This window comes from Nonomuraea sp. B208, assembly GCF_057536035.1.
In genome coordinates this window covers 162,052-269,604 of the sequence record NZ_BAAJOU010000025.1, presented here as the reverse complement: position 1 = coordinate 269,604, position 107,553 = coordinate 162,052, and the positions used below count along the sequence as shown (strand labels likewise).

Genomic DNA, 107,553 nt, shown 5'->3' with positions numbered 1-107,553 from the left:
CGGGGTCGCACGCCGATCGCGCGCTCACCCCGTCAGCTTCGCCAGCCACGGATGCCCGGGGTGCACGAGCTGCAGCCACTCGCCGAGGGCGTCCCGCCGCGCCCGGCTCAGCAGCGGCAGCACCCCGTCGAAGTCCGCCTGGTCCTTGGGACGCACCGCCTTCGCCTTGAACAGCAGCACCAGCTCCGGCACCAGGTACGGGACCCCGTCCGCCGTCCGCTCGATGATCTCCTCGTACGGCAGCCGCAGCCGCTCGTCCCGCCGGCAGACCCACGTCCCGCCGTCGTGCGGCTCGCGGAAGACGTCCAGCAGGAACCGGCCGGTCGCCGGGTCGCGCAGCCAGGTCTGGTGCGTGGCCGCCAGCGCGTCGGCTCCCGCCTCCGGCCAGACCAGCCCCGAGCCGATCGCGTCGAACGCGAACTCGGGGAAACGGGCACGGATCTCCGGGAACCTCGCCGCGGGCACCGCGATCTCCAGGTCGCCGTGCGGCCGTGACCGTACGCCGCGGAACAGGTCGAGCGCCCATCCGGCGGCGACGTACCAGGGCGTGCCGATCCCGTCCAGCCGCTCCGCGACCTGGCGCGGGTGCCAGGCGTCCGCCCAGCGGGCTTCCAGTTCGCCCGCCTCGAACACAACGCCGCCGGGCGGCGGGGACGCGGTCATCGCCCCAGCCTAATGCCGCTTTAACTGGTTGATCCGCTTGGTGGCTCTTGTCATCATCCGGCCATGTCGGATGGTGCTTACAGAGCGGGCGAGACGGCCCTGCTGGCCGTGGTGGGAGAGGCCGAACCGCTGGTGGGGCCTTGGCGGAGGCAGTTCGACGCGGTGGCAGCGGCCGGGGTGCCCGCGCACGTGACCGTGCTCGTGCCGTTCCTCGACCTCGACCGCCTCGACGCCGCGACCATGGACGACCTGAGAGCGCTGATCGGCGAGCGTGGGCCGTTCACCGTCCAATTCGACAGGTGCGGGCGCTTCCCTGATGCGCTCTATCTCGCCCCGACGCCCGATCGGCCCTTTCGCGAGCTGACCGAGGCCGTCGCCGCGCGGTGGCCGGAAGCGCCGCCTTACGGGGGGCGGTTCGCGGACATCGTCCCGCACCTGACCGTCGCCCACCGCCAGGCGGAACACGTGTACGACGAGGTGGAGGCCACGCTGACCGCGCGACTGCCTCTCGCCGCGTCCGTCACATCGATCACCCTCTTCGTCTGCGACGGCGACCGTTGGCACCGACGCGCCGAGTTCCCGCTGGGCCTTTGACATCTTAGAGCATCTATGCTTCCTTAATGCTACTAAGCAATTTAGAGGCTCTAAGGAGAGTGCATGGAACCCCAGTGGTGGATCCTCCTGTCGATGGTGCTGATCGTGGCCGTGTGGTGGGGAATGTCCAGGTACGCTCACGTCCGGCGGAACAGGGACTCCTGACATGGCCGGCACGACACGCGACGTGAAGGTCATCATCGTGGGAGGCGGCATCGGCGGGCTCGCCACGGCCGCCGCCTTCCACCAGCGCGGCCTGGAGGTGGAGGTCCTCGAACGCGCCGCCGCCTTCACCGAGGTGGGGGCGGGGCTCACCATCCAGCCCAACGGCCTGCGCGCGCTGGACGCCCTCGGTCTGGGCGACCACCTGCGCGGCGGCGGGCCGGCCGACCCGCCCGCCGGCATCCGCAACAGCCGGGGGCAGTGGCTCGTCCGCAACGACGTGGACGAGCTCAAGCGCCGCTTCGGCCCGTGGGCGACGGTGTACCGGGCCACCCTGGTCGATCTGCTGCGCGCGGCGGTGCCGCCCGAGGCGTTACGGCCCGGCGTCGACGTCCGGCGGGTACGCCCCGACGGCACGGTCCACCACAGTGACGGCGTCTCCACCGCCGACCTCGTGGTGGGGGCCGACGGGGTGCACAGCGTGACCCGGCGCTCCCTCTGGCCGGCCCTCCCCGGGCCGCGCTACGTCGGCTACACGACCTGGCGGCTCGTCGCCCCGCCTCAGCCCGTCGAAGGCAGCGTGGAGACATGGGGCAAGGGGGAACGGTTCGGGCACGTGCCGATGCCCGACGGCCGCGTCTACTGCTATCTGATGGCCAACGCCCCGGCCGGCTCCCGCATCGGGCTGGACGAGTTGCGCGAGCGCTACGCGCGCTGGCACCGGCCCGTCCCCGCGTTGCTCGGCTCCACGCCGCCGGAGGCCGTGATGCAGCATGACACCTACGAGCTGCCCGCCCTGCCCTCCTACGTCAGCGGGAACGTCGCCGTGCTCGGTGACGCGGCCCACGCCATGACCCCCAATCTCGGCCAGGGCGCCTGCCAGGCGCTGGAGGACGCCGTCACGCTCGCGCACGCGGTGAGCACCTTGGGCGTGCGACCGGGGCTCGCGGCCTACGACCGGGCCCGCAGGCCGCGTACGCAACTGATCGCCCGCCGATCACGCCAGGCCGGCGCCGCCGCGCACTGGACCTCCACCCCCGTGACCGCCCTGCGCGACACGGTCCTCCCTCTCCTGCCCGGCGCGCTCTTCAGTCGCTCGCTCGCGCCCGCGTACACCTGGACGCCCTGATGCCGCTCCCGAGAATCCTGATCATCGCCGTCGCGGCGATCACGACCGTCAGCGCCGTGCTCGCCGACGCGGTCATCCCCGACCTCGCGGCCCAGCACGCCTTCAATCCGGCCTGGCCGCCGCACGCCAAGTTCCACGACGCCCAGTACATGGTGATGACCGTGCTCCTCGGCCTCACCGGCCTGGCTCTCGCGCTCCGGCCGACCAGGAACACACTGTCGCTGGCCGCCGTCATCCTGGCCACGCCGTGGCTCGGCATGATCGGCGCGCTGCTGTTCCCCGGCACCGCCACCTACGATCCGGAGTTCGCCGGCCGGACCCTGTTCGTCCTCGGCCTGCACGGCCAGGTCTTCCTGGCGATCGTCCTGCTCCTGGCCCTGCTCGTCGCGGCGACGGCGGCCCTGCGACTGCCCGACTCCCCGGGGAGCCGTTGAAGGCTCCTTGCCGTCAGCTCGCGGCGCGGTCGCCGAGCGGGCGGCGGCGCAGCGCGGGGTCGGTCAGGGGCGGGGGGCTCCAGAGGGCGATCGGCTGGTAGACGTTGGTGCCGGGAGGCACGAGCTCGTCGATCCGGTCGAGCACGGCGTCGTCGAGCACCAGCGAGGCGCCCCTTCAGCAGGCCCTCCAGCTGCTCCATCGTACGAGGCCCGAGGATCACCGAGGTGACCGCCGGGTGCGAGGCGGCGAAGGCGACGGCCAGCTCCGGCAGGGTGCGGCCGAGCTCGTCCGCCAGCTTCACCAGCCCCTCGACGACCTCCAGCTTGGCGGCGTTGACCGGGATCGACGGGTCGAACCGCTCGGGAGCGCGGGCGGCGCGGCCCCGCGACAGGTCGATCTCCCGGCCCTTGCGGTAGCGGCCGGTCAGGAACCCCCAGCCCAGCGGGCTGTAGGTGAGCACGCCCATGCCGAGCCGCTGCGCCGTGGGAAGGACGTCGCCCTCGATGCCGCGGGCCAGGATGTTGTACGGCGGCTGCTCCGTACGGAACCGGTACAGACCGCGCTGCCGGGCCACGTGGTAGGCCTCGACCGTCTCGTGCGCGGGGAAGGCCGAGCTGCCGAAGGCCCGGATCTTGCCCTGGCGTACCAGGTCGGTCAGCGCGGCGAGGGTCTCCTCGATGTCCGTGCGGTGGTCGGGGCGGTGGATCTGGTAGAGGTCGATCCAGTCCGTACGCAGCCGCCTGAGACTCGCCTCGACCGCGCGCGTGATCCAGCGCCGCGAGTTGCCGCCCCGGTTGGGCCCCTCGCCCATCGGGAAGTGCACCTTGGTCGCCAGCACCACGTCGTCGCGCCGGCCCTGCAGCGCCTTGCCCACGATCTCCTCCGACTCGCCCGCCGAGTACATGTCGGCGGTGTCGACGAAGTTGACGCCGTGGTCGAGCGCGGTATGGATGACGCGGATGCTGTCGTCGTGGTCGGGGTTGCCGGCCGCGCCGAACATCATGGTGCCGAGGCAGTAGGTGCTGACCTCGATGCCGGTGCCGCCGAGGATGCGATATCTCATGATCCGAACCGTAGGATCTAGAGCGCACTCTAAGGCAAACTGAATGACATGTCGGGTTTGAGCATCGGCCAGGTCGCCGAACGCACCGGGCTCAGCGTGCACACCCTCCGGTTCTACGAGCGGGAGGGGCTGCTGGCCCAGCCGGTACGCCGAGGCGCCGCGGGACACCGCGTCTACGACGAGGACGACGTCGACTGGCTCGGCGTGTGCATCCGGCTGCGGGCCTCCGGCATGCCCCTGACCGACATCCGGCGTTACACCGAGCTCGTCAGGGCGGGCCAGGGCAACGAGGCCGAACGGCTCGAGGTGCTGCGCGAACACCGCGAACGCGTGCTCGCCCAGAGGCACGAGCTGGACGAATGCCTCAAGCTGATCACCTACAAGGTCGGCATCTACGAGAGCCGCCTGGGCCTGCGGGACCACGTGCCGGACTGTGCGCCCCTGTCTCAGGAGAGCAGGCCGGGCTAGGCTGCCGTCCATGCCCTCGCTCGTACGCCGTCGCCTGACCCCCGCGGAGACCGGCCCGGCGCTGCGGGCGCTGTGCGCGTGGACGCCCGCCGACGTGCCGGGCGGCGGCCTCCATCCCGGGGACGTGGGCTGGTACCTGCGCTTCGACGACGCGGCCGTCCTGCTCTGGCTCGACGACGGTGAGCCGGTGGCGGCCGGCTTCCTCGACGGTCCCGTGCTGCGCGTGACGGCCGCGCCCGGCGCCGACCTGGAGGCGCTCGCCGCCGACGCCGAGGAGGCGCTGGGGCCCGGCGACGACTGGTGCGACGGCCTGCCGATGCCCGGCTGGGAGCTCGACCAGGACGCGCCGTGGCTGGTCATGTCGTGGACGCCGCGCCCGGTGCCGGACCATGGGGAGCCGGTCGGCGCGGACGACGCGGCCGACCGCGTGCTGGTCCAGCGGGCCGCGTTCGAGGGCTCGACGTTCACCGTCGAGCGGTGGCACGCGATGAAGCGGTCGCCGGCGGGCGAGCTGGCCGTGGAGACGCTCGTGCGCACGCCCGAAGGGGAGCCCGCCGCCGCCGCGACCGGCTGGTTCGCGGGCGCGGGCAGGTGCGGGCTGCTCGAACCGGTCGGCACCCACCCCGACCACCGCGGGCACGGCTACGGCCGCGACGCCGTGCTGGGCGCGTGCGCGGCCCTCGCCGAGCGCGGGGCGAGCGCGGTCGCCGTGGTGACGCCGGCCGCGAACGAGGCCGCCGTGGCGCTGTACCGCTCGGCCGGCTTCGCCGTCGTACGCGAGCAGCACGACCGGGTCAGGACCGGCCGACCGGCCTGAACGCGGGCTCAGCCGGTCTCCCGCCGGCCCGATGACGAAGTCTGGAGCAGCCCCCATCGCACCAGTCCGGCGAACAGCACCGGCAGCCCGATGGACCAGCAGAACATCATCGCCAGGGGCCCTTCGTTGGCGTGCCCGCCGTTGCCCCTGACCTCGGGCGCGAGCGCGGAGGCGATCGCCGGGACCAGCACCAGCGCGCCGCCCGCGACGGCCAGCGCCGCACCGGCCGCGATCGACTGTCCCGGACGGTAAGGACGACCCGCCAGCACGGCGAGGGCCACGGCGCACACGGCGGCGGGCAGCGCCACCGTGCCCGCCCAGTGCGGCAGCAGCGTCATGAGGTCGTCCGGCCGGCCGTTGACCGTCTGCGCCGTGCCCGGAAGGCTGCCGCCGACGAACGCGGCGCAGAACGCCGGCCCGCTCCGCCCGAGCCGCGGCGACCTGGGCAGGACGGCGAGAACGGCGGCGGCGGCGAGCAGCCCGAGCACCGCCCCCTTGACGGCTCCTACGGGGAACGGGATCCAGGCGTTCCACGGGTAGGCGTCGGCCGTGGCGGCCGTCCACGCGCCGACCGCGCCCCAGGCGACGACCCCCGAAGTGGTCCCGGCGCACAACACGTCCCAAATTCGCCTGTCGTGGTCACCCGGCAGGGTCATGGGGTGCTCGCGCCGATGGTCTCGGCCAGCTCCACGGGCAGAGGGTACGGATGTTCCGTGGGGAGCATTCCGGTGACGTCGTTCCCGGCGCGCAGGGCCCGCCGGATGTCCTCGACGCGATCGGTCAGGTCGCTGATCCGCAGGGTCCACCGGTCGACGTAGCCGGCGACGGCGTCGCCGGACAGTCCCACCTGAAGGGACCGGTACGGCAGGGCGTTGTGATGGGGGTCGCGCTCGGGGTCCCACTGGATCCGGACCGGGCTTTCGCGCAGCCGCCTCTTCCACACGTCATGGTCGGTCCCGGGGTCCGGATGGCTGAGGCAGGAGTGCCGGAGCGCCCACTCGAACCCCTCCCGCGTGATGTCCACGGCGAGGACCCTGGTCTGGCCGGGCTTGGTGGCCCATCCGCAGCGGTACATCATCCACAGGAAGGACGGTTTGATCCAGGTCATCCGTTCGCGCCTGAAGGGCGGGACGAAGCGCTGCGCGGCCACGGCGGGAGCCGCGATGGCCGGGTCGTACGCCTGATAGACGGTGATCGCGTCATCGGTGAAGGCGGCGCGGATCTGCCGGTACGGCACATTCATGCCTGTGAAGCATGGCGAACCGCGCGCCCGCCGGGCAAACGGATTAACGGCCCGCTTCCAGCGCCCGGCCCCGGGTGAGGCGCCAGAGCAGGTACGCCTGCAGCAGCCCCACGGCGGTGAGGACCACGATCAGCAGGACGGGCTGCCCGGCCGCGTCCCAGGCCCACCACACGAGCGGCCCGAGAGGGAAGGTGACGACGACGAGGGCGACGCCGGTGAGCAGGATCGGGTCCTGGACGGTCAGCAGGATGACCACCGAGACGACGCCGAGCAGCGCCACCAGCGCGGCGTACCCGCCGGAGAGGGGCCGTTACGGTATCGCCTCACCCCTCCACGCTAACTCAGCTCACCTCGCCCAGCACGCGCTGCGGGGTGAGCCGGATGACGACGCGGACGGCCTCCGGGGGGAGCTGAAGGTACTCCTCGCCGGCGCCCTCGCCCTCGTAGCGCTCGGCCAGCGACACCGCCAGCCGCCGCCCCTCGTCCACGGTGACCGTGGCCGTGCCGCGGACCTCGACGTAGCGGTCGGAGTCGGCGAGGTCGAAGACGCACAGGCTGGCGCGCGGGTCGCGTTCCAGGTTGCGGATCTTGCGCCGGCCGGCCTGGGAGGAGATGACGACGTCGTCGCCGTCGGTGCCGATCCAGACGACGGAGGTCTGCGGACTGCCGTCGTGGTTGACGGTGGCGAGGACGCCGACGTTGGGCGCGTCGAGGAGCCGCCGGGCGGCGTCGCTGAGGGGAACGGTCATGATCAGCAGCGTACGCGCTCAGCCCGCGATCCGGCCGCTGCGGAAGGTACGCCGGTAGGCGTCGGGCGGGACGCCGACCGTGCGGTTGAAGTGGCGGCGCAGCGTGGCCGCGGTGCCCATGCCGGTGGCCGCCGCGATGGCGTCCACGCTGTCGTCCGTGGTCTCCAGGAGCTCCTGGGCGCGCCGGATGCGCTGGGTGTGCAGCCACTGGAGCGGCGTGGTGCCGGTCATGGACTTGAAGTGCCGGCCGAGGTGGCGCGAGCTGAGGTTGGCCCGGCGCGCGAGGTCCTCGACGGTCAGCGGCTGGTCGAGGTGCTCGACGGTCCAGCCGAGCAGCTCGCCGAGCGGGTGGCCGTCCGGCTCGGGCACGGGGGTGGCGACGAACTGGGCCTGGCCGCCGGGCCGGTGCGGCGCGACGACCAGCCGGCGGGCGATCGCGTTGGCGACCGCCGAGCCGTGGTCGCGGCGGACGAGGTGCAGGCACAGGTCGAGGGCGGCGGCCTTGCCCGCGGCGGTGAGCACCCGGCCCTCGTCCACGTAGAGGACGTCGGCGTCCACCTCGACGCCGGGGTGGCGGGCGGCCAGCGCCTCGGCGTGCGCCCAGTGCGTGGTGGCCCGCCGCCCGTCCAGCAGCCCGGCGGCGGCCAGCACGAACGCGCCGGTGCAGAGCGAGGCCACCCGCGCGCCGGCGTCGTACGCGGCCCGGACGGCGGCGACGAGGTCGGCCGGCGGGTGCACGTCGACCTCGGCCCAGCCGGGGACGATCACGGTGTCGGCGCTCGCCAGCCGGTCGAGCCCGCAGTCGGGTTCGAGCAGGAAGCGGCCGTCGGCGCGTACGGGTGCCGCGCCGCAGATCAGGGGCTCGTACCAGTGGCTGACCGGCATCGGCGGCGCGCCGCTGAACAGCTCGTAGGCCAGGGCCAGCTCGAAGTGCAGGATCCCGTCGGCGACGGCTATCGCTACTGTGCTCACGTCCGGAATTGTACGCATCATGTCGTTCCGGACGCTCGTGCGGTGACCACCTGCCGCGCCACGATGTGGGGGTGAAGCTTTCCGGCGGCAAGGGAGTTGTGATGATCACGGTTTACGGCGCATACGGGCACACGGGCCGGTTCGTGGTGGCGGAGCTGCTGCGGCGCGGGCTCGTGCCCGTCCTCGCGGGGCGGAACGGCGGCAAGCTGCGTGACCTGGCCGCTGAGTACCCGGAGCTGGAGGTCCGTGAGGCGTCGGTGGACGACCCGGCGGCGCTGGACCGGGCGCTGGCCGGGGCCGACGCGGTGATCAACGCTGCCGGGCCGTTCGCCGACACCGCCGGTCCCGTGATCGAGGCGGCGCTGCGCGCCGGCGTTCCGTACGTGGACGTGGCGGCCGAGATCGAGGCGAACCTGGACACGTTCCAGCTGTACGCCGAGCGGGCCAAGGAGGCGGGGGCCGTGGTCGTGCCCGCGATGGCCTTCTACGGCGGCCTCGGCGACCTGCTGGTCACGGCGGCCATGGGCGACTGGCGGGAGGCGGACTCGGCGCACGTGGCGTACGGGCTGGACAGCTGGCACCCGACGACCGGCACCCGTGACGCGGGCGCGGTCTCCCGGCGGCGGCGGGGCGGCCGGCGGGTGCGTTACGCGGGCGGGCGGCTGGAGTACCGCGACGACGCCGCGCCGACGGGCACGTGGTCGTTCCCCGAGCCGGCCGGCGAGCGGGACGTGATCGGGGAGTTCTCGATGGCCGACATCGTGACCGTGCCGAGCCACCTGGCGATCCCCGAGGTGGTCTCGTACATGACGGTCGAGGCGGCCAAGGACCTCTCGGGCGCCGACACGCCGGCCCCGGTCGCGGTGGACGAGCTCGGGCGCTCGGCGCAGTCGTTCGTCGTGGACGTACGGGTGCGCGCCGGCGCGGCCGAGCGGCGGGCCGTGGCCAGTGGGCAGGACATCTACGCCGTCAGCGCCCCGCTCGCCGTGGAGGCCGTGCAGCGGATCCTCACCGGGCGGACCAGGGCCGTCGGGGTGGCCTCGGCGGGGGAGATCTTCGACGCGGCGGACTTCCTGGCGGCGCTGGCGCCCCACATCGTGGTCGAGCTGGACCACGCCGCCGCCGCCGGCAGGTGACGGGTCAGGGCTGGCCGGCGGCGTCCTGGAAACGGGAGTGCCCCGGGCCGTCCTCGGGGGAGTCGTCCGGGCCCGGCGTCTCGCGGCGGCGGTGCAGCCGCAGCAGGTGCCGCGGCGTCGACGGCCGGGTGTCGTGCGGGGGCGTGTCGGCGGCCGGCGCCGCGACAGGCCGGTAGGCCATGAAGAGCTCCAGCCGGGAGTGGCCTTCCGGATGGTCCAGACGTACCTCGTCGCACACCTGGCGGATCACCCAGAGCCCCATGCCGTGGGTGGGCGGCCAGGGCGGCGACCGGTCCAGGTCGGCCGGTAGGAGCCGCCCCGCCGGATCGACGATCTGCACGCGTACGCCGTGATCGGCCCGCCACAGATGGACCGAGCCGGTGCCGGCCCCGTGGTCGAGGACGTTGGTGACGGCCTCGTTGACCGCGAGCACCAGGTTCTGGAGCCGCTCACCCGCCAGCCCCGCCTCCTGGGCGAAGCCGCGCACCGCCTGGCGGATCCCGGCCAGGTCGGCGTCGATCGGCAGCGTCATGGCGGCCGGTCTGTCCATCCTTCCTCCGTCCTCGACGTCGGCGGAACGGCTGCGGACATGTCCCCGCGAGCAGCCCTCGGACGCCGTTCACACACTCAAGTGTCGCGCGTGAACGTGCCGAACGGTTGCAGATCGCTTAACACGTACAAGTTGGTCGAATCACCATAAAGGAAAAGCCCCCTCGCCGCCGTGCTGTGCGGGCGGCGAGGGGGACACGGTCGGGCTGTTACCGCAGGTGGCGGCGTCGGCCGTACATCCCGGCGGCCAGCGCCACACCGGCACCGGCGAGGACCACCTGGAGGACCAGTTCGATCCAGTCGATGCCCCTGGTGTCGGCGACCCCGAAGGCGGCGGCGAGGGCGGTGCCGATCAGCGCGGCGACGATGCCGATCACGATGGTGAGCCAGATCGGGATGTTCTGGCGTCCGGGGACGACCAGACGGCCGAGAACACCGATGACGAGCCCGATGATGAGGGCGGAGATGATGCCGGTGACTGCCACGCTGCACGCTCCTGTCGCTTGGCGACCTGACCCTGGGGCAGGTCAACGCTTCATAACCTGACAGTCGAGTGCTGCCCATTTGCGCAAAGCGGAAACAAGCCGCCTTGCCGCTATTCGCTCACCTCGATGGCGAACGCGGGGCAGACCGCGGCCGCCTCGCGCACGGCGGCGTGCCGGTCGGCGCCCGGCTCGGCGTCGAGCAGGACGACGATGCCGTCCTCGTCACGCTGGTCGAAAACCTCCGGCGCGATGAGCACACACTGCCCAGCGCCGCAGCACTTGTCCTCGTCGACGGTCACTTTCATGGCAGATGTCTCCTTGAACGAAATCCGAACGGTTACCAGCGGACCGGAACGGCACGGAGGCCGCCGACGGCCAGCCCCTCGACCCGCTCCAGCTCCGCCTCGGGGGCGGCCAGCTCCAGGGTGGGCAGCTTGCGCAGCAGCACCTCCAGCACGACCTGCAGCTCGGTACGGGCCAGCGCCTGCCCGAGGCAGGAGTGCGCGCCCGCGCCGAAGGCCAGGTGCGGGTTGGGGCTGCGGGTCAGGTCGAACTCCTCGGCGGCCTCGAAGGCGCTCTCGTCCCGGTTGGCGGCGGCCATGCTGCAGATGACCGTGGTGCCCTTGGGCAGCTCGACGCCGCTGACCTCGGTGCCCTCCTTGAGGTAGCGCGGCAGGCCGAAGCCGGAGTTGGCGTCGAGACGCAGCGACTCCTCGACCGTCGTGCGGATCAGCGACGGGTCGGCCAGCAGCGCCTCCCAGCGGCTGCGGTCGGCGAGCAGCATGGAGACCATCTTGCCGATCATGTTGGCGGTGGTCTCGTGCCCGGCGACCAGCAGCGCCATGCCGGTGACCAGGATCTGCAGGTCGTTGAGCCCGCCGTTCTCGGGGCCGCCGGTCGCGATCAGCTCGCTCAGCAGGTCGTCGCCGGGCTCGGCGCGCTTGCCGGCCAGCAGGTCGGTCATGTACTGGAAGAACTCGGCCTGGGCGGCCTCGGTCTCGTCCTTGCCGTAGCGGGTGAGGTTGAGCAGGGTGTCCGACCAGTACGAGAACCGGTCGCGGTCCTCGGCCGGCACGCCCAGCATGTCGCAGATGACGTACACCGGCAGCGGGAAGCCCAGCGACGCCTTGAGGTCGCCCGGCGCGCCGCGCTCGACCATCTCGTCGATGAGGTCCTCGGCGATCCTGGCCATCGCGGGCCGCATGGCGTTCATCCGCTTGGCGGTGAACCACTTGCTGACCAGCCGCCGCCACTGCTGGTGCTCCTCCCCGCTGTCGGGGATGATCATCGCCATCTCGCTGTTGAACACGCCGCCGCCGTCGGCCGAGAGCCGGGCCGCGTCGGGCGCGTTGAGCTGGCGGGTGAAGCGCGGGTCGGCCAGCACCTGCCGGACGTCCTCGTAGCGGGTCAGCAGCCGGGCCCGGTCGCCGCTCGGCAGCTCGACGTGCGCCACCGGGCACTTCCCGCGCAGCTCGGCCCATTCCGCGGGCGGCCGCAGCGCCGCGTCGTTCGGGATGGGGTAGGGCAGGACCTGCTCGTCGATGCTCATTCGCTTCTCCTTGAGTGCTCGGACGATCTCGTCACGCGGGCGTGAGCGGCTGGAGCAGGACCTGCTGGCGCAGCAGACGGGCCTGTTTGGGCATGTTCCAGCCGAGCACGGCGGTGACCTGGCCGCCCTCCCGGTAGAGGGCGGCGAAACGGTGCTGCTCGGGGTCGCCCTCGGCGACGGTCACCTCGGCCGCCGGCGACGGCAGGCCGTGGGCCTGGATCTTGACGTCGTACTGGTCGGTCCAGAAGTAGGGGATCGGGGTGTACGGGCGGTCCGCGCCGAGCACGTTCGCCGCGACCGTCTGGGCCTGCTCGGTGGCGTTGGTGCGGTTCTCCAGGCGCAGCCGCCTGCCGAGTCCTTCGTGGTGGAAGGAGGCCAGGTCGCCGACCGCGTAGACGCCCTCGGCGGCGCGGCAGCGGGAGTCGCACTCGACGCCGTCGCCCAGGGCGAGGCCGCTGCCGTCGAGCCAGCCGGTGGCCGGGCGGGAGCCGATGGCGACCACGACGACGTCGGCGGGCAGCGTCTCGCCGGTGGCCAGCCGCACGCCGGTGACCCGGCCGCGCTCGTCCTCCAGGCTCTCCACCGCGACGCCGAGCCGCAGGCGGACGCCGCGCGCGGCGTGCGTACGGGTGAGCAGGCCGCTGACGAACCCGCCGAGCTGGTCGCCGAGCACGGCCGGGCCGAGGCCCGCGAGCGTGACCTCCAGCCCGAGGCCGCGGGCGGTGGAGGCGATCTCGCCGCCCAGGACGCCCTCGCCGACGACCACGAGCCGGGTGCCGGCGGTCAGCTGGGCGCGCAGGGTGAGGGCGTCGTCGAGGCCGCGCAGCACGTGCACGCCCGCGAGGACGTCCTGGCCCGGCAGCCGGCACGGGGTGAGACCGGTGGCGAGCACCACGGCGTCGGCGCGCAGGACGCGGCCCGAGTCGGTGGTGACCGCGCGTCCGGCGACGTCCAGCGCCACGGCGCGCTCGCCCCGGACGAACTCCGCCTCAAGGGCGTCGAGCTGGGCCTGGCCGCGCAGCCGGGCGCGCTCCGGCTCCCAGGCTCCGGCCAGCACCTGCTTCGACAGCGGCGGCCGGTCGTAGGGCAGGTGGGGCTCGGCGTCCAGCAGCGTCAGCCGGCCGTCGTGGCCGAGCCGGCGCAGCGCCTCCGCGGTGCTCAGCCCGGCGGCGGACGCGCCGACGATCAGAACGTCCACAGGGCCTCTCCCCGCTCGCGTACGCTGGCTTGACCTGCACAAATGCGCATATCGCGATGATCCTTCCCGGCGGTCGGACTTGACCACAGTACCTTACAACTGCAAGTTAACTGACACATGTCGGCTAAAGGTAAACTCATGGATGTGTCCGGCATGAAAGACAGCAGAGCCCCATCCGTGGACCGGCGTGTCCTCCGTACGCGGTCGGCCCTGGCCCGCGCGCTCCTGACGCTGGTCGAGGAGCGAGAGCTGTCCAGGATCGGCGTGTCCGACGTGGCCGAGCGCGCCGGCGTCAGCCGCACGGCCTTCTACGACCACTACCGCGACGTCCACGAGCTGGCCGAGGCCGCCTGCACGGCGATGATCGACGGCCTGACCAGGTCGCTGCCCAAGCCCCGCCGCGACTCGGCCGACCTCCAGGGGGAGGCGACGCGGTCACTGGAGGCGTTCTTCGCCAGCCTGGCCGAGCACGCCGGGCTCTACCGGAGCCTGCTCGGGCCGCAGGGCAGCGCGCGGGTGGCCGACCACATCCGCCGCCGGCTGACCGACGGCGTGCGCGAGCACGTCCGCGAGGCGCACGACGTGCCGGCCGCGTTCACGGCGGGGGCGATCTACGGCGTCGCGGCCGACTGGCTGCAGCGCGGATGCCCCGAGCCGCCCGCCCGGATGGCCGCGCTGACCTGGCCGCTCTTCCACGCGCTCTACGATGTGGTGAGCACGTCCCCGCCGCCCGCGGCCTGATCCGGCCGCGGCCCGATCCGCCCGCCGTCTTGGTTCCCAAGTCGGCTCCAAGCCATGGACAAGAGCGATACCGCACCATGGCCGACCGTGAGCGGATATTTCAGAAAAACCTTCGCGAAGATCGCCGCGAGTACGGCGGTCGTCATGGCGGTCGCGCTGCCCGCGGCCCCCGCGGCGGCCGACGAGTCGCCCGACCAGCGGCCTGACGTCGCCGTCGGCACCTGGCTGGCCGCGCGCACCCAGCCGGCGGTCCAGCTGACCAGCTTCTCCTATACCGGCACCGTCGCCGTCCCGACGAGCACGATCAACGAGAACGCCTTCCAGCAGCTGACCCAGCAGGCCGTCATCGCCGTGCAGAACGGCAAGATCGCCTCTGACGAGCGCAGCATCGCCAAGTGGCTCTTCCAGCGCATCGCGGCCAACGTCGACGCCTACCTCGTCGAGACGACCCCGGAGCGTACGGTCGAGGCCGAGGTCGGCGGCATGTGCACCGGCTGGTGGGTCACCCCGGACGGCTACATGGTCACCGGCGCGCACTGCGTCCAGGTCGGCGACACCGAGCTCAACCAGCTCTTCGCGCAGCAGGCGCTGGCGAAGTTCAACGAGCAGGACGCGAAGGAGATCATCAAGGGCCTCCAGGGCATCGAGGCCGACGAGGAGATGGTCAAGCTCGCCCAGCAGATCTACATCACCTTCAACAGCACCCACATGCGGCTGCGCGGGCTCAAGCAGAGCCTGTCGGTGCTGCAGAGCCTGCCCGGCGGCGGCGTGGACAAGACCGCGAAGGCGGTCCCGGCGGAGCTGGTCTCGGTGGGCGAGAGCTACCCGGGCAAGGACTTCGCGCTGCTCAAGGTGAACGGGCAGCAGAACCTGCCGACCGTGCCGCTCGGCGAGGACGCCGACGTGCGCACCGGTGACACGCTCTACATCAGCGGCTTCCCCGGCCTGGTCACGAACACGCCGTTCTTCAGCCTGGAGTCGAAGCTGGAGCCGGCGCTGACCGAGGGCCCGTACAACGCCAAGCGCTCCACGCAGACCGGCGTGCCGTACATCCAGACCCAGGCCCCGTCCTACCACGGCAACTCCGGCGGTCCGGTGTTCAGCAAGGACGGCAAGGTCATCGGCATGCTGATCGCGGGCACGGTGAGCGAGGGCGGCGAGGCGTCGGAGAGCGAGAGCTTCGTGCTGCCGGTCAGCATCATCAAGGAGAAGCTCGGCGAGAAGAACATCAAGGCCGCCCAGGCGACCACGACCACGCGCTACAACGAGGCGCTGAACGACTACTTCCGCAACTACTACGAGGACGCGCTGCCGAAGTTCCGCGAGGTGCAGGCGCTCTTCCCGAACCACCCGTACGTGGCCAAGTACATCAGCGAGTCGCAGACGGCGATCACGGCGGGCAAGGACGAGTCGCCCAAGCCCATGATGATGTGGGTGCTGCTCGGCGGCGGCGTGCTGGTCCTCCTGGTGCTGGGCCTGGTGCTGGCCCGGGTGCTGACCCGGCGCAAGCGGCCCGCCGTCTCCTACGGCCCGCCCGCGCAGCCCGCGTACAACGCGGTGCCCTCGCCCCCGTGGCAGCAGCACCAGCTCCCCGCCGGCTCCGGCCCCGGCCAGCACGTCAACGGCCACGACCACCAGTACGGCTCCGGCCCGCAGTACGGCTCCGGCCCGCAGTACGGCTCCGGCCCGCAGTACGGCCCGCAGCACGACCCCCAGTACGGCTCAGGCCCGCAGTACGGCCCCGGCCCCCAGCAGGGCTCCGGCCCCCAGTACGGCCCCGGCCCCCAGTACGGCTCAGGTCCCCAGTACGGCCCCGGCGGCCAGTACGGCCAGCAGGGTCACTACGGCCAGCAGGGCCAGTACGACCAGTACGGCCAGCCCAGCCAGCACCCCGCCGACCCCACCCGTGACGTCCGCTACGGCCAGTTCGCGCCGCCGCCGGATGGCCACCAGCAGTGAGCGCCCGGGGCGCCTCCGGCCCGGCGCCGGACCGCCCCGAGCCCACCGGACCCTCCCGCTGAGACGTCCGATCGCCGCCAGCGAGCGGGGGTGACCGGCCGCGACAGTGGGACGCATGACCGAAACCACCACCCTTGTCGACGAGCACGTCCGCATCGAGCCGAACATCCTCTATTTCGGCACCCCGGTCGTGCTCATCTCGACACTCAACGAGGACGGCACCCCGAACCTGGCCCCGATGTCGTCCGCCTTCTGGCTCGGCTGGCGCGGCCTGCTGGGCCTCGGCGCGCGCGCCAAGACGGCGCAGAACCTGCTGCGCGCCCGCGAGTGCGTGCTGAACCTGCCGTCCGACGCCCTGGCCCCGGCCGTGGACCGGCTGGCGCTGACGACCGGCAGCGACCCCGTCCCCGAGCGCAAGTGGGAGCGGGGCTACCGGCATGTCGCCGACAAGTTCGGCCGGGCGGGGCTGACGCCGGTGCCGTCGGAGACGGTCGCGCCGCCGCGGGCCGCCGAGTGCCCGGTCGCCATGGAGACCGTGGTCGAGGCGGTGCACCCGATCGGCGAGGATGGCGGCACGCTCGCCTTCGAGGTGCGGGTGCAGCGCGTGTGGGCGCACGAGGGGATCAGGCTGGCCGGCACGGACGACCACATCGACCCCGACGCCTGGCGTCCGCTCATCATGAGCTTCCAGAAGCTCTACGGGCTGGGGCCGCAGGTCCACCCGTCGACCCTGGCCACCATTCCTGAGCGGATGTACCGCCCGGACGACCTGGAGCGGGCCAGGTCCCTCTAGATCCCTCTAGAGCAGGACCCGCCAGACGTGGTCGGGGCACACGCGCGCGATCTCCTCGCGCGACAGCCAGTCGGCGCGGGTGCTCTCGGAGCCCGGGGGCGGCGCGGTGGGAGCGCCGGGGCCGGGGACGACGGCGCGGAAGATGGCCATGTGGCCGGGTGACGGGTAGCCGTAGCCGGCCGGCGGCGGCTCCAGCAGCTCGATGCGCTGCCAGGCGAACGCGGTCAGCGCGGCGGGCGGCAGGCTCAGCCCGGTCTCCTCGCGCAGCTCTCGGACCGCCGCCTCCACGGCGCTCTCGCCCGGCTCCAGGTGACCGCCGGGGATGTCCCAGCCGCGGCCCTTCCTGTCGACGTACGTCATGAGGGTCCTGCCGAGCCCGTCGGTGACGAGGACGAACGCCGACGTGGTCGATGCGAGCGGTGGCGTCTCGCCGGTGCGGATGACGTCCAGGCGGTGCGCCACGGGGATCCAGGGGACGACCCGCGTCGCGATCAAGTGGGCCACCAGGACACTTTCATGTCAAAGCAATGGAGATGTCAAGGCATTATTGGGGGGAAAAGTCCGTTCCGTCCGCAATGCTGGGGGCACACCCTGTACCTGATCCGTAACATCGCGCGACTGTGGACCGTACTCATCCCCGCCCTTGCGCTGCTCTCGCTCGGGCTCTCCTGGGGCCGCGAACCGGCCGGCCCGCTCGTGATCGTCCTCGCGCTCCTCCTGGCCGGCGCCGTGCTCGCCGCCGTGCACCACGCCGAGGTCATCGCCCACCGCGTCGGCGAACCCTTCGGCTCGCTCGTGCTCGCCGTGGCCGTCACGGTGATCGAGGTGGCGCTCATCGTCAGCCTCATGATCTCCGGCGGCGACCAGACGTCCACGCTGGCCCGCGACACCGTCTTCGCCGCCGTCATGATCACCTGCAACGGCATCGTGGGGCTCTCCCTGCTCACCGTCACGCTGAAACGCCGGACCGCGGCGTTCAACGCCGAGGGCACCGGCAAGGCGCTGGCCACGGTGGCCACGCTCAGCACGCTGAGCCTGGTGCTGCCGACGTTCACGACGAGCGAAGGGGGACCGGCCTTCTCCGGCCCGCAGCTCGGCTTCGCCGCGGTGGTCTCGCTCGCGCTGTACGGGCTCTTCGTCATCACGCAGACGGTCCGCCACCGCGACTACTTCCTGCCGGTCGCCAGGGACGGCGCGCCCCTCGACCCCGAGGAGCACGCCCCCCGGCCCTCCGGCCGCACCGCCCTGGCCAGCCTCGGCCTGCTGCTGGTCGCGCTGGTGTCGGTGGTCGGGCTGGCCAAGGTCGAGTCGCCGGTGATCGAGGCCGCGGTGTCGGCGGCCGGGCTGCCGCAGGCCGTCGTCGGCGTCGCGATCGCGCTGCTGGTCCTGCTCCCCGAGACCATCGCGGCCGTCCGGGCGGCCCGCCGCGACCAGGTCCAGATCAGCCTGAACCTGGCGCACGGCTCGGCGATGGCCAGCATCGGGCTGACCATCCCGACCATCGCGGTGGCCTCGATCTGGCTCGACGGGCCGCTGTTCCTGGGGCTCGGCGGCACGCACCTGGTGCTGTTCGCGCTGACGGTCGTGGTGTCCACGCTCACCGTGGTGCCGGGGCGGGCCACGCTCATGCAGAGCGGGGTTCACCTGGTGCTGTTCGCGTCGTTCCTGTTCCTCGCGATCAGCCCCTGACCAAGCCTCGTCTCATCGCTCTGACGCCCAGGGCGAGGCCGGCCGCGGCGATCAGGCAGGCGGACGCGGTGCCGTACAGGACCGACGGGTCGGCGAGGTCGCCGGCGAACAACGCCCGCTGCGCGTCCACGACGTACGTCACCGGATTCACCTGCCCGATCGCCCGCAGCCACGCCGGGGCGCTCTCCAGCGGCAGCAGCACGCCCGACAACAGCAGCAGGGGGAACAGGATCGACTGGCTGACCACGTAGAACAGGGTGCCGCCGGGGGCCGACCTGAGTGCCAGCACGAACGAGAACGCCCCCAGTCCCACCCCGAAGACCACGAGCTGGGCCAGCCCCGCGAGCACCCCGGCCGCGTGCAGCTCGAAGCCGAGCGGGATCGCCATCACGATGATCAGCACGGCCTGGACCAGCAGCAGCACGAGCGCCTTGAGCGCCCGGCCGACCAGCATCGCCGTCCGGCTGAGCGGCGTCACCATCAGCCGCTCCATCGAGCCGCCGATCAGCTCGACCAGTAGCGTGTAGCCGGAGGACATGGGCCCGGTCAGGCACATCATCACGAGGATCCCCGGCACGAACCACTGCCAGGAGGAGCCGACCGCGCCGTCCAGCAGCGCCCCGAACAGGAACAGGAACAGCAGCGGCTGTCCCATCTCGAACACCAGCGCCACCGGGTTGCGCAGCGCGGGCCGCACCTCCCGGGAGAAGACGGTGGCGGTGTCACGCAGGAACGTCGTCATCGGCAAGGCTTCTTCCTGTCAGGGCGAGGAACACGTCGTCGAGGGTGGGGCGGGCGGTCTCGGCCGTGACGACCTCGATCAGCTTCGCGTCGAGCGTGCGCAGGCACTCGGGCAGCGCGGCGGCGGCGTTGGGGACCCGCAGGCGCACGGTCGTGCCCTCCGCGGTGCCGCCGACGGCCGCGGCGGCCCGCGCGGCGTCGTCCGCGGTGCCGGTGGTGAGCGTGATGAGGTCGCCGGCCAGGTCGTTCTTGAGCTGCTCCGAGGTGCCGTCGGCGATGACCCGGCCGTTGTCGATGATCACCACCCGTTCGGCCATGGTGTCGGCCTCCTCCAGGTAGTGGGTGGTGAGGAACAACGTCGTCCCGTACGCCTCGCGCAGCCGGAGGATGTGCTGCCAGATCTCGGCGCGGCTCTTCGGGTCGAGCCCGGTCGAGGGCTCGTCGAGGAAGAGCAGGTCGGGGCGGTGGACGAGGCCGATCGCGAGGTCGAGGCGGCGGCGCTGGCCGCCGGAGAGCGTGCCGGGCGTCCGCTTGGCCAGCGGGGCGAGGTCGAGCAGGTCGAGCAGCTCGTCGGCGCGGGCGGCGGCCTCCCTGGGGCGCAGGCCGTAGCAGCGGCCCTGGGTCACCAGCTCGTCGCGGACGCGGAACTCCTCGCCGGCGCTGCCGCGCTGGCCGACGTAGCCGATGCGGGCGCGTACGGCGGCCGGCTCGGCGGCCACGTCGTGCCCGGCCACCGTGGCGGTGCCGGAGGTCGGGGGCAGGAGGGTGGTGAGGATGCGGAGGGTGGTGGACTTCCCCGCGCCGTTCGGGCCGAGGAAGGCCGTGAGCTGTCCGGCCTCGACGTCGAGGTCGAGGCCGCGGACGGCCTCCACCCTCTCCTTCTTGACTTTGAACGTACGGGTCAACGCCCGAGCGTGAATCATGGCGGTCGGTCTCCTGCGGGCATGACGAAGAAACCCCAGGTCGGGGCTCGGTTGGTCGGGATCTGCACCAGTTTGTGCAGGAAGAAGCGGCTTTGGCAAACGCGAATGTCACGTTCATAAACGGCTCTGACCTGCGGAAACACCACGTGGCGAGGGGTGTCGCGGACGGCGATTTCAGGGCCTCTGACGTGCGGTTTCCCGGTTCGCGGGGGGCCGATTTCGGCTGCCGCCCTCCGGCGGGCGGGCGCGACCTGATGCTGTTTATTGATATTTCCGGCCTTGCGGAGTTCTGTCAGATTCCGTAAGGATCACCCGCGTGAAACGTCTGGGGCTATTAGCGGTAATCGCGGTGTCGGGGATTATGGGGGGCTGCGCGACCGCGTACGCGGCCGACGGGGTGCCCGGTGTCGACGTCAGCAACTGGACCGGCGAGATCGACTGGGCGAATGTCGCCGAAGGGGGCGGGAAGTTCGCGTTCGTGCAGCTCACCGAGGGCACGAACGTCCGCAATCCCGTATTCGACGCGCAGTTCGGCGGCGCCGCGTCGGCCGGTCTGTATCGGGGGGCCTATCACTTCGCGCAACCGCATGAATCCGACGGCGCCACGCAGGCCGACTTTTTCCTGCAGAACGGCGGCGACTGGATCGCGGACGGCCGCACCCTGCCCGGAGTGCTCGATGTCGAGGACAATCCGTACCGCGACAGGAACGGAAAGAACTCCTGTTACGGCCTGTCCGCGAAGGACATGGTCGCCTGGCTGAAGGCGTTCACCAAGCGCTACAAACAGCGCACCGGCCTCCAGGCGATCATCTACACCACCACGAGCTGGTGGCGGACGTGCACCGGCGACTCGGCGGCCTTCGCGGCCAATCCGCTGTGGCTGGCCCGCTGGGGCGCCGACCCCGGCGAGCTGCCGAAGAGCTGGACGTCCCACACCTTCTGGCAGTCGGCGGAGAAGGGGCCGCTCGCCGGTGGCGGCGACGTCTTCAACGGCACCGAGGACGAGCTCAAGGCCCTGGCCAACCCGCCTGCCGAGATCTCGGTCGCGGCGGCGGCGAAGAGCCGCAAGGCCTACACGGTGACGCTCAGGAACACCGGCCCGTACCCGGTCACGAACGTCCAGGTCGCGGCCCGGACGTTCGGCGGGCAGCGGGTGACCGGCGCGCCGGACGGCTGCCGGGTGAGCGGCACGGCGGTCCGCTGCACGGTCGCCGAGGTCGCGCGGGGGTCGAAGGTGACGCTGACGTTCACCACCAAGCCGCGCCGGGCCAAGGGGACGGTGGGCATGAACGTGACCGTCGGAACGACGAAGTTCACCATCAAAGTCCGATAAGGCACCATAAGGTCCGAAACCTGGTGATTCGGGGGACGGAGACGTTATGAGCCGGCGCCGCACGGCCCTGGCCCTGCTGACGGCGCTGCTTCTCGCGCTGACCCTGGCCGCGTCCGTGCCGGTCTCGACCTGGACGCAGCCGCGCGTGGTGCGCCTGACGTACGAGCTCGGGCGGCTCGGCATCGAGTACTCGTGGGGCGGCGGCCACGCCGAGCTCCCCGGGCCGTCCACCGGCACCTGCCAGGGCTACCAGGGCCGCATCCGGCCCTGCCCGGCCACCCGTACGCGGGGGCTGGACTGCTCGGGCTTCACCCGCTGGGTGTACGCCCTCGCGCACGGCCACGACGTGCTCGGACCGGGCAACACCGACGACCACGTACGCCGCATGCACCGCGTGCGCTCCGCCCCCCGCCCCGGCGACCTCGTCTTCTTCGGCGTCATCGCCGGCGACACCGTACGGACCCACCACGTCGGCGTCTACCTGGGCGGCGGCCTCATGATGAACGCCCCGGAGACCGGCGCGCGGGTCCGCGTCGACCGGCTCGCCGGCCGTGAGGACCTCGCCGGTTTCTACCGCTACTGAACGGGACGCCTGTGGCCGGCGGAAATTGAGAGACCCGGAGGCTACTCTGTGCGGCTATGGAAAGGCGATGGGTCGGTCTCGACGGATACGAGGTCGTGGGCGCCGTGCGGGCCGGGCGTCAGGTGCTCCGCGTGCGCCGGCACGGCCGGGTGGTCGCCGACTGCTCGTCCGTGGCCGAAGTGGCCCGCCACGTCGAGCTGGCCGACCTCTGTGAGGTCGTCGAGCTGCCCGTGCGGCGGGCCGGGCCGGAGAAGATCGCCGAGGTTCGGATCAGTTCGCGTCATCGCTGAGTGCCGTGTATGGTTACACCTGTCCGCAGCGCCGGACAGGCCCCTATAGCTCAGTCGGCAGAGCGTCTCCATGGTAAGGAGAAGGTCAACGGTTCGATTCCGTTTGGGGGCTCCAGTCTGACAAGGCAAAACGCCCGGTTCGAGGTCACTCGGAGCCGGGCGTTCGTGTTTTCGCGATCAATTCGCGATTACTCGTCCACCTTGGTCGACACCGTGGCGGGGGCCGGCGCCTTGATCGACACCCGGTGGCCCCACGAGGTGAAGCGGGTGTCGATGGTCATCGTCTTGCCGTCGAAGGCCGAGATGTCGAAGACGCCGGTGGCGGCGTACGAGGTGGTCACCCTGGTGACCAGGCCCGCGCCGCTCAGGGTGAGGCGGTAGGAGACCTTCGTGTCGTCGTGGAAGCGGAGCGGGATCGCGGCCGCGAACCACGGCGAGACCTTGTCCAGCTCCTTGAAGGTGATCGTGCCGGTCAGCGTGTTCCCGGCCCGCTTGCCCTTCTTCACCAGCGCGGCCAGCGTGCCCGGCTCGACCGGGTTGATCACCTGGCCGTAGTAGCCGCCGCTGCCCTGCATGCTGGTGCGGTACCAACGCTTGCCGGAGGGCAGCTTGTCCGCCCAGATGCCGCCGGACAGGTAGGAGGTCTTCCCGATGGTGACGGCCCGCTCCGGGCCCATGCCCTGGAGGCCCCTGGCCGTGATGTCGGAGGCGGCGACCCCCTTCTTGCCGAACTGGAAGGTGCCGGTACGGCGCTGCAGCACCTGCTTGTCCGAGCCGTTGACCAGGATGGAGCTCTCGGTGAAGCGGACGCCGTGACCGGCGACCAGCTTGGTTTTCAGCGCGCGTACGGGGTCCTTGGGTGCCGCGGCCTGCGCGGGCAGGGGGGCCAGCAGCAGGGCACCGCCGGCGGACAGGGTGATGATGATCATGCGTTTCATGGCAGGCGATCGTGCCAGTCCGCGATCACGAAAGTGTGCAGAACGGGCCCCGGCGGGGAATAGGATTTCTGCTATCGGGGTTCCTGATGCATACTGGTTCCACCCTTGCCCGATCAGGTGCGTTACGACTCTGGTCGCCGCGTCGGGTATCCTCTACGGGGCCGGGTTCATACCGGCCCAAAGGCGGAGTAGCTCAGTCTGGCAGAGCAAACGGCTCATAATCGTTGTGTCGCCGGTTCAAGTCCGGCCTCCGCTACTGCCCAGCCCCAGGTCATCTGACCTGGGCATGGGTATGTCCATATCCCGAACGTAGAAAGGCACTCCCCAGTGGCTGCCACCGACGTTAGGCCGAAGATCACGCTGGCCTGCCAGGAGTGCAAGCACCGCAACTACATCACGCGGAAGAACCGGCGCAACGACCCGGATCGGCTTGAGCTGAAGAAGTACTGCCCCAACTGCCGCTGCCACCGCGCGCACCGCGAGACCCGATAGCGGCTCGCCAGGGGCACCCCAACCTCTGATCACGCACAACCGGCGTCCCGATGGTGGGCGCCGGTTTGTCGTGTCTGCACCCGTGTCTGCACACCCTGTGTACGCGCTGCTCGCGCTCGCGTAAAAACCCGTTCATCGGCGACGACAGCCGAACCTTGTTCTGTTACCGTCGGCCTCAGCAGCGCTCGGATGACGGACACGAGGGAGCACTGATGGCCTTGAACCGTGACTTCGTGGGCAGGACCTACCCGCCCAGCGCACCTTACGAGGTCAGCCGGGTGAAGATCAGGGAGTTCGCGGCGGCGATCGGTGACGGCAACCCGCTCTACCGGGACCAGGCGGCGGCCCAGGCGGCCGGTTACCGCGACGTGATCGCGCCGCCCACGTTCCCCATCGTCTTCAGTCTCCAGAGCGGCGGCGAGGCGCTGGCCGACCCCGACCTCGGGCTCAACTTCGCCATGGTGGTCCACGGCGAGCAGCGTTTCGAGTACGTACGCCCGATCTGCGCGGGCGATCAGCTCGTCACCACCGCCACGATCACCGACATCCGCACCGCCGGGCGCAACGAGCTGCTGACCGTGCGCAGCGAGGTCACGACCGTCGAGGGCGAGCCGGTCTGCGTCACCTACAACACGATCGTCGAGCGCGGAGGGGCGGGCTGATGGCCGCGACGGTGAAGTACGACGAGGTGGAGGTCGGGCAGGAGATCCCGGCCGTCGACTACAACGTGCGCCGGCTCAACCTCGTGATGTACGCCGGCGCCTCCGGCGACTTCAACCAGATCCACTGGAACGAGCGCTTCGCCAAGATGGTCGGGCTGCCCGACGTCATCGCGCACGGCATGTTCACGATGGCGCAGGCCGGGCGGTTCGTCACGGACTGGGCGGGCGATCCGGGCGCGGTGGTGGACTTCGGGGTGCGGTTCTCGTCCATGGTGGTCGTGCCGGACGACGACCAGGGGGCGACGATCTCCGTGAGCGGCGTCGTGGAGGAGAAGCTGGAGGACGGGCGGGTGGTCGTCGGGCTTACCGCGCGGTCCGGGGACGCCAAGGTGCTGTCGAAGGCGCGGGCGGTCGTCCAGCTCGCCTGACATTTCATGATAAGTCGGGCGGCGCTCGGGTACCCGTTTGCCTATGACTGAAGCTGCGCGACAGGTATGGCCCACGGTCCGGTCGATCCCCGTCTCCGCCGTGACCGACGCCAAGCCGCACGGGCGGCTGCGACCGGCACGTCCGGAGCAGGTGGCGGGCGGCGCGGGGACGGGACGCGACACAGCGGGCGGCGCTGGAACGGGACGTGACACAACGGGCGGCGCCGCCGGGCACGGCGGCACGGATGGTGGCGACACGGGTGCCGGCAACACGGGCGCCGGCGGCTCGCCGGCGACGGGCGTGGGCACGGCGGGCGCGCACCCCCGGGGCGCGCACGCCCGCCTCAACCCGGCCGCCGAGCTGGGTTTCTCCGGCGACCCCGAGCAGCACGGCGACCACGGCGACGAGCTCCTGCACGCCCAGCGCATCTGGGACGGCACCCTGGCCACCAACCGCCTCGACGACGCCGGGCTGAACGCCGAGCGCCAGCGCGTGGAGACCAAGGACGTCACGGCCGCCGTGAGCCTGCTGGTGGACGGCTGGCCGGAGGACGTACGCGCGTGCGTCGAGTCGCTGCTGGAGCACACGCACGTCAAGGTGCTCGCCATCGACCTCGGCGACGTGGACGGCGCGGGCGACGTGCTGGCCGGGCTGGCCGGGCGGCATCCCGAGCGCGTGACGCTCTGGCGGGTGGCCGAGCAGCCGCACTGGCGCGGCGGCACCGCGACCTGGGGCGAGAGCCGGGCCAAGCTGCTGCGCCTCGACGACTCGGAGGTGCACGTGCTCATGGAGACCTCCGTCGCGCTGCGCGGCGACGCGCTGACCCCGCTGCTCGCGGCCATCGCCGAGGGCGCGACGGCGGCCGGCTGGCACGGCGCCGACCTCTACGACGACGGCCTGCGCGAGGCGGGCCCCGGCCGGGTCCAGGCGCTGACGGGCGAGATCGTCGCGGTGCGGCGGCAGGCGGCGCTGAGCGCGCTCCCCGAGGACGCGCACTACGTCCGCAACGCCGACCTGGCGCTCTCGCTCGGCCTGCGCGGCGAGCTGGTGGTGCCCGAGGGCACGCCGCCGCTGGTCCGGCTGAACGCCCACGACGTGCCCGCCGACTACGCCGACCGCGAAGCCCGGCGCAACTACGACGACGCGCTGCGGCTGACCCGGAGGTGATCGGGCGCGGGTGATCAGGCGGGTGATCAGGCGGGCGTTCAGGTCGGGGCGTGCCGGGCACGGCGGGGGCCTCCTAAGCTAGTGGCCCATGGAGATGCTCGCGCCGTACACCACGCTGGGCCTGGGCGGCCCCGCCCGCGACTTCGCCGAAGCGACCACGGCGGAGCAGCTCGTGTCCCTGATCGCCGAGGCCGACGCGGCCGCCGTGCCCACGCTCGTGCTCGGCGGCGGCAGCAACGTCGTGGTCGCCGACGAGGGCTTCGACGGGCTCGTGGTGAAGGTGGCCACCGAGGGCCTGTCCTTCTCGCGCGACGGCGAGCAGCTCGTCGTCACCGCCGAGGCGGGCGAGGACTGGGACACGCTGGTGCGGCGGGCCGTCGCGGAGGGCTGGTCGGGCATCGAGTGCATGTCCGGCATCCCCGGCCTGGTCGGGTCCACGCCCATCCAGAACGTCGGCGCCTACGGGCAGGAGGTCGCCCACACCGTGCGGTGCGTACGCGCCTACGACCGGCGCACCCGCCACGTCGTCGACATCGAGGCCAGGCAGTGCGGCTTCGCCTACCGCGACAGCATGTTCAAACGCGATCCCTCCCGTTACGTCGTGCTGGCGGTGACGTACACGCTGGAGCTCTCCGACCGCTCCGGCCCCGTGCGCTACGAGGAGCTGGCCCGGCGGCTGGACGTCGAGCCCGGCGGCCGGGTGCCGCTGGAGCGGGCCAGAGAGGCGGTGCTCGCGCTGCGGCGCGGCAAGGGCATGGTCCTCGACCCTGACGATCCCGACACCCGCAGCGCCGGCTCGTTCTTCACCAACCCGATCCTCACCCCGGAGCAGGCCGCCGAGCTGGCCGTCCGCGCCCCCGGCCACCCCGGCTGGGAGATGCCAGGCGGCGCGCGGAAGGTGCCCGCCGCCTGGCTCATCGAGCAGGCCGGCTTCCCGAAGGGCTACGCGCGCGGGCCCGTACGCATCTCCACCAAGCACACCCTCGCCCTGACCAACCCGTCCGGCGCCGCCACCGCCGCCGACCTGCTGGCGCTGGCCCGCGAGGTGCGCGACGGCGTACGCGAGAAGTTCGGCGTCACCCTGGTCAACGAGCCGGTCCTGGTCGGCTGCGCCCTGGGGGAATAGCCACCTTGGCGCGGCTGTTAAGGTGTCTTGGTAACACCGAAGGGGAGTAGTCCCAATCGCGTGGTCGACACACTGGCGCCGTTCGCGGCGCCCGGTCACGCGGGCCTTTCTTCGTGAGGCGGACGAGACCTTCGGCCTGGCAGTCAGTTCAGCTATCGAACAAGACGCTGCCGGGCCGAAGCCGTCGTGCCCGAAATCCCCTGGCTCAGTGCTTCCGGTCCGGTTCGCGCGGGAAGAGAAGCGTTGGAAGCCTTCTGGATCAGCCTCGTCGCCATCTTCGTGGCCGAGCTCGGTGACAAGAGCCAGCTCATGGCGATGACGTTCGCCACCCGTTTCAAGACCTCCACCGTGCTCCTGGGCATCACCATCGCGACGACCGTCGTCCACCTGCTGAGCGTCGCCGTGGGCGGCCTGCTCGGCAGCGCGCTCCCGACGACGGCCATCTCGATCGTGGCCGGGGTGGCGTTCCTCGGCTTCGCCGTGTGGACGCTGCGCGGCGACGAGCTGAGCGAGGAGGAGTCCAAGAAGGCCCAGCGCACCACCAGGAACGCGCTGATCGCGGTGACCGTGGCGTTCTTCCTGAGCGAGCTGGGCGACAAGACCATGCTGGCCACGATCACCCTGGCCACGCAGCACGGCTGGGTCGGCACCTGGATCGGCTCGACGGTCGGCATGGTCGCCGCCGACGCCCTCGCCATCCTGGTGGGCCGCATGCTCGGCCGCCACCTCCCCGAGAAGGCCATCCGCTACGGCGCCGCGGCCGCCTTCGCCCTCTTCGGCATCGTCCTCCTGGTCGAGGCCCTGGTGTGAGCGTGAGGTCGTGCGGTGGTGCGCGACGCTCCAGGCTCCGTGAGCCAGACCGACAAGGCGTCGACCTTGGACGACGCGCTGATCGTGACGTCCTGGGTGACGCGCCCGATCATGCCTGGTATGGTCCGCCGCTCTCAGGCGCCGGCGCCGCCGTCCACCGGGACGATCGCGCCGGTCACCATCGACGCCCGGTCGCTGAGCAACCACGCCGCCACCTCGGCGACCTCGTGGGGTTCGGCCATCCGGCCGAGCGGGATGGACGGCGTCAGCCGCTCGATGACGCCGGGGCTCGCCGCCTCCCACGTGTCGATCATCTCCGTGGCGGTGCCGCCGGGGGTGATGCCGTTCACCCGGATGCCGTCGCGGGCCCAGGTCACCGCGGCGGTCTCGGTGATGCTGTTGAGCGCCCGCTTCATGGCTCCGTAGGCGGGGAGGTCGGGGTTCGCGCGGCGGCTGCCGATGCTGGAGGTGTTGACGATCGCTCCGCCGCCGTTGCGCCTCATGATGGCGGCCTGCGCGTTCATGGCGGTCCAGTGCGCCCGGAAGTTCACCGCGAACTGCGTCTCGACGTCCTCGTCGCTGGTGGTGTCGAGCGGGCCGGGCCGCTGGATGGTCGCGCCGTTGTTGAACGCGCCGTCGAGTCGTCCGTGCAGGTCGGTGGCGTGGTCGAGGGCCGCGCGGATGCTCGCGCGGTCGGCGAGGTCCAGGGGGACGGCGTCGGCGACGCCGCCGCCGCCGCGGATCTCGGTGACGATCCGCTCCATGGCGTCGGCGCCGCGGGAGGCGAGCACGACGGCGGCGCCCTCGCGGGCGAACAGCCGGGCCGCAGCCGCTCCGATGCCGCGGCTTGCGCCGGTGATGAACACGACCTTGCCGGTGAGCAGGCCGATGGGTGCGCGGTCGATGTCGTATGTCATGACGCCAGTGTCGAGCCGGCCACCAGGCCGGATGCAGGCACAGACGGTACCAGGATCCGTCGCCGCGACTGATGCAGACTGGGGACATGGACAAACAGGCACTCGGGACGTTCCTCCGCAGCCGTCGCGAGCGGCTCCGTCCTCAGGACGTCGAACTGCCCTCGGGCCCGCGCCGCCGGACACCCGGCCTGCGCCGCGAGGAGGTCGCGGTCCTGGCGCACATCTCCACGGAGTACTACGTCCGGCTCGAACAGGGCAGGGCGCCCCGGCCGTCGGGCGAGGTCCTGGCCGGGATCGCCGCCGCGCTGCGGCTCACCGACGCCGAGTCCGACCACCTGCACCTCCTGGCCGGCACCGCGCCCAACCGGACCGGGCTGCACCGGCGTGACGTCCGCCCGAGCATCCTCACCCTCCTCGAACGGCTTCCGCTGACGGCCGCCTTTGTGACGTCCGCCGCGTTCGAGGTGCTCGCCTGGAACGACCTCGCGGCCGCGCTCATGGAGGACTTCGGCGAACTCGCGCCACGGGACCGCAATCTCGCGCGCCGGGCCTTCCTTGGACCGGCGCGCGGAGACGCGCCGCTCTACGGCGTGTCCGACGCTTCGCAGTTCCGCCAGCACGTCGTCATGCAGCTTCGCTCCACCGTCGCCCGCTACCCGGCCGACCCCGTGGTGACCGGGCTCGTGGACGAGTTGCGCGAGGCCAGTCCCGACTTCGCGCGGCTGTGGGAACGGCACGACGTCCAGGCCGCGCCCACCCTCACCAAGACCTTCCGCCACCCGGTCATCGGGGAGGTCACGGTCGACTGCGACGCCCTCGCGCTCACCGACCGCGACCAGCACCTCGTGGTCTACAGCGCGCCGCCGGGATCCCCGGCCGCCGAGGCCCTCGCCCTGCTGAACGTCCTCGGACCCGAGTACGCCAGGACGAGCGGACCCCGCTGACCAGCGGCCGGGCTGGTTTCTTGCCGTACTCGCACCCGCACAGGATCCAGGCGGCCACGAGCACATCCGCCGCCTGGAGGAGGTGCACGCCGTCCTCGCGCCACAGCCGCGTGGGCGGAGCCAGGCAGCGAGACCACGATGCGTGCAGCCGCCTGCTCTGCCGGGGAGGCCGGCTCATCGCCGTTCCTTGTGGTCGGCGTGGAGGAAGACGATGTCGAGGTCGCGGAGCCGGTCCGGGTCGGTGTCGATGGTGATGTGGGTGATCTTGCCGTTGCTGACGGTGAAGGTGAAGACGGCCTTCGTCTGGCCGCGGTGCGACCAGACGGCCCCGGGAACGCCGTCGATCAAGGCGAGCCTGGCGGCCTGAGCTCGGCCCGCGAAGAACGACGCCACCGCGTGGGCGCCCCGGACCTCCAGGGCCACGGCGTCCGGATCGAGCAGGTCGAGCAGGGCGGCGAAGTCACCGGTACGGGAGGCGGCGAGGAAGGCGGCGACGATGTCCCGCTTCGCCGACCGCGCGGCCTCGGACGCGTCCGCCGCGCCCTGCACCCGGCGCCGGGCGCGGCTGGCGAGTTGCCGGGCCGCGGCCGGGGAGCGGTCGATGATCTCGCTGATCTCGCCGAACGACACGGCGAAGACGTCGTGCAGGACGAACGCGAGCCGTTCGGCGGGCGTGAGCGTGTCCAGCACCACCATCAGCGCGACCCCGACCGAATCGGCGAGCAGCGCCTCGTCCTCGGGACCGGCCCGGCCGCCCGCACGGGTGTCCGGGGGCGGCTCGGGCGGCAGCGCCCCGGCCGCGTCCTCACGCCGGGCCCGGCGTGACTCCAGCATGTTCAGGCAGACCCGGGCCGTGATCGTGGTCAGCCAGCCGGCCAGGTTCTCCACCTGGCCGGTGTCGGCGCGGCTGACCCGCAGCCACGTCTCCTGCACCGCGTCCTCGGCCTCGCCGGGTGAGCCGAGCATCCGGTGGGCCACCGCGCGCAGGCGGTCCCGGTGCTCGGCGAACCGCTCGCTCAGCCAGTCCTGCTCGACCATATGTCACATTCCTCCGTCTCGGCCTGTCATACGAAATGACCGGCGAATCCACGCTGATGTGACATCCACCTACGCTACGAACTGGGGATACACCATGAAAGCGCACGTGAGCTCGATCCTGCTCGGCGTTCAGGACATGGAGCGGGCCAAGCGGTTCTACAGGGACGGCCTCGGCTGGAAGATCAAGAACGACTACGGCATCTCGGTCTTCTTCGAGTCGGACGGTGCCTCGCCCGTCGGCTTCTACGCGCGTGAAGGCCTGGCCGAGCAGGTGGGCACGAGCCCGGAGGGCCACGGCTTCAGCGGGCTGGTCCTCACCTACGTCGTCCGCAGCGAGGCCCGGGTCGACGAGATCATGGCCGAGGCCGAGAAGGCCGGCGCCACGGTGCTCAAGCCCGCCGGCGCGCTGCCGTGGGGCGGCTACGGCGGCACCTTCGCCGACCCGGACGGCTACATCTGGAGCCTCGGCTACAGCGCCCAGGGCAAGGACCAGCCGTACGCGGAGTAGGCCGCCAAGGACCCCTGCTTCGGACCATGCCGTCACCCTTCGCACGGCCCCGGGCTTGGTACGCGTCGATGATCGCGCTCAGGGCACGAGGAGGACGCGGCCGAGTTGGGAGCGACTTTCCATGATCCGATGCGCTTCGGCCGCCTGGTCGAGCGGCAGCCGGGCGTGGAGCCTGGCGCGGAGTCTCCCTTCGACCGCGTGCCGTGTGACGTGGTCCATGTCCTCGCGTGCTTGCTTCGGTGCGGCGGCGCGCCAGGCGAGCAGTGAGAACCCCGCTACCGATCTCATTGCGAAAAGGCTGGTCAGCGGGATGTCGGTTGCCCCGCCGCCGGCTGCTCCGTAGACGACGGCCCGGCCGAACGGTGCCAGGAGGTCGAGGCTGCGCACCAGGATGCGGCCACCGACGGAGTCCAGGACGACGTCGATCCCTTCTGGCGCGGCCTTGCGCACCTGGTCGGGCCAGTCCTCCGCTGAGTAGTCGACGGCCGCGTCGGCGCCGAGCGTGCGGGTGAAGTCCAGCTTGGCGGGGGAGCCTGCGGTGGCGATCACGGCGCCGGCACCGGCGATCTTGGCGAGTTGTACGGCCAGGTGGCCGATGCCTCCCGCGGCGGCGTGAACGAGCACGGTCTCGCCGGGCGACAGCCGGGCGGCGCGCAACGTGCCCAGCGCCACGGGGGCGCCCATCGGCAGCATGCTCGCGGTGGCGTCGTCGATTCCCTCTGGCACGGGGGCGAGCCATTCGGCGTCGGCGAGGACCTGGTCGGCGAAGGCGTCCTCGGCCAGCGCGGCGACCCGCCGGCCGGTGAGGCCGGGGTCGACGCCGGGCCCCACCGCGTCGACCGTGCCGACCACGTCGCCGGTGAGTGCGGCGGGCAGGTCGCGCCGGTAGATCCCGCCGGTCTCCGGCCCCTGGCGGAACTTCACGTCGACGAAGTTGGCGCCGATCGCCTCGGTGCGGATGCGCACCTGGCCGGGGCCCGGGCGGGGGATCTCGGTCTCTTCCATGGTGAGCACCTCGGGGCCGCCATAGGCGTGATAACGGATTCGGCGCATGCCGTCCTCCCTCGTTGGGGATAAAGTGGACCAGTGGTCAAGTTCGATGGGAGCGTACTTGACCGACGGTCCAGTTGTCCACGGAAAGGGGAGCCGATGATCGAGGAGCGTCGCGAACGCGCTGACGCGGCACGCAACCGTCACGCCATCCTGCGGGCGACCGAGGCCCTTCTGGCCCGGCACCGGCCCGAGCAGATCTCCATGGAACAGGTCGCCGCCGCGGCCGGGGTCGGTAAGGGCACGGTGTTCCATCGTTTCGGCAGCCGGATGGGGCTGATGGTCGCACTGATGCAGGAGCGGGCCTACGCGCTGGAGGAGGCCGTGGCGAGCGGACCTCCGCCGCTGGGGCCCGGCGCCCCGCCCGAGGAACGGCTGATGGCCTTTCTGGACGCGATCGTCGACGTCGTCGGTCGCAACAAGGGGCTCCTCGCGGCGCTCGGCCACGCCGCCACGGCGGCGCCCAGGCCGGAGTGGAAGGAGCAAGGCGAGCACAGGGGCGGTGACCACGTTCCCGACTCGCGGGACGACCATCCCGTCTACCGGTTCTGGCACGGCCACACCAGCGCACTGATCGCCGAGCGGCGCCCCGACCTGGACGCAGAGTTGCTGGCGCACATCCTGCTGGGCAGCCTCCAAAGCGAACCGGTCCTGCGGCTGCTGGAGTGCGGAGAGGCACCGCGGCTGGCCGCGTCGCTGCACGTCATGGCGGTAGGGATGCTCGCGGCCCCTGCCCCCTCCTGAGGCGATGATCTACACGTCGGACGCCGAGCACATCGCCCGGCTCTGGGCTCGACCTCGACCTCGAGGTCTGGCCCTCTCCAGGCACGACCACATCGAAAGGGTGACAGGCGGTATGGAGATCTGGATCAATCCGGGGTGTTCGAAGTGCCGGGCGGCGTTGTCGGTGCTGGATGCCGAGGCGGCCGACTACACCGTACGGCGTTATCTCGACGATCCGCCGAGCGCGGACGAGATCAGGGACGTTCTCGGGCGGCTGGGGCTGGAGCCGTGGGACATCGCGAGGACCGGGGAGCCGGTGGCGGCGGAGCTCGGGATGGGGGAGTGGGCGAAGGACGCCGGGGCGCGGGAGCGGTGGGTCGAGGCGCTGGCCGCGCATCCGGTTCTCATCCAGCGGCCGATCATCACCGCCGATGACGGTACGGCGGTGGTGGGGCGGAGTGAGGAGGCCGTGCGGTCCGTGCTGCCCCAGGAACGCGGGTCAGGCGAGTAACGAGAGGCGGTGGGCGGCGGCGGCTGCCTCGCCTCGGGTGGTGACGCCGAGTTTGCCCAGGATGTTCGACACGTGCACGCTGACCGTCTTGGCCGAGATGAACAGCTCGGCGGCGATGTCGCGGTTGGTGCGGCCCTGGGTGACCAGGCGCAGCACCTCCAGCTCGCGGGGCGTCAGCAGCTCGGACGGCTCCTGCGACTGCGGCGCGGCGCTCCCGCCCACCCGGCGTGCCAGCGTCTCGACGTCCTCGATGAGCGGGGTGGCGCACAGGGAACGGGCCAGCGGCAGGGCGACCTTGAGCCGGGCCGCGGCGCCCTCGCGGTCGCCGGTGCGGGCGGCGTCGGCGGCGGCCCGCAGCAGCGCCTTGGCCTGGTTGTGGGGGCGGTTGAGCCGCTCCCAGCCGGCCGCCGCGGCGTCGAAGTCCCCGCTGTACGACAGCCGGTACGCCTCCACCACCGGCCCGATCACCGAAAGCTGCGCGGCGACCTCGGCGGCCCGCGCGCGTACGGCGGCGGTGCGCTCGGGCTCTGCGGCCTCGGCGGCGTCGCAGACGTTGCGCAGCAGGGAGAGCAGCCGCCAGCCGAGCTGGGCCTTGCTGGAGCTCGTGGGATGGGCGAGCACCTGCTCGGCCGTGGCCAGCGCCTGCGTCGGCTCGCCCCTGAGCAGGTGCCAGCCGATGCGCAGCCGCGCGTTGTTGGTGATGTCCTGGACGAAGTCCTCGGGGCGGTCCTTGAACACGCCGACCTCGGACAGGATGTTCTCGACCAGCTCCACCTCGCCGCGCCCGAGCGCGATGTCGGCGCGCACACGCAGCAGCGCGTAGCGGGTGCGGAGGGCGGGCCCGTAGGCGAGGGCGGCCTCGACGATCTCGATGGCCTCGTCCCAGCGGCCGATGGCCTCCAGGACCTCGGCCCAGTTGTTCATGATGAACAGGCCGCTGCCGCGCAGCCTGCCCCATTTCCTGGCGGTCTCCCAGCCCTGCTCGGACACGGCCAGGGCCTCCTCGTGGCGGCCCATCTCGATGAGGGAGTCGATGTTGTTGGCGATCGCCCGCAGGATGATGCGGTGGGACTGCTCCTCGCGGCCGATCTCCAGCGCCTGCTCGTTGAGCGCCAACACGGACTCGGTCTCGCCGTTGAGCGAGTGGCCGAGCGCCAGGTTCATCAGCAGGTCGCTCTCCAGGCAGCGGTCGCCGTGCCGCCTGGCCAGGCGCAGGCCCTCGTTGATCAGCTCGCTCGCCTCGGCGATCCGGCCGCGCAGCATGAGGTGGCGGCCGAGGTTGGTGACGACCTCGGCACGTTCGAGGCTGTCCTGCGAGACGAGCCGGAGGGCGTCCCGCAGGTCCTCGATGACGCCCATGTGGCCCTTGGAGCTCTTGAACACGGCCCGCCGGACGATGAGCTGCGCCACGCGGGCCGGCTCCGCGGCCTCGTCGAGCTGCTTCAGCGCGGCCTTGACGAACTTCATGCCCTTGTCGACGTCGCCGCCGGCGTGGGCGGCCTCGGAGGCGCGTTCGAGCACGGCGGTGTGGTCGGCGCCGATGTGCTCGGCGGCGTCCGGCACCCGGTCCCACAGCATGAGCACGCGTTCGAGCAGCGGCACGGCCTCGGCGTAGGCGAACGCCTTGAACGACTTGCGCGCCGCCTCCCACGCCGAGATCAGCGCCCAGAGGTCGTTGCGGGCGCCGTACCAGTGGTGGGCCAGCTCGACGGCGGCGCGGCCGGGCGGGACGAGCGCGCGGTCCTTGGAGATCTCCTCGGCGTAGCGGGAGTGCAGGCGCTGGTGCTCGCCGGGCAGCAGCTCGTCGTGCACGGCCTCCTGGATGAGGGAGTGGCGGAAGACGTAGGCCCGGTTGTCGGCCACCTGGAGCACGTTGCCGGCGATGGCGGGGCGGAGCGCGGTCTCCAGCTCGACGTCGGACAGGCCGCTCACGGCGGCCAGCAGCGCGTGGCCGACGCGGATGCCGCCGGCGGCGGCGATGCGCAGCACGCGCTGGGTCTCCTCGGGCAGCCGCTCGACCGAGTTGAGTATGAGGTCCTGCATGGACTCGGGGAAGCCGCAGTCCTCGCCGCTCTCCAGCATGGCCTCGACGAACAGCGGGATGCCCTCGCTGCGCTCGTAGACCTTCTCGACCCTGGCGTACTCGGGGACGCGGCCGAGGATGGCGGTCATCTGCTGGGCGACCTCGTCGCGCGACAGACGGGGCAGGTCGAGCCGGTGCACGCCCTGCACCCGGCCGAGCTCGGCCAGCACGGGCCGGAGCGGGTGCTGGCGGTGCAGGTCGTCGCTGCGGTACGTCATGAGGATCAGCACCTGCGGGATGTGCAGGTTGCGGGCGAGGAAGGCGATGAGGTCGCGGCTGGACCGGTCGGCCCAGTGGATGTCCTCGATGACGAGCACGGTGGGCCGGGCGTCCGCCAGCCGTTCCAGGAGGGTGAGGATCTGCTCGAACAGCCGGGCGCGGCCGGTGTCGGTCTCGCCGTCGCCGACCGGCTCGCCGAACTCGGGCAGCAGCCGGGCGAGGTCGCGTTCGGCGCCCTCGGGCAGCAGCGCGGCGACGGCGGCGGGGCCCTGCTCGCGGACGAGCTGGCGCAGTGCGGCGGTGAAGGGCGCGTAGGCCAGGCCCTCGGTGGACAGCTCGACGCAGCCGCCGAGCAGCACTTGTGCCCCGCCGGCCGCGCAGTGCTCGGCGAAGCGCTGGACCAGCCGGGTCTTGCCGACGCCTGCCTCGCCCCCCAGCAGGACGGCTGTGACCTTCCCTTTGAGTGCGTCCTCGAAGCTCTCCGAGAGGGCCGTCAGTTCCTCTTCCCGCCCGACGAAGACGGGACTGACGCTTCGTCCCCGCATGTCATCCAGCATGTCATGCCTTATCAGTGCTTTCGACGGATTTGTGAGCGATGAGGGAGGCGTCAGGGAGGCATCGAGGCCCGGCCACGAGGGAGGTGGTGGCCGGGCTCTCGTGGGATGGTCATGACGTGCGGCGCTTGCCGAAGACCGAGCGGCGCTCGGCCTTGTTGACGCGCTCCGCCTCGCGTACGCGGCGGTGCTGGGCGGCGGCCCGGCGCAGCTCGTTCGCGTGGCTCTTCATGAGCTCGAACTCGATTTCGGGATTCATGCCCGTGTCTCCTGACATTTCGTGTGTCTTGCTGACATCTTCAAGAATCGGGCTAAGGTGCACCCCCGCACATCGGGTGGATGCCTTATCTCCAGGACCCGCGCGGGCCGGGCATACCTAGGGATCCCGCCGTTCTGCCCTAGGCGATCGGTTTGGAGGTCGCGGGACCGGTCGGCGATGCTGTGATGGTGTCAACTATGACGACTTCGCTCGCGGACGTCGCCGCGTCCGGCGCGACGCTGCGGGCCTTCCTGCACGGCCTGCCCGGCGTCGACCGGGTCGGCGCCGACCAGCGGGCGGCCACGCTCGGCACCCGTTCGATCAAGACCTCAGCCAAGGCCACCGCCATCGACCTCGCCATCTCCATGGTCGACCTCACCACCCTGGAAGGCGCCGACACGGCCGGCAAGGTGCGCGCGATGTGCACCAAGGCCGTGCGCCCCGGCGGCGGCGCGCCCAAGGTGGCGGCCGTCTGCGTCTACCCCGACCTGGTCGCCGTGGCCGTCGAGGCGCTGCGCGGCTCGGGGGTCAAGGTGGCCTCGGTCGCCACCGCCTTCCCGAGCGGGCGCACCTCGCTGGAGGTCAAGGTGACCGACACGGCCCTGGCCGTCGCCGCCGGCGCCGACGAGATCGACATGGTGATCGACCGCGGCGCGTTCCTGTCCGGCGACTACCTGAAGGTGTACGACGAGATCGTGGCGGTCAAGGCTGCCTGCGGGCAGGCCCACCTCAAGGTCATCCTGGAGACCGGCGAGCTGTCCACCTACGACAACGTGCGGCGCGCGTCCTGGCTGGCGATGCTGGCGGGCGCCGACTTCATCAAGACCTCGACGGGCAAGGTCTCCCCGGCCGCGACGCTGCCGGTGACGCTGGTCATGCTGGAGGCGGTGCGCGACTTCCGCGACGCCACGGGGCGGCAGGTGGGCGTCAAGCCGGCCGGCGGCATCCGTACGACGAAGGACGCGATCAAGCACCTGGTCCTGGTCAACGAGACGGCCGGCGACGACTGGCTGACCCCCGAGTGGTTCAGGCTCGGCGCGTCCTCGCTGCTCAACGACCTGCTCATGCAGCGGCAGAAGCTGACCACCGGACGGTACGCCGGCCCCGACTACTTCACGTTGGACTGATGATGGCGATCTTCGAGTACGCCCCCGCCCCCGAGTCCCGCGCCGTCGTCGACCTTCAGCCGGCCTACGGGCTGTTCATCAACGGCGAGTTCACCGACGGCTCCGGCCCCACGTTCAAGACCGTCAACCCGGCCACCGAGGAGCCGCTGGCCGAGATCGCCACGGCGACCTCCGACGACGTCGACCGGGCGGTGCAGGCCGCGCGCAAGGCGTTCGGCGTGTGGAGCGCGCTGCCCGGCGCCGAACGGGCCAAATACCTGTTCCGCATCGCCCGCATCATCCAGGAGCGCGCCCGCGAGCTGGCAGTGCTGGAGTCGCTCGACAACGGCAAGCCCATCCGCGAGTCGCGCGACGTGGACCTGCCGCTGGTCGCCGCCCACTTCTTCTACTACGCGGGGTGGGCCGACAAGCTGGAGTACGCCGGGTTCGGGACCAAGCCGCTCGGCGTCGCCGGGCAGGTCATCCCGTGGAACTTCCCGCTGCTCATGCTCGCCTGGAAGATCGCCCCGGCGCTGGCCTGCGGCAACACCGTGGTGCTGAAGCCCGCCGAGACCACGCCGCTCAGCGCGCTCTGGTTCGCCGACATCTGCCGGCAGGCCGAGCTGCCGCCCGGTGTGGTCAACATCGTCACCGGCGCGGGCGAGACCGGCGCGGCCGTCGTCGCGCACCCCGACGTCAACAAGGTCGCCTTCACCGGCTCCACCGACGTCGGCCGGCTGATCGCCCGCACGGTGGCGGGCACCGACAAGAAGCTGACGCTGGAGCTGGGCGGCAAGGCCGCGAACATCGTCTTCGAGGACGCCGCGCTCGACCAGGCCGTCGAGGGCATCGTCAACGGCATCTTCTTCAACCAGGGCCACGTCTGCTGCGCGGGCTCGCGCCTGCTGGTACAGGAGTCGGTCCACGACGAGCTGCTGGCCGCGCTCAAGCGCCGCATGGCGACGCTGCGGGTCGGCGACCCGCTGGACAAGAACACCGACGTCGGCGCGATCAACTCGGCCGCGCAGCTCGACAAGATCCGCGAGCTGTCGGAGCTGGGCGAGGCCGAGGGGGCCGAGCGCTGGTCGGCGCCGTGCGAGCTGCCCGAGCGCGGCTTCTGGTTCGCGCCGACCGTCTTCACGGGCGTCGCGCAGTCGCACGCGATCGCCAGGGACGAGATCTTCGGCCCGGTGCTGTCCGTGCTGACCTTCCGCACCCCGGCCGAGGCCGTGGAGAAGGCCAACAACACCCCGTACGGGCTGTCGGCCGGCATCTGGACCGAGAAGGGCTCGCGCATCCTGTGGATGGCCGACCGGCTGCGCGCCGGCGTGGTGTGGGCCAACACCTTCAACAAGTTCGACCCGGCCTCGCCGTTCGGCGGCTACAAGGAGTCCGGCTACGGCCGTGAGGGCGGTCTGCTCGGGTTGGAGGCCTACCTTGACGTGTGAGCACCGCCGCGCGGGCCGCGCCAAGCGGCGCGCGCAGGCCACGCGCGGCCACGCCTTCGCCCGCGCCGGACGGCCCGTACGCACCGGATGGTACGCCCACCGCTGCGGCGTGAGCCGGTGCGGCCAGGTCTTCGTGCCGGTCCAGATGTCGCAGGAGTCCACGTGGAGGGGGCGGGGCGATGAGTAGGTTGTCCGTCAGAAAGACCTACAAGCTCTACATCGGAGGGGCGTTCCCGCGCTCGGAGAGTGGGAGGTCCTACCCCGTGACCTCGGCCAAGGGCGACTTCCTCGCCAACGCCTCGCTGGCCTCGCGCAAGGACGCCCGCGACGCGGTGGTGGCCGCGCGCAAGGCGTTCCCCGGCTGGTCCGGCGCGACCGCCTACAACCGGGGGCAGATCCTCTACCGGGTCGCCGAGATGCTGGAGGGGCGGCGCGCCCAGTTCGCCGAGGAGCACGGCGGCGGCAAGCGCACGGCCCTGGAGTCCGTGGACGCGGCCGTGGACCGGCTGGTCTGGTACGCGGGCTGGTCCGACAAGATCGCCTCGGTGCACGGGGCGGCCAACGCGGTCGCCGGCCCCTACTTCAACCTGTCGTCGCCCGAGCCGACCGGCGTGGTCGCGGTGGTCGCGCCCGCCGATCCGCTGCTCGGGCTGGTGTCCGTGGTCGCGCCGGTGATCGTGACCGGCAACACCTGCGTGGTGGTGGCCTCCGAGCCGTCGCCGCTGGCCGCGATCACCCTGGCGGAGGTGCTGGCCACCTCCGACCTGCCGGGCGGCGTGGTCAACCTGCTCACCGGGCGGCAGGAGGAGCTGGCGCCCTGGCTGGCGGCCCACATGGACGTCAACGGGCTCGACCTCACCGGGGTGACGGACGCCGACCTGGCGCTGCGCTGCGAGCAGGAGGCGGCGGAGAACCTCAAGCGGGTCCTGCGGCCGGTCCAGGAGGACTGGACGGCCGATCCCGGCATCGGGCGCATGACCCGGTTCCTGGAGACCAAGACGGTCTGGCACCCCAAGGGCGTCTGAGCGCCGGGTCGGCGGGCTCGGCCGGGCGGGCTCGGCCGAGCCCGGTGGCCTAAGGCGCGACCGGGCGGGCTCGGTCGGGCCCGGTGGCCTAAGGCGCGACCGGGCGGGCTCGGTCGGGCCCGGTGGCCTAAGGCGCGACCGGGCGGGCTCAGTCGAGCCCGGGCTCAGGCGCGACCGGGCGGGCTCGGTCGGGCCCGGGCTCAGGCGTAACCGGGCGGGCGCACCAGCGGGTGGGCGGCCTGGAGCTGGGCGGCGAGGCCGAGCAGGTGCGGCTCGCCGCCCGGCGGGGCGACGAGCTGCACGCCGATCGGCAGCCCGCCGCTGTGCGTGGCGACCGGCACGGTGAGCGCGGGCCAGCCGCACATGTTCCACGGCCCCGCGCCGGGGGCGAAGCGCACGTTCAGCAGCAGGTTGCGCAGCAGCCCGCGCTCGCCCCACCGCTCGGCCCGTGGCGGCAGGGTCGCCAGCACCGGCATGACCAGCGCGTCGGCGTCGTCGAACCACTGGTCGGCCCCGTAGGCGCGCCAGCGCTCGCGGCCCCGCCCGCCGTCCGCACGCACGGCCGCGAGCGCCCGGCCGGCGCGGGCCAGTGATCTGGTGCGCCGCTCCAGCCCGTCCCGGTCCAGGCCCTCGGCCGTCAGCGCGGCCTGGCGCAGCCAGGTGGCCACCGTGGCGGGGCCGAGCCAGGCGGGCAGCCGCCGGGCGTGCTCGACCACCGTGTGCCCGGCCACGCGCAGCGTCTCGGCCGCCGCGCGCACCGCCGCCTGGAACTCCTTGTCCACCGGCAGGCCGACCGGCAGCGGCTGCGGGGCGTAGGCCACCCGCAGGTCGAACGGCTCAGGCCCGGAGGGCGGCGGCTGCGGCTGCCACACCTCGGCGTCGTCGGCCCACACCGAGCGCAGCATGGGCGGGCTCGGGTCCGTACGCCGCCCGGTCCGCCACGCCTCGGCCAGCGACGGGTCGGCGGCCAGCACCGACAGCGCGAGCGCCAGGTCGGCGGCGGTGGTGGCGATCGGGCCGTTCTCGGTCAGTCCGCCCCAGTCCTGCGCCGGCGCGGGCACCAGGCCGGGGCCGGGCTTGACGGCCAGCACGCCGCAGGCCGCGCCGGGGATGCGCAGCGAGCCGAGGCCGTCGTTGCCGAGCGCGAGCGGCACCATGCCGGCCGCCACGGCGGCCGCGCCGCCGGAGGACGAGCCGCCCGCGGTGCGCTCGCGGTTCCACGGGTTGCGTACGATGCCGTACGCGCTGTCGCCCACCGCCACCAGCCCCAGCTCCGGCAGGTTCGTCAGCCCGATGACGAGCGCGCCCGCCGCGCGCAGCCGGGCGACCGTCTCGTGGTCCTCGGCCGCGGGCGTGTCCGGGCTCGCCGCCGAGCCGTGCCGGGTGGGCTCGCCGGCGACCTCCAGGTTGTCCTTGACGGCCACAGGAACCCCGGCGAGCGGCAGCTCGGCCAGGTCGCGCCGTTTCTGCAGGGCCTGCGCCTCCTCGACGACCTGCTCGCGAACCAGCCGGAACGCCCCGATCCCTGGCTCGCGCTCCGCGATGACGCGCAGATGTTCCTCGACGACGGTGACGGCGGTGACCTCTCCCTGCCGGACGGCCGTCGCGATCTCGATGGCGGACCTGCCTGCCCACAACATGTCTAGAGTGTGCAGGGTTTCACTCATTGTCGCGAGATGTTGCGCGAGATGGCCCCCAGATAGCAACCGATAGGATCCGAACATGTGATCCGCACCACCTCACTCGCCACCGGCCAGCGCTCACTCGGCGACCGCGACACCGTCCACCCGCTGTTCCCGCCCCTGACCCGCGGCTGCCCCGCCACCAGCACCGGCGAGCTCGCCTACCCGCTCGAGGTCGTCTACGACTACGACCGCGTCGACCGCCGCCTGTTCGACCAGGAGCCCGGCCCCGACCTCGCGCGCTGGGCGCCGCTGCTGCCGCCGCTCGCCGCGCCCACCCTGGGCGAGGGCGGCACCCCGCTGGTGGAGCTGGACGGCGTTTTCGTCAAGGACGAATCCCGCAACCCGACCTGGTCGCACAAGGACCGGCTCACCCGGGTCGCGGTCAGCGCCGCCGTCGCGGCGGGCGCGCCGGGCGTCGTCGTCGCCTCCTCCGGCAACCACGGGGCCTCGGCCGCCGCCTACGCCGCCCGCGCCGGGCTGCCCGCGATCGTGCTCGCCTCGGCCGCGTCGCCGCCGGCCGTGCAGGCGTTCGTCCGCGCGTACGGCGCCCGCGTCCTCTCCGTCCCGGTCGAACGGCGCTGGCCGCTGCTCCGCGAGATCGTGGACCGGCTCGGCTACCACCCGGTCAGCAACCAGACCGTCACCCACACCGGGCACCCGTTCGGTCCCGAGGGCTACAAGACCATCGCCTACGAGCTGTTCCTGCAGCTCGGCGCGGTGTCCGCGGCGGTGTTCGCGCCCACGGGCTACGCCGAGCTGCTCTTCGGCATCTGGAAGGGCTTCACCGAGCTGCGGCTGCTCGGGCTGAGCGAGGCGACGCCACGCATGTACGCCTGCGAGAGCGCGGCCGGCGGCCCGCACGCGCACGCCCTCGACACCGGCGCCCCCGCCGCGATCGTCGAGACCGGGCCGAGCGCGGCGTACAGCATCCTCGGCGGGGTCGGCGGCCACCGGGGCGTGCTGGCCGTGCGGGAGAGCGGCGGCGAGGCGGTCAGGGTGAGCGACGACGACCTGCGGGCGGCCCAGCGCGACCTCGCCCGGCACGGGCTGTGGCAGGAGCTGTCGGGGGCGGCGGGGCTGGCCGCGTACCGGAGGCTGGGGCGCGCGTTCGACGGGCCGGTGGTGTGCGTCGCGACCTCCAGCGGGTTCAAGGACCTCGGCGTCGGCGCGCGGACCTTCCCCGTGACCGAGAACCCCACGCTGGACGACCTGCGCTAGCCCTTCAGCAGGACGCGCAGCGGGCCCGCGGTGCGGAAGCCGTGGCGCAGGGGGGTGGCCGGGTCCCGCTCGTAGCCGACCACCGGGCGGCCGGGGAAGCGGGCGGCCGCCGCCGCGACGACGGCGGCCCAGACGGTGTCCTCGTCGCAGCCCGTGGCGAACACGTTGGAGACGCCGACGACCCGCTCGCGCGGCGTGAGCACGCAGCCGCAGACCGGCTCGCCGTCGATCCGGCCGTACAGGACGCTCACCTCGGCGAGCAGCGCGGCAGGGAACAGCCCGCTCATCTCGCCGTCGAAGCACGCCCGCTCCCACTCGGGCAGCGTGTCCGGCGTGGCCTCCTCCCACAGGACCGGGGACGGGCGCGTCACCGGCGCGGGGTGGTGGATCCACTGGGCCTCGAACAGCACGTCGAAGCCCGGCAGGTCGAGCGTGGCGAAGCTGTCCTTGACGCTCGCCCCGGAGCCCGCGTCGATGACGCCGAGCACGTCGGCGGCGGTCGCGGCGGGGGAGAGCGTCACCGCGTCGGGATAGTACGGCGGCGTCCTGACGGCGCTGGTCCAGGCCCGTTCGGCGAACGCGCCGCCTGAGCCGTGGGCGCGGCACATGGTGTCGCACCACTCGGCGTTGTCGCGGGCGGCCAGCTCGGCGATGCTCATGGGCGGTTCCTGGGGTTCGTACGGCGGGTGGGCGGCGCGGTCAGCGGGTCCTCCGGCCAGGGATGCTTCGGATAGCGGCCGCGCAGCTCCGCGCGTACGGCACGATAGCCCTCCGCCCAGAACGAGGCGAGATCGGCCGTCACCGCCGCCGGGCGGCCCGCCGGGGACAGCAGGTGCACCAGCACCGGCACGCCCGAGATCCGCGGCGTCTCCCGCAGGCCGAACAGCTCCTGCAGCTTCACCGCCAGCACCGGCTGCTCACCCGAGTAGTCGACGCGCACGTGCGACCCGCTCGGCACCTCGACGCGCTCGGGCGCGGCCACGTCCAGGCGCTCGCTCCACGGGACCAGCCGGCGCAGGGCCTGGGACACGTCGATGCGCTCCAGGTCGGCGCGGCGGCGGGCGCGCGACAGCTCGGGCTCCAGCCACCGGTCGGCCAGGGCCACGAGGTCGTCCACGGGCGGCCAGGGGTCGCCGAGCGCCCGGTGGCAGAAGGCCAGCCGGTCGCGCAGCTCCTTGGCCTGCCTGGTCCAGGTCAGCACGTCCTCCGTACGCAGGCCGTGCAGGAGGGCGGGGCGGACGTCGGCGCCCTCGATCGGGGCGGCGGACAGCTCGATCGCGCCCAGGCGCTCGACGGTGCGGGCCACGACGTCGCCGCGCCGCCCGCCGGGCGGCACCCGCCACTCGACCTCGTCCTCGTACGTGACCGGATGGGCGAGCCTGGCGATCTCCTCGTCGATGGCCACCGCCTGGCGGACCCGCGCCGAGGCCGCGCCCGTGGGGCGGTCGGCCACCGCGACGGCCAGCCACGGCGCGCTCTGGAGCCGGGAGCCGTCGGGGAGCAGGGCCTGGGTGCCCGAGGCCATCAGGTAGCCGCCGCCGCGCCGGCGCGCCACCCGCTCGGGGAACGCCAGCGCCACGACCAGCCCGGCCACGACGTCATCGGACGTCGCGCCGGAAGCGGCGGGCGCCTCCGGGCCGGGAGCGGCGGACGCCCCCGGGCCGGGAGCGGCGGGCGCCTCCGGGTCGGGCGCTTCCGGGCTGGGGGAGGCGGTGCGGCGGAGGCGGCGGGTCTCCTGGCGCCAGCGGGCGGCGAAGCCGGTGCCGCCGCGCCGTGCCGTACGCCAGACCTCCACGAGGTCGTCGCCGGCGTCCCTCGGCAGCTGCTCGGAGAGCAGGGCCACCACCTCGGCGGCGCGCGGCCCGCCGTCGAGCAGCGCGCGGGCCAGCCGAGGGTGGACGCCCGCGAGCGCCATCCGCCGCCCCCGCTCGGTGACCTTGCCGGCGGCGTCCAGCGCGCCGAGCGCGGTGAGCGTGCGGGCGGCGGCCGACATGGCGGCCGGGGGCGGCGGGTCGAGCAGCGCGAGGCCGCTCGCGTCCGGGTCGCCCCAGCAGGCCGCCTGCAGCGCGAAGCCGGTCAGGTCGGCGAGCGCGATCTCCGGCTGCGGCTGCTCGGCCAGCCGTTCGTGCTCGGCCTCGGTCCAGCAGCGGTAGACCGCTCCGGGCGCCTCGCGGCCCGCCCGGCCGGCGCGCTGCCCGGCCGCCGCCTTCGACACGCGTACGGTGGTCAGCGAGCCGAGCCCGCGCGCGTGGTCGGTGCGCGGCTCCCGCGCCAGCCCCGAGTCCACGACCACCCGCACCCCGGGGACGGTCAGGCTGGACTCGGCCACGGACGTGGCGAGCACCACGCGGCGGGCCGCGCCGGCGGCGAGTACGGCGTCCTGCACGTGGGCGGGCGCCTGGCCGTGCACCTGGAGCACGTCCACGTCGAGGCCCGCGAGCAGCCCGGCCACCCTGGCGATCTCGCCGACGCCCGGCAGGAAGCACAGCACGTCGCCCTCGCGTTCGGCGAGCGCCCGCCTGACCACGGCGGCGACGTGCGCGAGCAGGGCCGGATCGACGCGCAGGCCGTGCGGCGGCGCGACCGGGCGCGGCGGCGGCGCCCAGACGGTCTCGACCGGGTGCGCCACGCCGCTCGCCGCCACCACGGGGCCGCCGAGCAGGCCGGACCAGCGCCCGGCGTCGGCGGTGGCCGAGGCCGCGACGAGCCGCAGGTCGGGGCGGAGCATGGCGCGCACGTCGAGCAGGAACGCGAGCGCGGTGTCGGCGTCCAGGTGCCGTTCGTGGCATTCGTCCAGGATGACGGCGTCGATCCCGGCCAGCTCCTGGTCCCGCTGGAGGCGCTGGAGCAGCACGCCGGTGGTGACCACCTCGACCATCGGGTTGGCCCCGGTGTGGCGTTCGCCGCGGATGGTGTAGCTGACGCCCATGCGCCGGGCGGCGGCGCGCACCGCGAGCCGGCGCGGCTCGGCCACCAGCACCCGCATCCCGGCCTCGGCCAGGGCGAGCGGGACCACGGTGGTCTTGCCGGTGCCGGGCGGCGCGGTCAGCACGGCCGTCCCCGGCCCGTCGAGAACGCTCAGCAGATCGGGCAGGACGTGCCGGATGGGCAGCGTGCCGGCGGTCACGGGCGGGCCGCGCCCAGCACGGAGTTGAGCACCGAGTCGAGCAGACCGGGGAAGCGGCTGTCGAGGTCGTCGCGGCGCAGGCTCATGTACTTCAGCCTGCCCACCTGCTTGGTGAGCACCACGCCCGCCTCGCGCAGCATGCGGTAGTGGTGCGAGGCCGTGGACTTGTGGACGCCGAGGTCGTCGCCGGCCACGGTGCAGGTCATCTCGCCCGCCACGGCGAGCCGGGCGACGATCTCCAGCCGTACGGGGTCGGACAGCGCCCGCAGCACCTCGGTGAGCTCGATGTCCTCGGTGGCGGGGTGAGGCAGCAGGCGCATGGCTGGAACCCTACCTTCGTCCAATGGTTTGACAACAATCCAACTATAAGTCAGTTTGATGGACGTCCAATTGTTGTGTCGTTGGAGGCTTCATTGAGCGCGCGGCTCTACCCCCTGGCCGTCGGGAACTTCGCCCTCGGCACCGGCATGTTCGTCACCGCCGGGCTGCTTCCGCCCATCTCGGCCGACCTCGGCGTCTCGCGCTCGGCCGCGGGGCAGCTCATGACGGTGTTCGCGCTGGCGTACGCGGTGCTCTCACCCCTGCTGGCCGCGTTGACGGCCCGCCTGCCGCGCAAACGGCTGCTGCTGCTCGCCATGGCCGTCTTCGTGGCGGGGAACGTGCTGACCGCGCTCGCGCCGACGTACGCGCTGGTGCTGGCCACGCGGGTGGTCGCGGCGGCGGGCGCGGCCATGTTCACCCCGACCGCGTCCGGCGTGGCCAACGCGCTGAGCACGCCGGAACGGCGCGGGCGGGCGCTGGCGCTGGTGATGGGCGGGCTGAGCGTGTCGTCGGCGATCGGCGTGCCGCTCGGCACCTGGCTGGGCGGCGAGGCCGGCTGGCGGGCCACGCTCTGGATGGTGACCGGGCTCGGCGTGCTGGGGTTCGCCTGGGTGGCCGCCGTGGTGCCCGAGGTCAGGATGCCCGTGTCCGGGCGGCTGCGCGAGCGCTTCGCGCCGCTGGCCGAACGGCCGGTGCTGGCGGTGCTGGCGACGCAGTTGCTGATGTTCGCGGCGGGGTTCACCGCCTACACCTATATCGGGTCGCTGTTCGACCTGCCGCTGACGGCCGTGCTCTGGGCGTGGGGGCTCGGCGGCGTCGCGGGCAACCAGCTCGGCGGCCGGCTCACCGACCTGTACGGCCCCCGCCGGATGATCATCCTCGGCCTGGCCGCGTCCACCGTCTTCCTGGCCCTCATCCCGGTCGCCAACCTGGCCCTGCCCGTCGCGCTGGTGTGGGCGTTCCTGTGGGGCGCGCTCGGCTGGCTGGTGGCCCCGCCGCAGCAGTTCAGGACCGTGGCGGCGGTGCCGGACAACGTGCCGATCGGGCTCGGGCTGCTGTCGTCCGCGCAGTACCTCGGGCTGTTCGTGGCGGGGCTGGCGGGCGGCGCGGCGCTCGACTGGTTCGGCAGGACCGGGGTGACGGTGGTCGCCACCGCGTTCGGGGTGGCGGCGCTGGTCGTCACGGTGGCCACGTACCGGCCGGCGCGGACGCCGGTGCCGGCCGCCTGACCCCGCCCGCCGGGCGATCTTCTCACTCCGGCAGCGGACGGCGGATCGTCCGGCAGGTGGACGACCGCCCGCGGAGGCGGCGCCTACCGTTCGCGGCATGTTGAAGAACCAGGTGACCTTCCGCCGCGTCACGGCAGGCGTCCTGCTGATCGTGGCCCCGCTGCTCCAGGCGATCGCCGTCGTCGTCGACCCGGGAACCTGGGGCGACGACCGCGAGGCGGTCAGCTTCGGCGACAACCCCGCGCTCGCGCAGGTCCAGTCCGCCCTCTACCACTGGTCGTGGATGCTCATGGCCGTCGCCGTGCTCGGGCTCGTGCACTTCACCCGGCGCAGGGCCAGCGTGCTCGGGCACGTCAGCGGCGGCCTGACGATCCTCGGCTACCTCGCGCTGTCGGCGCTGCTGATGATCGACCCCGTCGAGTGGTATCTCGGGCAGCACAACTCCCCCGAGCAGGCGCAGAAGATCCTCGACGAGATGCTGAACCTGCCCGGCGTCATCTTCGGCTTCCAGATGCCGTGGATGTTCTTCGGCCTCCTCGGCCTGCCGGTGGTGCTGCTCGCGGTCTGGCGGGCCGGCGCCGTGCACTGGTGGGTGCCGCTGGTCGTCGGCGTCGGCTACGTCGGCTCGTTCGGCGTCGCCTACGGCCCGCTCACGGTGCCGTTCTGGGTCGCGCCCGCCGCGGCGCTCGGCTGGGTGGGCGTGAAGGTGCTGCGGATGGGGGACGCGGCCTGGGCGGCGTACTACCCGGCGCCGGTGCCCGCCTCCGTGACCGAGGGCGCGCCCGCCTGAGGGTCGAGCCAGCCCATGCTGACCGCGAAGAGGATGAAGAGCCCCAGGAGGATCCGGTAGACGACGAAACCGGTGAACTTGTGCGTGCTGATGTAGCGCAGGAACCAGGCCACCGCCGCGTAGCCGACGGCGAACGAGATGACGGTGGCGAGGATGGTCGGCCCCCAGTCGGGGGCCGGCCCTTCGCCGATGTCCTTCAGCTCGAACAGCCCCGACGCCAGCACGGCGGGGATGGCCAGCAGGAACGAGTATTTGGCGGCGTCCTCGCGGCGGTAGTCGAGCAGCAGGCCCGCGGTGACGGTGCCGCCCGAGCGGGACACGCCGGGGATCAGCGCCAGCGCCTGGGCGAAGCCGTAGACGACGGCGTGGGTGAAGCTGAGATGGCGCTCCAGCGTCAGCTTGTTGCGGGCCGTGTGGTCGGCGAACCACAGGATGACCGCGAAGACGATCAGCGTCGTGCCGACCAGCCGCAGGTCGCGGAAGACGGTCCCGATCTGGTCCTTCAGCAGCAGGCCGAGGATGCCGATGGGCAGCGTGCCGGCGATGACGTACCAGCCCATGCGGGCCGCCCAGTGGCCGCGCAGCTCCTTGTCGAACAGGGATCTGGTCCAGGTGGAGATGATCTCCCAGATCTCCTTGCGGAAGTAGATGAGCACCGCGGCCTCGGTGCCGAGCTGGATGACCGCGGTGAACGCCGCGCCGGGATCGGGCCAGCCGGCGAAGGCGGAGACCACGCGGATGTGGGCGCTGGAGGAGATCGGCAGGAACTCCGTGAGCCCCTGGATCAACCCCAAGATCACCGCTTCCAGCCAGCCGATCACGCGGACACCCCTCCAGAACGTGCAAAGTGACGAAGGCGAGGCTAGCGGAACCGGTGGGCGTTGGCGCGGGCGAAGTCGGCGAAGTCCCGGGCCGGCCGGCCGAGGGCCCGCGGCACGCCGTCGGCGACGCTCGCGTTGCGGCCGTCCAGGATGCCGGTGAACAGCGCCGACAGCCCTTCCGCCTCCTCTCGCGGCACGCCGTGGGCGACGGCCCCGGCCACGTACTCCTCGGGCGTCACCCGGGCGAAGACGACCGGCCGGCCGACGGCCGCCGCCAGCTCCTCGGCCGCCTGGGCGAACGTCAGCAGCCGTGGTCCGGTCAGCTCGTACACCTGGCCCGCGTGGCCGCCGTCCCCGGCGAGCGCGGCCGCGGCCACGTCGGCGATGTCGTCGGCGTCCACGAACGGCTCCGGCACGTCCGCGGCCGGCAGCGCGATGACGCCGGCGCGCACCGGCTCCAGGATGAAGCCCTCGCTGAAGTTCTGCATGAACCAGCTGCAACGCACGATCGTCCACTCCGCGCCGGACTCCTGAACCGTGCGCTCGCTCGCCTGCGCCTCCGGCTCGCCCCGGCCCGACAGCAGCACCAGCCGGCGCACCCCGGAGCGCACGGCCAGCTCGGTGAACGCCTTCATGTCGTCGTACGCGCCGGGGAAGGCCAGGTCGGGATAGTAGGAGACGTACGCGGCCGTCACGCCCTCCAGCGCGGCGGGCCAGGTCGAGCGGTCCTCCCAGGCGAAGGACGGCGTGGCGGAGCGGGAGCCGACGCGCACGCTCAGCCCGCGGGCGGTGAGCCGGTCGGCGACGCGGCGGCCGGTCTTGCCCGTGCCGCCCAGAACCAGAATCGTCATGCGTCCAGTAAGCCGCCTAGCCGTGAGACTCTCCATGGTTGAGAAGCGCACAGGCATATGCGATCGTCTAACCCATGGATCAGCTCGCGGCGCTACTGGACGGCCCGCGGGCCCGTGGCGCCTTCCTGCTGCGCTGCGTCCTCGACCCGCCGTGGTCGATCCTGGTGCGGGACGAGGCCCCGCTGTCGGTGACCGCGCTGGTGCGCGGCGAGGCGTGGGTGCTGCCCGACGGCGGCGAGCCGGTACGCCTCGGGCCGGGCGAGGTGGCGATCAACCGGGGGCCGGAGCCGTACGTGGTGGCCGACCGGCCCGGCACCGCGCCGCAGATCGTCATCCACCCCGGCCAGCGCTGCACCACGCTCGACGGCAGCACCCTCCACCAGGCCATGGACCTGGGGGTGCGGACCTGGGGCAACGCCGCCGACGGCGGGACCGTGATGCTGACGGGCACGTACACGATGGAGGGCGAGGTCAGCAGGCGGCTGCTGGAGGCGCTGCCGCCGCTCGTCGTGCGGCCGGGCGGCCCGGTCATCGGCCTGCTCGGCGCGGAGATCGACAAGGACGAGCCGGGCCAGGAGGCCGTGCTCGACCGGCTGCTCGACCTGCTGCTCATCGCCGTGCTGCGGGCGCACTTCGCCGCCCACGAGGCCCCCGCGTGGTACCGCGCGATGGGTGACCCCGTCGTGGGCAAGGCCCTGCGCATGCTGCACCACAATCCCGCCCACCCGTGGACGGTCGCCGCGCTGGCCGCCGAGGTCGGCGTCTCGCGGGCGGCGCTCGCCCGCCGCTTCACCGACCTGGTGGGGGAGCCGCCGATGGCCTTCCTCACCGGCTGGCGGCTGGCGCTCGCCGCCGACCTGCTGCGCGAGCCCGACGCCACGATCGGGGCGGTGGCCCGCAAGGTCGGCTACGGCAGCCCGTTCGCGCTGAGCGCGGCCTTCAAACGGGTACGCGGCGTGAGCCCCCAGGAATACCGGCGGCAGCCGGCCGGAGCCGTCGGGTGAGACCGCTGCTGCTGCTCGACGTGGACGGCGTGCTCAACCCGATCGGCCGCCCGCCCCCGGGCCACCGGCGCTACCGCTGCGTCGTCGACGGCGAGACGTACGTCGTGCGCCTCAACCCCCGGCACGGCCGGCAGCTGCTCGACCTCGCCGAGGCCACCGGGGCGGAGCTGGTGTGGGCGACGACCTGGGAGGAGCACGCCAACGACTGGATCGCCCCGCGCATCGGCCTGCCCTCGCTGCCCGTCGTCACGGTGAACGCCGCCACCGCGCCGGTGAGCGAGCACGGCGAGATGTTCAAGACCCCGGCGGTGGCCGCGTACGCGGGGCGGCGGCCGTTCGTCTGGTTCGACGATCAGGTGTGGGCCGAGGACGAGGAGTATCTCAGGGTCCATCAGGGTGTCGGCGATTTCCTGCTCGTGCACGTGGATCCCGCACACGGACTGACCAGCGGTCATCTGGGCACTGCATGGGAGTGGCTGACCCTTACAGGGTTTTCTCAGGGTTCCTGACGGGAGTCCTGAGCGCGGCCCCGTCCGTTGGCCCAGTAGGTCGAGAGAAACGGAAGGAACACCATGTACCGCTCCCGAGAGCACAGAATCCTCGCCGGCGTCTGCGGCGGCATCGCCGACAAGACGGGCATGCCCCCCACGCTGGTCCGGATCCTCTGGCTGCTCCTCTCCCTCATCCCCGGACCGCTGTGGGTCGTCTACGTCGCCATGTGGATCCTCGTCCCGGAGGAGCCCAAGGGCTACCGCACCGTCTGATCGAGCGCTGTCTGATCCAGCCAGTTCCGCAGGGTCCCGGCGAACCACACGGGGTCGTCGAGCCACGGGAAGTGGCCCGCTGACGGCTGCACCACGAGCTCGGCACGGGGGAACAGGCCGGCGACCTCGGACATGGCGGCAGGCGGGCCGGCCACGTCCACCTCGCCGGCCAGCACGAGCACCGGCGCGTCGAGTGCCTTGAGCGCGGCGCGCGTGGCCGCCGGGTCGAAGGCGCCCTCGGCGCCGAACCCGGCTGCCGCCTCCCGGCTCAGCCGCCGCTCCCCGTCGGCGTGGTGGGCCCGCGCGGGCGCGTCCCAGCGCCCGTAGGTGAAGGGGGCGATGAGCGAGCCGTCGCCGGGCCGGCCCTCGCCCGCCGTGATCCGCTCCAGCGCCGCGTACGCCTCGGCGAACCAGGGCTCGGCGGCGCGCGAGCGGGCGACCTCGCGCCGCGCCTCCCCGGCGATGTCGACGCCGACGGCCCGGGTGCTGGGGGTGATCAGGACGAGGCGGGCGATCCTGGCGGGGTGGCGGGCGGCGTACCGGACCGCGAGGTTCGCGCCCCCGCAGTGACCGAGGAGGTCGAGACGGTCCTCGCCGAGGTGCGCGCGCAGTGCCTCGACGTCCTCGGCCTGCCGGTCGCACCGGTACGAAGCCGCGTCGGCAGGCGTCGCCGAGTCCCCGGTGCCGCGCAGGTCCAGGGTGATCACCCGCCGGTGCGCGGACAGCCCGCCGAGGTCGCCCAGGTACGCCGACGCCTGCGGCCCGCCCGGCAGGCAGACGAGCGGCCGGCCCCCGGAGCCGTGGACGTGGTAGGCGAGGGTGGTGCCGTCATGGGCGGCGAAAGTCGGCATGGCGGGCATTCTGGCAGGCGTCCCTGGCGTCCGCGGCGTTCCGGCGGCGGCATATCCTCGAACCATGAGGGCAAGGCCGTTGACACTCCTCCAGGACGATCTCGTCGACTACGACCCCGCGATGGAACGCATGACCGACCTCGTCGGGCAGCGCCAGCGGGACGAACGCCCCGACACGCTCTGGCTGCTCAGCCATCCGTCCGTCTACACCGTCGGCCGCCGCACCCCGGCGGCCCACCTGCCCGACCCCTCGCACGGCATCCCGGTCGCCGAGACCGGCCGCGGCGGGCAGCTCACCTACCACGGCCCCGGGCAGCTCGTCGGCTACCTGATTGTCAAGCTCGCCGAGGACGAGGGCATCGTCGACTACGTGCGCGAGGTGGAGCTGCGCCTGGTGGAGGCGCTGGGCAAGCTCGGGCTCCCGGCCGAGCGCCGCGACACCCCGCCCGGCTCCGAGCTGCTGACCGGCGTCTGGACCTCCGAGACCGACCGCAAGATCATCTCCATCGGCATGCGGCAGAGCCGCGGCGTCACCAGCCACGGCTTCGCGCTCAACGTCGACGGCGACCTCACGCCGTGGAACTGGGCGGTCGCCTGCGGCATGCCGGACGTCGACATGACCTCGCTCCAGCGCGAGCTGGGCACGGCCTCGATGGACGAGGTCCGCAAGGTCGTCGCCGAGGCGTTCGAGGCGTCCACCTGAGGGCCCGCCTGAGGGCCTGCCCGCCCCGGCCGGCAGGCCCCCCGGAGGACGGTCAGACGGTCTCGGTCTCCTCGTCGACGGTCCGGCGCGGGCCGGTGAACCAGTGGCGGGCCGACAGGGTCCACCACAGCGCGATGAGGACGAGCACGACGCCCACCGCGATCGGCGCGTAGTTCACCGACGTCCAGGTGAAGTCGTCGCCGCCCGGCACGCCGGCCGGGCTGAACGGCATGATGAAGTAGATCGAGACGATCACGATCTCGACGCAGGCGATCCAGCACAGCGCCTTGTACTTGCGTCCGAGGGTCCACGGTCCCGGCTGGAAGGCGTCGCCCATGCGCAGGCGGAGCCAGATCGGGATGAGGAAGGCCAGGTAGAGGCCGATGACCGCGATCGACACGACGGCGTAGAACGCGACCGGGGTGGTCAGGCCGGCGGGGGCGTAGAGCGCGGGCAGGGTGATCAGGGCGGCCACCACGCAGCCGGCGATGATGGCGTTGACGGGCGTGCGGTTGCGGTCCACCTTCGACCACAGCCGCCAGCCGGGGACCGCGCCGTCCCGCGAGAAGGCGTACGTCATCCGCGACATCGAGGTCACGCAGCTCATGCCGCAGAAGAACTGGCCGATGGTGGAGATGGCGAAGACGGCCGTGGCGAGCGGCGAGGACAGCGCGGTCTCGAAGATGGCGCCGACGAATCCGCCCTGCTTGTTGAGCTCGTCCACGTTGGTGGCGGCGAACAGGAACGCCAGCAGCAGGATCCAGCCGCCGATCGCCGAGTAGAAGATCGACTGCCACAGGCCGCGGGCGGCGGTCCTCGCCGCGCCCTGGGTCTCCTCCGAGACGTGGGCGCAGGCGTCGAACCCGGTGATCGTGTACTGGGTGAGCAGGAAGCCGAGCGGCAGCACGTACAGCCAGAAGGGCAGGCCGTCGGAGCCGTCGCCGAAGCCGGAGTTGTTGTTGGTGCCGCCGAAGACGAAGCCGAGCGACTGGTGGTCGGAGGGGGCGAAGACCAGGATCGCGACGACGACCACGGCGCCCGCGACGTGCCACCAGACGGAGACGTTCTGCAGCAGCGAGATGAGCCGGTGGCTGAAGATGTTGATCAGGGCGTGCAGGGCGAGCACGATCACGAACAGCAGGAACGTCTGCGGGAGCGTGCCCTCCCACGCGCCGCCGGTCAGGCGGGACAGGACGATGTTGAGGAACGTGGCGCAGCCGTAGTCGACCGACGCGGTGACGGCGATGAGCCCGATGAGGTTGAGCCAGCCGGTGAACCAGCCGTGGATCGGCTTGCCCATCTTGGCGGCCCACCAGTAGATGCCGCCCGCCGTCGGGTAGGCCGAGACCAGCTCGGCCATGCAGAACCCGATGATGAGGATGAACAGCGAGATCACCGGCCAGCCCCACGAGATGGCGATGGGGCCGCCGTTGTTCCAGGCCTGTCCGAAGGTCGTGAAGCAGCCGGCGAGGATCGAGATGATGGAGAAGGAGATGGCGAAGTTCGAGAATCCGCTCCAGGTGCGGGCCAGCTCTTGCTTGTAGCCGAGCTCGGCGAGTCGCCTGGAATCCTCGTCAACGGACATGAGGTCTCCCTGGGGGGCGCGGAGGACGCTCTGTATGGTCTACGTCTAGACCATTTCCTGCCGTGGGACAAGGCGTTACAGGCGGGTTTCGATCTCGTCAGGACCGGACGGCGACGGCCGGCGACCTTCACGAGGTCGCCGGCCGCCTGATGCGGGTCACCCGCCGAACGCGTCGGTGGCCGCCTGGCAGAACGCCTTCAGGTCGTCCGGCTTGCGGCTGGTGACGAGGGTGTTCGGGCCTTCGGTGTCCACCACGACCTCCTGGTCCACCCAGGTGGCGCCGGCGTTGCGGAGATCGGTCCGGAGGCTGGGCCACGAGGTCATCGTGCGCCCGCGCACCACGTCGGCCTCGATCAGCGTCCAGGGCGCGTGGCAGATGGCCGCGACCGGCTTGCCGGCGTCGAAGAACGCGTGGACGAACCGTACGGCGGCCGGCTGCATGCGCAGGAAGTCCGGGTTGGCGACGCCTCCGGGCAGCACGAGGCCGTCGAAGGACGCCGGGTCGGCGGTGTCCACCGTGTCGTCCACGGCGAACTCGTCGGCCTTGTCCAGGTGGTTGAACCCCTGGATCTGCCCGGAGTCGGTGGAGATCAGCTTGGGCGTGCCGCCCGCCTGCTTGACCGCCTTCCACGGCTCGGTGAGCTCCACCTGCTCCACGCCCTCGGGCGCGACGAGAAAGGCGATGGTCTTGCCGTTCATCATGCGAACCTCCTATGAATCAGCCGTTTTCTCCCCCCTATCCGGCCGTGCCGGATGTATGCGTCTTTACCCTAGGGGGGTATAGTGCCCGGTGAACGTCACTGTGAGGAGGGAGTCGTCATGACCGTCACGACATACCAGGTCGAGGGCATGACCTGCGGCCACTGCGTGAGCTCGGTGACCGAGGAGGTCGGCAAGGTGGCCGGCGTGAGCGGGGTCGAGGTGGACCTGGCGTCCGGGGCCGTGACCGTGACGAGCGCCGCGCCGCTCGACGCGGACGCCGTGGAGGCCGCCGTCAACGAGGCGGGCTACGAGTTGGCCGGCCGGATCGAGCTGCTGCCCCAGGCGGGCGGCGGCGGGTGCTGCGGCGGCTCCTGCGGCTGCGGCTGACCGCTCAGCGGGCCGACCGGTTGCGGGCGGCGGTGTGGACGACCCACGCCGTGCCCGCGCCGACCGCGTACCAGAGCAGGTCGGGCGGGTTGAAGGTGCTGCCCAGCAGCGGCCGCAGCAGGGGAGGGATCTCCCCGAGCTGGGCGAACTCGATCGCCCAGCTCAGCCCGGCCGACACCAGCGCGGCGACCCACGGCCGCACCCGCGGGGCCACGAGCAGCACCAACGTGTAGATCAGTACGGTGTAGAGCGCGTCACCGGCGTACTTCGGCACCGGTCCGTCCCAGAGCAGGCGCACGCCGAGCCCTGCGGCGACGGTCAGGACGGCGGCGAGGGCGGTGAGCAGACGGGGCACCAGATTTACGGTAGTGCCGGTAAAGACTGAAAATTTACACCGCAGAAGGATACGAAGCTGAAACAATTTTCCGTGTCTCGTTGACACACGGTCTCCGTATGGTGTGCCTTTCCATACACAGGAAAACCCCGCCTGAAGGTGAGGCACTCATGAGTAAATGGCTCGCGCGCCTGGTAGCGCTGGGCTTGGCGGTATTAGTGGCAGGTCAGGGCACCACGGCGGCCCTAGCGCAGGAACCGGCGGCGGGGAAGAAGATCTTCAGGGTCGGCGCGACCCAGTCCATGGACTCGATGAACCCGTTCCTCGCGGTCCGGCTGGTCTCGACCTCCATCCACCGCTGGATGTACGGCTTCCTGACGGTGCCCGACTCGAAGACCCTCGCGCCCAGCCCCGACCTCGCCGAGTCGTGGACGACGTCGGAGGACGGGCTCACCTGGACGTTCAAGATCCGCCAGGCGAAGTGGTCCGACGGCCAGCCGATCACGGCTGAGGACGCCGCCTGGACGTTCAACAAGATGATGACCGACGAGGCCGCCAAGACGGCGAACGGCCCCGCGGTGGAGAACTTCGAGACCGTCACGGCCAACGGCCAGGACCTCGTCATCAAGCTGAAGGCGCCGCAGGCGTCCATGCTGGAGAACCCGGTGCCGATCATGCCCAAGCACGCTTGGGAGTCGGTCACCGACATGGCCAACTACGACGCCGAGAAGTACCCCTCGGTGAGCAGCGGGCCGTACATCGCGGTCGAGCACAAGAAGGACCAGTACGTCAAGCTGCAGGCCAACCCCAACTACTGGCGGGGCAAGCCCAAGATCGACGAGCTCCAGGTCATCTTCTACGACAACCCGCAGGCCGCCGTCGCCGGTCTGAAGAAGGGCGACATCGACCTGCTCGGCCGCATGACCCCGCAGGAGTTCGAGGCCATCCAGAACGACCCGAACATCGAGGCCTGGAACACCCAGGGCCGGCGCGCGGCGTACCTGCAGATCAACCACGGCGCCACCACGACCGACGACAAGCCCGTCGGCGACGGCCACCCGGCGCTGAAGGACGTCAAGGTCCGCCAGGCCGTGCACTACGCCATCGACAAGCAGAAGCTGGTCGACGAGGTCCAGAACGGCCTGGCCAAGCCCGCCGACGGCTCGATCGTGCCGCCGATGTACAAGGACTGGTTCTGGGAGGCCACCGGCGAGGAGAAGGTCACCTACGACCCCGCCAAGGCCAACCAGATCCTCGACGACGCGGGCTACAAGAAGGGCTCCGACGGCGTCCGCACGATGCCCGACGGCAAGCGCAAGCTGGAGTTCCGCTTCACCATCCACACGGACACGCCCGTCGAGGACAAGCTCGCCGAGTACCTGACCGCCTTCCTCAAGGAGGTCGGCATCACGGTCACCACGGTCAAGCTGGACTCCAGCAAGTTCACCGAGGAGACCGGCACCACCGGCAACTTCGACATCGCGATCAGCGGCTGGTCCGTCAACCCCGACCCGGAGGAGGTCCTGGCCACGCACCTGTGCAGCCGGCGGCCCGCCTCGAACGGCGAGGGCGGCGGCACCGAGTCGTTCTTCTGCGACGACACCTTCGAGAAGCTCTACAAGGACCAGCTCAAGGAGCTGGACCGGCCCAAGCGCGTCGAGCTGATCAAGCAGATGCAGGAGCGGCTCTACACCCAGGCGCCGATCATCGCCATCTACTACACCAACGACCTTGAGGGCTACCGCAAGGACAAGGTCACCAGCATCACCCCGATCCCCGAGGACAAGGGCCTGCTCTACGGCGGCAGCGGCTACTGGCCGTTCTACACCGTGGACGTCAAGGCCGCGGCCGCGGCCGGCGCGAGCGGCGAGGGCGGCTCGAACACCGGGCTCATCGCCGGGATCGTCGGCGTCGTGGTGGTCCTCGGCCTCGGTGCCTTCTTCCTGACCAGGCGGCGCAAGAGCACCGCAGACGAGCGCGAATGACCACACCTCTGGAGTCCGCGGAGCCCGCCGTCCAGGCGGCGGGCCCCGCGGACGACCGCCCCGCCCGCCGTGGCACGCTGCGTTACGCGGCGTCCAAGGCAGGCGGGGCGCTGTTCAGCATCGCCATGGTGATCATCGGGACGTTCTTCCTCTTCCGCATGCTTCCCGGTGATCCCGTACGCAACCTCGCGCAGGGCCGCAACATGACCCCCGCGCAGCTCGACCTGGAACGTCGCCGGCTGGGCCTGGACAAGCCGCTGATCGACCAGTTCTTCGACTTCGTCGGCAAGACCCTCCGGCTCGACCTCGGCACCTCCTACGAGTACAAGCGGCCGGTGCTCGACCTCATCGGCGAGCGCATCGGCCCGACGCTGCTGCTCGCCGGCACCGGGCTGGTCATCGCGGTCAGCCTCGGCATCTGGCAGGGCACCCGCGCCGGCTGGCGGCACGGCAGCGGCTTCGACCGCTTCTCCACCGGCGTCTCGCTGGTGCTCTGGTCGGTGCCGACCTTCTGGCTCGGGCTGCTGCTCATGATGGTGTTCGGCGTCGGCATCGGGCCGATCCCCGGGCTGTTCCCGTTCCGCGGCATCGAGAGCGTGGACGCGCCCGACGGGTTCGCGTACGTGCTGGACGTCGCCTCGCACATGGTGCTGCCCTGCCTGACGCTGGTCGCCGTCGTCTACGCCCAGTATCTGCTCGTCATGCGCTCGTCGCTGCTGGAGGAGGTCGGGCAGGACTACGTCACCGTGGCGCGGGCCAAGGGGCTGCGCGACGACGACGTGCGGCGGCGGCACGCCGTGCCCAACGCGCTGCTGCCGACCGTGACGCTGGTGTTCATGCGGATCGGGTTCGTCGTGGGCGGCGCGGTCACCGTCGAGACCATCTTCACCTGGCCCGGCCTCGGGCAGCTGTTCTACGAGGCGGTGCGGGTGCCGGACTTCACGCTCATGCAGGGCACGTTCCTGCTGATCACGGTCGCCGTGATCCTCATGAACACGCTGGCCGACGTGGTCTACCACATCCTCGACCCGAGAGTGAGGTCGGCATGACGAGCCTCGCCGCCACGCGGCGCCGCCTCGCGCTGAGCCGCTTCTGGGCCGACTTCCGCACCCATCGGGCAGGGCTCGCCGGCGCGGCCGTCCTGCTGGTCGCCGTGCTGCTCGCGCTCGTCGCCCCGCTGTTCATCAGCGAGGACGTCACCAGCGTCGTCGAGGGCACCGGCCAGAAGTTCGCGCCGCCCAGCCTCGCCGAGCCGTTCGGCACCGACGAGTCGGGCCGCTCGATCCTGCTCATGGTGTGGTGGGGCTCGCGCACGTCGCTGCTCATCGGCTTCCTCGCCGCGCTGCTCAGCGTGGTCATCGGCCTGGTCGTCGGCGTCGCGGCCGGGCACTTCCGCGGCTGGATCGGCGGCGCGCTGATGCGGGTCACCGACTGGTTCCTGGTGCTGCCGTCGCTGGTCACGGCGCTGGTGCTGGCGGCGATCCTGGGCGGCAGCACGGCGACGATCGTCACCGCGATCGCGGTCACGACCTGGCCCTCGACCGCCCGGCTGATCCGCGCCCAGACGCTCGCCGTCGAGGCCCGCCCCTACATCGAGCGCTCCAAGGCGCTCGGCGCGGGGCACTGGCACATCACCACCCGGCACGTGCTGCCCAACGTGGCCCCGCTGCTGCTGGCCAGCACCACGCTGGAGGTGGCCAGCGCGATCGTGACCGAGTCCACGCTCGCCTTCCTGGGCGCCAGCGCCAACAAGACGTCCTGGGGCACGATGCTGCGCGCCTCCTACGACTTCGGCGCCGCCACCAACGCGGCCTGGTGGTACATCATCATCCCCGGCCTGGCCATCCTCATCGTCGTCATGGCGTTCACCCTCATGGGGCGGGCGCTGGAGGCCGTGCTCAACCCCCAGCTCAGGAGGAAGGCGTGAGTCTCCTCGAACTCGATGACGTGTCGGTGACGTACCGCATCGCCGCGGGCGAGGTGCCCGCGGTGCGCGGCGTGTCGCTGACCCTCGACTCCGGAGCGGCGCTCGGAGTCGCCGGCGAGTCGGGATCCGGCAAGTCGACGCTGGCCATGGCGCTGCTCAGGCTCCTGCCCAGGGACGCGCGCGTCGACGGCCGGATCCTCCTCGGCGGCGAGGACATCGCCGCCATGACATGGGGGCGCCTGCGGGCCGTGCGCTGGGCGGAGGCGTCGATCGTCTTCCAGGGCGCGCAGCACGGGCTCAACCCCGTGCGCAGGATCGGCGACCAGATCGCCGAGCCGCTGCTCGTCCACGGCCTGGCCAAGCCCGAGGGCGCCCGCAAGCGGGTGACCGAACTGCTCGAACAGGTCGGCCTGCCGGCCTGGCGGGCGCGCAGCTACCCGCACGAGCTGTCGGGCGGGCAGCGGCAGCGCGTGATGATCGCGATGGCGCTGGCCTGCTCGCCGCGGCTGATCATCGCCGACGAGCCGACCACCGCGCTCGACGTGATGGTCCAGGCGCAGGTCCTGACGCTGATCAAGCAGCTGGTCGCCGAGCACGGCATCTCGCTGATCATGATCTCGCACGACCTGTCGGTGCTCGCCGACGTCTGCGACCAGCTCGCGGTCATGTACGCCGGCCGCGTCGTCGAGCACGGCCCGTCCGCGCAGGTCTTCCACGACCCGCGCCACCCCTACGCCAAGGCGCTGGCGGCGGCGTTCCCCACCGTGGGCGACCCGGCCTCGCGCATGGCGCCCAAGGGACTCGGCGGCGACCCGCCCGACCCCATGCAGCTCCCGACCGGCTGCGCCTTCCACCCGCGCTGCCCGGCGGCGCTGCCGGAGTGCGCGAGCACCGACGTGGAGCTCTGGCCGGCCGGTCCCGGCCGGGTCGCGGCCTGCGTGCACGTACGGGCGAAGGAGGATGCCTGATGACCGAGACGCAGACCCCCGCCGAGGCGGTCGAGACCGCGCGGCCCACCCTGCTGGAGGCCCGCGACCTGCGCGTGGAGTTCAGCTCGCGGGGCCGCAGGGCGCGCGCCGTGGACGGCGTCAACCTGGCCATCGGCAAGGGCGAGATCGTCGCGCTGGTCGGCGAGTCGGGCTGCGGCAAGACCACGCTCGCCCGCACCCTGCTCGGCCTCGAACGCCCCACCGCCGGCGAGGTCCGCTTCGACGGGGCCGCGCTCGACTACCGCGCGCGGGCGCTCAAGGCGTACCGCCGGCAGGTCCAGCTCGTCCTCCAGGACCCGATGGGCTCGCTCAACCCCCGCCACACCGTGTACGAGGCCGTCGCCGAGGGCCCCCGCATCCACGGCCTGGCCGACGAGCGGGAGGTCGTGGCCAAGGCCCTGTCGCACGCCGGGCTCCGGCCGCCGGACCGGTTCTTCCTGCGCCACCCGCACGAGCTGTCCGGCGGGCAGCGGCAGCGCGTGGTGATCGCGGGCGCGCTGGCCCTCGACCCGAAGGTGCTGATCGCCGACGAGCCGGTGGCCTCGCTGGACGCCTCCGTACGCGGCGAGATCCTGGCGCTGCTGCTCCGGCTGCGCGCCGAGCTGGGGCTGTCGGCGCTGGTCGTCACGCACGACCTCGGGCTGGCGTGGAACATCGCCGACCGGGTCGCCGTGATGTACCTCGGCAGGATCGTCGAGTCGGGGCCGGTCGAGCAGGTGCTGACCGCGCCGCGGCATCCGTACACGCAGGCGCTGCTGTCGGTCCTGCCGGAGTCGCCGGAACGGGTGGTGCTGACCGGCGAGCCGCCGGACCCGACCCGCATCCCGGGCGGATGCCGCTTCCACGCCCGCTGCCAGGTGCTCGCCTCGGGGCGGGCGGCCGAGGCCGGGGTGGACGGCAGGTGCCGCACCGAGTCGCCGGCCGTCCTGCCCGCCGACGCCATGGCGCGGGCGGCCTGCCACTATGCGGACGTATCCGGCTGACCGAGCTCCGCGTCGTGCACCAGGATGGCCGCCTGGACCCGGTTGGCCAGGCCCAGCTTGGCCAGCACCCGGCTGACGTGCGCCTTCACCGTGGCCTCGGTCAGCCGCAGCTCGCGGCCGATCTCGGCGTTGGACAGGCCGCGGGCCAGGGCCCTGATGACGTCCTCCTCGCGATCGGTCAGCGCGGCGAGGCGGCGGCGGGCGGTCTCGGCCCTGGACGGGGCGCGGCCGGCGTAGGAGGCGAGCAGGCGCCTGGTGACCGACGGGGCGAGCATGGCCTGGCCGGCCGCGACCGTGCGGACGGCCGCGGCCAGCTCTCGCGGCGGAGTGTCCTTGAGCAGGAAACCGACCGCGCCGAGGCGCAGTGCCTCGTGGACGTACTCGTCGAGGTCGAACGTGGTCAGCATGATCACCTTGGGTGGGCTGGGCGCGGCGAGCAGCCGGCCGGCGGCGGTCAGGCCGTCGGTGCCGGGCATGCGCACGTCCATGAGCACGACCTCGGGGCGCAGCCGCGCCGCCGCCGAGACCGCCTCCGCGCCGTCGCGGGCCTCGGCGATCACGGCGATGTCGCCCGCCGCCTCCAGGATCAGCCGGAGCCCGGAGCGCACCAGCTCCTCGTCGTCGGCGACCAGGACCCGGATCACGCGGGGATCCTCGCCGCGACCAGGAAACCGCCGTCGTCCTGCGCGCTGGTGCGCAGCGTGCCGCCGAGCAGTTCGACCCGCTCGCGCAGGCCGACCAGGCCCCAGCCCGCCCCGGGCAGCCCGGCGGGTGGGGACGCGGGGGCGCGGTTGCGGACCTCGACCTCCAGCGCCTCCGGCCGGTAGCGGACCCGCACGTCGGTGCGCGCGTCGGCGGCGTGCCTGTGCACGTTGGTGAGCGCCTCCTGCACCACCCGGTACGCGGTCCGCGCCACCGCCGGCTCCACCTCCCTCACCTCGCCTTCGTCGTGCCTGACGACCTCGACGCCGAGCGCGCGCGACTGGTCGAGCAGCCGGTCGAGGTCGGCGAACGTGGGCGGCGGCGCGACCTCCACCGCCTGCCGCCGATCGCTGGTCCAGTCGGGGGCCCGGTCGGAGGCCCAGCCGGTGGCACAGTCGGTGGCCCGGTTGGTGGCCCGGAGGACGCCGAGCACGTCACGCAGGTTCGCCAGCGCCTCGCGGCCGATGCCGCCGATGAGCGCGGCGGTCCGCGCGGCCTCCTCGTCGCCCGTGCGCACCTCCAGCGCCCCGGCGTGCAGCACGATCAGCGAGACCCGGTGGGCGACCACGTCGTGCATCTCCCTGGCGATGCGGGCCCGCTCCTCGGCCCGCACCTGCTCGGCCCGCATGATCTGCTCGCGTTCGGCGCGCCGGCGCACCTCGCGGCGGGCCCGCGTCCACAGGCCCAGCGCGAACGGCAGCCCGACCACGGCCAGCGCCATGAACAGCGCGTTGCCGGGGGTGGCGGCCAGGACCTCGCGCACCCCCTCGCGCCAGGCGCCCATCAGCGCGGACGCCCCGAACACGGCCGCGCAGCCGCCCAGGTAGGCCGCGATGTCCCGGCCCCTGACCAGGTCGCGGCCCGCGTGGTAGGAGGCGGCCAGCAGCGGCGGCCACAGCAGGAGCAGGACGTGGCCGGCGGCGGCCACGGCGGCGAGGGGCCACCAGGACCGCCGGGTCCACCACGCGGCAAGCCCGGCCGCCGCGGCGACCGCGAGCTCCGCCGGCAGCGGGAGCCCGGAAGGCGCCCCCGCCTGCCCCTGGAGGACGAACAGAGAGAGCCCGAACATCGCCGCGCCGAGCAGGACGAACCGCATGCCCCCAGCGTAGGGGCCCGGCCGGAAGAGGCTTTACGACGAAAGTAGGGGGCGTCGACCGACGATCGGGGCGCACACCCCGGCGGCTCCCGCCGCCAGATTGGCTCCCATGCTGAAGATCCTGACCGCCCTGTCCTTGATCGCGTTGCCGCCGCAGGCGGACCTCGCGCTGCCTGAGCCCACCGGGCCGCTGCCCGTGAGCACGACCGACCTGCACCTGGTGGACGAGAGCCGGCCCGACCCCTGGAACCCGGAGGCGGACCGGCGTGAGCTGATGGTCACCCTCTGGTACCCGGCCCGGCGCGACAACGGCGAGCGGGCGCGCTACCTGAGCCCGCAGGAGTCCGCCGCGGTCCTCGCCCCCTACCGCGACGTCCCCCCGGACGCGCTCACCCGGGTGAGGACCCACGCCGGGCGGGAGGCCCCCGTCCGCGCGGGCCGCCATCCGCTCGTCGTCCTCTCGCCCGGCTTCACCTTCCCCCGCGCCACCCTGACCTCGCTCGGCGAGGACCTGGCGAGCCGGGGCTACCTGGTCGCGGCCGTCGAGCACACCTACGAGTCGGTCGCCACCACGTTCCCCGACGGCCGCACGACCACGTGTCTCGCCTGCGTCCCCGGCCAGGACGGCGCCGTCGTCGCGGCCGGGCGGGCTGCCGACGTGAGTTTCGTGCTGGACGAGCTGACGGCGGGGCGCTGGGGCCGGTCCGTCGACCGTGCGCGGATCGCCGTGGCCGGCCATTCGATGGGCGGCAACAGCGCCGCCGCCGTCCTGGCGAAGGACCGCCGGGTCAAGGCCGGCGCCAACCTGGACGGCACCTTCATCCCGCCGGTCGAGCGCCTGGACCGGCCGTTCCTGCTGATCGGCTCGCCGCGTACGCATGCGTGGGACGGCAGCGACGACTCGTGGAAGAAGTCCTGGGCCCACCTGAAGGGCCCGAAGAAGTGGATCACGATCGCCGGCACCGACCACTCCGCCTTCGTGGACCACGCCGTGCTCCGGCCCCCGCTCGGCATCCCCGCGCAGGAGCTCGACGGCGTGCGCGCGCTGCGGATCACCCGCGATCACCTCGCGGCCTTCCTCGACCGCCATCTGCGGGGGCGCAGCACGCCGGTCCCCGCCTATCCCGAGGTCGTCGATCAGGGGCGGAAGGCGGCGGCGTTCTCCTCGGCCCACTGACGGAAGCTCCTGGCGTCCCGGCCGGTGACCTCCTTGACGGTCGGGACGACGGTGTAGCCGATCTCCGGCGTGTGGCCGAGCGCGCCGATCAGGAATTCGACGGTCTCCTCGCCCATGCCGTCGGCGCGCCACTTGGCGCGGGCCTCGTCCACGGTGAGCTCGACGAAGCGTACGTCCCTGCCGATGGCGCCGGCCAGGATCGCGACCTTCTCCCTGAGCGTGATGGCCTCGGGGCCGGTCAGCACGTACGCCCGCCCGCCGTGCCCGCCCTCGGTGAGCACGGTCGCGGCCACGGCGGCGATGTCGCGCTCGTGCACCAGCGCGCTCAGCCGGTCGCCGAACGGCTCCTTGATGACGCCCTCGGTCCGGACCGTCTCCGCCCACCAGCGCAGCGTGTTGGACATGAACTCGACCGGGTGCAGCAGCGTCCACTCGATGCCGCTGCCGGCGAGCGCCCGCTCCAGCTCGCCGTCCTCGCGCCCGCCGAGCACGGTGACCCGCCGCACGCCGGCCGCGGCGGCCAGCTCGACCAGGGCGGCGCCGTCGGGGAGCGGGGCGTAGTCGTCGCCCGCGAAGTTGATGAGGTGCGCGGCCTCGACGCCGTCGAAGACGCCGGCCAGCTCGGCGGGCCTGGCGAGGTCGCCCGCGACCACCTCGACGCCCTCGGGCAGCGCGGCCCTGGCGGGGTTCCTGGTCAGGGCGCGGACCCGCTGTCCGGCGGCGAGCAGCTCCTCGACGACGAGACGGCCGACGGTCCCGGTGGCGCCGGTGACGAGAACGGTCATGATGAGGCCCCTCTTCTGGAACGGAACGTTCTGCTCTCAGTCTAGCAGAACGGAACGATTCATTCCACATAATCCTTGAGCGCGATGGCGTTCGCCGCCTTGTGGATCGGCCCGGCCACGCGCTCCACCATGCGGTCGCGGCCCGGCAGGCGAGGGATCAGCCGGATCATCGCGAGCTGGAACCACAGGGCGAACCGCGACGGGATCACCATGCCCTTGAGGTTGGCGTCCGCCAGCGCCTGGTTGGCCGCGACGAAGTCGCGCAGCTCCCGCTCGTAGCCCTCCGGGCCGCGGCCCGCCGCCAGCTCGCCGGCCAGCACGTACGCCCCCACGACCGCCAGGCTCGTGCCCTGCCCCGAGGCGGGAGAGGCGCAGTACGCCGCGTCGCCGAGCAGCACCACCCGCCCCTTCGACCAGCGGTCCATGCGGATCTGGCAGACCGCGTCGAAGTAGAGGTCATCGGCCGCGCGCACCGCGTCGAGCAGGCGCGGCACCTCCCAGCGCATCCCGGACATGGCCGCGCCCAGCAGCTCCTTCTGCCGCTCGACGTCACGGTGGTCGTAGGCGAGCGGCGGTGACGACCAGATGAACATGGCCCTCGCCACCCCGTCGTCCTGGCGGGTGCTGTAGACGTTGGCGGTGCGGCCGGGCGCCGCGTGCACGGCCTCCTCGCGGTCCAGGCCGAGCGGGTCGGGCACCGAGCAGATCGAGATGTAGTGGCCGAGGTGGCGGACGAAGCCCTCCTCCGGGCCGAACGCGAGCCGCCGGACGTTGGAGTGCGCGCCGTCGGCCCCGATCACCAGGTCGAACACGCGCGGTGCTGAGCGCTCGAAGGTGACGGTGCCGTCCTCGGCGATGGCCGTGACCGAGTCGTCGAAGACGTACTCGACCTCGTCGCGGGTCAGCTCGTACAGCAGCTCGTTGAGGTCGCCGCGCATGATCTCGACGTCGTCGCCCGAGCGCCCGCCGAACAGGTCGGCGTCCATGGTCGCGACCTTCCTGCCGTCGGCGTCGTAGTGGGTGGCGACGCGCATGTCCGTGGCGCGGGCGCGGACCGCGTCCATGAGGCCCATGCGCTCGATCACCCGCAGCGCCGCGCCTCTGAGGTCCACCTTGTAGCCGCCCGCGCGGACGGCGGGGGCCCGCTCGACCACGGTGACGGTGAAGCCGTGCCGGCGCAGCCAGTAGGCCGCGGACGTGCCGGCGATGCTCGCGCCGGAGATGAGGATGTTCGCCATGCCGCAGACAGTACATCTGTCTTAGACGCTTGTCTAGGACGATTGTGCTAGTCTGTGAGCATGGGAAACAGGGAGGACCTGCTGGCGGGCGCGAAGCGGTGCCTGGTCGAGAAGGGCTACGTCCGCACCACGGCGCGCGACGTCGCGAGCGCGTCGGGCGTGAGCCTCGCGGCCATCGGCTACCACTTCAAGTCGAAGGAGGCGCTGCTCAACGAGGCGCTGTTCGAGGTCATGCGGGAGTGGGGCGAGGAGCTGGCGGCCACGCTGTCGGCCACGCTGTCGGCCGGGGCGGCGCCGGGCGCGGACCGGCTGGAGCGCTTCGCCGTCGTGTGGGACCGGGTGCTGGAGTCGTTCGCGCGGCTGCGGCCGCTCTGGGTGACGCAGCTCGAACTCCTGGGCCAGGTCGAGCACCTGCCGGAGGTGCGCGACCAGCTCGCCGCCGCGAACAGGGAGGCCCAGGAGGGGCTCGCGGAGCTCTTCGAGGGCGGCGAGCCGGGCGCCGACCCCGAGCGTGCCCGGCTGACCGGCGCGCTCTACCAGGCGCTGCTCACCGGGTTCCTGTCCCAGTGGCTGCTCGATCCCGAGCGGGCGCTGTCGGGCCGCGAGGTGGCCGCCGCCCTGCGCCTGGTGACCGCGTGAGCTCCTAGAAGGCGCTGATGGTGGCCGGGGCGCGCTCGGCCCGGCTCAGCGCGCGGATGACCGCCGTCGCACCGTGGCGGTGCACCGCCAGCCGGGCCAGCAGCTCGACCACGGGCCTGATGACCTCCGGCGGCAGCGTGGGCGTCTCGACGCCCACGCTCGCGGCCAGGTCGTCGGCATGGACGACCAGCTCGACCAGGCGGGTGAGCAGGAAGTCGTCCAGGGTGAGCGCCCAGCCGGACGCCTTCACGTGGACCACCCGGTCGGCGGGCTCGGCGGGCAGCGCGGTGATCTGCGTGTCGAGCAGCGCCCGCGTCCGCTCGACCAGCGCGGCCGGGCCGTCGGCCGCGGCGGCCTCGCCGCCCCGCCGGATGCCGACGTTGATCTCGTGGTCGAGGCCCGCCTCCACCCACGGCGAGCGCGAGTAGTGCTCCAGGAGGTCGATCGGCTCGTGACCGGCGCCGTCGGAGTCGAGCACGTCGCGAACCCGGACGATCTGGTGCGCCAGGTGCCCCGCCAGCCCCGCCACGCTGAACTCGGTGAGCGCGCTCGGCTTGTCCCAGCCCGCCGTCACCGCCGGCTGCCCGAGCAGCGACACCGCCGACGTCGCGGCGATCACGTACGAGTTCCTGATGTCCACCATCGCTCGCCCTTCCCTCGTGTCAGGCCGTGACCCGGGCCAACACTATCCCTCCCACGATCAGCCCGAGCGCGGCCATCCGCCCCACCGAGACGGGGTCGTCGTGGAGCACCACGCCCAGCGTGATCGCGCCGACCGCGCCGATGCCGGTGAAGACCGCGTACGCGGTGCCGACCGGCAGCGTGTTCATGGCCCGCGACAGCAGCCAGACGGCGGCGGCCATGAGCAGCAGGCTGACCAGCGTGGGCAGCGGGCGGGTGAAGTTCTGGGTCGGCTTGATGCTCTGCGACCAGGCCACCTCCACCAGCCCGGCCAGCAGCAGGACGAGCCAGCTCATCGGGCCGCCGCCGCGAGAGCCTGGGCGCGGACCTGGGCGCGGGCCGCGGCCAGCGACTCCTCGTGCCGCTCGCGCAGGTGGGCGAGCGCCGGGTCGAGACGGGCGTTGACCAGCTCGGCGTGGACGAACGTCACGTCCTCGACCTGGAAGTGGCCCCGGAAGAAGTCGCGCAGGTAGCGCTCCTCGTGGTCGTACGGCTCGCGGGGGGTGCCGGGGCCGTACGCGCCGCCCCGCGCGCCGGTCACCACGAACGAGCGGCCGGCCAGCGACATCTTGGGGAAGGTGATCTGGTCGAGCCACGCCTTGAGCGACGACGGGATCGAGTAGTTGTACATCGGCGTGCCGATCAGCACGACCTCGGCCGCGAGGACCTCGGCGAGCAGCGGCTCGACGATCGCCCAGGCGTCCCGCTGGGCGGGCGTGCGGACCGCCTCCCGGTAGCGGGCGGGGTCGGTGATCTCGTGCTCCAGGACGTGGTCGCACAGCTCCGTCCACGCCTCGCCGATGTGCGGCACGGGGCGGGCCGCGAGGTCGCGGTAGGTGTAGCCGGCGCCGGGGTGGGCGGCGCGCCAGGCGCCCGCGTACTCGGCGGACAGCTGACGCGAGAACGAGTTCCGGCGCGCGCTGGCGTCCAGGTGCAGCAGCATCGTGGTTCTCCTCAGATATGTGGACGCTGTGTCCACTTCACTATAAGTGGACGCTGTGTCCACTTCACTATAAGTGGACGCTGTGTCCACATACAATGGGCGCATGGAAAGAGCCGACGCCGCCCGCAACCGCGCCAGAATCCTGGAGGCCGCCGCCGCGCTCTTCGCCGAGCGCCCGCCCCAGGACGTGACGATGGACGACATCGCCAAGAAGGCCGGCGTCGGCCGGGGCACGCTCTACCGGCGCTATCCCGACCGCGCCTCGATCGCCGTCGCGCTGCTCGACGAGCACGAACGCGCGCTGCAGGAACGGCTGCTGCGCGGCGAGCCGCCGCTCGGCCCCGGCGCGCCGCCCGCCGACCGGCTCGCCGCCTTCTACGCCGCGATGGTGCGCCTGCTGGAGGACCACGCCCACCTGGTGCTGGGCACGGAGGTGGGCCGCTCGCGCTTCGAGACCGGCGCGTACGGCTTCTGGCGGGCCCACGTACGGGCCCTGCTCGTGGCGGCCGGCACATCCGACCCGGACGCGCTGGTGGAGGTGCTGCTCGCCCCCCTCGCCCCCGAGGTGTACGGCTACCAGCGCGACCGGCTCGGCCTCACCCCGGACCGGATCACCGAGGCGCTGACCCGCCTGACCGTCCTGCTCAGGCCAGCGTCTTCCTGATCGCCGACCTGATGAACGCGCGGGCCAGCTTGGCCCGGCGGAAGCGGCTGAGCCGGGGGCCCGGCGTGCCGTACCTGCGGGCGCGCACGTCGGCCACCACGAGCTCGGGCGCGCCCATCCCCGGCAGCAGGTCCAGGGCCTCCCGCTTGGTGACGAGCCGCCCGTCGGCGAGCGTGACCGCGGCCCGCGCGACCGTCACCGTGCCGAGGTCCACCCAGATGTCCCGCAGCCAGCGCCGCCGTCCGCGCGTCTTCTCCAGCCAGAAGTCCCGCAGGTCCGTACGGACGAACGCGGCCAGCTCGGCGTCCGACACCGGCGGCAGCAGCCCGGCGGGCGACGGCCCGTACAGTTCGAGCGCCTTCACGTGCAGCTCGCGCCGGGTCACAGGGGTCACCGGGCGGCGGAAGATCTCCTCGTGCGCCCACGTCACGTGCTCGGCGGACGGATCGGCCAGCTCCTGGCGGGCGATGTACGAGCAGTGCAGCCGGTCCGCCAGCGGCAGGTCCAGGCCGCGGTGCACGGCCTTGATCCGCCGCCAGTGCCCCATCGTGACCGGCTCGTCCACGATCGCGATGAGATCGAGGTCGCTGCGGCCGGGCTGGTAGTCGTCGGTCGCCAGCGACCCGTGGGCCCACAGCGCGACGAGGGGGACGGCGGGCTCCACGGCCTCCAGGAAACGGCTCAGCAGCCGGTCGGTCGCGACGTGCATGATGGTCACTATGATCGATCCTCGCCTCACTGGAAAGGTCGCGTTGATCACTGGCGCCAATCAGGGCATCGGGGCGGCGGCCGCGATCGCGCTGGCGGCCCAGGGTGTGGCGGTCTTCCTGACGTACAAACGGCTCGACCCGCTGAAGCATCCGGCCTATCCCGAGGCGTACGACCGGCTGCGCGCCCGCGACGCCGGCGAGGTCGTGGCGCGGGTGCGCGAGGCGGGCGGCAGGGCGGAGTCGGCGGAGGCCGACCTCGCCGACCCCGAGACGCCCGGCCGGCTGTTCGATCTGGCGGAGGCGGCGTTCGGCCCGGTCGAGATCCTGGTCAACAACGCGAGCGGCTGGGTCAGCGACACCTTCGCGGCACAGGAGCACGACGGTTTCGGCCGCCCGACGCGGCGGGTGGACGCCGCGACGCACGACCGCCAGTTCGCGGTGGACGTGCGCGCGCCCGCGCTGCTCATCGCCGAGTTCGCCCGGCGGCACGTCGCCCGCGGCGCGAGCTGGGGCCGCATCATCGGCCTGACCTCCGCAGGGCCGCAGGGCTTCCCCGGCGAGGTCAGCTACGGCGCGGCCAAGTCGGCCCAGGAGAGCTACACGATGTCGGCGGCCCACGAGCTGGGCCGCCACGGCGTCACCGCCAACATGGTCCACCCCCCGATCACCGACACCGGCTGGATCAACGAGGAGGTGGAGAGCCTGGCCCGCGAGCACGGCCCGATCGGCAGTGTGGGCCTGCCGGAGGAGGTGGCCGAGGTGATCACCTACCTCGCCTCCGACCAGGCCCGCCGGGTGACCGCGCAGGTGATCAGGATGTACTGAACAGCGCGCTCACCGACTCGCCGTCGTGGATCCTGCGCATCGCCTCGGCCAGGGCGGGCGCGATCGACAGGATCGTCAGCTTGTCGCTCGGCTTGGGCGGCGGCACCGTGTTCGTGCAGACGATCTCGGCGACCTCGGGCAGCGCGCTCAGCCGCTCCACCGCGCCGTCGGAGAACAGCCCGTGGGTGCACGCCACGCGCACCGAGCGCGCGTTCTGCTCGCGCAGCCGGCCGAGCAGCTCGATGACGGTGCTGCCCTTCGCGATCTCGTCGTCCAGGATGATCACGTCCTTGCCGGTCACGTCGCCGATGATCGAGCTGATCACCACCCGGTCGTCGGGGAAGCGCTGCTTGGCGCCCATGGCGACGCTGGTGCCGAGCAGCCGGGCGAAGTGCGCGGCCTCCTTGGCGTTGCCGAGGTCGGGGGAGACGACGACCGTGTTCGACAGGTCGTAGCGGCGGAAGTGCGCGGCCAGTTCGCGCAGCGCGTGCAGGTGGTCCACCGGGACGCTGAAGAAGCCGTGCACCTGCGGCGAGTGCAGCGTCATCGTGAGGACGCGGCTCGCGCCGGCCGCGACCATCAGGTCGGCGACCAGCCGGGCGCCGATCGAGATGCGCGGCTGGTCCTTCTTGTCCGATCTGGCGTAGGCGTAGTGGGGCAGGACCACCGTCGTACGGGCCGCCGACGCGCCACGGGCGGCGTCCAGCATGAGCAGCAGCTCGACCAGGTGCTCCTGCGTGGGCGGCACGAGGGGCTGGATGAGGAAGACGTCCCGTTCGCGGCAGTTGGCCTGGAGCTGCACTTCGAGTACGTCGTTCGCGAACCGGTCGACCTGCACGGGCTGCAGGGTTGTGCCCAGGTGGGCGCAGATCTCTTCGGCCAGCTCGGGGTGTGCGCTGCCGCTGAAAACCGTGATGTCTCTCACGATTCCGAAAGCATAGCCAGCGAGCCCCGGCGCTCAGGGGAGCAGGTCGGGGGTGAGCGCGGCGAGGTCGGGCAGGACCCGCCAGGCCAGCGCCAGCGCGTCCGGGGCGGGCGGGTAGCGGGGGTGCGGCACCGCGATGACCCGCATGCCCGCCGCGTGCGCGGAGCGCAGCCCGTTGCTGGAGTCCTCGACCGCGGCGCAGCCGCGCGGGTCCACCTCCATGCGCCGGGCCGCCTCCAGGTAGCCGTCGGGCGCGGGCTTGCCCCGCTCGACCTCCTCGGTCGAGACCGTGGCCGCGAAGCAGTCCGTCAGCCCGGCCGCGTCCAGCACCACGTCGATCAGCCGGCGGGGGGACGAGCTGGCGAGCCCGAGCACGCGCCCGGCCGCGAGCCGCCTGACGGCCTCCACCGCGCCCGGCATCAGCGGCACCTCGTCACGGTAGCGGGCCGCCATCTGGTCGACGACCCCGCGCGCGATCTCGTCGGGCGACAGGCGCACGCCCAGCTCGTGCAGGTACGCGGCCCACTCGCCGGTGCTCATGCCCATGAGCCGCGACTGGGTGTCCGGCTGCCACGTGCCGCCGTGCTCGGCCACGAACGCCCGCCGCACCTCCTCCCACACCGGCTCGGAGTCGACCAGCACGCCATCGAGATCGAACACGCACGCTCCCATGAACGATCACTCTAACCACCCGACCGGCCGTCCCGCTTGTCCCTATTGCCCGAGATTCATGCTCTAAGGGGGAATTGTTGAGCTACCCGGGAACCTCTCCCGGGCAGGCGGACAGACATGGCAGACCTTCCACTTCGCGACACGGGCGACTTCGAGGACGCCGATCGCGGCTTCATCGCCAAGCTCGACCCCGGAGTGATCAAAACGGCCGACGGCAGGGTCATCTGGGACATCGACGCCTACGACTTCCTCCACGACGAACGCCCCGAGACGGCCCACCCCAGCCTGTGGCGCCAGGCCAGGCTCTGCGCCCGCCAAGGTCTGTACGAGGTCACCCCGGGCGTCTACCAGGTACGCGGCCTCGACCTGGCCAACATGACGCTGGTCGAGGGCGAGCGGGGCGTCGTCGTCATCGACCCGCTCGGCTCCGTCGAGTGCGCCGCCGCCGCGCTCAAGCTCTACCGCGCCCACCGCGGGGAGCGCCCCGTCACCGGCGTCGTCTACACCCATCCCCACACCGACCACTTCGGCGGCGGGCGCGGCGTCACCCACGGCGGCGTCCCGATCCTGGCCGCCGCCGGGTTCCTGGAGCACGCGGTCGCGGAGAGCCTGTACGCAGGACCCGCGCGGGCCCGCCGCGCCGTCTACATGTACGGCCCCGCCCTGCCCCGCTCGCCGGAGGGCCAGCTCGGCTCCGGCCTCGGCATGACCGTCGCCCCCGGCACCCGCTCGCTGCTCCCGCCCACGCTGGAGGTCGCCCGTACCGGTCAGGAGGAGACCGTCGACGGCGTGCACCTGCTCTTCCAGCTCACCCCCGGCGGCGGCGCGCCCGCCGAGCTGAGCATCCTCCTGCCCGCGCACCGGGCGCTGTTCCTCGCCGAGAACGCCGGCCGCGGCCAGCACGCCGTCCTGTCCCTGCGCGGCTCCGCGGTCCGCGACCCCCGGGCGTGGTCCCGCCACCTCGACGAGGCGCTCGCCCTGCTCGCCCCGCACGCCGACGTCGCGCTCGCCGCGCACCACTGGCCCACCTGGGGCGGCGACGGCATCGCCGGCTACCTCGCCCGGCAGCGCGACCTGTACGCGTACCTGCACGACCAGACCCTGCGCCTGCTCAACAAGGGCCTGACCGCCGCCGAGATCGCCGAGGCCGTACGCCTGCCGCCCGAGCTGGAGCACGCCTGGCACGCCCGCGGCCACCACGGCTCGACCGCGCACAACGTCAAGGCCGTCTACCAGCGTTACCTCGGCTGGTTCGACGGCAACCCGGCCCACCTCTGGGAGCACCCGCCGAGGGAGAGCGCCATCAGGTACGTCGACTGCCTGGGCGGCGGCGCGGCCGTGGTCGCCTGCGCCCGCCGCTATCTCGGCGAGAACGACCTGCGCTTCGCCGTCCAGTTGCTCAACCACGCCATCTTCGCCGACGAGGGCAACAAGGAGGCCCGCGACCTGCTCGCCGAGGTCTACACCCGGCTCGGCCACGGCGCGGAGAACGCCGCCTGGCGCAACTTCTACCTGACGGCCGCGCTGGAGCTGACCGACGGCATCGTGCCCGCCACGCCGGAGCGGACCCCGCCGGACGTGCTCGCCGCGCTGAGCGTGGCGCAGATCTTCGACACGCTCGCCGTACGGGTGGACGGGCCGCGCGCCTGGCACGAACGCCTGGCCATCGACTGGCACCTGACCGATCTCGGCGAGCGCCACCGCACGACCCTGTCCAACGGCGCCCTCATCCACCAGCCGAACCCGCCCGCCGACGTGCCGCCCGACCTGACCCTGCGGCTGACGAAGGCGCAGCTCGTGGGGCTGATGGCGGGCAAGGGCGTGGAGGGCGTGGAGCGGGAGGGCGACACGACGGCGCTCAAGCGCCTGGTGGCCGTCCTCGACCATCCGATCCCGGACTTCGCCATCGTCACGGCGTGACCGGCGGCGCGGGCCGCTCCTGAACGGGCCCGCCGGCGTGCTCGCGCATGGACCGGCAGGCGAGCGCGAGCAGCGTGACCACGACCGCCGCCAGCGCGGGGCCCACCACCAGCGGCACCGTCAGCTCGCCCGCGTGCCACGCCGCCGCGAGGACCGCCACCGACGTCACCGCCCCCACCCCGAACATCGCCAGCCAGAGCGGCAGCACCCGTACGAAGGCGTGGAGCAGCGGGAACGCCGGCCACACGAACGGCGCCGAAACGACGGCCAGCACCAGCCAGAGCGCCGTCACCGCCCCGAGCCACACGGGCCCGGCCACCGGCCGGCCCTCGGCCGACGGCCCGGCCGCGTAGAGCGCGCCGAGCAGCACGCCACCCGCGGCGATCCCCACCTGGTCCTCACGCAGCACGGTGACCACGGCCATCGCCAGCAGCCCGAAGACCGTGAGATGCACCGCCCACGCCAGCAGTCGCAACGGTATGTCCATCATCGATCACCAACAGTAACGGCGATCGGCCATCGGCGCGACGCACCCGGCGGTGCCGGCTCTCAGGCGCCGGCCCGGTCCTCCGCGCGGCGGCGCGCGCTCACCGGCACCGTGGCCGCGAAGTACAGCACGCCGGCCACCACCAGCGCGATCACCACGCCGATGTTCGCCACCCCGAACGTGGACCCCTTCAGCTCCTCGCTCATCAGGAACCCGACGACCTTCGCGATGTTCTCGTCCGCCGAGGTGATCAGCCCCATCCCGACGACCGACGCGACGACCAGCGCGGCGACCCCCGTCCAGTTGACGGCGGGCCCGCCGGGACGCAGCAACCGCTCGTCGTAGCCGCGCCCGCCGTCACGCAGCCGCCACATGTCCACCAGGAAGATCGCCACCCAGGCGGCCATCACCACGCCGACGATCGCCAGGAACGCCTGGAAGGTGCCGAAGAAGCTGTCACTGACGAACAGCAGGTAGTAGCCGCCGAGCACCATGAGCACCCCGTCGATGAGCACCGCGAGATGCCGCCGCACCGGGACCCCGAGCGCCAGCATCGACAGCCCGGACGAGTAGATGTCCATGATCGCCCCGGCCAGGAACCCGCCGATCGCGGTCAGCAGATAAGGCAGCAGGAACCACGTCGGCAACGCCCCCGCCAGCGCCGCCACCGGATCGCCCCCGGCCGCCTCGGCGAGCTTCGGGTCGCCGCCCGCCAGCAGCACCCCGAACACCAGCAGCACCATCGGCGGCAGCGCGCCCCCGAGCGTCGTCCAGAACGCCACCGCCCGCCCGGACGAGCGGGAGGGCAGGTAACGCGAGTAGTCCGCGCCGCAGTTGACCCAGCCGAGGCCGAGCAGCGTCATCGCGAAGATGATCCCGCCGATCCAGCCGCCGGCCCCGGTGGTGGTCTCCAGCGACACGCCGAGCCTCGGCGTCATGAGCGCCATGTAGACGACGGTCAGCACGACGAACGCGTACGTCAGGTACCGCTGCACCACCATGATCAGCGCGTGCCCGTACACGCCGACGGCGATCACGACCAGCGCCGCGACGGCGAAGCAGACGGCGGTGGCGGTCGTGCGGGGGAGATCGGGCGCGAGCCGGGCGAGGATGGCCGCCCCGCTCTGCGCCGACAGCGTGACCAGCACGATCTCCCAGCCGACGTTCGAGATGTACGACAGCGTGGCGGGCAGCTTGTTGCCCTGGTAGCCGAAGGGCGCCCGGCCCAGCGTCATCGTCGGCACGCCGGACCGGGTGCCGCCGACCGCGACCAGGCCGACCAGCAGGAACGACAGCGCGTACCCGACGGCGCCGGTGATGATCGCGGGGATGACGCCGAGCCCGAGCCCGACGATGTAGACGCCGAACGCGACCCCGAACAGCGACAGGTTGGAGCCGGCCCAGGGCCAGAAGAGGTCACCCGGCCGGCCGTGCCGCTCCGCCTCGGGGACCGCGTTGATGCCGTTCTGCTCGACGGCCATCGTGTCCATGATCCGGACGTTACAACCGGTCTGTGACGAAACCCACCCTATGGGGATATCGGGATCGTTACGGCGACGAAATCCTGGTTAGGGAAGGACGATATCCGCAGGCCGGCCGGGGGAAGGGCAGCCGTTGAAGAAGGCGTCGTCGTGGCGGGCCGACCCGCGCGGGCGTGCGCTCGCCGTCTGCCTGGTGGCGGCGTTCATGACCGGGCTCGACGTCAGCATCGTGAACGTGGCGCTGCCGTCCATCCGCGAGGGCCTGCACGCGATGGAGGACGGCCTCCAGTGGACGCTGTCCGGGTACGCGCTCACGTTCGGCCTGCTGCTGGTGCCGGCCGGGCGGCTGGGGGACGCGCGGAGCCGGCGCACGCTGTTCATGTGGGGGGTGGTGCTGTTCACGCTGGCCAGCGTCGCCTGCGGGCTCGCCTGGAACATGCACGTGCTCATCGTGTCGAGACTCCTCCAGGGCATGGCGGCCGGCATGCTGAACCCGCAGGTGTCGGGGCTGATCCAGCAGATGTTCCGCGGGCACGAGCGGGGCCGCGCCTTCGGCGCCCTGGGCGCCACCATCGGCGTCTCCACGGCGGCCGGCCCCCTGATCGGCGGAGCGCTGGTGACCGGGTTCGGCACGGAGTTCGGGTGGCGCTGGGTCTTCCTGGTCAACCTCCCGATCGGCCTCGCCCTCCTCCCGCTGGCCCACCGCGTGCTCCCCACCCCGGACCCGGCGCAGCTCTCCGGGCGGCGGGAGAGCATGGACCCCGTCGGCGTCGTGCTGCTCGGCCTGGGCGTGGGCTGCCTGCTCCTGCCCTTCATCCAGCAGCACCAGTGGCACGGCCAGGCGAAGTGGCTGCTCGTCCCCGCCGCCCTGATCGTCCTGGGCGTCTTCGTGGCGTGGGAGCGCGCCTACCGTCGCGAACCCCTGATCAACCTGGCGCTCTTCCGCAAGCGCTCCTACAGCCTGGGCTCCGCCATCGCCCTGTTCTACTTCGCGGGCTTCACCGGCATCTTCTTCACCTTCACCCTCTACCTGCAGAGCGGCCTCGACTACAGCCCTCTCATGGCGGGGCTGTCGATCACGCCGTTCGCGCTGGGCTCGGCCTCCGCCTCCGTGGTCGGCGGACGCCTGGTGGGCCGGGCGGGCCGCCGGCTGGTGGCCGCCGGGCTCACGACCGTGATCGTCGGCCTGTGCGCCACGATGGCCGCCACCGCGCTCGTGCCCGGTCACAACGTCGGCCTGGCCACCGCCCTGCCGCTGCTGATCGCGGGCGTGGGCAGCGGCCTGGTCATCTCGCCGAACCAGGCGATCACCCTCTCCGAGGTGCCGCCCGCGGGCGGCGGCAGCGCGGCGGGCGTGCTGCAGACCGGTCAGCGCCTCGGCTCGTCGATCGGCATCGCCGCCGCCGGCTCGATCTTCTTCAGCTCCCTTCCCCAGGGCTGGCCGCCCGCCTTCCGCCACGGCCTCCTTGTGGTGCTCACGTGCGTCTCCATCGCCCTGCTGGCCGCCGGCTTCGACCTCGTCCGCACCTACCGCCGCTGACGCGCCGGTTCGTTCACAGCCCCAGCAGGAGGGCCTCCACCTCCGGGGCGACGCCCTTGCGGGGGCGGTCGGGGCGGTGCGGCGCCTCGCCGCCGATGCCGCGCAGCCACGCCCACGTGTCGCCCACCGTCTCGGCCACCGGCCGGAAGCTCAGCCCGGCCGCCACCGCCTTCGACACGTCGCCGCCGTGCAGGAAGTCGTAGTCGGGCCCGACCAGCCAGAACGGCAGCTCCGTCCACGGCTGCACCCCGGCCGCCAGGATCGTCTCCGGCTCGACCCAGCGCAGCTCCGCCGCCGCCCCCGTCACCTCGACGCAGGTCTCCAGGATCTCCCGCATCGTCACGAACCCGGGCGGGCTCACCACGTTGAACGCCCCGCCGACGCCGCGCTCGGCCGCCCGCAGGCACCACAGCGCGAGGTCGCGCGCGTCGATGTACTGGAGCCCCTGCTCGGCGGGGCCGGGCGCGAGGACCGGCCCGCCCCGCGCGATCCGGCTGAGCCACCACGGCAGCCGCCCGACGTTCTCGTGCGGCCCGATGATCAGCCCGGCCCTGGCCAGCAACGCCCGCTCCCCGAACGCCGCCACCGCCGCCAGCTCGCCGCCCGCCTTGTTCCTGGCGTAGTCGGAGGGATCGTCGTCATCGGCCGAGGCCGCCACCACCGGCGCGCTCTCGTCGGCGCCGAACGCCACCGGCTCGGCGTGGACCGACCTGCTGGAGACGTAGACGTAGTGGCCCGCCCGCCCGGCGAGCAGCGCGGCCGCGTCACGCACCGCCGAGGCCGCCCACGACCAGGTGTCGACCACGACGTCCCACTCGCCGCGCTTCAGCGCCGCGAGGCCGCCGGGGGCCGTGCGGTCGCCGAGCAGCGCGGTGACCCCGGCCGGGGGCACGTGGGTGCCCCGGTTGAACACGGTGACGTCCCACCCGAGGCCGAGCGCCTCCTCGACGACCGCCCGCCCCACGAACTCCGTGCCGCCCAGCACCAGGATTCTCATGGCGCCCACTCTGGCGCAGCCGGCAGCCCCGCGTGCCCTTGCACGCCCGCAGCGGAATCGCCATGGGCGAAACCGCGCCGGGCGCCTCAGAACTCGCAGCCGCCCGGGTCCAGCAGGTCGTCGTCGAACTCCGGGGGAGGGGGCGGCTTCGGCACGCGCCGCTCGCCGTGCTCCATCCCCGGCCGCACCCGCCCGGACACCCGGACGGTGAGCCCCTGGCCGCCGCGCGGACCGGCTTCCAGCAACACCTCGATGTCCCGCATCGCCCCGTCCTCTCGCCTCTCGCCGCCGTCGTCCGTTCCGAATGATGGACGGCAAGGATGCACGGAGCGTGGCGAAACGCCCCTCGTGGCACCCCGCTTACCGAATCTCGATCCCCCATAGGCCCGGCCCGTGCGGGCCGTACACTCCGGGGGTGGACCTGCGGCAGCTCTCCGACGCGATCGAGTCCGTCTCCAGCCGGTACGCCGCCTCGCTCGGCGTCGAACGGGACGACATCTGGCACATGTTGAAGCTGCAGGAGGAGGTCGGCGAGCTCACCCAGGCGTTCCTCACCCGCACCGGCAGGGCCAGGACCAGGGGCCGCACCCCGTCCGAGATCGAGGCCGACTTCCGCGCGGAGCTGGCCGACGTGCTGTGCCAGGTGCTGCTCCTCGCCCGCCACCACGGCGTGGACGTGGAGGCGGAGGTCCGGCGCAAATGGCTGAGCCGCCTGCCCGATCAGGGGTGAGCCGGGAAAATGCGTGGCGCGGCCGTGCCCGGCGGGAGTTCACTGGGGCGGTTCCCCCCGCGAAGGAGCCCTTCCCGCATGATCGTGATCACGGCCGCCTCCGGTGCGCTCGGCCGCCTCGTCCTCGACCGGCTGCGAGCGACCGGAGCGGAGGTGACGGCCGCCGTCCGCGAACCCGCCCGCGCGCCCGAGGGCGTCCCGGCCCGCCACGGCGACTACGACGACCCCCGCAGCCTGCGGGCCGCCTTCGAGGGCGCCGACCGCCTCCTGCTGATCTCCTCGCCCGAGCTCGACACCGCCCGCAGGATCGAGCAGCACCTGGCCGCCGTGGCCGCCGCCAAGGAGACCGGCGTGGGCGCGCTCGTCTTCACCAGCTTCCTCGGCGCCGACACCGCCGCCACCGGCCTGACCGAGGCGTACCACGTGACCGAGCGGGCGATCGTCGACAGCGGCCTGCCGTACACGCTGCTCCGCCACCCCTACTACAGCGACGCGTTCGTGCCGCGCGTCACCGCGGACGGGGAGATCGTGAGCGCCACCGGCGGCCGGGGGCTCAACACCGCCTTCCGCGCCGACCTCGCCGCCGCCGCGGCGAACGTCCTGACCGGCGGCGACGGCCATCTGGGCCGGGCCTACGACTTCACCGGGCCGCTGTGGACGTACCCGGAGGTCGCCGCGGCCCTGGGCGCCACCTACCGCGAGACCGACGCCGGCGAGGGGCCCATGGGCTGGATCTCCGCCAGGATCCGCGCGGGCGCGCTGGAGCGGCAGACCCCCGACCTCGAACGCGTGCTCGGCCGCCCCGCCGAGACCGTGATCTCCCGCCTCCGGGCGGGCACGGCGTGATCCGGACGTGCACTACGGTTGCCGCTCATGGCCGACTTCATCTCCCTCCCCTTCTACGACCTGTTCCACGAGAACGGTCACGTCCCGATCATCCGTGAGAAGCTGCCGCCGCTCCTGACCGGGGTGACGCGCAGCATCCTGGAGATCGGCGCCGGCTCCGGCCTCATCACCGTCTCGCTGGCCGAGTGGACCCCGGCGGAGATCTTCGCGCTGGAGCCCTCGGACGGCATGCGCGGCATCCTGCTGTCCCGGCTGTGCGGCCGTCCCGAGCTCCTCGACCGGGTCACCGTCCTGCCCTGCGACGCGCTCGCCGCGCGGGTGCCCGAGCCGGTCGAGGCCGTCGTGATGATCAACGTCATGTACTCGATGCCGCACGACTACCGCAAGCGGCTCTGGCCGCTGCTCGCCGAGCTCACGGAGCCCGGCGGCCTGCTCGTCTTCACCTGGCACGACGGCGGCGCGCCCGCCTCGCGGCCGGTCGAGAAGCTGGAGAGCCGCCAGGTGGGCCGCCACACCTACTCCATCTGGTCCGGGCTCACCCGGCTGGACGAGGAGACCTTCGAGGGCCGCTTCATCCACCGCATCGAGGAGGGCGACACGGTGATCAGCGAGGAGGAGCTGGTCGGCGAGGCATACCGGCCGCTCTGGCCGACCATCGAGAGCGAGCTCACCGGCGCCGGCTTCACCCGCGAGGACGCCCCCGACGGACTGCTCGCCTGGCGTCGTACCTGAGCGGTCACACTTCCGGCGGCTGAGGGGTCAACGAGATGCCGGGCCGTACGCGGCCCGGCATCCGTAACGCCGGAAGGAGAGCCACCGATGTCCACCGCCGCTGTCGTCGTCACCGTCCTCACCGCCCTCTGGGTGGGGTTCTCGGCCCTGTCGGTCTTCATCCGCGCCAAGTGGGTCGTGGAGCCGCTCGCCGAGTACGGCGTGCCGCGCGCCGCGTGGCCCTGGCTGGGCACGGCCAAGGCGCTGGGCGCGGCCGGCCTGCTCGCCGGGCTGGTCGTGCCCCCGATCGGCGTGGCCGCCGGGATCGGCCTGGTGGTGTACTTCACGGGCGCGGTCGTCACCGTGCTCCGCGCCCGTTCGTACGGGCACGTGCCGTTCCCGCTGCTCTACCTGACGCCGGTCGTGGTCGCCATGGTGCTCACGGCCGCCTGATCAGCGCCGGGCGGCGAGGCGCGCCACGTACTCCTTGACGGCCAGGGAGAGCGCCAGCGCCTCGGGGCCGAGCAGCAGCCCGGCGCAGAGCAGCCGATACCAGAACGCGCCGGTCAGGGGCCCCTCGGCCAGCCCCTCGGCCGTCCAGCGCAGCACTTCGGCGAAGACCGGCAGCAGCAGCAGGCAGAACCAGGCGACCACGCCGGCGAAGCCCGCCAGCCACACCCAGCGGAACCAGCGTCCCACCCGCAGGTCGGTGTCGGTCGCGTCGGCCAGCTCGGCGGCCTCCTCCTCGGTCAGCCGCCCGAACGCCCGCCGCAGCATCAGCGTCTTCACCCGCCACAGGTTGCGGCAGCCGAGTGCGTTCACCAGCACCGCGTAGAGGTCGGTGCGCAGGAACACGAGGCTCTGCCAGAGCATCTGCATGATCTTGATGAACGCCCACGCGGCCAGCAGCGAGGCCACCAGCCCGGGAGCCGCCCACACGCCGGTGTCGATCAGCAGCCGGCCGGTGAGCAGCGCGGCCAGCAGCACGGAGTCGACGGCGAGGCCGGCCAGCAGCGGCCCGTACCGCTGCCGGCGCGGCAGCGTCCAGAGCTGGGTGAGGTCGGTCTCGAAGACGAGCATCCACAGGCGGCGGTCGACGCCGAAGCGGGTCTGGATGCCGAGGGCCCGCGCGCCGAGCCAGTGCCCGCACTCGTGGCTGGCCGCCGCGAACCACACGAACGGCAGCCAGGCGAGCGCGCTCAGCCCGGTGTCGCCGAAGGCGAAGGCGTCCTCGGCGGGGTCGGGGGCCAGGCCGGGGCGGACGACGACGACGGCCACCGAGTAGAGCAGACAGGCGGCGTAGAAGGTCCAGGCGACGGGGCCGAAGAAGGGGCGGACCGTCTCCGGGCGGATGCCGGTCATCCACCGGCGGGCCTGGATGGGCGCGGTGCGCACCGGCGCGGCCGCCTCCTCGCCCTCCTCCGCCAGGAAGCCGAGCTCCCCGAGGGTGTCGACGAACGACGGCACGTTGACCGGCTCCCCGGCGAACTCCTCGGCCTCGGCCGCCGCCTCCTCGACGCTCGCGCCCCGCTGGAGCGCGGCGATCACCACCCCGCCGACCGCCGGGATCGTCACGAACGTACCGGTCGCCGGATCGCCCACCAGCACCTCGTCCTCGCCCTCGGGGACGACGCTGAGCGGCTTGAGCCGGACCGTCGCGGGCACCGTCACCGCCGGTCACCCTCGCGCGGCGGCGCCAGCCGGCAGACCTGGCACTCCGGGTTCGCGGGGAGGGGCCGCCACTCGGGCGTCAGGCCCTCGCGCAGGTCGAGCGTGACCCGGTACCCGGCCGCCCGCGGCGGCTCGAACCCGGTGAGGTAGCGCTGCGCCTCCAGGGCGAGCAGCGAGCCCACCTGCATCGCCATCGGCCCGGTGAGCGGGTTGCTCAGCTTCATGTTCTCCACGATCCGGTACGCCACCGCCTCCGGGTCGTCCCCCACTGGCCGGTCGGCGTAGTCGCAGGCCAGGCACGCCGTGCGGCCCGGGTCCACGGACAGGTACATGAGCTGGCTGCGGTTCGCGCCCCCCAGCACGTACGGGATCCCGGCCCGGACGGCGGCCTCGTTCGCCCACAGGTTGGCGTGCGGATGGCCGTCGAGGCCGCCCGCGATGAGGTCCACGCCCTGGACCAGGTCCGCCAGGTCGTCCGGCGCGGACACCCAGCGGTCGACCGGGTGGACCTTGATGGCGGGGTCGTACTCGCGGACCCAGGCCGCGGCCCGCTCGGCCTTCGACAGGCCGATGTCGGCGTGGTGGTAGAGGAACTGGCGGGCGAAGTTGCGCGACTCGACGCGGTCCTGGTCCACCAGCGTCATCTCGCCGACGCCGAGCCCGGCCAGGCACTGGACCAGCGAGGACCCGCCCCCGCCGACGCCGAGCACCAGCACGTGCGCCTCGCGCATCGAGCGCTGGAACGCGCCCCGGTGCCGGTCCAGGGCGGAGTAGGTGCCGTAGAAGCTGAGGTTCGAGAAGTGCCGCTCGTTCTCCTGCGGATCGTCGAGCGCGCGGCCGTCGGCGTCCTCGACCAGGCCCAGGGAGTCGAGCCCGGCCAGGCCCCGGCCGACGTCCTCCTCGGAGAGCCGGAAGCCGCGCCCGGCGAGGGCGACGCTCAGCTCGGCGGCGGTCCGGGGGGCCTCGCGCAGCTCGCTCAGGAGCGCGGCCACCTGCCCTTCGGGATCGCCCAGGGTCATCGCCTCGCGAGCGTCGAAGATCACGAGGAGGTCCTCGCCGATCGTCTGCCACTCGCATTCCTTCAACGCCACACGCATCGTGCCTCCAGCGCCGGCCAGTACGCAAAGGGAACCCGCGGGGAGCCGTGCTCCCCGCGGGACATTCGTCAGGCGACGTCAGAGCCTCACGTGGCGGGGTTCTGGGTGGCCTTGACGGACTCGACCTTCTTGACCTTGATCTCCATGACGTTCCTCCTCGTGAGGGTTGTGCGGCCGGGTGCGCCGCTCGTGACCAGAGTGCTTCCTGGTACTGAAATGGCGCTTACTTTCGGCTGAGTCGGCGGTTAGGCTGCCGAGTAATGATCATTGGCGGCACGCTCCCGCGGCCGGGAACAGGAGGCAGGGACGGGTGACGAGGGAGGGCGTCGAGTTCCGCCTGCTGGGTCCGGTGGGGGTGTGGGACGCGGGGCGGCTCCTCGGTCCGTCCACCGCGCAGCAGCGCACCGTCCTCGCCATGCTGCTGCTCGAACCGGGACGCCCGGTGCCGGTCGCGCGGCTGGAGACCGCCCTGTGGGGTGCCGAACCGCCCGAGTCCTCCCGTAACGCCATCCAGGGCCACATCTCCCGGCTGCGCAGGCTGCTGGCCCCGTTCCCCGAGGCGGCGCTGACCACCTCCGCGCGCGGCTACTGCCTGACCGTCGCGCGCGAGCGCGTCGATCTGCACCGTTTCCGCGACCTGGTGCGCGAGGCAGGCGGCGAGCCGGACCCGGAGCGCGCCGCCGGCCTGCTGCGCGCCGCGCTCGCGCTCTGGCAGGGCGCGCCGCTGGCGGACGCCGCCGGCCGGTGGCTGCCCGACGCGGTCGTGTCGGGCCTGGAGGAGGAACGGCTCACGGCGCTGGAACGGCGGGCCGCGCTCGACCTGCGGCAGGGCCGCCACCAGGAGGTCGCCACCGAGCTGGCGGCGCTGCTCGGCGAGCACCCGCTGCGCGAGCGGCTGGTGTCCCTGCTGATGACGGCGTTGCTGCGCGGCGACCGGCGGACCGAGGCGCTCGCCGTCTTCCGCCGCGTACGCCGGCACTTCGCCGAGGACCTGGGCATCGAGCCGGGGGAGGAGCTGCAACGGCTGCACCAGGCGATCCTCGCCGGCCACGAGGCCCCGGCCGCCGCCGCAGCCGGCGGGTCGCCCGCGCTCGCCGTCCCACGGCACCTGCCGCCCGACACCGAGCTGTTCACCGCCCGCGAGGAGGAGCTGGCCGCCCTCGACCGGTTGACGCTCCCGCCCGGAGGCTCCCCGGTGCTCGCACCCTGCGTGATCACCGGCACCGGCGGCGTCGGCAAGACCACGCTGGCCGTGCACTGGGGACACCGCGTACGCGACCGCTTCCCCGACGGCCAGCTCTACGTGAACCTGCACGGCTTCGGCCCCACGCACGGCGTGCGCTCGCCCGCCGAGGCGGTGCGGCTGTTCCTGGACGCGCTCCAGGTGCCGCCGCAGCACATCCCCGCCACGCTGGAGGCCCGGGTCGGGCTCTACCGCAGCCTGCTCGCCGAGCGCCGCATGCTCATCCTGCTCGACAACGCCCTCGACTCCGACCAGGTGCGCCCGCTGCTGCCCGGCGCGCCCGGCTGCCTGGCCCTGATCACCAGCCGCGCCGAGCTGACCGGGCTGGTCGCCGCGGAGGGCGCGCGTACGCTGTCGCTCGGGCTGTTCTCGCCCGCCCAGTCGCGTGAGCTGCTGACGCGCCGGCTCGGCGTGGACAAGGTGGGCGCCGAGCCGCGGGCCGTGGACGACATCGTCTCCCGGTGCGCCGGGCTGCCGCTGGCGCTCGCCATCGTGGCGGCGCGGGCGAACGAGCGGCCGGCGTTCCCGCTCGGCACCCTCGTCTCCGACCTCGCCGGCGAAGGTGATTCCTCTGAGGACCTGGACGTGTTCGACGGGGGCGATGCCGCGACGAACATGCGTACCGTCCTCTCCTGGTCCTACCGCGCGCTCAGCCCCGACGCCGCCCGCCTGTTCCGCCTGCGCGGCCTGCTGCCGGCCCCGGAGATCTCCACCGCCGCGGCCGCCAGCCTGGCCGGCATCCCCGTGCAACGGGCCCGCCGCCTGCTGACCGAGCTGACCAGGGCCAACCTCGCCACCGAACGCACCCCCGGCCGCTACGGCTGGCACGACCTGCTGCGCGCGTACGCGGAGGAGCTGACGCGCCTGCACGACTCCGCGGCCGAGCGCCGCGAGGCCCTGCACCGGCTGCTCGACCACTACCTGCACAGCGCCCGCGTCGGCGACCGGCTGCTCGACCTGCTGCACCGCGTGCCGCTCGCGCCGCCGCCGCCCCGCCCCGGCGTGGTCCTGGCCCGCATCACGGACCGGGCGCAGAGCCAGGCGTGGTTCGCCCAGGAGCACCGGACGCTGCTCGCCGCGATCCGGCACGCCGCCCGCTCCGGGTTCGACGGCCATGCCTGGCAACTGGCCGGCGCCTGCTGGGGCTTCCTGTCCCAGGACGGGCGCTCCGACGACCAGGCGGCGATGTTCGCGATCGCGGTGGAGTCGGCGTCCCGGCTGGGCGACCGGGCCGCGGAGGCCCACGCCCGTGTCGGCCTCGCCCACGCCTTCACCCGGCTGGGCCGCGACGAGGACGGCGAGGCGCACCTGCGCCGGGTTCGCGAGTTGTTCGCCGGGCTCGCCGACCCGGCCGGCGAGGCCCGGTGCCTCATCTACCTCAGCGTCCTGAAGGACCGCCACGACCAGTACGCCGAAGGGCTGGCGCTGAGCGAGGAGGCGCTGCGGCTCTGCCGGGCGGCCGGCGACCGGGCGGGCGAGGGCCGGGTGCTCAACAACATCGGCTGGTTCCACGCCCAGCTGGGGTCGTATGAGGAGGCGCTGCGCCGCTGCGAGGAGGCGCTCGCCATCCACCGCGAGCTGACCGACCTGCCCGGCGAGTCCGCCACCCTCGACAGCATGGGCCACATCCACCACCTGCTCGGCCAGTACGAGGAGGCGATCGCCTACTACCGCCGGTCCCTCGCCTGGCGGGGCGGCGGCAAACGCGCGCTCGGCGCTCGCACCCTGCGCCGCCTCGGCGAGGCCCAGCTCGCCGCGGGCCGGCTGGGCGAGGGCGGCGAGACGCTGCGTCAGGCCCTCGCCCTCATCTCGGAGCTGGCCCCTGGGGATGCCGAAGCCCTTCGCGCCCGCGTCGCCTCCCTGCCGGACGCACCAGGTACACATCCACCGCGTCCGCACGCTCGAACGTGAACCCGTGCCGCTCGTACAGCCGGCGCGCCGCACTGCCCCGCAACACGTTCAGCCGGACGACCGCGTCCTCGCGGTCGCATCGCTCCAGCAGCTCCCGCAGCACCGCGGAGCCGATCCCCCTGCCCTGCGCGCGCGGGTCCAGGTAGAAGTGCTCCAGCCAGTAGCCGCTCCGGCCGTTGTCGCCGGCCGGCCGCAGCGCGACACAGCCGGCGAAGACCCCGTCGACCTCGATCACCTGGGTGTGCGCCGGGAGGAAGGCGTCGCGCAGCCGCTGCCGCACCCGATGCTCGTCGTAGCGGCCGAGCCTTTCGAGATCCGCCCGCATCACCACGGCCCGCAACTCGGCCACGGCCTCCACGTCCGCCGCCGAAGCCTGCCGAACCACCCAATCCACCACAAATCGCGATGCTACCGCCCCTGCTGCGGATGGCAGGTCCGAAATCAGCGGCAATTGTCAGTCTGAATCGCGCCAGCCTTATTCGTACGGCGGCTCATAACGTATTGAGCGCACAGCCGATCGAAATAAGGAAAAACATTATGGACCTTCAGCTTTCCGGCCGGATCGCCATTGTCACCGGCGCTTCCAAGGGCATCGGCCTGGCCGTCACCCGCACGCTCCTCGCCGAAGGCGCCCGCGTCGTGGCCGCGTCGCGGAAAAGCACGCCCGAATTGGAGGCGCTCGCCGGCGACCTGGTCCACGTCCCTGCCGACCTGATGGACCCCGAGGTCCCCGGGCAGCTCGTGGAGAGGGCCGTGGCCGAGTTCGGCGGGCTCGACATCCTGGTCAACAACGCGGGCGGGCCGCCGCCCGGCGTGGCGCTGCCGCGCTTCGGGTTCCTGACCCCGACGGACGAGGACTGGCGGGTGATGTTCGAGTTCAACCTGTTCGCGGTCGTACGCGCGGTCCGGGCGGCCGTCCCGGCGATGCTCGCCCGTGGCGGCGGGTCGATCGTCAACGTGTCCTCGGGCAACGCCCGCATGCCCGCCCCCATGAACGTCGACTACAACGCCGCCAAGGCGGGACTCAACACCCTGACCAAGGCCCTGTCCGAGGAGTTCGCGCCCCAGGGCGTCCGGGTGAACACCGTGTCCCCCGGCCCGGTCCGTACGGCGTGGTGGACGGAGAGCGGCGGCGCGGCCGACATCATCGCCGCCCAGGCCGGCACCGACCGCGACACCGTGATCACCCAGGTCGCGCCCGAGATGATGAAGCTGTCGACCGGCCGGCTGGTCGAGCCGCAGGAGATCGCCGACGTGGTCGCCCTGCTCGCCTCACCCCGCTCGGCCAGCACGACCGGCGCGGACTTCGCCGTCGACGCAGGCTTCCTCAAGCAGGTCTGACCACCGCGGATGCGATGATGGCGGGCGTGGAGGAGGTCGAGGTCGTCGTCGCCCACAAGGAGCGCGCCACCCTGCGCGTCGGCGACGTGTTCCTGAAGATCGACGCCGATCGGGCGCGCGCCGACGCCGAGGTCGAGGCGATGGCGGCGGCGCCCGTCCCGACCCCGGAGATCCTGTGGCGCAGGCCGCCCGTGCTCGCGCTCGCCGCCCTCCGCGGCACGGCGCTCGGCCGCCTCGGCGAGCCGTCGCCCGCGTCGCCGGCGGCGTGGGCCGCGGCGGGCGCCGCCGCCCGGATGCTGCACGACGCGCCGCTGCCCCCGTGGCCCGGCCGGAGCCTCGACGAGATCGCCGCGGACCTCGACGCCCAGTGCGCGTGGCTGGTCGCGAACGACGTCCTTCCCGCCCGGGTGGTCACGCGCAACCGCCGGATCGCCGGGGCCGCGTTACGGCCGTGGACGCCGGTGTTCGCGCACGGCGACCTCCAGGTCACCCACGTGTTCGTGGACGGCGACGAGGTCACCGGCGTGCTCGACTGGTCCGAGGCGGGCCGGGGCGACGCCCTGTTCGACCTCGCCACCCTGACGCTCGGGCACCAGGAGCGCCTCGGCGACGTCGTGGCCGGTTACGGCGCCGACGTGGACCTCGACGTGATCCGCGCGTGGTGGTCGCTGCGCAGCCTGCGGGCGATCCGCTGGCTGAGCGAGCACGGCTTCGACCCCCGGCCCGAGATCGCCGTGCTGGAGGGCTGCGAGGATACGTGTCCATGATCAGGGAGCCGCAGATTCTGGCCTGCTCCGGGGTGCTGAACCCGCCCGACGGGTTCCGGCACGTCGGCGTGCAGATATGGCAGGCGAGACAGCTCGCCGGGGTCCGTAAGCCACGCATGTGCCTCATTCCCACGGCGGTGGGCGACGCGCGGGAGCACGTCGACGGCTGGCTGGCGCGGGCGGCGACGTTCGGCGACGCGGAGCTGTCGCATCTCCGGCTGTTCACGCAGCCGAACGTCAAGGATGTACGGGCGTATCTGCTCGCCCAGGACGTGATCTTCGTGTCCGGCGGCAGCGTGGTGAACCTGCTGGCGGTCTGGCGCGCGCACCGGCTCGACGCGATCCTCCGCGAATGCTGGGAGAAGGGCGTCGTGCTGGCCGGCCAGAGCGCGGGCAGCCTGTGCTGGCACGCGGGCGGCGTGACCGACTCCTTCGGCGACGACCTGGACGCTCTCGCGGACGGCCTGGGATTCCTGCCGTTCAGCAACGGCGTCCACGACGACCTGGGCGACCAGCCCCGGCGGTCCCGGTTCCGCGAGGCCGTGGGAGCCGGGACGCTGCCGGCCGGGTACGCCACGGAGGACGGGGTCGCCCTCCACTACGTGGGCGACCGGCTGCACGAGGTCGTGAGCGTGCTCCCCGACCGGAACGCCTGGTTCGTCGAGGCCGACGGCGCGGGCGGGAGCGGGGAGACGGCTCTGCCCGCCCGCCGCTGGGTCCCCGCCGGATGACGCGGGCCGGGATCGCTACGCTGGTCGTCATGAGCTCGGGAGACCTGCACGCATGAACGGCTCGTCCGTCCGGATCGGCGTCCTCGCGCCGCTGACCCCGCCCGGCTGGGACCAGGCGGGCCGGCACCTGCTCACCGGGGCCGAGCTCGCCGTCCGCGAGGTCAACGACGCGGGCGGGATCGCCGGAAAGCCGCTCGAACTGCTGGTACGCGACACCGCGGCCGATCCGCGCAGGGCGGAGGCGGCCGTGGACGAACTCGCCCGGCTGGGCGTGGCCGCGCTGGCGGGGGAGTACCACAGCGTCGTCGCCCGTGCCGCCGCCGCCCGCGCCCACGCCCTCGGCCTGCCGTTCCTCTGCTCGTCGGCGGTGCTCGACGCGCTCACCGACGAGCCGGCCGAACAGGTCGCGCGCATCGCCCCCGCGCAGTCCCACGGCTGGCGGATCTACGCGGACTTCCTCCTCGGCGCGGGCCACACCAGGATCGCCGTGGCCGCCGACCCGAGCGTCTACTGGGCGTCCGGCACGCGCATCCTGCGGGACCACCTCGGCGAGGTCATCGAGCTCGACATGAGCGCCCCGGTGTGCGACGCGCTCGCCGGCAGCCGCGCGACCGCCCTCCTGCTCCTGGTCGGCCACCCTGAGCCGGCGGTGTCGATCGTCAGGGCGGTCCGCCGCGACCCGCGCCTCGCCGGGATCACGATGGGCGCTCCGGCCGGACAGCCGGAGTTCGCCGCGTGGGAGGCGGCGCTGGGCGAGGACGGCGCCGGGATCCCGTTCCTGCGCTACCTGCCCGAGCGGCTCGGCCCCCTCGGTGCCCGGGTCGCGGCGGCCCTTCGCGAGCGGCTGCCAGAACCGCCGTCCTTCGTGGCCTTCGAGGGGTACGACACGATCGCCGTGCTCGCCGAAGCGCTGCGCACCGGCGGCGGCGCGGCCTGGCCGGACGTCGCGGTCGAAGGCACCCGGGGGCCGATCGCGTTCTCCCGCGTGCCGGGCATCGGCGTCTGGCAGTGGGCGTGGCCCCCGGTCCAGGTCGTCGACCGCGACCCGGCGCGACCCGGCCGCCTCCGGGTCCTGCACACCGGCTGAGGAGAAATTTTCGCGGCATCTGTCCGGAACCGGCCCGGCCGTACGTCATCAGGGTGAAGCCGACCAAGGAGAGCGTGATGAAGTACATGATGTTCGTCTGCACCGACACCGAGCCCGACACCGACACCGCCGCCTACCCCGACATCGACGTGTGGGTGGCCGAGCGGGACGCGGCCGGGCAGCGGCTGCAGGGGATGCAGCTGGCGCCGGAGACCGCGGCGACCACCGTCCGGGTCCGCAACGGCGAGCTGCTGGTGTCCGACGGGCCGTTCACCGAGACGAAGGAGATCATCGTCGGATTCGACCTGCTGGAGTGCGCCGATCTCGACGAGGCGATCGAGGTGGCGCGGGCGCATCCGATGGCGCGCGGCGGCCGGTTGGAGCTCCGGCCGGTGGCCGACTTCGAGCAGTGACCGCACCCGACCGGAGAGATCCCGCCGACGCGGCCGTCGCGGAGGCGGCCGCCGAGGCGTACACGCGGATCGTCGCGGCGCTCATCCGGATCACCGGCGACTGGACGCTCGCCGAGGACTGCGCGCAGGAGGCGCTGGCCCAGGCGTTGTCGCGGTGGCCGGAGAGCGGCGTACCCGACAATCCGGGCGGCTGGCTGATGACCGTGGCCCGCAACCGCGCGCTCGACCAGCTGCGGCGGGCGTCCGTCGAACGCCGCAAGCTGCGCGAGCTGGCCGTGCTGGCGCTGACCGCGGCCACCGGCGGACCCGCGCAGGAGGAGGGGGAGGACGTCGTGGACGACCGGCTGCGCCTGATCTTCACCTGCTGCCATCCGGCGCTGGCGATGGAGGCCAGGGTGGCGCTGACGCTCCGGACGATCTGCGCGGTGCCCACACGGGACGTCGCGCGGGCGTTCCTGGTCAGCGAGTCCGCCATGACCCGCCGGCTGACCCGGGCGAAGACGAAGATCGCCGACGCCCGCATCCCCTACCGGGTGCCGCGCGGGCCCGCGCTGGCCGAGCGGCTGCCGGGCGTGCTCGCGGTGCTCTACCTGCTGTTCACCACCGGCTACGACGCCGACGGGGAGCCCGCGTTCGCGGCCGAGGCGATCCGGCTGGCCAGGTTGCTCGCCGGCCTGGTGCCCGGCGAGGGCGAGCCGCGCGCCCTGCTGGCCCTCTTCCTGCTGCAGAACTCCCGGCGCGACGCCCGCCGCGACGCCGCCGGCGAGCTCGTCCCGCTCGACCGGCAGGACCGTACCCGCTGGGACCGCGCCGCCATCGCCGAGGCGACCGGCCTGCTGCGCGACCTGCGGCACACCGGCCCGTACGTGCTGCAGGCCAGGATCGCCGCCTGCCACGCGACCGGCGACGCCGACTGGCCGGCCGTCGCCCGCCTCTACGACCGGCTCGCCGCCCTCCAGCCGAACCCGGTCGTCGAGCTCAACCGGGCGGTCGCCCACGGCTACGCGTACGGCCCGCGCGCGGGGCTGGCCGTGCTCGCCGAGGCGCGTTCGGGCGGCGCGCTGGACGGTTATCCGCTCGCCCTGGCCGCCGAGGCCGATCTCACCGCGCGGGCCGGTGACCGTGCCAGGGCCGCCGGGCTGTTCCGCGAGGCCGCCGCGCGGACGCACAGCGAGGCGGAGCGGCGGGCGCTGCTGGCCCGCGCGGATGAGGTCGTCTGATCGTGCGCACCTCGACCGCTTTGGAGGCTTTCGCCCGGCGGCCGCTCTCCTTCCTCCGCTCGGTCTGGCCCTGGCGGTCGCTCGCGTACCTGCTGGCGAGCGTCGTGGTCGGGGTCGTGGTCGCCGCCGCCGCGGCCACGGTGTCCCTCGTGGGGCCGGCGCCGCTGACGGCCGTCGCCGGGCTCGTCGCCGTGGCGGCGCTGACCCCGCTCGTGGCGAGGTTCGAGTGGTGGCGGCTGCGGCTCGTGGACCTCGTCCCGCCGGACAGGAAGAGCGGCCTGTCGCGGCGGGAGGCGGTGCTGGGCGTGGTCTGCCTGCTCGCGCTCTGGTGGATCGACCTGGTGGTGGCCGGGTTCGCCGTGGCGGGTCCCGTGGTGCTGATCCTGTCGCCCGTCCTGCAACCTCTGGAGGGGGACGGGGACCTCGCGGCGGCCGTGGCCGTCTCCGGGGCGGGGCTGCTGCTGCTTCCCGTGGCCGCGTACGTCCTTACGGCCTGGGCCGGGGCGCGCGGAGCCGTGACCAGGGCGCTGATCGCGCCGGACGAGCTGGCCGAGGTGCTGCGCTCGCGGGCCCGGCTGCTGGAGTCGTTCGAGGCCGAACGCCGCAGGATCGAACGCGACCTGCACGACGGCGCCCAGCAGCGGCTGGTCGCGTTGAGCATGCGGCTGGGCCTCGCCCGGCTCGACCTCCCGCCGGACTCCCCGGTCACAGAAGAGCTGGCCGAGGCGCACGAGGAGGCCCAGCGCGCCCTCGCCGAGCTGCGGGAGCTGATCCGCGGCGTGCATCCGCAGGTGCTCACCGACCGGGGGCTCGCCGCCGCCGTACGGGACGTGGCCGGGCGGTCCCCCGTGCCGGTCGAGGTGGACGTCCGCCTCCCGCGACTGCCCGGCGCCGTCGAGACGACCGCCTACTACGTGGTGGCCGAGGCCCTCGCGAACGTCGCCAGGCACAGCCGGGCGACCCGGGCGCGCGTACACGGCCGCCTGACCGGAGAGGTGCTCGTCGTGGAGATCCGGGACGACGGCGTCGGCGGCGCCGACCCGGCGCGCGGCACCGGCATGGCGGGCCTGGCCGACCGGGTCGCGGCGGTGGGCGGCAGACTGGCGCTGTCGAGCCCGGCGGGCGGGCCGACGACGATGAGCGTGGAGATTCCGTGCGCGTGGTGATCGCCGAAGACGCCGTCCTCCTCCGGGAGGGCCTGGTCAGCCTGCTCGAACGCTTCGGCCACACGGTCGTCGCCGCGGTCGCGGACGCCGCCGCGCTGACCGCCGCCGTGGACGAGCACGAGCCGGACATCGCGGTCATCGACGTACGCATGCCGCCGACCTTCACCGACGAGGGGCTGCGGGCCGCGCTCACGCTGCGCGCGGCCCGGCCGGAGCTGGCCGTGCTGGTGCTCAGCCAGTACGTCGAGCAGACGTACGCGGCCGAGCTGCTGGCCTCCGGCCGCGGCGCCGGCGTCGGCTACCTGCTGAAGGAACGCATCGGGAAGGTCACCGAGTTCGCCGACGCGCTGGTCCAGGTCGCGGGCGGCGCGACCGTGGTCGACCCCGAGGTGGTGCGGCAACTGCTGAGCAGGAACCGCGACCCGCTGGACCGCCTCACGCCCAGGGAACGCGAGGTGCTCGCCCTGATCGCCGAAGGTCGGTCGAACACGTCGATAGCGCGGGCGCTGTTCGTGACGGACGGGGCGGTCGCCAAGCACATCGCCGCCATCTTCACCAAGCTCGGCCTCCCGCCGACCGTGGACGGGCACCGCCGCGTGCTCGCGGTCCTCGCCTATCTGCAGGCCGAACCGGGATGGTAGTGCCAGGTCCACCCTGAAGGCTCGTCCGTGCGCCAATGCGCCGGCGCGGGCGCCACCGGTTGGATCGACGGCATGACCTCCCCCTCCGTTGATTTCCCCGGCCGTTGGGCCGAGGCGGCCGGGCTGCTCCTCGGGCCGGTGCTGATGCTCGCCGGCGTCCTGCTCCGCGCCGGCACGGACGGCTTCTTCCCCGCCCAGCTCGCCGCCTTCGCCGCCGACCCGGCCAGGATGAGCCTGTCGTACGGGGCCTTCGCCGCCGGGAACGTGCTGCTGTGGCCGGCGGTCATCGCCCTGGTCCGGCGCGTGTGGCCGGCACAGCCGAGGTGGGCGCTGTGGGGCGGGACGCTGGTCCTGCTCGGCCTGTTCGCCAGGACCTTCCACGCCGGGGTCAACCATCTCGCCTTCCAGCTCGTGGACGTCCAAGGGGTGCGGCCGGCGCAGCAGGCCGTCGCCGACTCCTACGGCGCGTTCCACGTGTTCCAGCCGCTGTCGTTCGCGATCTTCTTCGGGTGGATCGTGCTGGCCGTGGGCACGTGGCGAGCGGGCGTCCTCGGACCCGTCCGGTCCGTGGCCCTGGCGTCGATGAGCGCCCTGCCGCTCGGCGTGCTCAAGGGCACCGGGCCGATGTCCGTCGTCGCCACCGCCGGCCTGTGCGTGGCCCTGGTCCCGCTGGGGCTGCGGGTCCTCAGGGACGGCCCGGCCCCACGGTGGTGGGCCTACCCGCTGGCGCTCGCCCTGGGCGGCGCGGCGGTCCTCCTGGGCCTGGCCGGCTGAAAACCGCGTGCGCCGCCGGGGTGATCACGTCCATGCTGATGGCTGGAGGACCACTATGACCGCGAACGTGTTACTCGCCGGGATTGTCGGCTCGACCGCGTACGGACTGGCCGGGCCGGGCAGCGACGTGGACCGGCTCGGCGTCTACGCCGCCCCCACGCTCGACCTGGTCGGCCTGACCCGTCCCAAGGAGAGCCTGGTCTCCACCGGTCCCGACCGGACGCTGCACGAGGCGGGCAAGTGGTGCGCGCTCGCGCTCGGCGGCAACCCGACCGTCATGGAGCTGCTGTGGCTGCCGGACGACCTGTACGAGACCCGTACGCCGCTCGGCGACGAGCTCATCGCGATCAGGGACGCGTTCCTGTCGGCGCCGCGCGTCCGCGACGCCTATCTGGGCTACGCCACCCAGCAGTTCCGCCGGCTCGAACAGCGCGGCGACGGCTCGTTCTCGGCCGACACCCGTAAGCGCACCGCCAAGCACGCCCGGCATCTCGCCCGCCTCCTGCACCAGGGCCGCGAACTGTACGAGACCGGGCACCTCTCCATCCGTCTGTCCGACCCCGAGACCGTCCGCGCGTTCGGCGAGCGGGTCGCCGACGGAGACACCGAGGCGGCCCGCGCCCTGCTGACGTCCACGGAGAAGTCCTTCGACACCGCGCCCACCCCGCTGCCCGCGCAGCCCCGCCGCGCGGTCGTGGAGGAATGGCTGCGGCAGGTCCGCGTCACTCACTGGAATCCGCTCGCGTACCGACCGTGACCTTGAGGTCTTCTTCGGCCGCCAGCACGTCACCGCCGAACGCGCGTCGAGCCGCGGCCACGGAGGCGTCCCGGTCGTTGCCCGGCCAGAAGTGGGTGAGCATCAGCCGCCGCGCGCCCGCCCGTGCGGCCCAGTAACCGGCCTCGGCCGAGGTCAGGAGGTTGCGCGGGGAGCGGCCGGTCTCGCCGTCCCGGTCGGTGGCCTCGACGATGAACAGGTCGGCGCCGCGGCCGAGCTCGGCGAGCGCCGGAGTGGGGCCGGTGTCCCCGGAGTACGCCAGAGCGACCCCGTCGGCCTCCAGGCGGATCCCCGCATTGGGCACGTAGTGGGGGAGCGGCAGCCCTGTCAGCTCGAAGGGGCCCACCCTGTGGCTCCCTGGCAGCGGACGCACGTCGAAGACCGCGTTCAGGTCGACGTCGGGCTCCAGGCCGCCGAGCCGGTCGAGCACGCCGGGCGGGCAGTACAACGGCACCTTGGACGCACCGGGGCCGCCGCCGTAGAACCGCATCCGGAACAGCCCGTGCAGGTCGATGCAGTGATCAGGGTGCTCGTGGGTGACGACGACGGCGTCCACGGCGCCGTCCGGCCAGTGCGCGAGCAGCCGGGGCAGCGTGCCGTAACCGAGGTCGAGCACCAGGCGGTAGCCGTCCCAGTCCACCGCGAAACCGCTGCAGGCACGGCCTGGCTCAGGGAAGGCGCCACAACTGCCGAGGACGGTGACTTGTCGCATCCGCCCAGATTGTCATGACGACGCGACAGATCCGTCACTCACCTGGCTATGGTCACGGTCGGTGGCGGCTCGACAGCATGGAGTCTCCCGAAGAGCGGAGGCGGATGTGGCCAGTGAGTTCCAGCGGAGAAAAGTCGGCGGAGTCTTCCGGGCGATGGACGTGGACGGCGACGGCCGGCTGACCCAGGCCGACTTCCAGGCGCTGGCGCGCCGCTGGACGGCCGTCGCGGGCTCCGCCGACCCGGAGCGGCTGGCCTCCGTCATGACCGGTTGGTGGCCGGTGCTCAAGGCCGCCTCCACCGGTGACGACGGGGTCTCCCTCGACGAGGTGCTCCGCGTCGTGGACGGGCTCGGCGACCTGACCGACGCCGTCTCCGGCACCGCCGACGCGATGTTCGAGGCCATCGACCTCGACGGCGACGGCCTCATCTCCTGCTCGGAGTACGGCGCGCTCATCGCGACGTGGAACGGGACGCCCTCGGCGACCGACGAGATCTTCCCGCGCCTCGACCTGGACGGCGACGGCCACCTCACCCGGGAGGAGTTCCGCGTCCACTGGACCGAGTTCTGGGCCGGCGACGACCCGGACGCTCCCGGAACCTACGTGTTCGGCGCCCTGACGGAACAGCCCCCGGCTCACCAGGAGGGGTCATACCTGTAGCTGTACCAGTGGCCTGTCAGGTGGGTGTAGTGGCCGTCGCCGTCCGTGTACTCACCGGGCTCGCCGGAGGGCAGCCAGAGGAAGCCCCTGCCGTCGGGCAGGAACGGGTCTCGCACGGCGAACTCCACGCCGCCCTCTCCTGTGGAGTCGTTCTCGTGCCGGGTTCCGTCGCATGCGTGGTACAGGCCGGCCCATTGGCACGATTGTTCATGGCCGGGGTTCTCGTACACGGCTCTGACGTAGGCTTCCATGCCCGGCTCGGAGATCGTGAAGCGGACCCAGGACGGCGCCCCGGTGGCGAGGGCGAGCAGGACGACGGCGGAGATGTAGCACGGCATGAGCGAGCGGGTGAAGACGCCGTCCGGCACTGTTCCCTTGTGATCGGCCCAGGCCATCCGCATCGCCCAGTAGGTGAGCAGGAGAAAGCCGGCGGGGAGCCCGTACAGGAACGCGTCGAGTTTCGACCAGGAGGGGTGGCTGGCCGCGGCCAGGAGCGCGGCCGCCGCGGCCGAGAAGACGACCAGGAAGGGTAATCCGGGCGGCTTGTTGATCACCGCCTCACCCTAGCGCCGCAGTCGGCCGGCGATCACGGGGAGAAAATTGCAGTCGACTCCAACTATGGAGTCTGGTTAAAGTTTCCCCATGTCTTCCGAGGGACTACGGGAACGCAAGAAACGCGAGACCCGGCGGCACATCAGGGAGACCGCCATCGCGCTGTTCGTCGAGCGGGGCTTCGAGCACGTGACGATCGCCGAGGTCGCCGCCGCCGCCGGGGTGTCGGCCAACACGATCTACAACTACTTCGAGACGAAGGAGAACCTCGTCCTGCCGCCCGACGAGGCGTCCCCTCAGAGGCTCGCCGACATGGTGCGCGGCCGTCGGCCCGGCGAGGCCGCCGCACCGGCCGTGCTGCGCACCCTGCGCGACGAGGTGCGGCGCCGCGACCCCAGCCTGGGCCTGACCGACGGTTTCGGCCGCGTCTTCGAGATGATGCGGGCCGCGCCCACGCTGACGGCCCGGCTTGAGGACCTCGGCCGGCAGATGACCGACGCGCTCGCCGCCGTACTCGCCGAGGAGACCGGCGCCGCACCCACCGCCCCGCTGCCCCGCGTGGTGGCCTGGCAGCTCGGCGCCCTGCACGCACTCGTGTACACGGAGATCGGCAGGCGCACGACCCTCGGGGAGGGGCCCGACACCATCGCCGCCGCCGTCCTCGACATCCTCGACACCGCCGAGGAGCTGCTCGGCGGCCACATCCTCACGTACGCCGCCAGAAAGGCCCCCCAGTGTTCAGAGTGATCATCTCCGGCAGGTTCGGCGACCTCGACGAGGCCGGCCGCGCCGCCGTGCTCGCCGCGTCCGAGGTGGCCTTCACCGAGCGCGGCGCCTTCACCCACGACGGCACCCTGTCGGCGTTCACCTTCCGCTGCCAGGTGCCGGCCGGCCCGGACGACGACGAGCGCGCCGCCACCGGGCGCGCTTTCGCGGCACTCGACGCGTACGGGCAGGCGTACGACGTCCTGCGAGTGGCGGTGACCGACATGCGCGACATCAAGGTCCGCCGACGTCCCGCCTAGCCTTTGCGTGCGCGATGGCAAGCAGCCCGGCTGCGACGCCGGCCGCGCATGAGAGGCGGCAGTGTGGGCACAACGGTTGGTCGCGGCCACCCGCACGGACCCCCAGGCGGTGGCGGCGCTACTGACGACCGGGGCGAGGGGGCGCTGCAGGAAGCCGCGGCGCGCAGCGGCGGGCGGGTGCAGTTGATGGGATCGGAGCGGTTGTGCGCAGGTTCGTGACCGCGATCGAACCGGGAGAACTCCGCGGCCCGCGGAGTGTCCAGGTCGGGGCGACCGACATCAACATGCCGCCACGGATCACAAGTGACCAGGTCAACGGTCTCAATCTGCTGCGGCCGTCACGGACAGCCGTCATACTGTTGCTCGCGGTCATCGCCGTTCTCCTTCTTGGAATCGTTGCTACGAAGGATCACGCGATGACCGCTCTCATTTCACAGCGCCAAACCCGCTGACCAAGCAAAGGCCCCGCCCTGCGGGGCTGGGCTGCTCGCCTCACCCGGCTCGACCAGCACTACCGGCTGCGGCTGGACGGTCCCAAGCATTCGATCCCGGCGTATGACATGAGCCGTGCCGGGTCTGGCACGCTGACCGTCATGGGAACTGGTGCGGCAACCTTGGGGCTCGTGGAGGTCACGTCGGCGTTGGAGGCAACTCTCACCGCCTTGACCACGGCAGGGGCCGACCCGACGTACCGCGTGGGTGGCACCGGCGCGGCCCTGCTGCAAGGCGTACGGCTGCCTGTCGGGGATCTCGACCTCCTGGTGGCCCGGCGCAAGGACGTGGACGCGTTCGCCGCCGCTCTCTCGTCCTTCCCGTGCCTCTACACGCCATCCTGGCTGCCCGAGAGCGCGCAGTATTTCACCCGCTACGAGGTGAACGGCGTTCACGTGGAGATCAGCACGGTCGAGAGGGAGACCGACTCCGACGCCATGGAGTGCATCGGCCGCGGCCCCTGGCAGCACTACGTCCTGATCGCATGCGGCCCCTACCGGGTTCCTGCCGTACGCCTGGAACTGCGGCTGGCCACTGAGCTCCTACGAGACCGCCCCGACCGGTACGAACCGCTCCTCGACCACCTGGCCACGCACGGGCACGACGCGGATCTCCTGGACAGGGCCATGACCGCGTACGCTCTGCCGACGGAACGCCGGCGCTTGGCCCACAACCGCCTCGACGACGCTCGCCCCTCGCCTCGACCGCTCTCGCTGCCAATCGTCAGTGGGGAAACCCCGGCGGCTGAACACTCACCACGCTCGAACTGATGCTCCGCGACACCGCGACTGACCTGAACGACGATCAGGCTCTTGACCTCAATCGCTGCCACCACGAAGGCTTGATGACACGGGCCGCTGTCCCGCGTGGCGCCTCGCCTGTGATGGCGTACTTGAAGAACGCCTCAAGGTCATGCTCGCCTCCGTTGTTGATCCGCTTGGCGACCTTATTGTGCGGATAGCCGCGAAGTTCCCTAGGACTTTCCACAGCAGCGGCGTTCTCGTTCGTGCAGTACACCCATTTCCAGTCGCTGTTTCGGACGATCATCTCGCCCAGATACGCTCCCGCACCCATGATCACGCTGTGGATGATTTCAGAAGACGGCTTCGAGGCGGCGAACTCGGTGCAGTAGTTGTCGAGGTGGTGAATGAACGCCGGGTCCCAGTCGAAGGAGTATCCGTCCTCGCGCGCGTGCTCAACGAAGAGCTCGGCCAAGTTCCGCATGTACTCGGAAGTCTCAGCGTCGCTCGGTGGCGGATCCTGCTGCGAGCTCCTGCGCACCATCGACTCCTAGCTCCGGTTCGGATCATCAGGCAGCTTCTCATGACACGATCTGAGAACGGAAGCCTGGCGTGGCGCCGCGCACCCCCGAAGGGAAAGCAGACCAGGGCGACAGGTCAAGGGTGGAGCGCGCCCCACTGGACGAACGACCCCTGCCCCGTGGCCCTGGTCTGTTCGACTTGTCCCGGGTCGATGGCGGACGGGACGAGCAGATTTCCACCTCAGCCACATACGGTGGCGATGCCCCTGAGTCGGAGGCCCCCGACGGAGACATGGTTTTGACACTCCATGTCGTTACAGTCGCTCGCGTGGCTTACGACCCGACAGCGCTCGAGCGCCTCAGTTCGCTCGTTCCCCCGCCCGCCTCACCCGTCTTCGGTGTTCGCAGTTGGGATGAGGTCTTCCGAGCTCTCGATCTCCGCCTTCCGCCCGACTACATCGCCTTGATCGAGCGATATGGAGACTGCCAGTTCGCCCGATGGCTCTGGATTTTCGACTTTCGGACACTCACTGACGAGCAGTTCGCTCGGATTCCAGAGTGGATGGACGACTTCCGGCTCGCGATGTGGCCGGAGCCAGGTGGCTTCTTCCAGTGGGGCAGCACCATCGACGGTGACGCCATGGGCTGGATGACGGTAGGTAAGCCTGAGGAATGGCCGATCATGATTGTCGCTCGCCATCACGACGAGGATTCGCCGGTCCAGGAAACCATGACCGAGTGGCTGGTGGGCTGGGCTTCCGGGACTCGGTTCGGTAGCTGGGCATTCGATGCCAAATCTGAAGAACACCCTCTGATCTGTGAGGCATGAGACTAGGCGGAATCTCCATCTGCTTGGCCCGGGCCGGGCGCGCGCGAGAACGGCCCCCGGGGAAGGAGAAGGGCGACCCGGATCGGTCGTCCATTGTCGACCCGCCTGAAGATCTTGCTTGCCTGGGTTCAAGCAGTAGGAAACACTGCATCGTGCACTCCGAAGAGCAAGCCGAACAGGTGGTCGACGACTTGAGCTGCCGTATCTATACGGCATTGCGTGACGGCGGCCTTGAGGCCGAACCCGTCCTCGAACTGGCCTCATGCCTGGAGGAATGGGGCATGAGCACTCCGGCAACGCAGGAGCTTCTCGGACGCCCCGCCGCTCAGCTGACCACGGCCGATCTGACCCGCCTGGGCGAGAGTCTTCTCCGCGACACCAATTTCGAGCCGACCTTCGCCCTCGAACCTCGCCTATGGGCGACGCTGGAGCACGCGCTAGAAATCGTGGAGCGCGACGTTCGCGCTCGAGGAATCACCGGCACGCTCCGCTTGGTCACCCATGACTGGGACAAGGGCGGCCGTGCCTGGGTGATGTTCCAGGGTGGCTATCACGGCAACGGCATCCTGCCCATCATGGGAAGCGACCCTCAAACGGCGCTCGCGCAGGTCGCCGATGTCGTCCAAGAAACGATCATGGAGTTGACCTGGATAGCCTGGCCCGTCTGCGCAACGCACGATCTTGGCCTGCACGCCGGAGGGGAAAACGGGATCGTCGTTTGGCGGTGCGCCGGCGATGGAACGCATACCGTCGCGCCGGTCGGTGAACTGCCTTGATCACGTCGGCGGACACATATCGCCCGTCGGTCCAAGGAGGCGCAGGACGTCTGGATCGCTCCTCTCAACGGTGTGATGCCGAAGTGCGGGATTAGCGCAAGGGGCCAGTATAAACGTTGAGCATAAGGCCGGACAAATCATCGTAGAGTCGCCCAGTCTTGTGCCAACGCCGGCGTTCCAGGAAAGAGGCGATGCCGTCATCTCCTTCGGGAAGGACGACAAAGCCCCGATCTCCTTGACACATGATCATTAGGCGCTGTACGGTAATTTCAACTGCCCAGGCGCCGGGAGTTGCGAAGATGCTTATGAGGCATTCGCGTCCGTGAGGCGAAGGCTGCGCCCATTCGTCGTAAATCAATGGACCAGTATCACCGTTGATCGGAAATCCGAAAGCCATGACCGCTACGGATGCCCCCGGTTGATCAAAGAGTGGCGACGGTTTCCTGGCGCCCGGATGAACTGGCTGTATGCCTGCAAGAGGACTTAGAGCCTGTGGGAGATTCCAGTGACTATAAGCGGTAGCTTCCCGTAGCGCGAGTTGACGGCGGATGCGGTCAACTGCATGAGCCGCAGTCGCTTCATTCAAACTCCATGGCGCACTCGTGTAAGTAGCCGAGCAGAGTCTCTCAATCTTGCTCAGGAAGACTTCTTCGACAATAGGCCCTCGATCCAATCGGAATATCGTTCCCATGTCCATGGTGTGATGGTATACGAGGTCCAACAGAGGGCCTAGGCAACAGGTGCGCTGCGCCCGGTGAATGCCACTAATGGCTCAGCGATCAGCCAGTGACCTTGTCTTTTCCGCGCGGCGCGCACCCTGCTCCTGCATGATCATTCCATCGCTCAATGAATGGCCGGAGACGGATCGTTCCGCAGTCTGCTGTACATCCAGCCGTCCCGCCACTGACCGGCACGGAACTCCACCGCGCGTAGGACGCCCTCCAGCGTGAAGCCGGCCTTCACCAACGACTTCTGTTCTGCGATGTTCTCCGGGTGGGTGCTCGCTTGGATACGCTCGGCCGGAGTGTGAGTGAACAGGTACTCGCACAGCATCGCCTGCGCACGCCAGCCGACGCCACGCCCGCGCCAGTCAGGAAGCAGGGCGATCCCTATCTCCCAGTATCGGGAGACCCCGAACCCTTGTGCCAGCCAACTCATGAAGCCCGCGGTTGTGCCATCGACCTCGACGATGACCCTGCCGTCAGCTTCGCCCAGGTAACCGTCGATGGCGTAGCGCCGCGCCGGTGCCTGCGCATCGCGGAACCCCGTCCAGTCCAGCCCGATCAATCCAGGCTCCGTGACGAAACGCCGGAACATGGCGAGATCATCCTCTGCCACCGGCCGCAGTCGTACCTCAAGCGTGCTCATCGCGCCACCTCCCTCGTGACGCGTTCGTACGCCAAGATCACGTCACTGGCCTGGACCCTACCTCGCCGGATCTGGGGGCGCGGGGACATCGGGGCGGGGCTTCGCCCTTCGGCGCGACGCGCCGCGCCAGGAGCCACCTGGCCGAACGCGATCTCGATCTCGATGAGTGAAGCTGACCTCGATTGACGCAGCCGCGACCAAGATCGGCATCAGCACCGCGGAGCGGGTGCCGGCCGTGCGTGCCCGTGGTTGACCCCTCGTCACGGCCTCTAATGGCACGGTGATCACCCCGGGACCTGGTGTTTCTCGCGCGACGCACACACGCCGGCCGCCTGACGCTCCAATGTGCGAGGGCGTTACGCAGAGTTTGGTTACGAACCGTGCTTGTCGGCGGACAAGGCCAGGTAGGCGGCGCCAGCCGAGTTCAGGACGTTGATCCACTCAGGATGGTCGAGATAGGCGTTGTCCGGAGCGGTAGGGCCGAGGTCATCGAGCACGCGCAAGAGGGCATCGACCACCATCTGCACGAGGTCGGCTTCTCGTTGATCAAGGAAGAGGTGGGGAATCAGCGCTCGTGCGCCGTGCTGGTCAATGAAGGTGTCGTCGATGAGCCAGTGCACGGCAGCGGTGAGGTCCGGCCATCCTTTCCCGGATCGCCAGTGTTGGTCCTGGTAGTCCCGGGCACTCAGGGTTCGTAGTGCCTCGAGCACGTCCTTGCGTCGCTCTGGCCACTGCACCGGTTGTCTGCCGGGATGTTCTTCCTCCACGGGCGCCAAGCTACTGGGGGCCTGTCGATGTTCCGCTGTCGTGGGCGTGGTGGTCGCGCACCAGCCGTCCGGCCACCGTTAGCAGTCACCCGCGCAGGCTAGATGACTCTCCATCCGGGTAGGGCCGTCGCCTGCGCGCCACCTACCCGGGCAACGGGCGGGACGGGGGATGGCGAGCGGAGCGACCGTCCGGGGGTTCGAAGGAGGCGGAGCCCCCTGGGAGGCGCTGTCTGGAGCCCTACATGCGCGAAGCGCTCGGAAGCGGAAGGCGATGCAGTTGGAGCGGGTGACGGGAATCGAACCCGCGCTGTCAGCTTGGAAATTGAAGGGATCTTGCCTTGCAGGGGCGTTGACCTGGGGCTGAGGCCGGTCGTGAGTGACCGTGGTTGACCCCTCGTCACCGCCCTTAATGGCACGACGATCAGCCCGTGGCCTGGTGTTTCTCGCGCGACGAGGTTTCCACCTCAGCGACCTGCGGACTCCAGGCCAAGCGATGATCATCCCGGAGCTGGAAGGCCCCGCCGGAGGCGTTAGGTTAAAGCCACACAGATCGAATGCTCGACTTGGCCACGGCGAAAGGGCGAAGGGTATGGCGATTCGTCCGAAGGCCTGGAGTAGAGAGTCACGCAGTGTCCTGCTCAAGTGGACTGCCGGTATCGTGCTCTTTTTCTTGGTGGAGCTGGTCGTCGACTACATCACTGAAGGGCCCGAAAGGATCACGGCGGCGTACCTTACAGCGCGCCCCCTCGTGCTCGCCTTCTTCTGGCTGATCGGAGTGATGTTCATCTGGCGCTGGGGCTATATCCGTGCTCTGAGACGACAGAACGATTCGAACGGAGTCGAGAAGTAAGACGCCTCGGCGGAAGGACGATGTCGGTTCATCGCGGCTGGTTGCGGGGCGCCGACGGTCGGCGAGTTGGTTGGGCACGTACGTGTGGACCCCTGCGGACCCTCGTCTGGCCGCGTTACCAGTCCCTGACGCAGGCTAGGTGATCCTTCAGGTGATCAGTTCGGGTCAGGACGTGGCCTGCCAGCCGTATACCTGAGCAACGTGAGGGATTGGGGGTTGGCGAGCGGAGCGAGCGTCCGGGGGTCAAAGGGGGCGGAGCCCCCTGGGAAGCAGGGCCTGGAGCAATGAGCGCGAAGCGCCCCAAGCGAAAGACCTAGCAGTCAAGGTCTCCACATGCTGAGAGCGGGTGACGGGAATCGAACCGGCGCTGTCAACTTGGGAACTGCATCGATCACGGCCCACTGGGGCACTGAGCTGGGCGGCAAGCTGGTCCTGAGTGACCGTGGTTGTCCCCTCGTCACCCCTCTTAATGGCCCGTCAATGGCCCGACGACGAGCCATCGACCTGGCATGACCTGATCACAAAGCTCTAGCCTGTGCGCCGTGAGAGTTGAACACAGCGCGACATTGCGGATCATGAGCGATGTGCACAGTCCCATCGAGATCTCTGAGGCATTAGGGGTGCGGCCTTCAGCAGTCACCCATACTGGCGATTGGGAACTCGAAGCATCTGCTCACGGCAACGAGGCCTCACTGGAGGAGCTCATCAGGACAGTAACTGATCCTCTTCTTGGGCTTGCGGACAAGCTCGGTTCACTGGCCAGGCAGGGGGCAACGATCGAACTGCACCTTACGCGTGACCTGCTCGGGCCAGGAGTTGGTGCTCTGTGCTTCATGTTGGATGCCCCCGTGATCAAACTCCTGGGGGAGGTGGGCGCCGAAGTGTGGATCGACGAATACGACGAGGTCGAGTGGGAGCGCAACGCGCATACGCCGTCCGCCTGATCATCCCGGAGCCGGAGTGCCCTCGCCGGAGGCATCTATGGCACCCTGCTCGGCATGGTGATGAGCGAACAGGCTTCAGAGAACCAGATCAGGTTGGAGGTGGGCCCCGCGCTCGGGGACGTGGAGCTGAACGAGTTGTTCGGGGCGTCGTGGCCTGATTATCGTCCTGCTTCGTTCTCGG

122 protein-coding genes, 2 tRNA genes and 2 pseudogenes (1 of these 126 only partly in view) are annotated in these 107,553 nt (G+C 72.1%); 72 read left to right on the top strand and 54 right to left on the bottom strand.

Annotated features, from left to right (window positions below):
• Positions 1-24: 24 nt before the first annotated feature.
• The gene (locus AC27IY_RS29390; RefSeq protein WP_487179877.1) at positions 25-663 is read right to left on the bottom strand and encodes a nucleotidyltransferase domain-containing protein; all 639 of its coding nucleotides are present in this window, start codon (positions 661-663) and stop codon (positions 25-27) included.
• A 63-nt stretch (positions 664-726) separates the two neighbouring features.
• Here AC27IY_RS29390 and AC27IY_RS29385 point away from each other — a divergent pair, with 63 nt between their 5' ends.
• The 3 genes from AC27IY_RS29385 to AC27IY_RS29375 all read left to right on the top strand — a co-directional run bounded on the left by AC27IY_RS29385 (position 727) and on the right by AC27IY_RS29375 (position 2,982).
• Positions 727-1,257 (top strand): 2'-5' RNA ligase family protein, encoded by a 531-nt coding sequence (locus AC27IY_RS29385; protein ID WP_487179876.1) that lies wholly within the window; start codon positions 727-729, stop codon positions 1,255-1,257.
• A 166-nt stretch (positions 1,258-1,423) separates the two neighbouring features.
• Entirely contained in the window at positions 1,424-2,548 is a 1,125-nt protein-coding gene (locus AC27IY_RS29380; RefSeq protein WP_423451200.1) for an FAD-dependent monooxygenase, read from the top strand.
• Positions 2,548-2,982, top strand: coding sequence for a DUF6640 family protein (locus tag AC27IY_RS29375; protein WP_423451199.1), 435 nt, complete (start codon positions 2,548-2,550; stop codon positions 2,980-2,982). The genes AC27IY_RS29380 and AC27IY_RS29375 overlap by 1 nt, the downstream gene beginning before the upstream one ends.
• 236 nt (positions 2,983-3,218) lie before the next feature.
• Here the strand turns inward: AC27IY_RS29375 and AC27IY_RS29370 are convergent.
• Positions 3,219-3,983, bottom strand: a pseudogene (locus AC27IY_RS29370) (aldo/keto reductase); the annotation flags it as partial.
• Between the two features lie 111 nt (positions 3,984-4,094).
• On the opposite strand from AC27IY_RS29370, the gene AC27IY_RS29365 reads away from it, so the two are divergent.
• The gene (locus AC27IY_RS29365; protein WP_344208083.1) at positions 4,095-4,514 is read left to right on the top strand and encodes a MerR family transcriptional regulator; all 420 of its coding nucleotides are present in this window, start codon (positions 4,095-4,097) and stop codon (positions 4,512-4,514) included.
• 10 nt (positions 4,515-4,524) lie between these two features.
• Positions 4,525-5,331 (top strand): GNAT family N-acetyltransferase, encoded by an 807-nt coding sequence (locus tag AC27IY_RS29360; protein WP_487179875.1) that lies wholly within the window; start codon positions 4,525-4,527, stop codon positions 5,329-5,331.
• 8 nt (positions 5,332-5,339) lie between these two features.
• On the opposite strand, the gene AC27IY_RS29355 is transcribed toward AC27IY_RS29360, so the two are convergent.
• The 5 genes and pseudogenes from AC27IY_RS29355 to AC27IY_RS29335 form a co-directional block, all read right to left on the bottom strand.
• Entirely contained in the window at positions 5,340-5,987 is a 648-nt protein-coding gene (locus AC27IY_RS29355; RefSeq protein WP_487179874.1) for a hypothetical protein, read from the bottom strand.
• On the bottom strand, positions 5,984-6,574 hold the full coding sequence (locus tag AC27IY_RS29350) for a DUF4291 domain-containing protein (protein ID WP_487179873.1): 591 nt from the start codon (positions 6,572-6,574) through the stop codon (positions 5,984-5,986). Before AC27IY_RS29350 ends, AC27IY_RS29355 begins: the two co-directional genes overlap by 4 nt.
• 43 nt (positions 6,575-6,617) lie before the next feature.
• Positions 6,618-6,869: pseudogene (locus AC27IY_RS29345) on the bottom strand (SCO4225 family membrane protein); the annotation flags it as partial.
• A gap of 46 nt (positions 6,870-6,915) precedes the next feature.
• The gene (locus tag AC27IY_RS29340) at positions 6,916-7,323 is read right to left on the bottom strand and encodes a PPOX class F420-dependent oxidoreductase (RefSeq protein ID WP_487179872.1); all 408 of its coding nucleotides are present in this window, start codon (positions 7,321-7,323) and stop codon (positions 6,916-6,918) included.
• Between the two features lie 18 nt (positions 7,324-7,341).
• On the bottom strand, positions 7,342-8,295 hold the full coding sequence (locus AC27IY_RS29335; RefSeq protein ID WP_487179871.1) for a helix-turn-helix domain-containing protein: 954 nt from the start codon (positions 8,293-8,295) through the stop codon (positions 7,342-7,344).
• A 101-nt stretch (positions 8,296-8,396) separates the two neighbouring features.
• On the opposite strand from AC27IY_RS29335, the gene AC27IY_RS29330 reads away from it, so the two are divergent.
• Positions 8,397-9,431, top strand: coding sequence for a saccharopine dehydrogenase family protein (locus tag AC27IY_RS29330; RefSeq protein WP_487179870.1), 1,035 nt, complete (start codon positions 8,397-8,399; stop codon positions 9,429-9,431).
• Between the two features lie 4 nt (positions 9,432-9,435).
• On the opposite strand, the gene AC27IY_RS29325 is transcribed toward AC27IY_RS29330, so the two are convergent.
• From AC27IY_RS29325 to AC27IY_RS29305, 5 genes are all read right to left on the bottom strand, one after another.
• Positions 9,436-9,981: an ATP-binding protein gene (locus AC27IY_RS29325; protein ID WP_364459491.1), complete on the bottom strand. Its 546-nt coding sequence runs from the start codon at positions 9,979-9,981 to the stop codon at positions 9,436-9,438.
• A 208-nt stretch (positions 9,982-10,189) separates the two neighbouring features.
• Positions 10,190-10,465, bottom strand: coding sequence for a GlsB/YeaQ/YmgE family stress response membrane protein (locus AC27IY_RS29320; protein ID WP_344208075.1), 276 nt, complete (start codon positions 10,463-10,465; stop codon positions 10,190-10,192).
• 110 nt (positions 10,466-10,575) lie between these two features.
• Positions 10,576-10,770, bottom strand: coding sequence for a ferredoxin (locus AC27IY_RS29315; protein WP_344208074.1), 195 nt, complete (start codon positions 10,768-10,770; stop codon positions 10,576-10,578).
• Positions 10,771-10,802: 32 nt separating this feature from the next.
• Positions 10,803-12,014, bottom strand: coding sequence for a cytochrome P450 (locus AC27IY_RS29310; RefSeq protein WP_487179869.1), 1,212 nt, complete (start codon positions 12,012-12,014; stop codon positions 10,803-10,805).
• 31 nt (positions 12,015-12,045) lie between these two features.
• Entirely contained in the window at positions 12,046-13,212 is a 1,167-nt protein-coding gene (locus AC27IY_RS29305) for an NAD(P)/FAD-dependent oxidoreductase (protein ID WP_487179868.1), read from the bottom strand.
• Between the two features lie 153 nt (positions 13,213-13,365).
• Between AC27IY_RS29305 and AC27IY_RS29300 the strand changes: the two genes are divergently transcribed.
• The 3 genes from AC27IY_RS29300 (at position 13,366) to AC27IY_RS29290 (ending at position 16,705) form a co-directional block, all read left to right on the top strand.
• Complete coding sequence (locus AC27IY_RS29300; protein ID WP_487179867.1) at positions 13,366-13,953, top strand: TetR/AcrR family transcriptional regulator; 588 nt, start codon at positions 13,366-13,368, stop codon at positions 13,951-13,953.
• A gap of 87 nt (positions 13,954-14,040) precedes the next feature.
• The gene (locus tag AC27IY_RS29295; protein ID WP_487179866.1) at positions 14,041-15,912 is read left to right on the top strand and encodes a S1 family peptidase; all 1,872 of its coding nucleotides are present in this window, start codon (positions 14,041-14,043) and stop codon (positions 15,910-15,912) included.
• Between the two features lie 115 nt (positions 15,913-16,027).
• On the top strand, positions 16,028-16,705 hold the full coding sequence (locus tag AC27IY_RS29290; RefSeq protein ID WP_364459511.1) for a flavin reductase family protein: 678 nt from the start codon (positions 16,028-16,030) through the stop codon (positions 16,703-16,705).
• Between the two features lie 6 nt (positions 16,706-16,711).
• Here the strand turns inward: AC27IY_RS29290 and AC27IY_RS29285 are convergent, their stop codons facing one another.
• The gene (locus tag AC27IY_RS29285) at positions 16,712-17,209 is read right to left on the bottom strand and encodes an NUDIX hydrolase (RefSeq protein ID WP_449946800.1); all 498 of its coding nucleotides are present in this window, start codon (positions 17,207-17,209) and stop codon (positions 16,712-16,714) included.
• 192 nt (positions 17,210-17,401) lie between these two features.
• On the opposite strand from AC27IY_RS29285, the gene AC27IY_RS29280 reads away from it, so the two are divergent.
• Positions 17,402-18,394, top strand: a complete 993-nt coding sequence (locus AC27IY_RS29280; RefSeq protein ID WP_344208067.1) for a calcium:cation antiporter — start codon at positions 17,402-17,404, stop codon at positions 18,392-18,394.
• On the opposite strand, the gene AC27IY_RS29275 is transcribed toward AC27IY_RS29280, so the two are convergent.
• Complete coding sequence (locus tag AC27IY_RS29275; protein ID WP_487179865.1) at positions 18,384-19,136, bottom strand: ABC transporter permease; 753 nt, start codon at positions 19,134-19,136, stop codon at positions 18,384-18,386. The two genes, AC27IY_RS29280 and AC27IY_RS29275, sit on opposite strands and share 11 nt — an antisense overlap.
• Positions 19,117-20,058: an ATP-binding cassette domain-containing protein gene (locus AC27IY_RS29270; RefSeq protein WP_344208065.1), complete on the bottom strand. Its 942-nt coding sequence runs from the start codon at positions 20,056-20,058 to the stop codon at positions 19,117-19,119. The genes AC27IY_RS29275 and AC27IY_RS29270 overlap by 20 nt, the downstream gene beginning before the upstream one ends.
• A gap of 316 nt (positions 20,059-20,374) precedes the next feature.
• On the opposite strand from AC27IY_RS29270, the gene AC27IY_RS29265 reads away from it, so the two are divergent.
• The 4 genes from AC27IY_RS29265 to AC27IY_RS29250 all read left to right on the top strand — a co-directional run bounded on the left by AC27IY_RS29265 (position 20,375) and on the right by AC27IY_RS29250 (position 22,379).
• On the top strand, positions 20,375-21,391 hold the full coding sequence (locus AC27IY_RS29265; protein WP_344208064.1) for a GH25 family lysozyme: 1,017 nt from the start codon (positions 20,375-20,377) through the stop codon (positions 21,389-21,391).
• A 46-nt stretch (positions 21,392-21,437) separates the two neighbouring features.
• Positions 21,438-21,974 (top strand): C40 family peptidase, encoded by a 537-nt coding sequence (locus tag AC27IY_RS29260; RefSeq protein WP_423451184.1) that lies wholly within the window; start codon positions 21,438-21,440, stop codon positions 21,972-21,974.
• A 56-nt stretch (positions 21,975-22,030) separates the two neighbouring features.
• The gene (locus tag AC27IY_RS29255; protein WP_344208062.1) at positions 22,031-22,264 is read left to right on the top strand and encodes a transposase; all 234 of its coding nucleotides are present in this window, start codon (positions 22,031-22,033) and stop codon (positions 22,262-22,264) included.
• 39 nt (positions 22,265-22,303) lie between these two features.
• Positions 22,304-22,379 (top strand) — tRNA-Thr (locus AC27IY_RS29250).
• Between the two features lie 73 nt (positions 22,380-22,452).
• Here the strand turns inward: AC27IY_RS29250 and AC27IY_RS29245 are convergent.
• Positions 22,453-23,202, bottom strand: coding sequence for a hypothetical protein (locus tag AC27IY_RS29245; protein WP_487179864.1), 750 nt, complete (start codon positions 23,200-23,202; stop codon positions 22,453-22,455).
• A 182-nt stretch (positions 23,203-23,384) separates the two neighbouring features.
• Here AC27IY_RS29245 and AC27IY_RS29240 point away from each other — a divergent pair.
• The 7 genes from AC27IY_RS29240 to AC27IY_RS29210 all read left to right on the top strand — a co-directional run bounded on the left by AC27IY_RS29240 (position 23,385) and on the right by AC27IY_RS29210 (position 27,888).
• Positions 23,385-23,458, top strand: a tRNA-Met gene (locus tag AC27IY_RS29240).
• A 71-nt stretch (positions 23,459-23,529) separates the two neighbouring features.
• Positions 23,530-23,694 carry a 50S ribosomal protein L33 gene (rpmG, locus tag AC27IY_RS29235; RefSeq protein ID WP_019632658.1) on the top strand — a complete coding sequence of 55 codons (165 nt, stop codon included), beginning with the start codon at positions 23,530-23,532 and terminating at the stop codon, positions 23,692-23,694.
• A gap of 212 nt (positions 23,695-23,906) precedes the next feature.
• Positions 23,907-24,356 carry a MaoC family dehydratase N-terminal domain-containing protein gene (locus AC27IY_RS29230; protein ID WP_364459537.1) on the top strand — a complete coding sequence of 150 codons (450 nt, stop codon included), beginning with the start codon at positions 23,907-23,909 and terminating at the stop codon, positions 24,354-24,356.
• A complete protein-coding gene (locus AC27IY_RS29225; protein ID WP_364459540.1) occupies positions 24,356-24,784 on the top strand; it encodes a MaoC family dehydratase in 429 nt (142 codons plus the stop codon). Before AC27IY_RS29230 ends, AC27IY_RS29225 begins: the two co-directional genes overlap by 1 nt.
• A 100-nt stretch (positions 24,785-24,884) precedes the next feature.
• A complete protein-coding gene (locus tag AC27IY_RS29220) occupies positions 24,885-25,952 on the top strand; it encodes a hypothetical protein (RefSeq protein ID WP_487179863.1) in 1,068 nt (355 codons plus the stop codon).
• Positions 25,953-26,040: 88 nt separating this feature from the next.
• Positions 26,041-27,078, top strand: a complete 1,038-nt coding sequence (locus AC27IY_RS29215; protein WP_423451181.1) for a UDP-N-acetylmuramate dehydrogenase — start codon at positions 26,041-26,043, stop codon at positions 27,076-27,078.
• A gap of 243 nt (positions 27,079-27,321) precedes the next feature.
• A complete protein-coding gene (locus AC27IY_RS29210; protein WP_329586276.1) occupies positions 27,322-27,888 on the top strand; it encodes a TMEM165/GDT1 family protein in 567 nt (188 codons plus the stop codon).
• A 134-nt stretch (positions 27,889-28,022) separates the two neighbouring features.
• Here AC27IY_RS29210 and AC27IY_RS29205 read toward each other — a convergent pair whose 3' ends face one another.
• Positions 28,023-28,805: an SDR family NAD(P)-dependent oxidoreductase gene (locus AC27IY_RS29205; protein ID WP_487179862.1), complete on the bottom strand. Its 783-nt coding sequence runs from the start codon at positions 28,803-28,805 to the stop codon at positions 28,023-28,025.
• Between the two features lie 86 nt (positions 28,806-28,891).
• Between AC27IY_RS29205 and AC27IY_RS29200 the strand changes: the two genes are divergently transcribed.
• Positions 28,892-29,749 carry a helix-turn-helix transcriptional regulator gene (locus AC27IY_RS29200; RefSeq protein WP_371251491.1) on the top strand — a complete coding sequence of 286 codons (858 nt, stop codon included), beginning with the start codon at positions 28,892-28,894 and terminating at the stop codon, positions 29,747-29,749.
• Positions 29,750-29,923: 174 nt separating this feature from the next.
• Here the strand turns inward: AC27IY_RS29200 and AC27IY_RS29195 are convergent, their stop codons facing one another.
• The gene (locus AC27IY_RS29195) at positions 29,924-30,787 is read right to left on the bottom strand and encodes a sigma-70 family RNA polymerase sigma factor (RefSeq protein ID WP_487179861.1); all 864 of its coding nucleotides are present in this window, start codon (positions 30,785-30,787) and stop codon (positions 29,924-29,926) included.
• Positions 30,788-30,881: 94 nt separating this feature from the next.
• Between AC27IY_RS29195 and AC27IY_RS29190 the strand changes: the two genes are divergently transcribed.
• Complete coding sequence (locus AC27IY_RS29190) at positions 30,882-31,295, top strand: VOC family protein (protein WP_344208052.1); 414 nt, start codon at positions 30,882-30,884, stop codon at positions 31,293-31,295.
• A 78-nt stretch (positions 31,296-31,373) separates the two neighbouring features.
• Here AC27IY_RS29190 and AC27IY_RS29185 read toward each other — a convergent pair whose 3' ends face one another.
• Positions 31,374-32,348: a quinone oxidoreductase family protein gene (locus tag AC27IY_RS29185; protein ID WP_487179860.1), complete on the bottom strand. Its 975-nt coding sequence runs from the start codon at positions 32,346-32,348 to the stop codon at positions 31,374-31,376.
• Between the two features lie 96 nt (positions 32,349-32,444).
• Between AC27IY_RS29185 and AC27IY_RS29180 the strand changes: the two genes are divergently transcribed.
• Together AC27IY_RS29180 and AC27IY_RS29175 are read left to right on the top strand one after the other, a co-directional pair.
• On the top strand, positions 32,445-33,089 hold the full coding sequence (locus AC27IY_RS29180; protein ID WP_423451175.1) for a TetR/AcrR family transcriptional regulator: 645 nt from the start codon (positions 32,445-32,447) through the stop codon (positions 33,087-33,089).
• 112 nt (positions 33,090-33,201) lie between these two features.
• Positions 33,202-33,579 (top strand): arsenate reductase family protein, encoded by a 378-nt coding sequence (locus AC27IY_RS29175; RefSeq protein ID WP_487179859.1) that lies wholly within the window; start codon positions 33,202-33,204, stop codon positions 33,577-33,579.
• Here the strand turns inward: AC27IY_RS29175 and AC27IY_RS29170 are convergent.
• On the bottom strand, positions 33,568-36,426 hold the full coding sequence (locus AC27IY_RS29170; protein ID WP_487179858.1) for an ATP-binding protein: 2,859 nt from the start codon (positions 36,424-36,426) through the stop codon (positions 33,568-33,570). The genes AC27IY_RS29175 and AC27IY_RS29170 overlap by 12 nt on opposite strands.
• Before the next feature lie 121 nt (positions 36,427-36,547).
• Entirely contained in the window at positions 36,548-36,694 is a 147-nt protein-coding gene (locus tag AC27IY_RS29165) for a hypothetical protein (RefSeq protein ID WP_344208047.1), read from the bottom strand.
• Between the two features lie 197 nt (positions 36,695-36,891).
• On the opposite strand from AC27IY_RS29165, the gene deoC reads away from it, so the two are divergent.
• The 4 genes from deoC to AC27IY_RS29145 are packed head-to-tail and all read left to right on the top strand — an operon-like array spanning position 36,892 to position 40,273.
• Positions 36,892-37,821, top strand: a complete 930-nt coding sequence (gene deoC, locus AC27IY_RS29160; protein WP_344208046.1) for a deoxyribose-phosphate aldolase — start codon at positions 36,892-36,894, stop codon at positions 37,819-37,821.
• The gene (locus tag AC27IY_RS29155; protein WP_487179857.1) at positions 37,821-39,248 is read left to right on the top strand and encodes an aldehyde dehydrogenase family protein; all 1,428 of its coding nucleotides are present in this window, start codon (positions 37,821-37,823) and stop codon (positions 39,246-39,248) included. Before deoC ends, AC27IY_RS29155 begins: the two co-directional genes overlap by 1 nt.
• Positions 39,238-39,435 (top strand): hypothetical protein, encoded by a 198-nt coding sequence (locus AC27IY_RS29150; RefSeq protein WP_344208044.1) that lies wholly within the window; start codon positions 39,238-39,240, stop codon positions 39,433-39,435. Before AC27IY_RS29155 ends, AC27IY_RS29150 begins: the two co-directional genes overlap by 11 nt.
• Positions 39,428-40,273: an aldehyde dehydrogenase family protein gene (locus tag AC27IY_RS29145; protein ID WP_344208042.1), complete on the top strand. Its 846-nt coding sequence runs from the start codon at positions 39,428-39,430 to the stop codon at positions 40,271-40,273. The genes AC27IY_RS29150 and AC27IY_RS29145 overlap by 8 nt, the downstream gene beginning before the upstream one ends.
• A gap of 200 nt (positions 40,274-40,473) precedes the next feature.
• On the opposite strand, the gene AC27IY_RS29140 is transcribed toward AC27IY_RS29145, so the two are convergent.
• Positions 40,474-41,913 carry an amidase gene (locus tag AC27IY_RS29140; protein WP_423477679.1) on the bottom strand — a complete coding sequence of 480 codons (1,440 nt, stop codon included), beginning with the start codon at positions 41,911-41,913 and terminating at the stop codon, positions 40,474-40,476.
• Between the two features lie 84 nt (positions 41,914-41,997).
• Between AC27IY_RS29140 and AC27IY_RS29135 the strand changes: the two genes are divergently transcribed.
• Positions 41,998-43,176: a threonine synthase gene (locus AC27IY_RS29135; RefSeq protein ID WP_487179856.1), complete on the top strand. Its 1,179-nt coding sequence runs from the start codon at positions 41,998-42,000 to the stop codon at positions 43,174-43,176.
• Here the strand turns inward: AC27IY_RS29135 and AC27IY_RS29130 are convergent.
• From AC27IY_RS29130 to AC27IY_RS29120, 3 genes are read right to left on the bottom strand one after another with little or no spacing between them, the layout of a single operon-like run.
• Positions 43,173-43,835 carry a hypothetical protein gene (locus tag AC27IY_RS29130; protein ID WP_487179855.1) on the bottom strand — a complete coding sequence of 221 codons (663 nt, stop codon included), beginning with the start codon at positions 43,833-43,835 and terminating at the stop codon, positions 43,173-43,175. The genes AC27IY_RS29135 and AC27IY_RS29130 overlap by 4 nt on opposite strands.
• Positions 43,832-46,303, bottom strand: coding sequence for an ATP-dependent helicase HrpB (hrpB, locus tag AC27IY_RS29125; protein WP_487179854.1), 2,472 nt, complete (start codon positions 46,301-46,303; stop codon positions 43,832-43,834). Before hrpB ends, AC27IY_RS29130 begins: the two co-directional genes overlap by 4 nt.
• Positions 46,300-46,623, bottom strand: a complete 324-nt coding sequence (locus AC27IY_RS29120) for an ArsR/SmtB family transcription factor (protein WP_344208037.1) — start codon at positions 46,621-46,623, stop codon at positions 46,300-46,302. Before AC27IY_RS29120 ends, hrpB begins: the two co-directional genes overlap by 4 nt.
• 93 nt (positions 46,624-46,716) lie before the next feature.
• Between AC27IY_RS29120 and AC27IY_RS29115 the strand changes: the two genes are divergently transcribed.
• A complete protein-coding gene (locus AC27IY_RS29115) occupies positions 46,717-47,853 on the top strand; it encodes an MFS transporter (protein ID WP_423451165.1) in 1,137 nt (378 codons plus the stop codon).
• A 97-nt stretch (positions 47,854-47,950) separates the two neighbouring features.
• Positions 47,951-48,643, top strand: coding sequence for a hypothetical protein (locus AC27IY_RS29110; RefSeq protein ID WP_344208035.1), 693 nt, complete (start codon positions 47,951-47,953; stop codon positions 48,641-48,643).
• Here AC27IY_RS29110 and AC27IY_RS29105 read toward each other — a convergent pair.
• Entirely contained in the window at positions 48,595-49,464 is an 870-nt protein-coding gene (locus tag AC27IY_RS29105; protein WP_423477675.1) for an undecaprenyl-diphosphate phosphatase, read from the bottom strand. The two genes, AC27IY_RS29110 and AC27IY_RS29105, sit on opposite strands and share 49 nt — an antisense overlap.
• Positions 49,465-49,505: 41 nt before the next feature.
• Positions 49,506-50,315, bottom strand: coding sequence for an NAD(P)H-binding protein (locus AC27IY_RS29100; RefSeq protein WP_423477674.1), 810 nt, complete (start codon positions 50,313-50,315; stop codon positions 49,506-49,508).
• Between the two features lie 74 nt (positions 50,316-50,389).
• Here AC27IY_RS29100 and AC27IY_RS29095 point away from each other — a divergent pair, with 74 nt between their 5' ends.
• From AC27IY_RS29095 to AC27IY_RS29085, 3 genes are all read left to right on the top strand, one after another.
• Positions 50,390-51,319: an AraC family transcriptional regulator gene (locus tag AC27IY_RS29095; RefSeq protein ID WP_423477673.1), complete on the top strand. Its 930-nt coding sequence runs from the start codon at positions 50,390-50,392 to the stop codon at positions 51,317-51,319.
• Positions 51,316-51,828, top strand: a complete 513-nt coding sequence (locus AC27IY_RS29090) for an HAD domain-containing protein (protein WP_423477672.1) — start codon at positions 51,316-51,318, stop codon at positions 51,826-51,828. Before AC27IY_RS29095 ends, AC27IY_RS29090 begins: the two co-directional genes overlap by 4 nt.
• 63 nt (positions 51,829-51,891) lie before the next feature.
• Positions 51,892-52,083, top strand: coding sequence for a PspC domain-containing protein (locus AC27IY_RS29085; protein ID WP_091080088.1), 192 nt, complete (start codon positions 51,892-51,894; stop codon positions 52,081-52,083).
• Here AC27IY_RS29085 and AC27IY_RS29080 read toward each other — a convergent pair.
• On the bottom strand, positions 52,068-52,934 hold the full coding sequence (locus tag AC27IY_RS29080; protein ID WP_487179853.1) for an alpha/beta fold hydrolase: 867 nt from the start codon (positions 52,932-52,934) through the stop codon (positions 52,068-52,070). The genes AC27IY_RS29085 and AC27IY_RS29080 overlap by 16 nt on opposite strands.
• Before the next feature lie 64 nt (positions 52,935-52,998).
• Here AC27IY_RS29080 and lipB point away from each other — a divergent pair, with 64 nt between their 5' ends.
• A complete protein-coding gene (lipB, locus tag AC27IY_RS29075; RefSeq protein WP_487179852.1) occupies positions 52,999-53,637 on the top strand; it encodes a lipoyl(octanoyl) transferase LipB in 639 nt (212 codons plus the stop codon).
• Between the two features lie 52 nt (positions 53,638-53,689).
• Here the strand turns inward: lipB and AC27IY_RS29070 are convergent, their stop codons facing one another.
• A complete protein-coding gene (locus AC27IY_RS29070; RefSeq protein ID WP_364459618.1) occupies positions 53,690-55,222 on the bottom strand; it encodes an amino acid permease in 1,533 nt (510 codons plus the stop codon).
• Positions 55,223-55,378: 156 nt separating this feature from the next.
• On the bottom strand, positions 55,379-55,924 hold the full coding sequence (locus AC27IY_RS29065) for a type 1 glutamine amidotransferase domain-containing protein (RefSeq protein ID WP_423477669.1): 546 nt from the start codon (positions 55,922-55,924) through the stop codon (positions 55,379-55,381).
• Between the two features lie 117 nt (positions 55,925-56,041).
• Here AC27IY_RS29065 and AC27IY_RS29060 point away from each other — a divergent pair, with 117 nt between their 5' ends.
• Entirely contained in the window at positions 56,042-56,311 is a 270-nt protein-coding gene (locus tag AC27IY_RS29060; RefSeq protein ID WP_091080098.1) for a heavy-metal-associated domain-containing protein, read from the top strand.
• A 4-nt stretch (positions 56,312-56,315) separates the two neighbouring features.
• On the opposite strand, the gene AC27IY_RS29055 is transcribed toward AC27IY_RS29060, so the two are convergent.
• Positions 56,316-56,666 carry a ribosomal maturation YjgA family protein gene (locus AC27IY_RS29055; RefSeq protein WP_423477668.1) on the bottom strand — a complete coding sequence of 117 codons (351 nt, stop codon included), beginning with the start codon at positions 56,664-56,666 and terminating at the stop codon, positions 56,316-56,318.
• A gap of 149 nt (positions 56,667-56,815) precedes the next feature.
• Here AC27IY_RS29055 and AC27IY_RS29050 point away from each other — a divergent pair, with 149 nt between their 5' ends.
• From AC27IY_RS29050 to AC27IY_RS29030, 5 genes are read left to right on the top strand one after another with little or no spacing between them, the layout of a single operon-like run.
• On the top strand, positions 56,816-58,630 hold the full coding sequence (locus AC27IY_RS29050; protein ID WP_487179851.1) for an ABC transporter substrate-binding protein: 1,815 nt from the start codon (positions 56,816-56,818) through the stop codon (positions 58,628-58,630).
• On the top strand, positions 58,627-59,679 hold the full coding sequence (locus AC27IY_RS29045) for an ABC transporter permease (RefSeq protein ID WP_364459631.1): 1,053 nt from the start codon (positions 58,627-58,629) through the stop codon (positions 59,677-59,679). Before AC27IY_RS29050 ends, AC27IY_RS29045 begins: the two co-directional genes overlap by 4 nt.
• Positions 59,676-60,557 carry an ABC transporter permease gene (locus AC27IY_RS29040; RefSeq protein WP_487179850.1) on the top strand — a complete coding sequence of 294 codons (882 nt, stop codon included), beginning with the start codon at positions 59,676-59,678 and terminating at the stop codon, positions 60,555-60,557. Before AC27IY_RS29045 ends, AC27IY_RS29040 begins: the two co-directional genes overlap by 4 nt.
• Positions 60,554-61,525 carry an ABC transporter ATP-binding protein gene (locus AC27IY_RS29035; RefSeq protein ID WP_344208021.1) on the top strand — a complete coding sequence of 324 codons (972 nt, stop codon included), beginning with the start codon at positions 60,554-60,556 and terminating at the stop codon, positions 61,523-61,525. Before AC27IY_RS29040 ends, AC27IY_RS29035 begins: the two co-directional genes overlap by 4 nt.
• Positions 61,525-62,529 carry an ABC transporter ATP-binding protein gene (locus tag AC27IY_RS29030; RefSeq protein WP_487179849.1) on the top strand — a complete coding sequence of 335 codons (1,005 nt, stop codon included), beginning with the start codon at positions 61,525-61,527 and terminating at the stop codon, positions 62,527-62,529. Before AC27IY_RS29035 ends, AC27IY_RS29030 begins: the two co-directional genes overlap by 1 nt.
• Here AC27IY_RS29030 and AC27IY_RS29025 read toward each other — a convergent pair.
• On the bottom strand, positions 62,508-63,173 hold the full coding sequence (locus AC27IY_RS29025; protein ID WP_344208019.1) for a response regulator: 666 nt from the start codon (positions 63,171-63,173) through the stop codon (positions 62,508-62,510). The genes AC27IY_RS29030 and AC27IY_RS29025 overlap by 22 nt on opposite strands.
• Positions 63,170-64,327: a sensor histidine kinase gene (locus AC27IY_RS29020; protein ID WP_487179848.1), complete on the bottom strand. Its 1,158-nt coding sequence runs from the start codon at positions 64,325-64,327 to the stop codon at positions 63,170-63,172. Before AC27IY_RS29020 ends, AC27IY_RS29025 begins: the two co-directional genes overlap by 4 nt.
• Positions 64,328-64,436: 109 nt before the next feature.
• Here AC27IY_RS29020 and AC27IY_RS29015 point away from each other — a divergent pair, with 109 nt between their 5' ends.
• A complete protein-coding gene (locus AC27IY_RS29015) occupies positions 64,437-65,504 on the top strand; it encodes an alpha/beta hydrolase family protein (protein WP_487179847.1) in 1,068 nt (355 codons plus the stop codon).
• Here the strand turns inward: AC27IY_RS29015 and AC27IY_RS29010 are convergent.
• A complete protein-coding gene (locus tag AC27IY_RS29010; RefSeq protein ID WP_487179846.1) occupies positions 65,465-66,289 on the bottom strand; it encodes an NmrA family NAD(P)-binding protein in 825 nt (274 codons plus the stop codon). The two genes, AC27IY_RS29015 and AC27IY_RS29010, sit on opposite strands and share 40 nt — an antisense overlap.
• 59 nt (positions 66,290-66,348) lie before the next feature.
• Positions 66,349-67,527 carry an FAD-dependent monooxygenase gene (locus tag AC27IY_RS29005; protein WP_487179845.1) on the bottom strand — a complete coding sequence of 393 codons (1,179 nt, stop codon included), beginning with the start codon at positions 67,525-67,527 and terminating at the stop codon, positions 66,349-66,351.
• A gap of 60 nt (positions 67,528-67,587) precedes the next feature.
• On the opposite strand from AC27IY_RS29005, the gene AC27IY_RS29000 reads away from it, so the two are divergent.
• Positions 67,588-68,166 (top strand): TetR/AcrR family transcriptional regulator, encoded by a 579-nt coding sequence (locus tag AC27IY_RS29000; RefSeq protein WP_487179844.1) that lies wholly within the window; start codon positions 67,588-67,590, stop codon positions 68,164-68,166.
• Positions 68,167-68,170: 4 nt separating this feature from the next.
• Here the strand turns inward: AC27IY_RS29000 and AC27IY_RS28995 are convergent, their stop codons facing one another.
• The 3 genes from AC27IY_RS28995 to AC27IY_RS28985 are packed head-to-tail and all read right to left on the bottom strand — an operon-like array spanning position 68,171 to position 69,790.
• Complete coding sequence (locus AC27IY_RS28995) at positions 68,171-68,809, bottom strand: maleylpyruvate isomerase N-terminal domain-containing protein (RefSeq protein ID WP_487179843.1); 639 nt, start codon at positions 68,807-68,809, stop codon at positions 68,171-68,173.
• 19 nt (positions 68,810-68,828) lie between these two features.
• Positions 68,829-69,143 carry a DMT family transporter gene (locus tag AC27IY_RS28990; protein ID WP_344208012.1) on the bottom strand — a complete coding sequence of 105 codons (315 nt, stop codon included), beginning with the start codon at positions 69,141-69,143 and terminating at the stop codon, positions 68,829-68,831.
• Complete coding sequence (locus tag AC27IY_RS28985; protein ID WP_487179842.1) at positions 69,140-69,790, bottom strand: FMN-dependent NADH-azoreductase; 651 nt, start codon at positions 69,788-69,790, stop codon at positions 69,140-69,142. The genes AC27IY_RS28990 and AC27IY_RS28985 overlap by 4 nt, the downstream gene beginning before the upstream one ends.
• A 103-nt stretch (positions 69,791-69,893) precedes the next feature.
• Between AC27IY_RS28985 and AC27IY_RS28980 the strand changes: the two genes are divergently transcribed.
• Positions 69,894-70,454: a TetR/AcrR family transcriptional regulator gene (locus AC27IY_RS28980; protein WP_487179841.1), complete on the top strand. Its 561-nt coding sequence runs from the start codon at positions 69,894-69,896 to the stop codon at positions 70,452-70,454.
• Here AC27IY_RS28980 and AC27IY_RS28975 read toward each other — a convergent pair.
• Complete coding sequence (locus tag AC27IY_RS28975; RefSeq protein ID WP_487179840.1) at positions 70,435-71,163, bottom strand: nucleotidyltransferase domain-containing protein; 729 nt, start codon at positions 71,161-71,163, stop codon at positions 70,435-70,437. The genes AC27IY_RS28980 and AC27IY_RS28975 overlap by 20 nt on opposite strands.
• A 10-nt stretch (positions 71,164-71,173) precedes the next feature.
• On the opposite strand from AC27IY_RS28975, the gene AC27IY_RS28970 reads away from it, so the two are divergent.
• Positions 71,174-71,989 (top strand): SDR family NAD(P)-dependent oxidoreductase, encoded by an 816-nt coding sequence (locus tag AC27IY_RS28970; RefSeq protein ID WP_487179839.1) that lies wholly within the window; start codon positions 71,174-71,176, stop codon positions 71,987-71,989.
• Here AC27IY_RS28970 and AC27IY_RS28965 read toward each other — a convergent pair.
• Positions 71,976-72,914 (bottom strand): ribose-phosphate diphosphokinase, encoded by a 939-nt coding sequence (locus AC27IY_RS28965; RefSeq protein WP_423451145.1) that lies wholly within the window; start codon positions 72,912-72,914, stop codon positions 71,976-71,978. The genes AC27IY_RS28970 and AC27IY_RS28965 overlap by 14 nt on opposite strands.
• Positions 72,915-72,947: 33 nt before the next feature.
• On the bottom strand, positions 72,948-73,574 hold the full coding sequence (locus AC27IY_RS28960; RefSeq protein ID WP_487179838.1) for an HAD family hydrolase: 627 nt from the start codon (positions 73,572-73,574) through the stop codon (positions 72,948-72,950).
• Between the two features lie 129 nt (positions 73,575-73,703).
• Between AC27IY_RS28960 and AC27IY_RS28955 the strand changes: the two genes are divergently transcribed.
• Complete coding sequence (locus tag AC27IY_RS28955; RefSeq protein ID WP_487179837.1) at positions 73,704-75,506, top strand: alkyl/aryl-sulfatase; 1,803 nt, start codon at positions 73,704-73,706, stop codon at positions 75,504-75,506.
• Here the strand turns inward: AC27IY_RS28955 and AC27IY_RS28950 are convergent.
• Positions 75,496-75,996: a hypothetical protein gene (locus tag AC27IY_RS28950; protein WP_487179836.1), complete on the bottom strand. Its 501-nt coding sequence runs from the start codon at positions 75,994-75,996 to the stop codon at positions 75,496-75,498. The genes AC27IY_RS28955 and AC27IY_RS28950 overlap by 11 nt on opposite strands.
• Positions 75,997-76,055: 59 nt before the next feature.
• Positions 76,056-77,483: a purine-cytosine permease family protein gene (locus AC27IY_RS28945; protein WP_487179835.1), complete on the bottom strand. Its 1,428-nt coding sequence runs from the start codon at positions 77,481-77,483 to the stop codon at positions 76,056-76,058.
• 124 nt (positions 77,484-77,607) lie between these two features.
• Between AC27IY_RS28945 and AC27IY_RS28940 the strand changes: the two genes are divergently transcribed.
• On the top strand, positions 77,608-79,014 hold the full coding sequence (locus AC27IY_RS28940; protein ID WP_487179834.1) for an MFS transporter: 1,407 nt from the start codon (positions 77,608-77,610) through the stop codon (positions 79,012-79,014).
• Between the two features lie 13 nt (positions 79,015-79,027).
• On the opposite strand, the gene AC27IY_RS28935 is transcribed toward AC27IY_RS28940, so the two are convergent.
• Both AC27IY_RS28935 and AC27IY_RS28930 read right to left on the bottom strand, forming a co-directional pair.
• Positions 79,028-80,011 carry an NAD-dependent epimerase/dehydratase family protein gene (locus AC27IY_RS28935; RefSeq protein WP_487179833.1) on the bottom strand — a complete coding sequence of 328 codons (984 nt, stop codon included), beginning with the start codon at positions 80,009-80,011 and terminating at the stop codon, positions 79,028-79,030.
• An 86-nt stretch (positions 80,012-80,097) separates the two neighbouring features.
• Positions 80,098-80,274 (bottom strand): hypothetical protein, encoded by a 177-nt coding sequence (locus AC27IY_RS28930; protein ID WP_364459694.1) that lies wholly within the window; start codon positions 80,272-80,274, stop codon positions 80,098-80,100.
• Positions 80,275-80,426: 152 nt separating this feature from the next.
• Between AC27IY_RS28930 and AC27IY_RS28925 the strand changes: the two genes are divergently transcribed.
• The 4 genes from AC27IY_RS28925 to AC27IY_RS28910 all read left to right on the top strand — a co-directional run bounded on the left by AC27IY_RS28925 (position 80,427) and on the right by AC27IY_RS28910 (position 82,751).
• Positions 80,427-80,741, top strand: coding sequence for a MazG nucleotide pyrophosphohydrolase domain-containing protein (locus AC27IY_RS28925; RefSeq protein ID WP_487179832.1), 315 nt, complete (start codon positions 80,427-80,429; stop codon positions 80,739-80,741).
• 78 nt (positions 80,742-80,819) lie between these two features.
• Entirely contained in the window at positions 80,820-81,587 is a 768-nt protein-coding gene (locus tag AC27IY_RS28920) for an NAD(P)H-binding protein (RefSeq protein WP_487179831.1), read from the top strand.
• 27 nt (positions 81,588-81,614) lie between these two features.
• Positions 81,615-82,319: a class I SAM-dependent methyltransferase gene (locus tag AC27IY_RS28915; protein WP_487179830.1), complete on the top strand. Its 705-nt coding sequence runs from the start codon at positions 81,615-81,617 to the stop codon at positions 82,317-82,319.
• Between the two features lie 87 nt (positions 82,320-82,406).
• The gene (locus tag AC27IY_RS28910) at positions 82,407-82,751 is read left to right on the top strand and encodes a DoxX family protein (RefSeq protein ID WP_423451137.1); all 345 of its coding nucleotides are present in this window, start codon (positions 82,407-82,409) and stop codon (positions 82,749-82,751) included.
• Here the strand turns inward: AC27IY_RS28910 and AC27IY_RS28905 are convergent, their stop codons facing one another.
• Both AC27IY_RS28905 and AC27IY_RS28900 read right to left on the bottom strand, forming a co-directional pair.
• The gene (locus tag AC27IY_RS28905) at positions 82,752-83,969 is read right to left on the bottom strand and encodes a hypothetical protein (protein ID WP_487179829.1); all 1,218 of its coding nucleotides are present in this window, start codon (positions 83,967-83,969) and stop codon (positions 82,752-82,754) included.
• The gene (locus AC27IY_RS28900; RefSeq protein WP_487179828.1) at positions 83,966-85,066 is read right to left on the bottom strand and encodes a HesA/MoeB/ThiF family protein; all 1,101 of its coding nucleotides are present in this window, start codon (positions 85,064-85,066) and stop codon (positions 83,966-83,968) included. Before AC27IY_RS28900 ends, AC27IY_RS28905 begins: the two co-directional genes overlap by 4 nt.
• Positions 85,067-85,376: 310 nt before the next feature.
• On the opposite strand from AC27IY_RS28900, the gene AC27IY_RS28895 reads away from it, so the two are divergent.
• The gene (locus AC27IY_RS28895) at positions 85,377-88,220 is read left to right on the top strand and encodes an AfsR/SARP family transcriptional regulator (RefSeq protein ID WP_487179827.1); all 2,844 of its coding nucleotides are present in this window, start codon (positions 85,377-85,379) and stop codon (positions 88,218-88,220) included.
• Here the strand turns inward: AC27IY_RS28895 and AC27IY_RS28890 are convergent.
• Complete coding sequence (locus AC27IY_RS28890; RefSeq protein ID WP_487179826.1) at positions 88,114-88,605, bottom strand: GNAT family N-acetyltransferase; 492 nt, start codon at positions 88,603-88,605, stop codon at positions 88,114-88,116. The two genes, AC27IY_RS28895 and AC27IY_RS28890, sit on opposite strands and share 107 nt — an antisense overlap.
• A gap of 152 nt (positions 88,606-88,757) precedes the next feature.
• Between AC27IY_RS28890 and AC27IY_RS28885 the strand changes: the two genes are divergently transcribed.
• The 10 genes from AC27IY_RS28885 (at position 88,758) to AC27IY_RS28840 (ending at position 97,117) form a co-directional block, all read left to right on the top strand.
• The gene (locus AC27IY_RS28885) at positions 88,758-89,561 is read left to right on the top strand and encodes an SDR family NAD(P)-dependent oxidoreductase (protein WP_423451132.1); all 804 of its coding nucleotides are present in this window, start codon (positions 88,758-88,760) and stop codon (positions 89,559-89,561) included.
• Between the two features lie 26 nt (positions 89,562-89,587).
• Entirely contained in the window at positions 89,588-90,328 is a 741-nt protein-coding gene (locus AC27IY_RS28880; RefSeq protein ID WP_487179825.1) for a phosphotransferase family protein, read from the top strand.
• The gene (locus AC27IY_RS28875) at positions 90,325-91,059 is read left to right on the top strand and encodes a Type 1 glutamine amidotransferase-like domain-containing protein (RefSeq protein ID WP_487179824.1); all 735 of its coding nucleotides are present in this window, start codon (positions 90,325-90,327) and stop codon (positions 91,057-91,059) included. The genes AC27IY_RS28880 and AC27IY_RS28875 overlap by 4 nt, the downstream gene beginning before the upstream one ends.
• A gap of 52 nt (positions 91,060-91,111) precedes the next feature.
• The gene (locus AC27IY_RS28870) at positions 91,112-92,146 is read left to right on the top strand and encodes an ABC transporter substrate-binding protein (protein WP_487179823.1); all 1,035 of its coding nucleotides are present in this window, start codon (positions 91,112-91,114) and stop codon (positions 92,144-92,146) included.
• 77 nt (positions 92,147-92,223) lie between these two features.
• Complete coding sequence (locus AC27IY_RS28865; RefSeq protein WP_344207982.1) at positions 92,224-92,559, top strand: YciI family protein; 336 nt, start codon at positions 92,224-92,226, stop codon at positions 92,557-92,559.
• A complete protein-coding gene (locus tag AC27IY_RS28860; RefSeq protein WP_487179822.1) occupies positions 92,556-93,779 on the top strand; it encodes an RNA polymerase sigma factor in 1,224 nt (407 codons plus the stop codon). The genes AC27IY_RS28865 and AC27IY_RS28860 overlap by 4 nt, the downstream gene beginning before the upstream one ends.
• Positions 93,780-93,781: 2 nt before the next feature.
• Positions 93,782-94,945 (top strand): sensor histidine kinase, encoded by a 1,164-nt coding sequence (locus AC27IY_RS28855; RefSeq protein WP_487179821.1) that lies wholly within the window; start codon positions 93,782-93,784, stop codon positions 94,943-94,945.
• Positions 94,933-95,586, top strand: coding sequence for a response regulator (locus AC27IY_RS28850; RefSeq protein ID WP_487179820.1), 654 nt, complete (start codon positions 94,933-94,935; stop codon positions 95,584-95,586). The genes AC27IY_RS28855 and AC27IY_RS28850 overlap by 13 nt, the downstream gene beginning before the upstream one ends.
• Before the next feature lie 72 nt (positions 95,587-95,658).
• A complete protein-coding gene (locus AC27IY_RS28845) occupies positions 95,659-96,360 on the top strand; it encodes a hypothetical protein (protein ID WP_487179819.1) in 702 nt (233 codons plus the stop codon).
• A 55-nt stretch (positions 96,361-96,415) separates the two neighbouring features.
• Positions 96,416-97,117: a nucleotidyltransferase domain-containing protein gene (locus AC27IY_RS28840; protein ID WP_487179818.1), complete on the top strand. Its 702-nt coding sequence runs from the start codon at positions 96,416-96,418 to the stop codon at positions 97,115-97,117.
• On the opposite strand, the gene AC27IY_RS28835 is transcribed toward AC27IY_RS28840, so the two are convergent.
• Complete coding sequence (locus AC27IY_RS28835; RefSeq protein WP_487179817.1) at positions 97,083-97,847, bottom strand: MBL fold metallo-hydrolase; 765 nt, start codon at positions 97,845-97,847, stop codon at positions 97,083-97,085. The two genes, AC27IY_RS28840 and AC27IY_RS28835, sit on opposite strands and share 35 nt — an antisense overlap.
• Positions 97,848-97,908: 61 nt before the next feature.
• On the opposite strand from AC27IY_RS28835, the gene AC27IY_RS28830 reads away from it, so the two are divergent.
• Complete coding sequence (locus AC27IY_RS28830; RefSeq protein ID WP_487179816.1) at positions 97,909-98,508, top strand: EF-hand domain-containing protein; 600 nt, start codon at positions 97,909-97,911, stop codon at positions 98,506-98,508.
• Here the strand turns inward: AC27IY_RS28830 and AC27IY_RS28825 are convergent.
• Entirely contained in the window at positions 98,484-99,062 is a 579-nt protein-coding gene (locus AC27IY_RS28825) for a hypothetical protein (RefSeq protein WP_487179815.1), read from the bottom strand. The genes AC27IY_RS28830 and AC27IY_RS28825 overlap by 25 nt on opposite strands.
• A gap of 88 nt (positions 99,063-99,150) precedes the next feature.
• Between AC27IY_RS28825 and AC27IY_RS28820 the strand changes: the two genes are divergently transcribed.
• The 3 genes from AC27IY_RS28820 (at position 99,151) to AC27IY_RS28810 (ending at position 101,347) form a co-directional block, all read left to right on the top strand.
• Positions 99,151-99,807 carry a TetR/AcrR family transcriptional regulator gene (locus tag AC27IY_RS28820; RefSeq protein ID WP_487179814.1) on the top strand — a complete coding sequence of 219 codons (657 nt, stop codon included), beginning with the start codon at positions 99,151-99,153 and terminating at the stop codon, positions 99,805-99,807.
• Positions 99,795-100,085, top strand: a complete 291-nt coding sequence (locus AC27IY_RS28815) for a DUF6204 family protein (protein WP_487179813.1) — start codon at positions 99,795-99,797, stop codon at positions 100,083-100,085. The genes AC27IY_RS28820 and AC27IY_RS28815 overlap by 13 nt, the downstream gene beginning before the upstream one ends.
• 662 nt (positions 100,086-100,747) lie before the next feature.
• Positions 100,748-101,347, top strand: a complete 600-nt coding sequence (locus AC27IY_RS28810; protein WP_487179812.1) for a hypothetical protein — start codon at positions 100,748-100,750, stop codon at positions 101,345-101,347.
• Positions 101,348-101,381: 34 nt separating this feature from the next.
• Here AC27IY_RS28810 and AC27IY_RS28805 read toward each other — a convergent pair whose 3' ends face one another.
• A complete protein-coding gene (locus tag AC27IY_RS28805; protein ID WP_487179811.1) occupies positions 101,382-101,792 on the bottom strand; it encodes a hypothetical protein in 411 nt (136 codons plus the stop codon).
• A gap of 374 nt (positions 101,793-102,166) precedes the next feature.
• Here AC27IY_RS28805 and AC27IY_RS28800 point away from each other — a divergent pair, with 374 nt between their 5' ends.
• Together AC27IY_RS28800 and AC27IY_RS28795 are read left to right on the top strand one after the other, a co-directional pair.
• Entirely contained in the window at positions 102,167-102,667 is a 501-nt protein-coding gene (locus AC27IY_RS28800) for an SMI1/KNR4 family protein (protein ID WP_487179810.1), read from the top strand.
• A 152-nt stretch (positions 102,668-102,819) separates the two neighbouring features.
• Positions 102,820-103,443 carry a hypothetical protein gene (locus tag AC27IY_RS28795; RefSeq protein ID WP_487179809.1) on the top strand — a complete coding sequence of 208 codons (624 nt, stop codon included), beginning with the start codon at positions 102,820-102,822 and terminating at the stop codon, positions 103,441-103,443.
• 91 nt (positions 103,444-103,534) lie between these two features.
• On the opposite strand, the gene AC27IY_RS28790 is transcribed toward AC27IY_RS28795, so the two are convergent.
• The 3 genes from AC27IY_RS28790 to AC27IY_RS28780 all read right to left on the bottom strand — a co-directional run bounded on the left by AC27IY_RS28790 (position 103,535) and on the right by AC27IY_RS28780 (position 105,578).
• Positions 103,535-104,140: a hypothetical protein gene (locus AC27IY_RS28790; RefSeq protein WP_487179808.1), complete on the bottom strand. Its 606-nt coding sequence runs from the start codon at positions 104,138-104,140 to the stop codon at positions 103,535-103,537.
• A gap of 146 nt (positions 104,141-104,286) precedes the next feature.
• Positions 104,287-104,811: a GNAT family N-acetyltransferase gene (locus AC27IY_RS28785; protein ID WP_487179807.1), complete on the bottom strand. Its 525-nt coding sequence runs from the start codon at positions 104,809-104,811 to the stop codon at positions 104,287-104,289.
• A gap of 371 nt (positions 104,812-105,182) precedes the next feature.
• A complete protein-coding gene (locus AC27IY_RS28780) occupies positions 105,183-105,578 on the bottom strand; it encodes an SCO4402 family protein (RefSeq protein ID WP_487179806.1) in 396 nt (131 codons plus the stop codon).
• 493 nt (positions 105,579-106,071) lie between these two features.
• Between AC27IY_RS28780 and AC27IY_RS28775 the strand changes: the two genes are divergently transcribed.
• The 3 genes from AC27IY_RS28775 to AC27IY_RS28765 all read left to right on the top strand — a co-directional run.
• Positions 106,072-106,428: a hypothetical protein gene (locus AC27IY_RS28775; RefSeq protein WP_487179805.1), complete on the top strand. Its 357-nt coding sequence runs from the start codon at positions 106,072-106,074 to the stop codon at positions 106,426-106,428.
• Between the two features lie 575 nt (positions 106,429-107,003).
• On the top strand, positions 107,004-107,372 hold the full coding sequence (locus AC27IY_RS28770) for a hypothetical protein (RefSeq protein ID WP_487179804.1): 369 nt from the start codon (positions 107,004-107,006) through the stop codon (positions 107,370-107,372).
• 54 nt (positions 107,373-107,426) lie between these two features.
• Positions 107,427-107,553, top strand: partial view of a GNAT family N-acetyltransferase gene (locus tag AC27IY_RS28765; RefSeq protein ID WP_449946663.1) — the 5' end (the start) only. It continues 287 nt past the right edge of the window; 127 of the gene's 414 nt are visible here — the first part of the coding sequence; it begins with the start codon at positions 107,427-107,429; the stop codon falls past the right edge of the window.

Coding starts and splice junctions, on each gene's coding strand:
- AC27IY_RS29260 (WP_423451184.1), top strand. CDS start 21,438: ATGAGCCGGCGCCGCACGGCCCTGGCCCTGCTGACGGCGCTGCTTCTC.
- AC27IY_RS28930 (WP_364459694.1), bottom strand. CDS start 80,274: ATGCGGGACATCGAGGTGTTGCTGGAAGCCGGTCCGCGCGGCGGCCAG.
- AC27IY_RS29215 (WP_423451181.1), top strand. CDS start 26,041: ATGGAGATGCTCGCGCCGTACACCACGCTGGGCCTGGGCGGCCCCGCC.
- AC27IY_RS29040 (WP_487179850.1), top strand. CDS start 59,676: ATGACGAGCCTCGCCGCCACGCGGCGCCGCCTCGCGCTGAGCCGCTTC.
- AC27IY_RS29085 (WP_091080088.1), top strand. CDS start 51,892: ATGTACCGCTCCCGAGAGCACAGAATCCTCGCCGGCGTCTGCGGCGGC.
- AC27IY_RS29015 (WP_487179847.1), top strand. CDS start 64,437: ATGCTGAAGATCCTGACCGCCCTGTCCTTGATCGCGTTGCCGCCGCAG.
- AC27IY_RS28775 (WP_487179805.1), top strand. CDS start 106,072: ATGATCATCCCGGAGCTGGAAGGCCCCGCCGGAGGCGTTAGGTTAAAG.
- AC27IY_RS29255 (WP_344208062.1), top strand. CDS start 22,031: ATGGAAAGGCGATGGGTCGGTCTCGACGGATACGAGGTCGTGGGCGCC.
- AC27IY_RS28865 (WP_344207982.1), top strand. CDS start 92,224: ATGAAGTACATGATGTTCGTCTGCACCGACACCGAGCCCGACACCGAC.
- AC27IY_RS28910 (WP_423451137.1), top strand. CDS start 82,407: ATGTCCACCGCCGCTGTCGTCGTCACCGTCCTCACCGCCCTCTGGGTG.
- AC27IY_RS29065 (WP_423477669.1), bottom strand. CDS start 55,924: ATGATGAACGGCAAGACCATCGCCTTTCTCGTCGCGCCCGAGGGCGTG.
- AC27IY_RS29190 (WP_344208052.1), top strand. CDS start 30,882: ATGAAAGCGCACGTGAGCTCGATCCTGCTCGGCGTTCAGGACATGGAG.
- AC27IY_RS29110 (WP_344208035.1), top strand. CDS start 47,951: ATGTTGAAGAACCAGGTGACCTTCCGCCGCGTCACGGCAGGCGTCCTG.
- AC27IY_RS29300 (WP_487179867.1), top strand. CDS start 13,366: ATGAAAGACAGCAGAGCCCCATCCGTGGACCGGCGTGTCCTCCGTACG.
- AC27IY_RS29045 (WP_364459631.1), top strand. CDS start 58,627: ATGACCACACCTCTGGAGTCCGCGGAGCCCGCCGTCCAGGCGGCGGGC.
- AC27IY_RS29175 (WP_487179859.1), top strand. CDS start 33,202: ATGGAGATCTGGATCAATCCGGGGTGTTCGAAGTGCCGGGCGGCGTTG.
- AC27IY_RS28990 (WP_344208012.1), bottom strand. CDS start 69,143: ATGAGCTGGCTCGTCCTGCTGCTGGCCGGGCTGGTGGAGGTGGCCTGG.
- AC27IY_RS29155 (WP_487179857.1), top strand. CDS start 37,821: ATGATGGCGATCTTCGAGTACGCCCCCGCCCCCGAGTCCCGCGCCGTC.
- AC27IY_RS29230 (WP_364459537.1), top strand. CDS start 23,907: ATGGCCTTGAACCGTGACTTCGTGGGCAGGACCTACCCGCCCAGCGCA.
- AC27IY_RS28845 (WP_487179819.1), top strand. CDS start 95,659: ATGACCTCCCCCTCCGTTGATTTCCCCGGCCGTTGGGCCGAGGCGGCC.
- AC27IY_RS29355 (WP_487179874.1), bottom strand. CDS start 5,987: ATGACCCTGCCGGGTGACCACGACAGGCGAATTTGGGACGTGTTGTGC.
- AC27IY_RS28770 (WP_487179804.1), top strand. CDS start 107,004: ATGAGCGATGTGCACAGTCCCATCGAGATCTCTGAGGCATTAGGGGTG.
- AC27IY_RS28995 (WP_487179843.1), bottom strand. CDS start 68,809: ATGGTGGACATCAGGAACTCGTACGTGATCGCCGCGACGTCGGCGGTG.
- AC27IY_RS28785 (WP_487179807.1), bottom strand. CDS start 104,811: ATGAGCACGCTTGAGGTACGACTGCGGCCGGTGGCAGAGGATGATCTC.
- AC27IY_RS29005 (WP_487179845.1), bottom strand. CDS start 67,527: ATGGCGAACATCCTCATCTCCGGCGCGAGCATCGCCGGCACGTCCGCG.
- AC27IY_RS29330 (WP_487179870.1), top strand. CDS start 8,397: ATGATCACGGTTTACGGCGCATACGGGCACACGGGCCGGTTCGTGGTG.
- AC27IY_RS29100 (WP_423477674.1), bottom strand. CDS start 50,315: ATGACGATTCTGGTTCTGGGCGGCACGGGCAAGACCGGCCGCCGCGTC.
- AC27IY_RS29290 (WP_364459511.1), top strand. CDS start 16,028: ATGACCGAAACCACCACCCTTGTCGACGAGCACGTCCGCATCGAGCCG.
- AC27IY_RS29185 (WP_487179860.1), bottom strand. CDS start 32,348: ATGCGCCGAATCCGTTATCACGCCTATGGCGGCCCCGAGGTGCTCACC.
- AC27IY_RS28945 (WP_487179835.1), bottom strand. CDS start 77,483: ATGGACACGATGGCCGTCGAGCAGAACGGCATCAACGCGGTCCCCGAG.
- AC27IY_RS28935 (WP_487179833.1), bottom strand. CDS start 80,011: ATGAGAATCCTGGTGCTGGGCGGCACGGAGTTCGTGGGGCGGGCGGTC.
- AC27IY_RS29050 (WP_487179851.1), top strand. CDS start 56,816: ATGAGTAAATGGCTCGCGCGCCTGGTAGCGCTGGGCTTGGCGGTATTA.
- AC27IY_RS29380 (WP_423451200.1), top strand. CDS start 1,424: ATGGCCGGCACGACACGCGACGTGAAGGTCATCATCGTGGGAGGCGGC.
- AC27IY_RS29060 (WP_091080098.1), top strand. CDS start 56,042: ATGACCGTCACGACATACCAGGTCGAGGGCATGACCTGCGGCCACTGC.
- AC27IY_RS29070 (WP_364459618.1), bottom strand. CDS start 55,222: ATGTCCGTTGACGAGGATTCCAGGCGACTCGCCGAGCTCGGCTACAAG.
- AC27IY_RS29340 (WP_487179872.1), bottom strand. CDS start 7,323: ATGACCGTTCCCCTCAGCGACGCCGCCCGGCGGCTCCTCGACGCGCCC.
- AC27IY_RS29030 (WP_487179849.1), top strand. CDS start 61,525: ATGACCGAGACGCAGACCCCCGCCGAGGCGGTCGAGACCGCGCGGCCC.
- AC27IY_RS29200 (WP_371251491.1), top strand. CDS start 28,892: ATGGACAAACAGGCACTCGGGACGTTCCTCCGCAGCCGTCGCGAGCGG.
- AC27IY_RS29080 (WP_487179853.1), bottom strand. CDS start 52,934: ATGCCGACTTTCGCCGCCCATGACGGCACCACCCTCGCCTACCACGTC.
- AC27IY_RS29020 (WP_487179848.1), bottom strand. CDS start 64,327: ATGCGGTTCGTCCTGCTCGGCGCGGCGATGTTCGGGCTCTCTCTGTTC.
- deoC (WP_344208046.1), top strand. CDS start 36,892: ATGACGACTTCGCTCGCGGACGTCGCCGCGTCCGGCGCGACGCTGCGG.
- AC27IY_RS29140 (WP_423477679.1), bottom strand. CDS start 41,913: ATGTTGTGGGCAGGCAGGTCCGCCATCGAGATCGCGACGGCCGTCCGG.
- AC27IY_RS29195 (WP_487179861.1), bottom strand. CDS start 30,787: ATGGTCGAGCAGGACTGGCTGAGCGAGCGGTTCGCCGAGCACCGGGAC.
- AC27IY_RS29375 (WP_423451199.1), top strand. CDS start 2,548: ATGCCGCTCCCGAGAATCCTGATCATCGCCGTCGCGGCGATCACGACC.
- AC27IY_RS29095 (WP_423477673.1), top strand. CDS start 50,390: ATGGATCAGCTCGCGGCGCTACTGGACGGCCCGCGGGCCCGTGGCGCC.
- AC27IY_RS28885 (WP_423451132.1), top strand. CDS start 88,758: ATGGACCTTCAGCTTTCCGGCCGGATCGCCATTGTCACCGGCGCTTCC.
- AC27IY_RS29365 (WP_344208083.1), top strand. CDS start 4,095: ATGTCGGGTTTGAGCATCGGCCAGGTCGCCGAACGCACCGGGCTCAGC.
- AC27IY_RS29000 (WP_487179844.1), top strand. CDS start 67,588: ATGGGAAACAGGGAGGACCTGCTGGCGGGCGCGAAGCGGTGCCTGGTC.
- AC27IY_RS29390 (WP_487179877.1), bottom strand. CDS start 663: ATGACCGCGTCCCCGCCGCCCGGCGGCGTTGTGTTCGAGGCGGGCGAA.
- AC27IY_RS29170 (WP_487179858.1), bottom strand. CDS start 36,426: ATGCGGGGACGAAGCGTCAGTCCCGTCTTCGTCGGGCGGGAAGAGGAA.
- AC27IY_RS28970 (WP_487179839.1), top strand. CDS start 71,174: ATGATCGATCCTCGCCTCACTGGAAAGGTCGCGTTGATCACTGGCGCC.
- AC27IY_RS29180 (WP_423451175.1), top strand. CDS start 32,445: ATGATCGAGGAGCGTCGCGAACGCGCTGACGCGGCACGCAACCGTCAC.
- lipB (WP_487179852.1), top strand. CDS start 52,999: ATGAGGGCAAGGCCGTTGACACTCCTCCAGGACGATCTCGTCGACTAC.
- AC27IY_RS29270 (WP_344208065.1), bottom strand. CDS start 20,058: ATGATTCACGCTCGGGCGTTGACCCGTACGTTCAAAGTCAAGAAGGAG.
- AC27IY_RS28790 (WP_487179808.1), bottom strand. CDS start 104,140: ATGGACATGGGAACGATATTCCGATTGGATCGAGGGCCTATTGTCGAA.
- AC27IY_RS28955 (WP_487179837.1), top strand. CDS start 73,704: ATGGCAGACCTTCCACTTCGCGACACGGGCGACTTCGAGGACGCCGAT.
- AC27IY_RS29350 (WP_487179873.1), bottom strand. CDS start 6,574: ATGAATGTGCCGTACCGGCAGATCCGCGCCGCCTTCACCGATGACGCG.
- AC27IY_RS29130 (WP_487179855.1), bottom strand. CDS start 43,835: ATGAGCATCGCCGAGCTGGCCGCCCGCGACAACGCCGAGTGGTGCGAC.
- AC27IY_RS28950 (WP_487179836.1), bottom strand. CDS start 75,996: ATGATGGACATACCGTTGCGACTGCTGGCGTGGGCGGTGCATCTCACG.
- AC27IY_RS28820 (WP_487179814.1), top strand. CDS start 99,151: ATGTCTTCCGAGGGACTACGGGAACGCAAGAAACGCGAGACCCGGCGG.
- AC27IY_RS29145 (WP_344208042.1), top strand. CDS start 39,428: ATGAGTAGGTTGTCCGTCAGAAAGACCTACAAGCTCTACATCGGAGGG.
- AC27IY_RS29385 (WP_487179876.1), top strand. CDS start 727: ATGTCGGATGGTGCTTACAGAGCGGGCGAGACGGCCCTGCTGGCCGTG.
- AC27IY_RS29310 (WP_487179869.1), bottom strand. CDS start 12,014: ATGAGCATCGACGAGCAGGTCCTGCCCTACCCCATCCCGAACGACGCG.
- AC27IY_RS29245 (WP_487179864.1), bottom strand. CDS start 23,202: ATGAAACGCATGATCATCATCACCCTGTCCGCCGGCGGTGCCCTGCTG.
- AC27IY_RS29225 (WP_364459540.1), top strand. CDS start 24,356: ATGGCCGCGACGGTGAAGTACGACGAGGTGGAGGTCGGGCAGGAGATC.
- AC27IY_RS29120 (WP_344208037.1), bottom strand. CDS start 46,623: ATGCGCCTGCTGCCTCACCCCGCCACCGAGGACATCGAGCTCACCGAG.
- AC27IY_RS28915 (WP_487179830.1), top strand. CDS start 81,615: ATGGCCGACTTCATCTCCCTCCCCTTCTACGACCTGTTCCACGAGAAC.
- AC27IY_RS29360 (WP_487179875.1), top strand. CDS start 4,525: ATGCCCTCGCTCGTACGCCGTCGCCTGACCCCCGCGGAGACCGGCCCG.
- AC27IY_RS28900 (WP_487179828.1), bottom strand. CDS start 85,066: ATGCGTGTGGCGTTGAAGGAATGCGAGTGGCAGACGATCGGCGAGGAC.
- AC27IY_RS28975 (WP_487179840.1), bottom strand. CDS start 71,163: ATGCACGTCGCGACCGACCGGCTGCTGAGCCGTTTCCTGGAGGCCGTG.
- AC27IY_RS28875 (WP_487179824.1), top strand. CDS start 90,325: ATGATCAGGGAGCCGCAGATTCTGGCCTGCTCCGGGGTGCTGAACCCG.
- AC27IY_RS28920 (WP_487179831.1), top strand. CDS start 80,820: ATGATCGTGATCACGGCCGCCTCCGGTGCGCTCGGCCGCCTCGTCCTC.
- AC27IY_RS28835 (WP_487179817.1), bottom strand. CDS start 97,847: ATGCGACAAGTCACCGTCCTCGGCAGTTGTGGCGCCTTCCCTGAGCCA.
- AC27IY_RS29315 (WP_344208074.1), bottom strand. CDS start 10,770: ATGAAAGTGACCGTCGACGAGGACAAGTGCTGCGGCGCTGGGCAGTGT.
- AC27IY_RS28985 (WP_487179842.1), bottom strand. CDS start 69,790: ATGCTGCTGCACCTGGACGCCAGCGCGCGCCGGAACTCGTTCTCGCGT.
- AC27IY_RS28980 (WP_487179841.1), top strand. CDS start 69,894: ATGGAAAGAGCCGACGCCGCCCGCAACCGCGCCAGAATCCTGGAGGCC.
- AC27IY_RS29275 (WP_487179865.1), bottom strand. CDS start 19,136: ATGACGACGTTCCTGCGTGACACCGCCACCGTCTTCTCCCGGGAGGTG.
- AC27IY_RS28840 (WP_487179818.1), top strand. CDS start 96,416: ATGACCGCGAACGTGTTACTCGCCGGGATTGTCGGCTCGACCGCGTAC.
- AC27IY_RS29325 (WP_364459491.1), bottom strand. CDS start 9,981: ATGGACAGACCGGCCGCCATGACGCTGCCGATCGACGCCGACCTGGCC.
- AC27IY_RS28870 (WP_487179823.1), top strand. CDS start 91,112: ATGAACGGCTCGTCCGTCCGGATCGGCGTCCTCGCGCCGCTGACCCCG.
- AC27IY_RS29010 (WP_487179846.1), bottom strand. CDS start 66,289: ATGACCGTTCTCGTCACCGGCGCCACCGGGACCGTCGGCCGTCTCGTC.
- AC27IY_RS29165 (WP_344208047.1), bottom strand. CDS start 36,694: ATGAATCCCGAAATCGAGTTCGAGCTCATGAAGAGCCACGCGAACGAG.
- AC27IY_RS29205 (WP_487179862.1), bottom strand. CDS start 28,805: ATGACATACGACATCGACCGCGCACCCATCGGCCTGCTCACCGGCAAG.